Source organism: Anaeromyxobacter sp., from assembly GCA_016718565.1.
Classification (GTDB): Bacteria; Myxococcota; Myxococcia; order Myxococcales; family Anaeromyxobacteraceae; genus JADKCZ01.
In genome coordinates, this window is record JADKCZ010000010.1 from 113,025 (window position 1) to 226,566 (window position 113,542).

Consider the following 113,542-nt stretch of genomic DNA (forward strand, 5'->3'; position numbering starts at 1 on the left):
GTCCTGGGCCTGGGGAAAGCACGTGGGCCGCGCCTACGGAGAAGCTGCGGCCCACGTGACCCCCGGCGGCCCCTCTATCCCTTGAGCACCACGACCGGCTCCAGCCGCAGCCGCGCCACGACGAGGTCGGCCTCGTCCTCGAGGACCTCGGCGATGTCGCGGTACGCGGACGGTGCCTCCTCCACGAGCGAGCGGGCCCTCCGCTCGTCATGGACGACCCGGCGCATCGCCCCTGTGAGCCGCTCGACTGAGATCCGGTCTCGCGCCTCCCTCCGCGTCATCACCCTGCCAGCGCCGTGCGACGCCGACCGGAACGACGTCGCTTCTCCGAGCCCCTCGGCAATGTAGGAGGCGGTGCCCATCGACCCCGGGATGAGCACTGGCGCGCCAGCCGGCGCGGAGATGGCTCCCTTGCGGTGGACCCAGACCCTCCTGCCGAGGTGCTCCTCCTCCTGGACGAAGTTGTGGTGGACGTCGATGCGGCTCTTCGCCTCGGGCGCCACGCCCGTGACCTCCTCGATGACCTGCGCCGCCGCGGCCAGCAGCGCGTCCCGGTTCGCGGCGGCGAAGGCGAGCGCCCACCGGATGTCGGAGAGGCACGCCCTGCCCGGCTCCGAGCTCACCGGGAGCCCCGGCACGCTGCCAATCCCAGCGGCGGCGGCTGCCTTGACGTGGTGTGCGCCCACGGCGGCGCCCAGGCCGCGAGAGCCTGAGTGCACGAGGAGCCACACCGCACCGCCCGGGTCGCGGTCGAGCTCCACGAAGTGGTTACCACCCCCCAGCGTCCCGAGGTGCCGGCCGGCCAGCCGCTCCCGGACGTGCTCCAGGGAGCTCGTCGAGAGGGACGCGGCGAGGAGCGCATCCGGCATGGACGCCCCCTTGCCGCGCTGGACCGCATCTCCAACTGGGATTCGGCTCGCCCAGCCAGCGAGGATGCTCCGCAGGTCCCGCCCCGAGAGGGCGCGGGCCGGCAGGTCGAACCGGACGGCCGCGACCCCGCAGCCGAGGTCGCCGCCCAGCGCCGAGGGCACCACGACGCCGTCGGTCGCGAAGACCGTGCCCACGGCCACACCCTGCGCGACGTGGAGGTCGGGCATGGCCGCCACGTGGCCGACCACGTAGGGCTGGCCAGCGATGCGCTCGAGCTGGGCGACCGCGCCGTCGGGCTCGGTCCGGCCCCAGACCAGGATCGGGATCCCGGTCTGGTCCGGACGGGGTGGAATCACCCGGGTCATGGATCACCCCCGAGCGGCGGACCGGCCGCGCCGGGTTCCTGGACCGCCACGAAGGTGAAGGACAGCCGCGGCAGTCTCTTCAGGTTCAGCAGCGCGGCCAGGCGGGCGCGCAAGAAGCCCGTGGCTCGCACCAGGGCCTCCTTGGACGACCGCTCGACCAGGTGCAGTTCGGTGCGGTCGGTCACCACCACGTAGGCGATGCGGGCGAGGCCGCCGTCGGACGAGAGCTGCACGGAGACAAGGCGGACGCCGTCGATGGCCGGGTCGGCCGCCTCGTCGCGGAGAAGGGTCTGGACCTCGTCGTGAAGGATTCGTTCGAGTCGCTCTTGCCGGTGCCCCATGGCGCCGGACTCTGATTCTCCTGGGTACGAGGGGAGATGCTGGGCGCGCGACGACCGCGCGCCGGATCGGTGCGTTCTCTTGGACATGAAGACGGTTCCCTGTCGCGCCCTCGCCAGCGAGGGCGTGGGTACACACGAACTGCGGACGCAGCGCTCCAGGGGAGCGCGCACCGGGAACCCGTCAGTGATGATGGAGCGGGCGAACGGCTACGCGCACGTCGAGGAGCATCCCGGGACACCGTTGGGCTGAATAGGCACAGGACACCTCCTCCGGCGCAGCAGCCGGTGTTGACGGGCGGATAGGTACTGCCCCTGCGACGGGGAGTCAAGGGGCAGAGACCTCATGGTCGGCTCCGCCCCCTTCCTCCCCGGGGCCTTGCGCGGCCGCCCGGCCGTCCCTACCAAGGGTGGAACCCCCAGGAGGAGCCCGCCATGCAGCACGTGCACGTCTACCTGAACTTCGCCGGCACCACCGACGAGGCCCTCCGGCTCTACGAGTCGGTCTTCGGCACCCGCGTGGTGTTTCGCCAGACCTTCGGCGAGTCGACCTTCATCCCCAACGTCCCGGAGCACGCCAAGGGGAAGGTCATGCACGCCCAGCTGCCCATCACCGAGGCGGTGCACCTCATGGCGAGCGACGCGGTCCCGGGGTTCGGGCCGCCCCTCCAGGTGGGGAACAACTTCCACGTCTCCATCGTGGCCAAGGACAAGGCCGAGGCCGACCGCGCCTTCGCCCTCCTCTCCGAGGGCGGGACGGTGGCCATGCCGCTCGCCAACGCGCCCTGGGGCCCCTACTTCGGGATGTGCGTGGACCGCTTCGGCGTCCACTGGATGGTGAGCCTGACGACCCCGGCCTGAACCCCGGGGCGAGGCGCCGCGGCGCGAGCTCCGGCCCGAGCCACCTCTCCTGAGCCAGCGTCGCCCGGCCGGGGCTGCCATTGGGGTGACGACGCCGGGGGCATACCGGGTGGGCCCTGCGGCACCGTGGCAGCGATGGTCCCTGCGCCAGGGTCCACGCTAGGCGTTGGTGGCGCCGATCGTGACCGCCCCTGGCCGACCGCGCAGGGGAGCCAGCTCGAGGTCGCAGCCGCGCGCCACTCAGGGGGCGGCCATGGTGACGCGGAGCGGACGCGTGGCGCTGGGTGCGGTCCTGCTGCTGGCCTGCGGGGGCCTGGGGTGCGGAGGCGGGAAGGGCCAGAAGACTTACACCATCGGTGGAACGATCACGGGGCTGGCGGGGAGCGGGCTGGTCCTGGCCACGCCCGGCCAGGCGGACCTGGCCGTGAGCGCCGGGGCGACGCGCTTCGCCTTCGCCACGCCAGCGCCGGACGGCACCACCTACGCGGTCTCGGTGCGCCAGCAGCCCACGTCGCCAGCCCAGGCCTGCGCCGTCGCGGACGCGGCCGGCGGCGTGGCGGGCGCCGACGTGACCACGGTGGCGGTGGCGTGCACGACCACCGCCCCGGTCGACGTCCCGGCGGACACCGCCGGCCTCTCGCTCCTGCCTGCGGGCGGCGTCGACGTCCGCTACGGCGCGGACCACGCGACCCTCGCCATCGCGGACCTGGACCGCGACGGCCACCCCGATCTCGCCGTCGCCTACGACACGGCGAACAGGGTCGGGGTGTTCCTCGGGCGCGGCGATGGCACCTTCGAGGCGAGGCCCGAGCCCACGACCGGGTCCGGCCCCTGGAAGGTCGCGGTGGGCGACTTCGACGGCGACGGTCGACCCGACCTCGTGACCGCGAACCGGAGGGCGGGATCGCTCAGCGTCCTCCTCGGGAACGGGGACGGGACCTTCCAGCCGAGGCGCGACGTCCCGGCCGGCGCCGCACCGGGCTGGGTGGAGGTGGGCGACCTCGACGCCGACGGGAAGCAGGACCTGGTGGTGAGCGGGGCTCCCTTCGAGCTCGGCGGCCTGGTGATCCGTGGACGCCAGGGCACGGGCGCCGCGGGCGTCCTCATGGGGAACGGCGACGGGACCTTCGGGCCGCTGGCCGAGGTGTCGAGCGGCGCCGGCCTCAACGTGGCGGCGCTCGGCGACCTCGACGGGGACCACCGACCGGACCTGGTCCTGGCGGACGCCGGCGGCGGGGGCCTGGGCGTGCTCCTCGGCAAGGGCGACGGCACCTTCGCTCCCAGGAGGACCTACCCCTCCGGCCCGGAGCCACGCGGCCTGGCGCTCGGCGACCTCGACGGCGACGGCGCGCTCGACGCCGTCGCGTCGGACTTCGCCGCCAGCACCCTGAGCGTCTTCCTGGGGAAGGGCGACGGCACCTTCCCGGATCGGGTGGACTACCGGACCGGGAGGGCGCCTGCGGCGGTGGCCATCGGTGACGTGGACGGCGACGCCAGGGCCGACGTGGTGGTCACGACCCTGACCGCGCTGGACCTCACCTCGGACCGGACGGACCAGCGGATCAGCGTCTTCTTCGGGCGCGGAGACGGGACCTTCCGCGGCGCGCTCCACTCCGCCGTGGCGGTGGCCCACCCGGCCTTCGCCTCCCTCGCCGACCTCGATGGCGACGGCCGGCCCGAGCTCGCCGTGGCGAACCTGGGGTACCTGGACTGGCTCGCCTACCCCGCGCCCTACTACCCGGTGGGCGTCTATCGCGTGGGCGGCGGCGCTCCGCTCACCGTGGCACCGCCGCGGGCCGGCGGCGTCAGCCTGGGCGGCGGCCCCGTCACCTTCACCGCCAGCGCCGGAGGCGTGGCGCGGGAGGTCACCTGGAGCCTGTCGCCCGACGTCGGGACGCTCTCGGGCACGACCGGGGCCACGGTGCGCTACACGCCGCCCGCCGCAGGGGCGTCACCGCGCGTCGTGCGGCTCGTCGCGGCGGCGGGCGGCGAGCAGGTCGTGGCGGAGATCGGGCTGTCCACCCAGGTCGAGCGGCCGCGCGGCAGCACGACGGCGCCCAGCGCCTTCCTCGAATACCTGCCGCCTGGGTACGAGGACGGCCTGCCGCGCCCGCTCCTGGTGTTCCTCCACGGCAGCGCCGGCAACGGGAACGGGCTGACGAACGTCTCGGCCAACCTGGTGAGCTGGGCGGTCCCGGCCATGATCGCCCACGGCGGCTGGTCCCCCGACCACCCCTTCATCGTGCTGTCGCCGCAGCACTTCAGCCTGGGGTCGGAGTGCGCCCTGGGGCCGGAGGTGGCGGCGTTCGTCGACTGGGCGGTCACGCGCTACCGCGTCGATCCGAAGCGGGTCTTCCTCACGGGCCTCTCCTGCGGATCCAGGGCGGCTTGGGACTACCTGGGCCTCTACCAGGACTCGAAGGTCGCGGCGGCGGCGCTCCTGGTCGGGTCCCCGGGCGCCGCCTGGACGCGAGCCGGCTGCGATCTCGGGAAGGTGGCCATCTGGGCGCTCCACGGCGCCGACGACAGCCCGCAGGCGGAGCAGGCGGTGATGGACCAGCTCCTCGCCTGCCCCGCGCCGCCCCGCCGGGACGCGGCGTTCACCCTCGTTCCGGGGGGCAGCCACTACATCTTCGACGACATCTACCTGGGGCGGCTGGGACTCGACGTCTTCGGCTGGCTGCTGGAGCACCCCAAGCCGTAGCGCGGCAGGTGCACCCGGGCGCGCACCGGGCGTGGCGGCGCGCAGCAGGTGCGCAGGCGAACCACACCACGCAGCGCTGATCCGGGGCCAGTCCGGGCACGACGGGACAGGGCCCCGGCCTCCCCGCTCTGCTAGCCTCGCCTGGTGAGCGCGCCCGGTCGGGCCCCGGCGGTGCGAGCCAGCAGCGCCCGGGACATGTTGGTCATCATCGACGGCTTCCGCCCGGGCACCCGCGACGCGGTCCGGTCGCTCGTGCCGCCGGCCTCGCTGGAGGTCATCGACGGGGCGGCCGGCAGCTCCTGGCTCGAGGTCGGGCACCACCACTTCCTGGTGGACGCGACCGTGGCGGTGCTGGGGATGGACGAGGCCGTGTCGCTCTGGCGCCGCGGCATGGCCCAGGTGCTGCAGCGCCCGCTCCACAAGGTCTTCGTGGAGGGCGCGGTGCGCCTCTTCTTCGACGGGCCGGGCCGGGTCATCCAGCTCATCCCCCGGGGCTGGCCGCTCGCCTACCGCGACTTCAGCACCGTCTCCTTCCAGCGGATCGGCACCCACCAGGCCGAGATCCGGTTCGACGACGTGGCGCCACAGGCCTTCGCCTCGCCCGGCTACCTGCACAGCTGGCACGCCATCTGCCAGGGGATCTTCGACCTGGAGCGCCCGCTCGACGGCGTCACCGAGTTCTCGTTCGACGAGGCCCGCGCCACCGCCGTTATCCGCTTCGCCTGGCGGGTGCCCGCCAGGAAGCCCTAGCGGGGCGAGCGCGGAGCGTGCCCGGTCGGCCGTCGCCGCCGCCGGCCCGCCCGGGCCAGGACGAAGGCCCCGAGCAGCGCCAGCAGCGCCGCCGCCCCGCCCCGCGAGCTCCCGCAGCCGCAGCCGCCGGCCTCCTCGGGCGGGGGATCGGCCGGGGGCGCCACGCCGGTCTCCCGCTCGAAGGCGCCCAGGTCGGCCGGCCCACCGGCGGGCCGCGGCGCGGTGGCCTGGTGCGGCACGTAGGTCACGTCGAGCGGGTGGGCCAGCGCGGCCGCCGGCAGCGCCACCCCGACGTCCAGCGCCGGCGAGCCGGGCGCCAGCCAGAAGTCCTGGCCGGCCAGGTCCACGAAGCCGGGGTCGGCGCCGGTGAGGTTGCCGCCGGCGTCGGTCACGCCCACCGCCACGCCGGAGTGGGTGCGCACCCAGCCGGCGCTGAGCCAGTTGCCGCCCAGCGCCAGCGGGCCGGCCCCCTCCACCACCGCCAGGTGGCCGGCGGACGCGGTCGCCAGGAACACGTTGGCGAAGACCGAGGCCTGCTGCGCCGCCGTGGAGAGCCGGAAGAGCGTGGTGTTGCCGCTGCGGGTCGAGACCACCGTGTTGTTCCAGAACCAGAGGCGCGGCCGGTAGTCGGAGGTGGCGCCGCTGTCGCCGCCGAAGTGGACGATCTGGTTGTTGTCGGCGCCGTCGCGCTCCACCAGCACGTTGCCGGAGACGAAGGTGTCGGCGTAGGCCGGGTCGGCCACGATGGCGGGGTCGTCCTCCCCGTCCACCAGGTCGAGCTGCCGGTTGCCGCCCTCGATCCAGTTGGCGCGGATGACGCTGCCGGCCGAGCGGTCCTTGAGCGCGTTGCCGGAGCACCGGTCGCAGAGGGGGCCGTAGCGGTTCCCCAGGAAGGTCACGCCGTGGCCGGCGGTGTAGGAGTTGTGCTCGAAGGCGCTCCCGACGTTGCCGTTGCCGTGGATGAAGCAGCCCTCCACCAGCAGGTCCTCGACGCCCGCCGCGGAGAAGAGGCCGTTGCCGCTGTCCTCGAGCTCGCAGCCGCGGATGGTGACGTGGCGACCGGCCTCCACGAAGATGGCGGCGGCGTTCTGCGCGTAGCTCGAGGCGCCGTTCCGCCCGGTGAAGGCCAGCGGTGCCCGGGCGCGCCGCAGGTGGAGCTTCTCCACCACCACCCACTCCGGCGTCTCACACGCTGGCGAGTTGGCGCCGCCGATCTTGAGCAGGGCCCGCTCCTCGTTCCAGAAGTTCAGCTGCGGCCGGGTGCTGGCCCCCTCGCCGGTGATGACCGGCAGCGCCCCGCCGGCGTCCGGCACCCCCACCACGCGGATGGGAGCGGCCGAGGTGCCCCGGCCGCACAGCACCCACTTCTCGGCGTAGGGCTCGGCCCGGGCGTGGATGCGCACCACGTCACCGGCGGTCAGGGCCTCCCAGGGCACCGCCCCGATGGAGGCGAGCGGCTGGCCCGGCCCCACCTCGTAGGTGGCGGCCGGCGCGGGGCGGGGCGCCAGCAGCAGGGCGACGGCGAGCGCGGCGGCGAGGCGGGGCATGTGGGTCCCTCCAGGCGGTGAGACCGCCAGCTTAGTCCACCTCCGGCGCCGGACCCGTGGGCAGCCGGCCGCCCCGCCCATATACTCCTGCCGCCCCGGGGCGGTGCCGGGGCTCACGGGGCTCCGAGGGGCGATGCGACCGACCAACCGTTTCCTGTCCTCGATCGCGCTGGCGGCGCTCCTCCTGGTCGGCGGCGCCGCCGCGGCGGCCCCGACCTCCGAGCCCGGCGCCTGGCTGCGGCTGCGCGACCAGCGGATCCTCGAGCTGCGGTCGGCGCGCGGCGAGCTCCCGGCCGGGCAGCGGGCCCGCGACGCCACCAGGGCCCTGGAGGCGGCCGTGGCGGCCTCGCCGGGGGCCGCGGCCACCCTGGAGGTCGGGCCGGACGGGGCGCTCCTGCGGGTCGGCGACACCACCGTGCTCCAGCTCGGGCCGGAGGACGCCGCCGCCGAGGCCATGGGGCTCTCCGAGCTGGCCGGGCGCTCCCTGGCCAGCCTGCGCGCGGCCCTGGAGGCGGAGCGGCGCCGGCAGGCCGCCCACGACGTCATCTACAAGCTGTCGATGCTGGTCTTCAGCGGGCTGGTGGCGCTCCTGCTGGCCCGCTCCATCGGGCGAGCCGCCGTGGCCGCCGCGGGGCGCCTCGAGGCCGCCGAGACCCACGTCCCGGCGCTGGCCGTGGCCGGCGTGGAGCTGGCCAGCGGGCCGGCGGTGCGCGGGGCCGCCGCGGTGGCGCTCCGGCTGGGCCGCTTCGTGGCGCAGGCCGGCGTGGCGGTGGCCTGGGGCCTCTCGGCGCTGTCGCACTTCGAGCTCACCCGGGGCTCGCGCGACCGGATCGCGGCGGCGCTGGCCGAGCCGCTGGTGTCCCTGGGCGGCGGCCTGGCGGGCGCGGTGCCGCTGCTGGTGGTGGGCGCCGTCGGCGTGGTGCTGGTGGCGCTGCTGGTCCGCGGCGCCGAGGTCTTCTTCGACGCGGTGGCGCGCGGCGACGCCACGCTGCGCTGGCTGCCCCGCGACCTGGCCCCCGCCGTGGGCCGGCTGGTGCGGGTGGCCATCGTGCTGCTGGCGCTCCTGCTGGGCGCCTCCGCCGCCGGCGCCGACGGGCTCCTGGGCGGCCTGGCCCGCGCCGCCCTGCTGGCCCTGGGGCTGGCCGCGGCGCCGCTGGCCGCCTCGGCGCTGGCCGGGCTCCCGCTGGTGCTGGGGCGGACGCTGCGGCCCGGTGACCTGGTGGAGCTGGGCGGCCACCGCGGGCGGGTGGTCGGGCTCGGCCTGCTGGCCACGGTGCTGGAGGAGGCCGGCGGCGCGCGCGTGCGCGTGCCCCACCTGCTCTCGCTGGTGCGGCCGGTGCGGGTCGAGGATCGCGCCCCGGAGGGGCGGCCGTGACCACGCTGGCGGCCATCTCCGCGCTGCTGGCGGTGGCCTGGGTGGGCGCGGCCCTGGTGGGCCGCACCGCGGTGGGCGCCGGCGCGGTGGCGCTGCTGGCGGGGGGCGCGCTCGGGCCCGGCGGCCTGGGCGTGGTCGGTCCTGGGCTCCTGGAGGGCGCCGCACCCCTCGCCGAGGTGGCGGTGGGCTGGCTGGCGGTGGCGCTGGGGGTCTCGGCCGGCGTCCGCGACGGGCGGCGCATCGGCCCGGGGCGGCTGGCCGGCGCCACCGCGCTGGCGCTCCTGACCGGCCTGGCCGTGGCCGCGGCGGTCGCGGCGGCCTCCGGCGCGACCTGGCCCCTGCCGCTCGAGGTGATCCTGGTGGCGGGTGGCGCCGGGGTGGCGCTGGCGCCCACGGCGCGCGACGCGCTGGCCGGCCTGGCCACCCGGCTGGGCGCCCGCGGCCCGGTGACCGACCTGGTCTGCGACCTGGCCGAGAGCGACGACCTGCTGCCCGTCGCCGCCACCGTGGTGCTGTTCGCGCTGGTGCCCGGCGCGCCCCTGGCGGTTCGCTTCGGCCTGGCAGCAGCCGCGGCGGCGGGGCTCGTGCTGGGCGCGGTGCTCGGCCTGGCGGCGGCCCTGCTGGTGCGCCTCTCGCCCGGGCGCGACCAGGCCGCGGTGGCGCTCTTCGGGATCTCGCTGCTCGGCATCGGGCTGTCGGCCACGCTGGGGGTCTCCTCCATGGCCACCGGCCTGGTGCTGGGGCTGGTGGCGGCGCTGCTCTCCGGCCAGGCGGCCGCGCTGGCGGGCCTGGCCCGGACGCTGGAGGGGGCGGTGGCGCTGCCGGCGCTGGTGCTGGCCGGCGCGCTGCTCGATCCCGGCGCCCACCCCGGGCTGCTGGTGGTGGCGCTGGCGGCGGGCGGGGCTGCGCTCCTGGCCAAGCTGCTGACCGGGCCCGCCCTCGGCCTGGCCGAGCCCGCCGCCCTCAGGGCCGGCGCGGCGCTGCCGGTGGCGCGCCTCTCGCCCGGCCCCTTCGGCGTCTTCGTCGGCCTGGCCTTCGCCCTGCGCCTGCCGGGCCGGGCCGGGGCCACCGTGCTGGCCGCCGCGGCCTGCGCCTTCCTGGCCGGCGAGCTGCTGGCCGCCCCGGCGCTGCGCCGCGCCCTGCGCCTGGCCGGTGAGCTGCCGGCCCCGGCGCCGCCGCCCGGCGCGCCCGCCGCCGCCGTCGCCGCGGCCGGGGAGGGGACGTGAGCGCGGCCGGGCCCCGTCGCGGCATGGCCTCCCGCCTGGCCGTGGCCTCGGTGGCCCTGGGGCTGCTGGCCCTGGTGGCGGTGGCCACCCGGCTGGCGCCCGAGGCGGGCCCCCGGGCCGGCACCATCGCGGCCATCGGGCTCCTGCTGCTGGTGGCCGGGGCGGCCGCCCTGGTCACCGAGCCGCTCGGCGTGCCGCACCTGACCGCCTTCCTGCTCACCGGGGTGGCGGTGGGGCCGCACGGCCTGGGCGTGGTGGGGCACCAGGCGGTGGAGGACCTGCAGGCGGTCAACGCGCTGGCGCTGGCGCTCATCGCCCTGGCGGGCGGCGCCGAGCTGCGGCTGGCCGGCCTGCGCGCCGGCCTGCGCGGGCTGGGGGTCGCCACCCTGGTGCAGAACGGCCTGGGGCTCGTGGGCATGGCCGCGGTCTTCGCGGCCGCGCGCCCGCTCATCCCCTTCGCCCAGGGGCTGGAGCCGGCGGCGCTGGCGGGGGCGGCGCTGCTGTGGGGGGCGGTGGCGGTGACCCGCAGCCCCTCCGCGCTGCTCGGCGTGGTGGCCCAGACCCGGGCCAGGGGGCCGCTCACCAGCTTCTCGCTCAACTTCGTCATGACCAGCGACGTGGTGGTGGTGGTGGTGCTGGCGGTGGCCACCACCCTGGCCCGGCCGCTGCTCGAGCCGGGCGCCGCCGTCTCGCTGGCCTCCTTCGGCCACCTGGCCGACGAGCTGGTGGGCTCGGTGGCGGTGGGCACCACCCTGGGGCTCGGGCTGGCCCTCTACCTGTGGGCGGTGGGGCGCCACGTCCTCATCGTGCTGGTGGCGCTCGGGCTGGTCTTCACCCACCTGTTCGCCTGGCTCTCCTTCGAGTGGCTGCTGGTCTTCATCGTGGCCGGCTTCGTGGTGCAGAACCTCACCTCGCAGGGGAAGGTGCTGCTGCACGAGGTGGAGCGGACCGGCGAGGTGGTCTACGTGATCTTCTTCGCCACCGCCGGGGCCCACCTCGACCTCGGCCTCCTGGCGCAGCTCTGGCCGGCGGCGCTGCTGCTGGCCGGCGCCCGGGCCGCCCTCGCGGTGGTGGGCGGCCGGCTCTCGTCGCGGCTGGCCGGTGACCCGCCGGTGCTGGCGCGGTGGGGCTTCGCCGGGCTGGTGCCGCAGGCCGGGCTGGCCCTCGGCATCGCCAGCCAGGTGACCGCCCAGTTCCCGCAGCTGGGCACGTCCTTCGGGGCGCTGGTGGTGGCGGTGGTGGCGGTCAACGAGCTGGCCGGGCCGGTGCTGCTCAAGGTGGCCCTCGACCGGGCCGGCGAGACCGCCGCCGAGGCCGGGGCGCCCGGACCGGCCGGGGGCGAGGCGCTGGCCGAGGCCGGGCCGGGAGGCCAGGCGTGACGCCGCGGCGGCCGGGCGGCCCGCAGGCCGTGCTCTCCCCGCGCGGGGACGCCTCGCGCCGCCGCCTGCGGCGGGTCTTCCTGGACGGCTTCGTCGCCATGGACGTGGCCGAGCCGCTGGCCTCCTTCGACGCGGACCGCCCGGCCGCGGAGGTGAGGCGCTTCATGGCCGAGCGCGGCTTCGACCGGGTGGGGGTGCGCCGCGGCGGCCTGGTGCGCGGCTACGTGGAGCGGGCCGGGCTCGGGGCCGGGCGCTGCGGCGACCACCTGCGCCCCTTCGGGCCCGACGACCTGGTGGCCGAGGACGCCTCGCTGCAGGAGGTCATCCAGTCGCTGGCCGTCAACGAGCGCTGCTTCGTGACGGTGCTCGACGAGGTGGCGGCCGTCGTCACGCTGCAGGACCTGGAGAAGCCGCCGGTGCGGATGTTCATGTTCGGCATGCTCACGGTGCTGGAGATGGTGCTGGCCCGCAGCGTGGAGGGCGCCTTCCCCGGCGAGGCCTGGCGGCTCCACGTGGCGCCGGGCCGGCTCCAGAAGGCGGAGGCGCTGCAGGCCGAGCGGCGCCGGCGCGGACAGGAAGTGGCCCTGCTCGACTGCCTGCAGTTCTCCGACAAGGGCCAGCTGGCGCTGCGCATCCCCGAGGTGGGCCAGCAGGTGGCGCCCGAGCTGTCCCGCAAGGCGAAGCTGCGCGCCGTCAAGGAGCTGGAGGAGCTGCGCAACCACCTGGCCCACAGCCAGGAGATCATCCCGGCGGGCTGGGCCCGCATCGTCGCCTTCTCGGCCTCGCTCGACCGGCTCCTCGAGTCGCTCTGAGGCGCGCCCCCCGCGCCGGCGGGCGGCCGGGCTGCCTGCCCGCCGGCCTCCCCCGGGCCCCGGCCCGCTACGCGTAGGTCCGGTACTTCGGCTCCCACATGGCGGCCTCCACCATGGCCGCCACGTCGACCGGCCGCGGCACGCCGGCCAGGCCGTCCTGGAAGGCCACCTCGGCCACCGCCGCGCCGATGGCCGCCGACACCTCGCGGATGCGCGAGAGCTTGGGGTAGATGCGCCCCACCGCCAGGTCCTCGGGCTGGACCAGCGAGGCCAGCGTGCGCGCCGCCGCCGCGAACATCCGGTCGGTGACGTGGCGCGCCCGGGTGGCCACCACGCCCAGCCCGACGCCCGGGAAGATGTAGGCGTTGTTGCCCTGGCCCGGCTGGAAGGTCCGGCCGTCGAGCACGCAGGGAGGGAACGGGCTGCCGGAGGCGAAGATGGCCTGGCCGCGCGACCAGCGGTAGGCCTCCTCGGCGGAGCACTCCGACTTGGAGGTGGGGTTGGAGAGCGCGAAGATCATGGGCCGGGCGTTGAGCCGGCTCATCTCCTCGACGATGGCCTGGTTGAAGGCCTTGGACATGGTGGAGACGCCCACCAGGGCGGTGGGCCGCAGCGCCTTGATGGCGGAGAGCAGGTCGGCCTGCGGCGCGGCGTCGTGGGCGAAGCGCAGCTTGTGCTGCGCCAGGTCGGTGCGCGACTTGACCACCAGCCCCTTGGTGTCCACGAACCAGCAGCGGCGCCGTGCCTCCTCCGGCGTGGCCCCCTCGTCCACCATGGCCGAGGCGATCAGGTCGCCGATGCCGATGCCGGCCTCGCCGGCCCCCAGGAACAGCACGGTCTGCTCGCGCAACGTCTTGCCGGTGAGCCGCAGCGCCGAGTAGAGGCCGGAGAGGGTGACCGCGGCTGTGCCCTGGATGTCGTCGTTGAAGGTGCAGACCTTGTCGCGCCACTGCTCCAGCAGCCGGAAGGCGTTGGCGTTGCCGAAGTCCTCGAACTGCAGCAGGGCCTGGGGCATGACCAGCTTCACCGCCTCGACGAACTCGGCCACGAAGGCGTCGTAGGCCTCGCCGCGCACGCGCGGCTGGCGCAGGCCGAGGTAGAGCGGGTCGCGCCGGTAGCCCTCGTTCTCGGTGCCCACGTCCAGCATGATGGGCAGGGTCTTGGCCGGGTCGATGCCGGCGCAGGCGGTGTAGAGCGAGAGCTTGCCCACCGGGATGCCCATGCCGCCCACGCCCTGGTCGCCCAGCCCGAGGATGCGCTCGCCGTCGGTGACCACGATGACCCGCACGTCCGGCTTGGGCCAGGCGCGCAGGATGTCGGCCAGCTTCCCGCGGTCGTCCCAGGAGAGGTAGAGACCGCGCGGCCGCCGGAAGAGGTGGCCCCACTGCTGGCAGGCCTGCCCCACGGTGGGCGTGTAGATGACCGGCATCATCTCCTCGATGTGCTCGGTCACCAGCCGGTAGAAGAGCGTCTCGTTCCGGTCCTGCAGGCTGACCAGGTGGATGTAGCGCTCCAGGTCGGTCTGCTTCTGCTGGTAGTTGCCCACCACCCGGGCCAGCTGCTCCTCGATGGTGTGGACGTTGGGCGGCAGGAGGCCGCGCAGCCCGAGCGCGTCGCGCTCGGCGAGCGTGAAGGCCGTGCCCTTGTTGAGCAGCGGCTCGTGCAGCAGGGCCTCACCGTGCGGCAACGTGTGGCCAGCCTGACCAGCGACGGACTTCTCACCCATGACGACCCCCTCGGAGCGCCGGCGGACCCGAGGTGGGCGCGGCGGCGTGGCGCGCCGCGCGGAGGCGCGACGGCGAGGGGGATCCTAGGCCTCGCCAGGAAACGCAGCTGCGGCGCGATGACGCACCGCGCAGCGTCGCGCCCAGGCGCGGGGGGCCGCCGTCAGCCCGGCTCCAGCCCCGGCGTGTAGGAGGACAGGATGGCCACGGCGCGGCCGAAGCCGAAGTTGGTGCTGATGCGGACCACCCGGCGCTCCGCGTCGTCGCTGAACCAGATGTAGGTGGGGCTCTTCTCGCTGAACTTGCCGGAGAGCCCGGTGGGCACCCGCACCTTGATGGCCGGGAAGGTGCCCACCCGCGTCTTCACCGACTCGCGCCCCTCCACGGAGGCCACCACGGTGGAGACGGTGCGGCCGGACAGCACCGGGAACGGCAGGCTGGCGCCGGGATCGAGGGGCAGCAGGCGCAGGCGGAACACCAGCGCCACGAAGTCGAGCGTGCCGGGCGGCACCTCGATGCGGTAGCTCCGGTCGTACCGGCCGACCTCGCGCACCTCCGCCACGTTGGCGGTGCGGTCGAAGCGGGCCGTGTCGGTGTGCCGGTAGCTGGGCTCGATCCCCTCGAGCTGCGAGGACTTCGGCAGGCCGGTGGCGGTGTCGAGGAGGCTCACCAGGCTCTGCTTCAGCGACACGATGGCGGCCAGGCCGGCCGACCGCGACACCAGGTAGACCGGCAGGACGGATCCCTCCCGCTGGCCCACCGAGAGGCGGGCCACCCCGGCCTTGAACCCGCCGAGCTCGACGACGAACTCCATGGCCTCGCCCGGCGTGTGGGGGGCGCCGGCGTGGGGACTCACGGGGGCGGTGGGCGGGGCGGTGGTGGCGGTCGGCTGGGCGGGCTCGAGCGCCGGCCCGAGCGTGGGGCCAGGCGCATGCGCCGCTGGGTGCGCCGGTGGGTGCGCGGGCGCGGGCTCGAGCCAGGGGCCGAGGCCGCTGCCGTGCGCCGGTGCGGGCGGCGTCGGGGCGACCGGGCCGACGGTGGGCGCGGTGGGCTCCGACGCCCGGGCGACCGGGGGCGCCAGCAGGAGCAGGGCGGCGAGGAGGTGGGGGCGGGTGGTCACGGGTGGCCTTCGGGGCGTGGCGGCGACACTCTACTCCCACTCCCGACGCCGCGAGTCCCCGGCCGATTCACGCGCCGGGCGGCGCCCCGGGGCAAGGGCGCGGTCGGGGTCGGGGTCGGGGTCGGGGTCGGGGTCGGGGTCGGTCTGCTCACCCTCTCCCCCACGCCGTGGGGGAGAGGGCCGGGGTGAGGGGGCCGCCCGAGGTCGCGCCCGGGGCCGCGGCCGCGCTAGCATCTCCGCCATGTGGTCCCTCGAGCCCCGGAGCGGGACGGAGCGGCTGGCGGCGGCGCTGGCGCTGCTGGCGGCGGTGGCCACCACGGTGCGGCTCGAGGAGGTGGGGGATCGCCTGCGGCGCGAGGAGCACCGCGCCTGGTGGGCCTCCAACGGGCGGGACGTCATCAACGCCGGCGCCCTGCTGGTGATCGCCGCGGCGCTGACCTTGCTCGGCTTCCCGGCGCCGGCGGCGCTGGTGGCCGGCGGCCTGCTCACCCTGGCACTCACCGGGGTGGCGGTGGTGGAGAGCCGCCTGCCCGAGCGGGCCAGGCCCAGGCTGGTGGCGCTGGGGCTGGGGCTGGCGCTGTCGGCGCCCCTGCTGGCCTTCCCGGCGGAGGTGGCGGCCGGGCTGGGGCAGGTGGCGGCGCGCCTCTTCCCGGGCGGGTGAGCCGGACCGCCGGCGGCGGCCGCGCCTCCCTGGTCGCTACCGCGCCACCACCGTGACCGGCACCCGCGCCGCGCCACGCGCCACCACCAGCTCCACCGCGCCCGAGCGCGACAGGGCCACCACCCGCTGCAGGACGTGCCGTCCGCCTGCCGCCTCGCCCGCCGCCGAGACGATGACGTCGCCCGGCTGCAGCGCCGGCGACCAGGGCGGCCTGGCCGCCTCCACCAGGAGGCCGCCCGGCAGCCGCATGAGGCGGGCCAGCTGGGCGTCGGGCGTCACCGGGTCCGTCATGCGGTAGACGGCCAGCCGCTGCAGGTCGGCGTCCAGCGGATCGGCGGTGGCGGCGCGCTCGGCCAGCGACCTCACGCCGGGCGGCGCCCAGGAGAGGGCCGCGGCCGGCAGCCAGCGCAGCCGCAGCGGCAGCGGGTCGAGCGCCGGGGCGGTCAGGTGCGGCTCGAGCAGCGCCCAGGCCCGCGCCGTCAGCTCGCGGTGCAGGCGGGTCAGCTCGGGCGTGGGGTCGAACGGGTCGGAGGTGGCGCCGGCCTGGCGCACCGCCAGGCCCTCCAGCTCCAGCAGCACCCCGCCGCCGGCGCCGTCCAGCACCTCCAGGTGCTCCACGAAGGTGATGGTCTCGCTGGAGCGCACCGTCCCCGCGCCGTCGATGGCCCCGCTGGTCCGCTCCACCCGCCGCTCGGCCCAGCCGCGCACCGCCAGGAAGGAGGTGGCCGGCAGGCTGCGGCGCGCCAGCGAGGAGAGCAGGTCGGTGCCGACGCGCGGGTCGTCGGCCTCGTGCCGCAGCACCAGGAACTCGTCGGGGCCGAAGACCAGCAGGCGCCCCCCGTCGACCAGCGCCTCGGCGGTGGCCAGGCCGAAGAGCAGGCTCCGGTGCGGCGGCTCCTCCCAGCGGAAGGCGAACGGGTAGACCGCCGCGGCCCGGGCCGTGATGGGCCGGTCGAGCGGCTTCACCACCCGCAGCTGGGTGGAGGCGGTGGTGCAGGCGGACGCCAGGGCCAGCAGGAGGAGGAGCGACAGGCGAGTGGAGGGGGGGCAGGAAGGCATGATCGGGATGGTACGCCGCCGTACCGGCCCGGCAAACCCGACCCCGACCCCGACCCCATCAACGAAGCGGGGCCCCCGGCGAACCGGGGGCCCCGCGTGAATCCCTCGAGCGGAGGGGGGACGACTACATCATGCCGTCCATGCCGCCCATGCCCATGCCGCCGCCCATGCCGCCGCCCATGCCGCCGCCGGAGCCCTTCTCGTCCTTGGGCTTCTCGGCGATCATCGCCATGGTGGTCAGCATCAGCGAGGCCACCGAGGCCGCGTTCTGCAGCGCCGAGCGGCTCACCTTGGTCGGGTCGATGACGCCGGCCTTGACCAGGTCCTCGTACTCACCCGTGGCGGCGTTGAAGCCGTAGTTCGGCTCCTTGCCCTGCTTGACCTGGTTCACCACGATGGAGGCCTCGTAGCCGCCGTTGTTGGCGATCTGCCGGAGGGGCTCCTCGAGCGAGCGGCGCACGATGTCCAGGCCGAACTGCTCGCCCTCGGACACCTTCAGGCCGTCCAGGCCCTTCAGGGCGCGCAGGTAGGCCACGCCGCCGCCGGGGACGATGCCCTCCTCCACGGCCGCGCGGGTCGCGTGCAGGGCGTCCTCGACGCGGGCCTTCTTCTCCTTCATCTCGGTCTCGGTGGCCGCGCCCACGTTGATGACGGCGACGCCGCCCACCAGCTTGGCCAGCCGCTCCTGCAGCTTCTCCTTGTCGTAGTCCGAGGTGGTGTCCTCGATCTGCGCGCGGATGGTCTTGACGCGGGCCTCGATGTCGGCCTTCTGGCCGTGGCCGTCCACGATGGTGGTGTTGTCCTTGTCCACCGTGATGCGCTTGGCGCGGCCCAGGTCCTTCAGCGTGACCTGCTCGAGCTTGAGGCCCAGCTCCTCGGCGATGAGCTTGCCGCCGGTGAGGATGGCGATGTCCTCCAGCATGGCCTTGCGGCGGTCGCCGAAGCCCGGCGCCTTGACGGCGCAGACGTGCAGCGTGCCGCGCAGCTTGTTGACCACCAGGGTGGCCAGCGCCTCGCCCTCGGTCTCCTCGGAGAGGATGAGCAGGGGCTTGCCGCTGCGGGCGATCTGCTCCAGCAGCGGGAGCAGGTCCTTCATGTTGGAGATCTTCTTCTCGTTGATGAGGATGAAGCAGTCCTCCAGGACCGCCTCCATCCGCTCCGCGTCGGTGACGAAGTAGGGCGAGAGGTAGCCGCGGTCGAACTGCATGCCCTCGACGATCTCGAGCGTGGTCTCGAGGCCCTTGGCCTCCTCGACCGTGATGACGCCCTCCTTGCCGACCTTCTCCATGGCCTCGGCGATGATGTTGCCGATGGTCACGTCGCCGTTGGCGGAGATGATGCCGACCTGGGCGATCTCCTTGTGGTCCTTGGTCGGCTTGCTGAGCTTCTTGAGCTCGGCGGTGATGATCTCGACGGCCTTGTCGATGCCGCGCTTGATCTCCATCGGGTTGTGCCCGGCGGCGACCAGCTTGGAGCCCTCGCGGTAGATGGCCTGGGCCAGCACGGTGGCGGTGGTGGTGCCGTCGCCGGCCACGTCGGAGGTCTTGGAGGCGACCTCCTTCACCATCTGGGCGCCCATGTTCTCGAACTTGTTCTCGAGCTCGATCTCCTTGGCGACGGTGACGCCGTCCTTGGTGATGGTGGGCGAGCCGAAGCTCTTCTCGATGACGACGTTGCGGCCCTTGGGGCCGAGCGTGGTCTTGACGGCGTTGGCGAGGACGTTGACGCCCTTGAGGATCGCCTCGCGGGCCTGCTGGTCGAACAGGATTTCCTTGGCTGCCATGTCTTTGACTCCTTTGCGGTGAGGAAGGGAGAAGGCGGGGGAACTAACCTTCGATCACGCCGAGGATGTCCTCCTCGCGCATCATCAGGTGCTCCACGCCGTCGATCTTGATCTCGGTGCCGGCGTACTTGGAGAAGAGGACGGTGTCGCCCGGCTTGACGTCGAGCGGGCGGACCTTGCCGTCCTCCTGGACCTTGCCGTTGCCGACGGCGATCACCTTGCCCTCGATCGGCTTCTCCTTGGCCGTGTCGGGGATGATGATGCCGCCCTTGGTCTTCTGCTCCTCCTCGAGACGCTTCACGATGACGCGGTCCTGCAGGGGACGGATGCCCATGTTGCCTCCTGGTGCGAAGTCCCCGCCCGAAGCGGCGAGGAGGGGGTGGAAGGTCGGTGTGTGTGCTGGCACTCGAGCTGCCCGACTGCCAGCGGCGGCGGGATAGTAATCACGGCGCCATGGGTGTCAAGCGGACCTGACGATTTCCTAGCTTGTTGGGATGACTCGGCTTTTCAGACCCTTTTGGCAGTTGACTCGGGCGAGTGCCGAAAGTGGGGTTGGCACTCGCCCGCCCCGGGTGCCAGCGATAAAAAGCCTATGAATCACCGTGGCTTGAATTGCGGAAGCCCCATCCGTAGGCTCCCGGGAGGAGGTGCGCACCCATGCACAGCCCCATCCTGGTATCCCAGTCGCCGCGGGAGTGGTTCAAGGAGGCGGTCGGAGAGGTCCTGTCGGTCCGGCACCACCCGGTGAGCCAGGAGGCCGAGTTCTACCTGGTGGAGCTCCTGGCCAGCCGGGTGGCCGGCGAGCGGCCCCCGGAGCTTGCCGACGCTCCCCTGGACGAGCCACTGGCCCTCCTGCTGCTGCGGGCCATGGCCGCCGAGCGGCGGCAGCGGGCCGCCCACCTGAAGCGGCTCGGCGACACCTCGCTCTTCGTGTCCGGCTTCTTCGGCGACTCGCTGGCGCGCTCGGCGGTGGACGCCGGCTACTACCGCGCCATGGGAGAGCGGGCCTACGGGGCGCTGGCGGAGGGCGAGCGGAGCGCCGCGCTGGCCGGGCTCTACGCCGAGCTGTCGCGTCGCTTCGAGGCCCTGGTGGACTGCCTCGCCGAGGTGGCCGAGCTCTCGGAGCTCGAGTCCAACCGCGGGCTGCTCAGGCTCTACGAGCGCTTCCTGCTGACCCGCTCGCAGCGCGTGGCCGAGAAGCTGCGGGCCCGCGGGGTAGCGCTCTTCGCCGGCCCCGGCCCGGCGCCGGCCACGGGCGGGACCCGCCACTGACGGCCGGGACCGACGGCCACCGGCACCAAAGCGAAGGGGCGCCACGCGGGCGCCCCTCGGGTGCTCGGCGACCTCGGGAGGTCTAGCGGAGCGTGCGGGTCTGGCCGGCCGGCAGGGTGGCCTTCTCCTTGTCGAACTTGCCGGAGAGGGCGTCCCGCACCGGGCGATCGAAGCGGACCTTGCCGGTGGCGATCTCGCGGAGCGACAGGACCGGGGCCTTGTTCTTGGTGTTGGGCTGCAGCGGGCGCGCGCCGGCCATGAGCTGGCGGGTGCGCTTGGTGGCCAGCAGCACCAGGGCGAACCGGTTGTCCACGAGGGGGAGGCAGTCTTCGACGGTGACGCGAGCCATGTGATCCGTCCTTCCGGTGACTTCGAACGGGCTGATCTAGCTGGTGCCGGCCTTCCGGTCAACCCGCCGAGGGCGCGGCCTCCGCCGGCGCGCCGGGACCGCCTGGGCCCTACCCGCCGAAGAGCCTGGCCATGCGCGCCTTCATCTCCTCCTCGGAGACGTCCTCGACGTGGGTGGCGAGGAACCACTGGTTGCCGAAGGGGTCGGTGACCCGGCCGGTCCGGTCGCCCCAGAACTGCACCTGCAGCGGCTCCTTCACCGTGAAGCCGGCCGCGACGGCCCGCGCGAAGACCGCGTCGACGTCCGGCACGTACATCATGAGGTGGGTGCCGTGGGCCGGGTACTCGGCGCTGGCCTCGCCCAGCATGAGGCGCGAGTCACCGAAGAGCAGCTCGGCGTGGACCACGCTGCCGTCCGGCGCGTCCATGCGGACCGCCTGCCTGGCCCCGAAGACCTGCTGGTAGAGCTCGATGGCCTTGGCCGCGCCGCGGAGGGTGCAGCCAGGCGTGAGGGTGGAGTAGCCGGCGGGGACGGGGCTGACGGGCATGGCGGGACCTCCGGGGTGGCGTGAGGCCCATGAGTACTGCTCGTCTGAGCAGTACGCCAGGCTCCGGATGGGGAGGAGCGGTCGGTCCAGCGGCCCCCTCACCCCGGCCCTCTCCCCCAGCGAGCTGGGGGAGAGGGTGAGCAAACACCAGCTCCAGCCCTGCTCGCGCTTCCGCCTGGACCCGGGCAGACCACTGCGCTTCCGCCTGACCCGGGCAGACCTCGTCTGCCCCCTCTCCCCTCCGGGGAGAGGGCCGGGGTGAGGGGCACCTGCGTCCACCCGCGGTCGAGTCCCCCTCTCCCCTCCGGGGAGAGGGCCGGGGTGAGGGGCACCTGCGTCCACCCGGGTTGAGTCCCCCTCCCTCCGGGGAGAGGGCAGGGGTGAGGGGCACCTGCGTCCACCGCGGTCGAGTCCCCCTCTCCCCTCCGGGGAGAGGGCAGGGGTGAGGGGCACCTGCGTCCACCCGCGGTCGAGTCCCCCTCTCCCCTCCGGGGAGAGGGCCGGGGTGAGGGGCACCTGCGTCCACCCGCGGTCGAGTCCCCCTCTCCCCTCCGGGGAGAGGGCAGGGGTGAGGGGCACCTGCGTCCACCCGCGGTCGAGTCCCCCTCTCCCCTCCGGGGAGAGGGCCGGGGTGAGGGGTACCTGCGCAGCCCGCTACGGCGTCGGGCCGCGCTCGACCCGCGCCGGCGCGCGGCTCGGCGAGCCCAGCCGGGGCGAGGCCACCCGCGCCCGGCGCTGCTGGCGCTGGATCCGGCCCAGGGCCTCGGCCACCGCGCCGCACAGGATCTCCACGGCGATCTCGGTGTCGCGGTCGAGCGCCGTTCGATCCGGCCAGCGCAGCTCGAGGCTGCCGCCGCAGCCGCCCGCCACCAGCGCGGAGCGCGCCCGCACGAGGTCGTCGCCCTCCTGGCCGGCCGTGAAGGTGGCCTCCGGCAGGCCGAGCCCCGGGGCCGCCAGCCGCAGCTCGACCCCGCCGGCGCCCAGCAACCCGGCCGCCTGGCGCACCGTGGGCCAGACCTCGCCCCAGTCGGCGGCGCGCCGCAGCCTGGCCCGCACCATCCGGAGCTGGGCACGCACCGCCAGGTTGCGCCGCCGGTCGGCCAGCAGGGACTTGAGCAGCGGCGCGCGCAGCAGCCCGAGCCGCCACGCCGCGGCCGGGCCAGCCACCGCCAGGGTGACCAGCACGGCCGCGTCGAGCGCGCCGCCGCCCAGCGCCAGCAGCAGCGCGGCGGCGGAGAGCAGCAGGGAGGCGCCGTGCAGCACCAGCACCGCGCCGCGGTGGCCGAGCCCGCCGGCCAGCAGCCGGTGGTGCAGGTGCCCCCGGTCGGCCCGGAAGAGCGGGGCGCCGCGCAGCGCCCGGCGCCCGATGGCCAGCGCGGTGTCGGCGATGGGGAGCCCCAGCACCAGCGCCGAGCCCAGCAGCCCCACCGCGGTGGAGGACGGGTGCTGCGTGCGCAGCGAGAGCGCCGCCAGCACGAAGCCCAGGAAGAGGCTGCCGGTGTCGCCCATGAAGATGGAGGCCGGGTGGTAGTTGGAGCGCAGGAACCCCAGCGCGGCGCCGGCCAGGGCCGCCGCCAGCAGCACCACCAGCAGGTTGCCGCCCAGGAACGCCAGCAGGCCGGTGGCGGCGGCGGCCACCAGGGCCACCCCGGCGGCCAGCCCGTCGAGCCCGTCCACCAGGTTGACCGCGTTGGTGACGCCCGCGATCCACAGGACGGTGACCGGCAGCGCCAGCCAGCCGAGGGCCAGGGGCGGGAGGAAGGGCAGCGCCACCTCGTCGATGCGGAAGCCGGCGGCGAAGAGCAGCCCGGCCAGCGCCAGCTCGACCAGCAGCTTGGTGCTGGCGGTGGCGCCGTGCAGGTCGTCGTGCAGGCCGAGGCCGGCGATGGCCAGGCCGCCGAGGAGCAGCGCCGCGGTGCGCGTCCCGTCGGCGGCGAGGAGCGTCCGGACCCCGGGGTCGGCCAGGGCCAGCACGCCCACCGCCAGGTAGAAGGAGGCCACCATGGCCACCCCGCCCAGCCTGGGGATGGGCCGGCCGTGGACCTTGCGGGAGCTCAGGGCCTGGTCGAGGACGCCGGTCCGGAGCGCCAGGCGGCGCGCCAGGGGGGTGAGCGCCAGGGAGGCGAGCAGCGCGAGCAGGAACATGGCGGCGGTGGGCATGTGGGCGACCTCGTCGATCCCGTGACCCCCGGGGGCGGCGCGGACGGACAGGTGACCTGCGCACCAGCATGGGGCGCGGCCGGCCCGCCCCGGAGGGGCCTGGCACGCGGCGCGCGCGGCGGGGGTCAGGCAGGGCAGATGCCGCAGCCACGGGTCCTCATCCTCCACCCAGCGCTCGCCCCGTACCGCGTGGACATGTTCAACGCGCTGGCGCGGCGGTGCGCCCTGCGGGTGGTCTTCCTGTCGGAGGCCGTGGCCAACCAGGCCTTCGACCAGGCGCGGCTGCGCGCCCAGCTGGTCGAGCCGCCTGGCTACCTGCTGCGGGGGCTCACCGTGGCCGGCCGCACCGTCCGGCTGGGGATCGGCGAGGAGCTCAGGCGCCACCGGCCGGACGTGGTGGTGACCAGCGAGTTCGGCCAGGCCACCCTGGGGGTGCTGGCCTCCCGCCGCCTCGCCGGCGGCGACTTCGGCCACGTGGTGGCCACCGAGGACAACCCGTCCTCGGTGCTGGCCGAGACCTGGCTGCACGGGCTGGGACGCCGGCTGCTGCAGCCGCACGTGGACTGCGTGCTCACCTACTCGGAGGAGGCGCGGGCCCTGTACCGAGGCCGGTTCCGGGCCAGCCAGCCGGTGGTGGCCTCGCCGCTGGTGCAGGACGAGCGGGTGCTGGGCGCCCGGCTCGACGAGGCGGCCGGGGTCGCGCGGGCCGAGGCGGCGGCGCGTGGGCTGGCCGGGAGGCGGGTGCTCCTCTACGTCGGCCGCCTGGCGCCGGAGAAGCGGGTGGACCGGCTCATCGACGCGGTCGGCCGGCTCGGGGCGGCCTGGCCGGACCTCCGGCTGGCGCTGGTGGGCGACGGCGAGGAGCGGGCGCGGCTCACGGCCCGGGCCGCCGCGGTGGCCGGGCCGGGCCGGGTGCTCTTCGTGGGTCGGCAGGAGGGGGCGGGGCTGGCGGCCTGGTACCGGCTGGGCAGCGTCTTCGCGCTGGCGTCGGACTACGAGCCCTTCGGGGCGGTGGTGAACGAGGCCCTGGTGGCCGGCCTGCCGGTGGTGTGCAGCGAGCGGGCCGGGGCCCGCGTGCTGGTGTCGCCCGGGCGCACCGGCGAGGTGGTGGACGCGGATCGCCCCGAGGCGCTCGACGCCGCGCTGGCCACCTGGCTGGGGCGGCAGCCGCCGCTCTCGGACGCCCAGCTGGCGGTGCGGCGCCCCTCCCTGATGGAGAGCACCTTCGAGGGGGCGGTGCAGGCCTGGCTCGAGGCGCTGGAGGCGGCCCGCTATCACCGCCACGCCCCGCGCCTCCGGGCCGCCGGGTAACGAGCGGCGCCCGGGTCCGGAGCGCCGCCCTCGGGGAAGCAGCCCCCGCCGCGGAGCGCCGCCCGTCCGCCCATCCGCCTGGCCGTGACGCCTCGTCTGGGTGCCCCTGGCCGTCGCGGCGCGGCTGGGTGTCATTCCCCCGTGAAGGTCCTCCTGGTCCACAACCGCTACGGCTCGGCCGCCCCCTCCGGCGAGAACGCCGTCTTCGACCTGGAGCGCGACCTGCTGCGCCGCACCGGCCACGAGGTCCAGACCTACCAGCGCCACAGCGACGACCTCCGGGCCCGCGGCTGGCTGGGCGCGCTCGTGGGCGCCGCCGCCACCCCCTGGAACCCGTTCACCGCCCGCGCCGTCCGGCGGGTCGTCGAGGCGTTCCAGCCCGACGTGGTGCACGCCCACAACACCTTCCCGCTGATCTCGCCGGCGCTCTTCCCGGCCGTGGGGCGCCGCGCCGCCACGGTCCTCACCCTGCACAACTACCGGCTCTTCTGCCCGGCCGCCATCCCGGTCCGCCACGGGCTGCCCTGCACCGAGTGCCTCGACCAGCGCTCGGTGCTGCCGGCGCTGCGCCACGGCTGCTACCGCGGCAGCCGCGCCGCCACCCTGCCGCTGGCGGCCGGCGTGGCGCTGGCCCGCGCGCTCGGGCTGTGGCGCCGCCACGTCGACGCCTTCATCGCGCTCACCGGGTTCCAGCGCGACCTCATGGTGGCCGCCGGCCTGCCGGCCGAGCGGGTCCACGTGAAGCCCAACTTCTACCCGGGCCGGCCCGAGGTGGTGCCCTGGGCGGCGCGGCGCCCCTGCGCCGTCTACGTGGGCCGGCTCTCCGAGGAGAAGGGCGTGCGCCACCTCCTCGAGGCCTGGGCCGCCTGGGGCACCCACCCCCCCGAGCTGCGGCTGGTGGGCGACGGCCCGCTGCGCGGCGCGCTGCAGGCGCAGGCGCGGGCCCTGGGGCTCGGCGGCGTGACCTTCCTGGGGCAGCTCCCGGCGCGTGAGGCGGAGGCCGAGATCGCCCGGGCCCGCCTGCTGGTGCTCCCGTCGATCTGCTTCGAGGGCTTCCCCATGGTGCTGCGCGAGGCCTTCGCCTTCGGCACCCCGGCCGCGGTCTCCGACCTGGGCCCGCTGCCCGGCCTGGTGGAGCACGGCCGGGCCGGCGTGGTCTTCCGCGCCGGCGACGCCGGCGCGCTGCTGCGCGAGGTGCGGGCCGCCTGGTCGGAGCCGCACGGGCTGGCCGACCGCGGCGCCGCCGCCAGGCAGGCCTTCGACGAGCGCTACGCCGAGCCGGAGAACGCGCGGGCGCTGCAGGCCATCTACCGGAGCGCCATCGATCACCAGGGAGCGAGGACGGGCCATGACGAGCGACTGCCAGTACATGCTGGGCTTCGGGATCTTCGCCGGTGACGCGCGCCGCTGCGTGGCCACCATCGCGGCCTGGATCGCCGCGGGCGACCGGCCCCGCTGGCTGGCCTGCCTGAACCCCCACTCCTACGTGGAGGCGCTGCGCCGGCCGGACTTCGCCCGGGCCCTGGAGTCGGCCGACTGGCTGGTGGCCGACGGCAGCGGCGTGACGCTGGCCTCGCGCATCCTGGGCGCCGGCATCGACCAGCGGGTCACCGGCAGCGACGTCTTCGAGGGGCTGAGCCGCCGGCTCGACGAGCAGGGCGGTGGGCGGGTCTTCTTCCTCGGGTCCACCCCCGAGACCCTGGCGGCGGTGGCCGAGCGCTACCGGCGCGACTACCCGCGGCTGCAGGTGGTGGGCACCTACGCCCCGCCCTTCCGGTCCGCCTTCGCCGAGGCCGACTACGACGCCATGGCGGCGGCCGTCAACGCGGCCCGGCCCGACGTGCTGTGGGTCGGCCTGGGCGCGCCCAAGCAGGAGCTCTCCATCATGCACCTGCGCCACCGGCTGCGGGTGCCCTTCGCGGCGGCCATCGGCGCGGTCTTCGACTTCTACTCCGGGCGCGTCGAGCGGGCCTCGCCGCTGGTGCGGCGGCTCGGGCTGGAGTGGCTGCCCCGCCTGCTGCAGGAGCCGCGGCGGCTCTGGCGTCGCATGTTCGTCTCCGCGCCGATCTTCCTCTGGCACGTGGCCCGGGCCCGCCTCGGCGGGGCCCGGGGCTGACGGTGGCCCCGCCCGTGCCCACCCCCGCCGCGCCCGACCTGCCGCCGCCCGCCGCGGCCACCCGGTCGCTGGGCGCCCGCGCCCTGGGCGGGCTGAAGTGGGGCGGCCTGGCCGCCCTCATGAGCGCGCTGCTGCAGCTCGGCTTCACCGCCGCCCTGGCGCGGCTGCTGGCGCCCGCCGACTTCGGGCTCATCGCCATGTGCCTGGTGGCGCTCAGGCTCTTCACCTACTTCTCGCAGCTGGGCATGGCCGCGGCGCTGGTGCAGCGCGAGCGGCTCGAGCCGGCCGACGTGCGCCTGGCGCTGGGGCTCACCTGGGTGGTCTGCAGCGCCGGGGCGCTCGGGGTGGCGCTCCTGGCGCCGGTGGCGGGCTGGTTCTTCCGCAGCCCGGCCCTGGTGCCGCTGCTGCGGGCGCTGGCGCCCACCCTGCTGGTGGCCGGGCTGGGCGGGGTGTCGCTGGCCATCCTGCGGCGCGAGCTGCGCTTCCGCGAGCAGGCCCTGCTGGAGACCGCCTCCTACGCCCTGGGCTACGGCGTGGTGGGCGTGGTGGCCGCCTGGTCCGGCGCCGGGGTCTGGAGCCTGGTGGCCACCAGCTGGGCGCAGGCGCTGCTGCTCATGGTGGGCGCCTGGGCCCTGACGCGCCACCCGCTGCGCCCCACCCTGCGGGGCGACCGGTCGGCGCTCCTCGGCTACGGCGCGCGCCACTCGCTGGTCGCCTTCGTGGAGTTCCTCGGCTCCAGCCTGGACGGCGCGGTGGTGGGCCGGCTGCTCGGCGAGGCCACGCTCGGCCTCTACGGTCGCGCCCTGCTGCTCACCAGCCAGCCGGTGGAGAAGGCCGCCGGGGTGGTGGCGCGGGTGCTCTTCCCGCTCCTCTCCACCGTGCAGTCCGACCGCCGCCGGGTGGGCGGCGCCTTCCTGCTGGGGGTGGCGCTGGTGGGCGGCCTGGGCGGCGCCCTCAGCCTGGGGGTCTCGGCCGCCGCCGGCGACGTGGTGCGGGCGGTGCTGGGGCCGGGGTGGGACGGGGCCACGCCGATGGTGCAGGTGCTGGCCCTGGCCGTGCCGCTGGCCTACATGTCCCAGATCGCCGGGGTGGTCTGCGACGCCCTGGCCCTGCTGCGCTTCAAGCTGCGGGTCCAGGGGCTCGGGCTGGTGGTCATCGCGGCGCTCATGGTGGTGCTCTCACCGGCCGGCGCCCGCGGCGTGGCCTGGGCGGTGGTGGCCGGCGAGGCCTTGCGGCTTTCGGTCTTCCTGGTCTTCCTCTCGCGTGAGCTCGGCTGCGCGCGCGCCGACGTGGCCCGGGTGCTGGCGGCGGTGGCGGCCTCCGGGCTGCTGGCCTACGGGGCCTGCGCCGCCGCCTCGGCGCTGGCGGCGCGCCTCGGCCTCGGGCCGCTCGCCACCCTGGGCCTCGACGGCCTGGCCGGGCTGCTGGCCCTCTCGCTGGGCGCCGCCATGGGGCTGCGCCTGGTCGAGGGGACAGCGCCGGCGCGGCTGGCCGACGCCTCGCTGCCGGGCTGGCACCGCCTGCGGCTGCGGCTGGTGGGGGTGCGGGCGTGACGCCGGTCCTGGGCCGGCTCGGGGAGGGGCGTGGGGTCGAGGCCGGGCCGGCCCGCCCGCGCCTGGTGGCGCTCCTCACCGTGCACGACCGCAAGGCGCTGACGCTGGCCTGCCTGGCGCGGCTGACCGACCAGGCGCAGGGCTGCGGCGCCGACGTCTCGGTGGTGCTGGTGGACGACGGCAGCACCGACGGCACCGGCGCCGCGGTGCGGGAGGCCTTCCCGGCGGTGCAGGTGGTGGCGGGCTCCGGGCAGCTCTACTGGAACGGCGGGATGCGCCTGGCCTTCCAGGTGGCCCGGGCGCAGGACCCCGACCTCTACCTGCTGCTCAACGACGACACCCACCTGGCGCCGGGCGCGCTGGCCCGGCTGCTGGCCACCCACCGGGCCCTGGCCGCCGCCCGGCCCCGCCCGTGCCTGGTGGTCGGCTCCACGCTCGACCCGGCCACCGGCCGCCAGAGCTACGGCGGCTGGCGCAAGGGGCCCAGGCTGGCCCCGGGCCGGATCTCGCTCCTGGAGCCCGGCGACGCGCCGCGCCCCTGCGACACCATGAACGCCAACTGCGTGCTGGTGCCGCGCGCCGTGGCGGCCCGGGTGGGCAACCTCGACGCCGCCTTCACCCACAGCATGGGCGACCTCGACTACGGCCTGCGGGCCGGGCGGGCCGGCTGCGAGCTGTGGGTGGCGCCCGGCTTCGTCGGCGAGTGCCAGGCCAACACCGGCCACGCCCAGTGGGCCCGGGCCGCCATGGGCGCTCGCGAGCGCTGGCGCCGGGTGGCCGGCCCCAAGGGGCTGCCGCCGGCCGAGTGGCTGGTCTTCACCTCCCGTCACGCCGGCCCGCTCTGGCCGGCCTGGTTCGCCTGGCCGTACCTCAAGACCGGCTGGCAGGCGCTGCGCAGCGCCCTGGCGCGGTAGGCTGCGGCGCTCCCCATGGCCGTCCACCTGGTCTACGCCACCGATCCCGGCAGCGCCCGCGACCTGGGCGCCCGCCTGCGGCGGCGCGCCGTGGGGGAGGCCCAGCGCCGCGGGCTCCCCGTGGGGCTGCTCGGCCGGCGCGACGCGGTGGACGTGGCCGGCTGGCCGGCGCGCGCCCCGGTGAGCATCACCGCCCGGCTCTACCAGGCGCTGCGCGAGCGCGGCCCCACCCACCTCTACGACTGGACCGAGCGGGTGCCGCTGCGGGCCGGCCCTGGCGACGTGCTGGTGGGGCACCCGTTCCCCGGCGACGACCGCCGGGTCTGGAACCGCGCCTGCCTGGAGGCCCGGGCCGGCGTGCGGGTGGCGCTCCTGCCGCTCAGCCACCGCATGGCCGAGGCCAACGCCTTCCTCGATCCCTTCGTGCCGCACCTCGACGCCATCCTCGGCATCATGGGGCCGTACTGGTGGGACACCTGGCGGCAGGGGCCGTTCGCCCACTGGGCCGACAAGCTCACCCCGGTGGACATGGCCATCGACGTGGCGCGCTTCCCGCGGGTCAAGACCGCCTTCAACCCGCCCGGGCGCCGCACCTTCGTCTACCTGGGCGGCGAGGGGGCGCAGAAGGGCACCCACCTGCTCTCCATCCTCTTCGGCCTGGCGAAGCGCCACCGCTGCGTCTGGATCGGCACCGGCCGTCCGGTCCCCAACGTGGAGCACCGCGGCTTCGCCGAGCTCACCCCGGACTACGTGCGGCGCCTGGCCGAGGAGGCGGACGTCTTCGTCACCATGGGGGTCTCCGACGCCAACCCGACCACCATCCTGGAGGCCATGGCCTGGGGCTTCCCGGTCTGCAGCACGCCGGAGTCGGGCTACCACCACATGCCCGAGCTGACGGCGCTCAGCACCACCGACATGCCCCACAACCTGGCGGTGCTCGACCGGCTCCAGGACGCGCCCGAGGCCGAGCTGCGGGCCCAGGCCGACGCGGCCCGCCGCACGGTCGAGCGGGACTTCGGCTGGGACCGCTTCCTCTCCACCGTGCTCGGCGGCATCGAGCGGGCGGCGCTGGCCCGGGGCGTGACGCCCTGGCCCGGCGCGGGCGCGCGCTGAGGACCCCGTGCACGTCGGCCTGAACGCCCTCGACCTCTCCCCCGGCCGCTCCGGCGGCATCGAGACCTACCTGCGCAACCTGCTGGCGGCGCTGCAGGCGCTGCCGGCCGGGGAGGACCGGTTCACCCTGCTGGCCCTGCCGCCGGTGGGCGCCACGCTGCCGCTCCACGGCCCCGCCTTCCGCCGCCGCGAGTTCGCCTGCGGGCGCCCCTCGCCCGGCTGGCTGCTGCGGCGCGGCCTCCTGCGGCTCACCGGGCGCGACCTGCTGGCCCCGGCCATCGACCGGCTGGGGCTCGACGTGGTGCACCACCCCTTCACCACCGTGAACACCCCCGGGCTCAGGGGCGCCTCGGTGCTGACCTTCCACGACATGCAGCACGAGTTCCTGCCCGGCAACTTCACGCCGGCCGAGCTGGCCCGGCGCCGCCTCCGCTACCCGGCCTCGGCGCGCTCGGCCACCCGGGTCATCGCCATCTCGGAGCACGTCAAGGGCACGCTGGTGGAGCGCTACGGCCTCGACCCGGCCCGGGTGGACGTGGTCCACAGCGGCTGCGGGCCGGAGTTCGCGCCCATCGCCGACCCGGCGCGGCTGGCGGCGGCGCGGCGCGACCTCGGCCTGCCGCGCCCGTTCCTCTACTACCCGGCGGCCAGCTGGCCCCACAAGGACCACCTCACCCTGCTGCGGGCGCTGCGCCTGCTGCTGGATCGCCGGGTCTTCGACGGCGACCTGGTGCTGACCGGCGTGGCGCGCGAGGCCAGCGGCCTGGTGGGCGCCGAGATCGCCCGGCTCGGCCTGCAGGACCGGGTGCGGCTGCTGGGTCACCTGCCGGCGGCCCGGCTGCCGGAGCTCTACGCGCTGGCCGAGGCGCTGGCCTTCCCGTCGCGCTTCGAGGGCTTCGGCTTCCCGCTGGTGGAGGCCTTCGCCTGCGGCTGCCCGGTGGTCTCCTCCGACGCCACCTCGCTGCCGGAGGTGGCCGGCGGGGCGGCGCTGCTGTTCGAGGCCGGCTCGGCGGAGGCGCTGGCGGCGCGGCTCACCGAGGTGCTGGGGGGCGGCGCGGTGCGGGCGGCGCTGCGGGCGGCCGGGCTGGCCCGGGCCGCCGACTTCTCGTGGGCCAGGGCGGCGCAGCAGACGGTGGAGAGCTACCGGCGCGCCGCGGCCAGCCTGGCGTCGTCGACCAGCGCCGCGAAGAGCAGCAAGTGGAGCAGCACGAAGGCGTCGAGCACGTAGTAGGCGCGCAGCGGCGTGTTGGTGAGGCAGAGCGAGAGCACCGCCCCGAGGAGCACCAGCGGCAGGGGGCTGCGCCGGGCCGCCCGGAGCGCGCCGGCCAGCGCCACCCCCAGGTAGCCGAGCAGCCCCAGCAGCCCCACCACCCCGGCGCTGGCCAGCGCGTGCAGCAGCTGGTTGTGGGCGTGGTCGAAGGGGCCGTAGGTGGCCCGGAAGCGCTCGCTCTCCCACAGCCCGAGGCCGTAGCCGAAGAGCGGGCTCTCCAGCCAGGTGCGCCAGCTGGTGGCCCAGATGTAGGTCCGGCCGGTCAGCGAGAGGAGCTGATCGCCGCCCTGCAGCGAGGCGACCTGCACGTGGCCGGACCCGGCGGCCAGCAGGCCGACCAGCGCGCCGCCGACGCCGCCGAGCAGGAGCACCCAGGTGGCCCGGGCGCTGGCGCCCCCGCCCAGGCCGAGCGCCGGCAGGAGGCGCCAGGTGCGGCGGGCCAGCAGCAGCGCCACCACCAGCAGGACGAAGAGCCAGGAGGTCTTGGCCTGGGTGAGGAGCAGCGCCAGGCCGGCCGCGCCGAGGTGCAGCAGGCGCCAGCGCGAGCGCGAGGGCGCGCACAGCTCGAGCGCCAGGAAGGCGGAGGAGAGGGCGCCCAGGCTGGTGGCGCCGCCGCCCACGCCGTAGAGCCGGACCGGCAGCCCGGGCAGGACGCCCTCCAGGTAGGGCGCCAGGGCCTGCGCCGGCGCGAGCACCGCCGCGGCCAGGCTGGCGTGGACGAAGGCCCCCAGGACGACCTTGGCCAGCCAGGTGAGCCTCGCCGGCGGGATCGGGCGGGCGAAGTAGGCGCCGGTGAAGACGATGGGGGGCAGCAGGAGCCGCGCGTCGAGCCCCGGCTCCCGGGCGGCCAGCCCCGGCAGGAGGAAGTTGGTGGCGACGAAGCCCAGGTAGGCGAGCCAGAGGGCCAGGCCGGCGCGCGGGAAGCCGTGGAGGACGGTGGCCCGGGCGGCCGCCACGCCGCTGGCCAGGAGCACCAGCGCGGTGGCGGCGCGCGACAGGTCGAAGGCCAGCTGGTCCGGGCTGGCGTTCCAGATGGGCGCGTCCTCGCCCAGCGAGAGGTCGCGGGGGACGAGGGCGCCGGTGAGCAGCGTGCCGGCCGTGATCAGGATGAGCAGGGCAGGCAGGAGGAGGGCCGGGGCTGGCCGCGCCGCGCCCACCGGGCCGGGCAGGTCGTCGGCGGCGAGCTCGAGCGAGGGCATGGCCGGGCGTCCGCGCCGGGCTAGCGCCGCCGCCAAGCGGCGCGCAGGGCCGCCAGCGTGGCCTGCCGGGCCGGGTCGCGCGCCACGGCCGCCAGGGCGTCCTCCGCGAAGGTGGCCAGCAGCGCCGCCAGCAGCCCCAGCGCCGCCGCGCCCAGCACCAGCTGGGTGCGCTTCGGCTTGCTGCGCTTCTCCGGGGGCCGGGCCGGATCCACCACCTGCACCAGCGGGGCCTCCTTGCTCTCGTCCACCCGGGCCAGCTCGTACTGCTTGGCCAGCAGCTCGAACATCACCTCCTGGTACTTCACCTCGCGCACCAGCCGCAGGTTGGACACGCCGGTGGCCAGGCGGCCGCCGGCGCCCGGCGCGCCCGGCGCAGGCTCGGCCGCCGCGCCGCCGCCGGTCTCCTGCCGGCCCAGCTCGGCCCTCATGCTGGCCAGCTCCTGCTCGCCGCGCCTGAGGTCGGGGTGCGCGGCGGTGGCGTAGGCGCGCATGGCGCCCAGCTGGATCTCCTTGGCGCTGATCTGGGCGCGCAGCCGGGCCACCGTCTCCACCGCGCCGCGCCCCTGCGCCTCCACGCTCACCAGGCCGCCGGCGTCGAGCCCCCGGCGCAGCGCCAGCTCGGCGTCGGCCAGCTGGTCCTTGGTCTTCTCGAGCTGGCGCTCGAAGAAGAGGCGGCGCTGGGCGGCCTCGCCCACGGCCAGGGTGCTGGTGAGCCGGTGGAGCTGCTCCACGTAGGCGTTGGCCAGGTCGGCCGCCAGGGCGGGCTCGGGGGCGTCCACCTCGATGACCAGGAGCCCGCTCTTCTCCAGCTCCAGGCGGGTGCGCGCCGCCAGCGCCCGGCGGGCGTCGACCCGGTAGGTCTCGCCGTAGGCCGCCTGCAGGCCGAAGCGCTCCACCAGGCCGTCGGCCACCGCCTCGCTGCGCAGGAAGCCGAGGTACAGGTCGCCCGAGCCCTTCAGGCCGAGGGCGCCGCCGGCCGCGCCGGCCAGGCCGCCCAGCTGGCTGAGCAGGGCCGCCGACCCGCCCTGCGCCTGCTGGGGCGGCAGCACCCGGGTCACGCCGGTGAAGGTCTTCGGCAGCACCAGGCTCAGGCCGGCCGCCAGCAGGGCGGCCACCAGCGGCCAGGCCACCAGGCGGCGCCGGCGCCGGCCCAGCACCACCAGCAGGGCCAGGGGATCCACCGCGTCGGCGGGCAGCGCCCGGTCGGGCGGTGGGGCCGGGCGATCCGGCGAGGGGCGCGCCGGCAGGGGGGCGGGCGCCGCGGTGGGCGGGGAGGCGGGCACGGGCTCGGGCCTGGCGCGGTCGGGGGTCATGGCCGGAGGATGGTGAGGGCCGCGACGCCCAGGCCGAACTGGTAGAAGATCTGCGACCAGTCCTTCAGCTCGCGCACCCAGGAGACGGGCGCGTAGTCCTCCGGCACCACCAGGGCGTCGCTGGGCATCAGCTCGGTGCCGCCGAAGCTCTGGTACCAGCGGGCCTGGCGGCGCGACACCACCGAGCCGTCGGCGCGCAGCACGTAGGTGCTGTCGGCGTCGGCGCTGCGGGTGGGGCCGCCGGCCTGCCCCAGGTAGTCGCGCAGCCGCTTGCCGGGCGAGTGCAGGAAGGTGGCCTGGTGGTAGACGGCCCCGTAGACGCCCACCGTGGAGCCGCGCTGCGGCACGTAGAGCCGGTCGCCGTCCTCCAGCGCCAGCGCCGGCAGGTCGCCCACCGCGCCGGCGCCGGGCGGCACCTCCAGCACCATCCGGCCGCTGGCCTTCAGGGTGCGCAGGCGGGCCAGGGTGGCGCGCTGCGTCTCCAGCTGGGCGCGGGTGGCGGCCGCCTCCTCGGCGGTGGCGGCGCGCGAGAGCCGCTCGGTGGCCGCGAACTCCAGCTCCTGCTCGGCCCGCGCCGCCACCTGCTCGAGGCGGGCCTGCTGCTCGCGGCGCACGCTCTCGCGGGTGAACTCGGCGCCGAACAGGTAGGCGCCGCGGGCCAGGCCGCCGGCCCGCTCCACCAGCTGCCGCACCGTCTCGCCGGGCCGCACCTGGTAGAAGCCGGGCGTGGCCACCTCGCCCTCGACGCGCACGAAGGCGGTGCGCCGCTCGGCCGGCGAGAGCACGTCCCGCTGCGAGAAGACGGTGACCACGTCGCCCGCCTCCAGCGCCAGGTCGTGGGCCGGATCGCGCTCCACCACCGCCTTGCGCAGGTTGAAGGGCAGCAGCACCGGCTCGAGGCGGGCGCGGTCCAGCCGCTCCACCACCGCGTAGTCCCAGTTGACCTCCTCCACCAGGTTCTCGACCTCGGTCTTGAGCGGGGCCGACCCGGCCTCGGTGGCGCGCGCCGACGCCTCCGCCCGCTGGCCCTCGCGCTGGCGCGGGGCGGCGTTGCCGCGGGCCGCCACCCGCTCCCAGTAGCGCTCCGGCACCAGCACCCCGCGGTCGGGGATCAGGCCGGAGACGGTCAGGCCGGGCCGCCACTCGGTGCGGATGGGGAAGGCCACGTTGCCGCGCAGGGTGACGGCGTTGGCGAACTTCTGCGACAGGCCGCGCAGCCGCACCACGTCGCCGTCGCGCAGCGCGGTGGCCAGCGAGGCCGGGCCCCAGGGCAGCTCCACCACCACCCGGCCCCGCTCCTGGTCGAGCCGCTCCAGCTGCACCGAGTGGGCGTCGGCGGTGGTGGTCAGGCCGCCGGCGAAGGCCACCAGGTCGGCCAGCGTGGTGCCGGGCCCGCGCAGCTCGAAGATGGCCGGCGTCTTGACCCGCCCGGCGATGGCCACCTGCGGCCCCACCGGCGGGATGAAGATCACGTCGCCCGCCTGCAGCCGCAGGTCCTTCGACTTGTCGCCCTGCAGCACCAGGTCGTAGAGGTCGAACTCGCCCACCAGCCGGTCGCCGCGCCGCAGCTCGAGGCGCCTGAGCGAGCCGGTGGGGGCCGGCCCGCCGGAGGCGAAGAGCGCGTTCATGAGGGTGCTGAGCGAGCCCACGGTGTAGAGCCCGGGCTTGCGGGCGTGCCCCACCACGAAGACCTGGATGGAGCGGAGCCGCCCCAGCGAGGCCGACAGCTCGAAGCCCTTGAAGTACCGGCCCACCGCGGCGCGCAGCCGCGCCTCCAGCAGGCGGAAGGGCACGCCGGCCACCGCGACCTGGCCGACCCGCGGCAGGTGGATGGTCCCCTCGCGCGACACGGTGGCGCGGACGTCGATCTCCACCTGGCCCCAGCCGCGGACCAGCACCTCGTCGCCGGCGCCGAGCACGTAGTCGGGCGAGGCCGGCAGGTCGTCCACCGGGGCGAAGGTGCTGGGCGGGGCGGCGAAGAGCTCCTGGCCGAAGATGGGCAGCAGCCCGCCCACCGAGGTGCCGGCGTAGGCCTGGAAGTCGGTGGTGGGGGCCGGGGCCTGGGCCGGCGGCGGGGCCGGGCGGGGCGGCTCGGGCGCGCGGGGCGGCTCGGCGGCGCGCAGCACCTCCACGCCGCGGGCGCCGGGCGGCGGCGCGGCCGCGGGGAGGCCGGCGGCCTCCTGGGCCAGGGCGGGAGGCGCGAGGAGCAGCGCCGCCAGGAGGGCGGACGAGGCCAGGGCGTACGGACGGCGGGGCGTGCACATGTGGGCGGTCTTCCCGGGAGGCGTCGGCTCGGGACTTCGTCGCGAGGTGAGCCTTGCTCCCGCCTGTAGGACCCCAGCGGGCCCCGCCGTGAGCCACCCCAGCTTGGGTACGGCCGGCCGGGGCGGGGGAGGGGCCCCGAGCGGGTGGTGTGGCCGGGAGGACCGGGCACCCTGCCCGGCGCCCCCTCGGGACGCCCCCGGCGCCCCCGCCGGCTTGACGCCCGGCCGACCGACCGGCACGGTCCCGCGCCGTGGGAGGTGGCGCCATGGCGGTGGTGGTCCAGAAGTTCGGCGGCTCGTCGGTGTCCGACGTGGAGAAGCTCCGGCGCGTGGCGCAGAAGGTGGCGGCGCGGCGCCGCGGCGGCGACGCCGTGTGCGTGGTGGTCTCGGCCATGGGCGACACCACCGACGACCTGCTGCGCCTGGCCAAGCAGGTCTCGCCGGATCCGCCGCGGCGCGAGCTCGACATGCTGCTCACCGCCGGGGAGCGCATCTCCATGGCCCTGCTCTCCATGGCGCTGCAGGAGCAGGGCGTGGAGGCCATCAGCTTCACCGGCAGCCAGGCCGGCATCCTCACCAGCGAGGCCCACGCCACCGCCCGCATCCTGGAGGTGCGCCCGGTGCGGGTCCGCGAGGAGCTCACCCGGGGCAAGGTGGTCATCGTGGCCGGCTTCCAGGGCGTCTCCCCCCGCAAGGAGATCACCACCCTGGGACGGGGCGGCTCCGACACCACCGCGGTGGCGCTGGCGGCGGCCCTGGGGGCGGCCTGCGAGATCTACAGCGACGTGGCCGGCGTCTTCACCGCCGACCCGCGGGTGGTGCCGGCGGCGCGCCGCCAGGCCGAGCTCTCCTACGAGGAGATGCAGGCCCTGGCCCGGGCCGGGGCCAAGGTGCTGAACGCCCAGGCCGTCGAGTTCGCCCGCGCCACCGGCATCACCATCCACGCCCGCTCCACCTTCGGCGGCGAGGAGGAGACGCTGGTGCGCCAGGGCAGCGGGGCGGCGCGCATCGCCGGCGTGGCGGTGGAGCGCGAGCTGGCGCTGGTGTCGGTGTCGCCCGGCGACGCGGCCCGGGCGGAGGAGCTGCTGCGGGCGGCGCACGCCGAGCCGGTCGAGGTGGAGGGGGCGCCGGGCCGCGTCACCCTGGCCACGCCGCTCGAGAACGTGCACGGCGCCGGGCCGCTGGTGGAGGCCCTGCGGGGGGCGCTGCCGGACGCGGTGGTGGAGGCCGAGGGGATCGGCGCGGTCACCGTGGTGGGCACCGGCGTCTCCGCCACGGGCGCGGTGCGGGAGGCGCTGGCCGCGGCGCTGGCCTCGCTCGGCGGCGCGCCGCGCGCCTTCGAGGCCGGGCCGCTCGAGGTGACCGTCTACACCGAGGCGCGGCTGCTGCCCGACCTGGCCCGCGAGGTCCACCGTCGGCTGCTGGGGTGAGGCGGCCAGGGTCGCGGTGAGGGTCGCGGTGAGGGTCGGGGTGAGGGTCGGGGTGAGGGTCGCGGTGAGGGTCGGGGTGAGGGTCGCGGTGAGGGTCGCGGTGAGGGTCGCGGTGAGGGTCGGGGTCGCGGCCTGGTCTGCTCACCCTCTCCCCCACTCCGTGGGGGAGAGGGCCGGGGTGAGGGGGCCGCCTGGGTCGCGGTCCGGGTCGCGGTCGGCGTTCACCTCCAGTGACGGGCTCTCCCCCGCAGCGGGGTGGGCTCGAGCGCGCAGGGTCGGGGCGTGCGGGTGGTTTCCACCACGGGGGTGTGGGCGTACGTCCCCATGGCGCAGGACGCACCTCCTGCAGACCCCCGATATCGCTGGGGTCGGCCCGGCCGCCGCCGCGGTACGCGGCTTGCTGAGGTGGCGAGGTGGAGCCACACGGCGGACGTCGCCGCACCACGGGGGAGAGATGACCACCACCAGGACCACCATCGCGGGACTCGACGGCGTCCCGCACCCGGTGGCGGGGCTCGACCTGCGCGCCCGCGCCCGCACCAGCCCCAGGGACGCCGCGCTGGCGCTGCTGGCCGCCGCCATCCTGCTGCTGGTGGCCTTCTAGGCGGGCCCGCCGGGCGGTCAGCGGCCCCAGAACCCGCCGGCGCCGTCCTTGCGCTTGTCCATGCCGGGGTCGAGCCGCACGAAGGTGCACATCTCGTTCAGGCGCGAGTAGATCCGGTCGCCCACCCGCTGCGCCAGCGTCAAGGCCTCGGCCTCGCGCTGGAAGTCCTTGGAGCGGGTCTGCACCAGCCGGCCGGGCTCCTCCGACGGCGCGCGCGGATCGAGGAAGTAGTTGGTGGCGAAGAGCGTGGCCAGCCCGCCGTTGAAGCGCCGGCTGATCAGCTCGTCGAGCATCGACCGCTCCCAGTCGGTGCCGCGCTCCTTGCCCAGCTCGTCGATGGCCAGCACCGGCACCGAGATGAGCGGCTTCAGGATCTCCATCTGGTTCCGGCCCGAGTCGAAGCCGGCCTTGATGTCGGAGAGCAGCAGCATGAACTCCACGTAGCGGCAGGCCACCCCCTTCTCGAGGGCCAGCCAGCGCAGCGTGGCCGAGAGCAGGTGGGTCTTGCCGCCGCCGGGCCGCCCGTAGAACAGGAACCCCTTGGACGGCGCGTCGGAGCGGAACTTGCGGGCGAAGTCCTCCGCCACCGCCTTGGCCGCGGCGTGGTCCGGGCTCCAGATCTTGAACCCCTCGAAGCTGGCCCGGGCCACCGCCGCCGGGATGCCCACCTTGTTGAAGAGGCCGATGCGGGCGTCGAGGTGGCGGCAGGCGCAGGGCTGGGCCACCGCCCCGCTGGGCCCCGGCACCAGCAGGTACCCCTGGCCGCCGCAGCGCGGGCAGGTGGCCTGGCAGACGCAGCGGCGCGCCTGGGCGGGCTTGCCCAGCACCTGCTCCACCACGTAGCCGGCGCCGCTGCACAAGGCGCAGGACGCGCTCTCCACTGGACCGGGCATGAGGGCTGCTTCTACACCGATCCGCGCAGGCAGGTCAGCCCCGCCTCGCGGGCCGCCTCCAGCAGCCGGCTGCGCAGCGCCTCCCGGTAGGCGCGGGGGCTCTCGCCGCGCCGGCGCGGGCCGCACAGCAGCCTGAGCCGCGGGCCCAGGCCGCCGCGCTCGGGGCGGGCCAGCCCGCCCAGCCAGGCCGCCAGGATGCGGGCGTCGGCCTGGGCCACCGCCGCCTCCACCCGCTCGAGCGGGGTGCCGCCGTAGTCGCCGGAGAGGGCCCGCCACGCCTCGCGGTAGCCGTCGCGTCGGTGGCCCTCGGCGGCGCGCCCGGCGTCGGCCAGCAGGGCGCGGGCCGCCGCCAGCCGGGACTCGGCCGCGCCCGCCTCGCCGGGTGGCGCCGGCGCCTCGCCCACCCGCTGGCGCTGGTAGGCGTTCCACTCGTCCTCCACCGCGAAGCGCAGGGCCCGGAGCGAGCGGGGCAGGGTGGCGCCGGGGGCGCGCTGCTCCACCAGCGTCTCCAGCCCCGTGCGCAGGCCGCGGCACACCACCGCCACCGGCAGGCCGCGCCGCTCCCACTCGGCCACCAGCTCCTGGTCGAGCGGCGAGATCATGAGGCCGGCGCCGCGGAGGCCGAGGAAGTACTCGGCCACCACGGCCTGGTAGGTGAGGGCACCGGCCGGCAGGTCCGACATGCGCCAGAGCCTAGCGCCCGGCTCCGACGCCGGGCCAGCCTAGCTGCAGGGCCCGGTGGGGGTGACGCTGCCGTGCGGGCAGTGGATGGTGGCGTTGGCCGCGCTCGCGGCGGCGAAGCCCAGGTGGTTGATGCGGCACTGCACCGTGTTGCCGGAGGTGGCGGTGGGGGTCCCGGTGGTGGCCAGGCCGGCGCAGGCGGTCAGGCAGGTGGCCTTGTCGGCGTGCAGCGCGAGCCCGCCGGTGCAGGCGGCCAGCGCCGCGTCGCAGTAGGTCTCGCACCAGCCGCCGCAGACGTTGCCGCCGCTGGCGCCGGCGTGCTTGCAGTGCACCGCCGGGTTGGCGGCGGCCAGGCCGACGTGGGTGGTGCGACAGGCCAGCGAGTTGCCGCTGGTGGCGGCGGCGGTGCCCTCGCTCCAGAGCTCCGGGCTGGTGCGGGCCCGGTTGCAGAAGGTGGTGCAGGCCGCCAGGTCGGCGTACTGCGCGTCGGCCGCCGTGCAGGTGGTGGCCATGGCGGCGCAGTATGTGTCGCAGCCGTTCGAGGCGGGCGGCGGGTCGCTGGAGTCGGAGCCGCAGGCGGCCAGGGCCAGGGCGGCGGTGAGGGCGAGGACGGGCAGGGCGAGCGTCAGGTGTCGGGAAGACATGTGGACCTCCACGGGGCGAGGTGCCCCCGTCAGTCCACCCGCCACCCAGGCCGGCCGCCCGCCCCCGGCGGGACGGACCCCAAGGTGGGCCTCAGGCCCCGGCTGCGCTGCGCCGATCCAGCAGCCCGAGGACCTCCCGGGCGCTGTCGAAGCGCGCCCCCGGGTCCTTCTCCAGGCACTTCTCGGCCAGCGCGGCCAGGTCGGGGTCCACGCCCGGGTTCACCTCGACCAGCGGCACCGGGCGGGCGTGCAGGATCTCGTGCCACAGCGCAGACGGGTCCTGCGAGACGAAGGGCGGCGCGGCGGCCAGCAGCTCGTAGAGGATGACCCCCAGGCTGTAGAGGTCGGCGCGCCCGTCCACCGGCTCGCCCTGCGCCTGCTCCGGCGACATGTACCGGTAGGTGCCCACCACCCGCCCGGTGCCGGTGAGCGGCTCGACGGCGTCCTCGGCGTACTTCACCAGGCCGAAGTCCATGATGCGGGCCTGCCGACGGTCGTCCACCATGATGTTGGAGGGCTTCAGGTCGCGGTGCACCAGCCCGTGGGCGTGCACGTAGGCCAGCGCCTGCAGCACCTGGCGCAGGGCGCAGCCGAGGCGCTCCAGGCGGCGCGGGCGGTTCAGGCCGGCCTGCTGGGCGGCGGTGAGCGGGGTGCGCACCACGGCCGGGGCCTCGGGGTGGGGCGCCGTCGGGACCGGGGGGTGGAACCCGGCCGGCGCGGTCTCCGGCTCGTCGAGCATGGTGGCCAGCGAGCGGATGGCCTCGGGCCCCACGTCGGGCGGTGGGCCCGACCCCGAGACCGAGAAGACCGAGGGATCGACGCAGGGCGGTGCCTGGGTGGCGTCCTCGTCGAGCGCGGGCGAGAGGAAGGCGCGCAGGTCGAGCCCCTCCACCAGCTCCATGGCCAAGTAGGAGTACCCCTCGAAGACCCCGGCCTCGAAGACGCGCACCACGTTGGGGTGGTCGAGCCGCGCCAGCACCTCGAACTCGCGGGCCAGGCGGCGGGCAGCCCGCGGATCCACCACCGGTGCGGGTCCCAGGACCTTGAGCGCGACCAGCCGGCCCGTCGCCCGATGGCGGGCCCGGTAGACCACCCCGATGCCGCCGCGGCCGATGACCGAGAGGATCTCCCACGGGCCGACGGAGCGAGGGACCACCGATCGAGCATGGAACGCCCATGGTCCCGGGTCAAACGCAGGCCCCAGGGCACCAGCGCGCACGCCCCCTCGGGGGTGGCCGGTCGGTGGGGCCGTGGTATAGGACGCCGGTGCCCGCCGCCACCCCTCCCAGCGAGCTCGAGGCGCGGGTCCGCGCGCGCCCCCTGCCGCGCCACGTGGCCGTCATCATGGATGGGAACGGCCGCTGGGCCGAGGCGCGGGGGCTGCCGCGGGTGGCTGGGCACCGCGAGGGGGCCGAGGCGGTCCGGGCCGTGGTCCGCACCGCCCGCCGCATCGGGCTCCGGGCGCTCACCCTCTACGCCTTCTCCATGCAGAACTGGGCCCGCCCGGCCGACGAGGTGGCGGCCCTGATGGCGCTGCTGGGGGAGTTCCTGCGCTCCGAGCGCGGCGACATCCGCGAGAACGCCATCCGCCTCAACGCCATCGGCGACCTGGCCCGCCTGCCGCCCGAGGTGAGGGGCCAGCTCGACCTGGTGATGGGCGAGAGCCGCGGCAACGGCGGCATGGTGCTGACCCTGGCGCTGTCCTACGGCGGCCGCGAGGAGCTGGTGCAGGCGGCCCGCGCCGCGGCGGCCGAGGGGCCGGTCACCGAGGCCGCGCTGGAGGCCCACCTGTGGACCAGCGGCCTGCCCGAGCTGGACCTGCTGGTGCGCACCAGCGGGGAGCGGCGCATCTCCAACTTCCTGCTGTGGCAGGCGGCCTACGCCGAGCTCTGCTTCACCGACGTGCTCTTCCCGGACTTCCGCGACGAGGCCTTCCTGGCCACCATCGCCGACTACCAGGGGCGCGAGCGGCGCTTCGGCCTGACCGGCGCCCAGCTGGCGGCGCAGGACGGGCCGGACCGGTGAGCTCCTTCCTGGCCGACCCGGAGAAGCGCCGGAACCTGTTCGAGCGGGCCGTGTCGGCCATCGTGCTGCTGCCGCTGGCCATCTGGCTCACGGTGGTGGGCGGGTACCCCTTCGCGGTGCTGATCGGGCTGGCGGCCGCGCTCTGCACCTACGAGCTGCTGCTCATGTCGGGCCCGCTGCTGGGGCCGGAGTGGTACGGCGTGCTGGTGGCGGGCGCCTTCCCCCTGCTGGCGGGGGTGAGCGGCTCGGGCGACCTCCTGCCCGGCTGGGCGGGGCTGGCCCTGGCCGGGGCCACCGTGGTGCTGCTCTCGCTGCTCCTGCTGCGCCACGAGGTGCAGGCCGACGTGCCGGCCCGCGCCGGGCGGGTGGCGGTGGCCTGGCTCTACTGCGGCGTGCTGCCGGCCTCGGTGGTGGGCCTGCGGCTCCGCTTCGGCTTCGACTTCGTCATCCTGGCCTTCGTGGTGACCTGGGCCAACGACACCTTCGCCTACTTCGCCGGCCTCTCCTTCGGGCGCCACAAGCTCTCCGAGAAGGTGAGCCCCAAGAAGACCTGGGAGGGGTTCTTCGGCGGGGCGGTGGGCAGCCTGCTGGGGGCCGCCGCCATGCAGCACTGGCGGCTGCCGGAGGAGCTGTCGCTGGGCGCGGCCCTGGCGCTGGGCGCCGGCGGCGCGGTGGTCGGCCCGCTCGGCGACCTGGTGGAGTCGCTCTGGAAGCGGGCCTACGGCGTGAAGGACTCGTCGCGGCTCATCCCCGGCCACGGCGGCCTGCTCGACCGCATCGACGCCCTGCTGTTCGTGGCCCCGTGGATCTACGTCTTCGCCGCCTACCTCAGGTGAGGCCCCCCGGGCGGGGCCCGGCGCGGCCGTGCTAGGGTCCCCCCCCGCCATGCGACGCGTCGCCATCCTCGGCTCGACCGGCTCCATCGGCGTGCAGGCGCTCGACGTCCTGGGGCGCTTCCCCGGCCGCTTCGAGGTGGTGGCGCTGGCCGCCGGCCGCAACGTGGAGCGGCTGGCCGCCCAGGTCCGCGCCTTCCGCCCTCGGCTGGTGGCGGTGGCCGACCGCGCCGCGGCCGCGGCGCTCCGCCCGCTGGTCCCGGCCGCCACCGAGGTGCTGGAGGGGGACGACGGCGTGGTGGCCGCCGCGGCCCACCCGGAGGTGGACTTCGTGCTGGCCGCCATCTCGGGGGGCGCCGGGCTGCGCTCCACCGCGGCCGCGGTCGAGGCCGGCAAGGTCATCGGCCTGGCCAACAAGGAGTCGCTGGTGCTGGCCGGCGAGCTGATGGTGCGGCTGGCCGGCCAGCGCGGCGCCACCATCCTGCCGGTGGACAGCGAGCACTCGGCCATCCACCAGTCGCTCGTGGGCCACAACCGCAGCGAGGTGCGCCGGCTGCTGCTCACCGCCTCGGGCGGCCCGCTGCGCGGGGTGCCGGCCGAGGAGCTGCCGCACGTCACGCCGGCCAGGGCCCTCAAGCACCCCAACTGGTCGATGGGCGACAAGATCACCATCGACTCGGCCACCCTCATGAACAAGGGGCTGGAGGTGATCGAGGCCCACTGGCTCTTCGGGGTGGAGCCGCGCCGCATCGACATCGTGGTCCACCCGGAGTCGATCATCCACTCGATGGTCGAGTACATCGACGGGTCGATGGTGGCGCAGCTGGGCGTCTCCGACATGCGCGGGCCCATCAGCTACGCGCTCGGCCACCCGGAGCGGCTGCCGCTCGACCTGCCGCCGCTCGACCTGGCCCGGCTGGGCCGCCTCACCTTCGAGGCGCCGGATCCGGCCCGCTTCCCGGCCTACACCCTGGCCTACCGGGCGCTCGAGCTGGGCGGCACGGCGCCGGCCGTGCTCTCCGGGGCCGACGAGGCCGCGGTCGAGGCCTTCCTGCAGGGGCGCTGCCGCTTCACCGACATCGCGGAGCTGTGCGGCGAGGCGCTGGAGCGCCACGCCGTGGAGCCGCTGCGCAGCGTGGAGCAGGCGCTGGCGGCCAGCGACTGGGGGAAGCGGGAGGCGGCCCGGCGGGTTACATGACCTCTGGCGCGGGCCCCGCCCGGCCATCCCTGGTGAACCCATGAGCCTCCTCTTCAACGTGGGCGCGGTCGTCCTCCTGCTGGGCGGGCTGATCTTCGTCCACGAGCTGGGCCACTTCCTGGTCGCCAAGGCGCTCTCGGTGAAGGTGGTCCGCTTCTCCATCGGCTTCGGCCCGCGCCTGTTCGGCTTCACCCGCGGCGAGACCGAGTACCAGATCTCGCTGCTGCCGCTGGGCGGCTACGTCAAGATGACCGGCGAGGACCCCACCCAGGACGTGGCGCCCGAGGACCGCGGCCGCGGCTTCCTGGAGCAGGCCCCCTGGAAGCGGCTGGCCATCTCCTTCGCCGGCCCGGCCATGAACCTGCTCTTTCCGGGGCTGCTCTTCGTGGCCCTCGGCCTGGCCCAGAACGGCGAGCTGGTGGCCGGGCCGGTGGTGGGCACGGTGGCGCCGGGCTCGCCGGCCGAGGTGGCCGGGCTGCAGCCGGGCGATCGCATCCGCTCGGTGACCGTGCCGGGGCGGCCGGCGCTGGCGCTGCGCTGGTTCTCCGACCTGCGCGACGTGGTGGCGCCGCACCCGGAGGCGCCGCTCACCTTCGTGGTGGAGCGCGGCGGGACCAGCCTGCCCCTCACCATCGTGCCGGCGGCCGAGGACGACTCCAACCTGGTGGAGCGGCGCACCCGCGGCGTCATCGGCGTCACCCCGGCCTACGCCACCGCCCTGGCGGCGCCGGCCCCGGGCCTGGAGAGCCCGCTGCGCCCGCTCGACCTGGTCACCAGCGTGGCCGGGCGCGAGGTGCGCCACGCCGGCGACCTGGCGGCGGCGCTGGCCGCGGCCAGCTGCCAGCCGGTGGCCATGGCGGTGCGGCGCGGCAGCGGCGCCGACCGGCCGGCGCTGGCGCTGCAGGCCGTGCCCACCTGCCTCCCGGGCGGCGGGCCGGCGGTGCTGCCGGCCGACCCCACCGTGGCCGCCTACCTGGCCCGGGTGGACGCCGGCTCCCCGGCCGCGGCGGCCGGCCTGGTGCGCGGCGACCGGCTCACCGCCGTGAACGGCCACCCGGTCCGCTCCTTCCGCGACGTCAACGCCCTGGGGCGCGAGTTCAAGCCCGGCGTGCCGGCCCTGCTCTCGCTCGGCGACGGCCGCGTCGTGACCCTCACCCCCGAGGGCGAGGCCTTCCGCGACAAGCAGACGCGCGAGGAGGGGACCCGCCCGGTGCTCGGCTTCCACCTGGAGGACCGGGTGGGGCTGGAGGTGGCCGGCCTGCTGGTGGAGGAGGTGACGCTGCACCGCGGCGTCGGCGAGATCGCCGGCCTGGCCACCCAGCAGCTCTGGGAGGTGGTGCGCCTCACCGTGCTCGGCCTGGGCAAGCTCTTCACCGGCGACATCAGCCTGAAGACGGTGGGCGGCCCCATCATGATCTTCTCCATCGCGGCGGAGGCGGCCGAGGCCGGGCTGGGGACCTACCTGTTCCAGATGGCGCTCATCAGCGTCAACCTGGGGCTCATGAACCTCCTGCCCATCCCGGTGCTCGACGGCGGCCACATCGTCACCGCGGCGCTGGAGGGCATCACCCGGCGCCGCCTCTCGCTGCGCACCCGCGAGCTGGCCAACTGGGTCGGCCTGGCGCTGCTGCTCACCCTGATGGTCTTCGCCTTCGGCAACGACCTGATGTGGCTGCGCGGGTAGGATGGCCCCACCGTGCTGGTCGCCGCCCTCGACACCGCCACCCTGACGCTCTCCTGCGCCCTGCTCGAGGTGCGCCCGGAGGGGGCCGCGGCGGCGGTGGAGGTGCTGGCGGAGCGGAGCGAGCACGCCCTGCACCGGCCCGGCGTCACCAGCGGGCACGGGGCGCGCCTGCCGGCGGCGCTCACCGACCTGCTGGTGGCCTGCGGGCGCCGGCTGCCCGACGTGGAGGGCTACGCGGTGGGCCTCGGCCCGGGCTCCTTCACCGGCCTGCGCATCGGCCTGGCCACGCTGAAGGGGCTGGCCTACGCCAGCCGCCGCCCCCTGGTGGGCGTGTCCAGCCTGGCGGCCATGGCGCTGGCCGCGGCGCCGGCGGCGGAGGCGGGGGCGCTCCTGGTGCCGCTGCTCGACGCCAGGAAGGGCGAGGTGTACGCCGGGTTCTACCGGCGCACCGGGCCGGACGAGCTGGCGCAGGTCCACGCCGACGCGGCGCTGGGGCCGGAGGCCCTGCTGGAGCTGCTGCGGGGGCTCCAGGGCGGCCTGGCGCCGCAGGGGTTCGGCGAGGGGTACGCCGCCCACGCCGCCGCCTTCCAGGGCCGGCTCACCGGGCTGGCCACCGGCGTGGTCGGCCCCGACGGCGCCGCGGTGGGCCGCCTGGCCGCCGCCGCGCTCCGCACCGCCACCTTCGACCAGGCGCGCCTCTCGGCGCTGGAGCCGCACTACGTGCGGGCCAGCGAGGCCGAGGTGCGGTTCCCGCAGGGGCTGGTGCCGCCGACGCCCTAGGCCGGGCCGGGGCACCCGCCACCCGGTGGGCGCGCGCCCACCCCACCCGGAGGGCGGCCGGCGCTGCTATGCTCCCGCCGCCGCCGCGCCGCCCCCTCCACCCTGGGCATGGACGCGGGCGGCGGAGGGGCGCCGCGCATGTTCACCTGGGATCCGATGCTGGAGACCGGCATCAGCGAGATCGACGAGCAGCACCGGCTGCTGTTCCGCAAGGCCGACGCGGTGGTCGATGCGCTGGAGGCCGGGCAGGGGGCGCACGACGTCAAGCGGACCATCCAGTTCCTGGCCGACTACGCCGCGCTCCACTTCGAGACCGAGGAGCGCTACATGCGCGCCGCCGGCTACCCGGACGCCGACGCCCACGCCGAGATCCACGCCCGCATCACCCGGCGCATCATGGAGGTGGCCGCCGACTACCACGCGCAGGGGGCCAGCCCGTCGCTGCAGAAGGACCTCGACGCCATGATCCGCGGCTGGCTGACCATGCACACCGCCGGCCACCGAACCTGAGCGCCCCCGCCCGGGCTCGTATACAAGAGCCCCTCCATGGAACCAGCCGTCTTCCGCCCCCGCCAGCGCGGCCAGCTCAAGCTCATCCTGCTCGGCGCGGCCGGCGGCTTCGTGCTCGGCCTGGCGGCCGGCATCCCCCCCTGGCTGGCCGCCCTGTTCGGCGGCGTGGCCGCCGCCATCGCCACCGCGGCGCACCAGGTCCGCGGGGTGCGGCTGGTGGCCGGGCCGGAGCGGCTGGAGGTGCTGGGCCGCGCCGCCCCGCTCTCGGCGGCCTGGGGTGAGCTGCGGCTCGGCTTCGGGCTCACCACCCGGCCGGGCGGCGACTACCAGCGCTTCGCCATCCTGGCCGACCCGGCCGGCCGCTCGGTGGCCTTCGGCGTCTTCGCCGGCCAGGGGCCCTGCGAGCCGGTGCGGGGCGCCGACGGGCAGCCGGTGGAGGTGGTCGACCTGGAGGGCGCGCCGGTGCTGCTGGCCATCCTGGTGCAGCGGGTGCCGGCCTGGCACGTGCTGCCGGACTGGCTGCGGGAGGTGGCCCAGCCGCCGCCGCTGGAGGCGACCGGGGACCCGACCTCGACCCCGACCTCGACCCCGACCTCGACCCCGACCTCGCAGAGCCACCACCAGGCCTCCCGCACCTCCCGCCTCGGCCTGCTGGCGCTGGCGGTCAAGCTGGGCGGCAAGCTGCTCGGCGCGGCGGGCAAGATCGGCGCCGGCGCCTTCAAGGCCGCCAAGGGCACCAACCTGGCCATGGCCGCCGCCTCCACCGCGGCCTACTCCATCCTCTTCAGCTGGCAGTTCGGGCTGCTCCTGATGCTGCAGCTCTTCGTGCACGAGTACGGGCACGTCCACGCCATGAAGCGCACCGGCATGCGGGTGCGCGGCATGTACTTCATCCCGTTCATGGGGGCGCTGGCGGTGACCGAGGACGCCTTCACCTCGCGCCGCCAGCAGGCCTACGTGGCCCTGAACGGGCCGCTCTGGGGCAGCCTGCTCACCCTCCTGCCGCTCGGCGCCTACCTCCTCACCCAGAACCCCTTCTGGGCGGCCACCGCCTCGGTGTGGGCCATCATCAACCTCTTCAACCTCATCCCCATCACGCCGCTCGACGGCGGGCGGGCGCTCAACGCGCTGGCCTCCTCGTTCTCGTCCTCGCTGGGCCTGGCGCTCGGCGTGCTCGGCCTGCTCGGCGCGGTGGCGCTCGGCACCACGCTCGGCTTCTCGCTCATCTGGCTGGTGGCGATCATGGGCGCCCTGGAGCTGGTGTCGGAGGCGCGGGCCAGCGCGGGCGGCCGGGCGCTGCGCCTGCTGCCCGAGGCGGGGCGCTTCGGGCCGGCCCACTACCAGTACCTCACCGCCGTGCTCGGCCCCCCGCCCGCCCGCGGCGCCGAGCTGCTCATGGCCCGCGACCTGGCCCGCATGGAGCAGGCCGGGCGGGTCGAGCCCATGGGCAAGCGGCAGGTCCTGGGCTACGGGCTGCTCTACGCGGCGCTGGCCGGCGCGCTGCTGGCCGTGGTCTGGTTCACCAGCCACCTGCCGGGCGCGGCCCAGGCGGCGCAGCTCCTCAGCTGAGCCCGGCGCCGCCCCCCTGGGCCCGCGCCAGGCGGCGGCACGGCGCCCGCGCCTCCGCCCCGTTACACCCACGGTCATGCACGTCTTCCTCACCGGCGCCACCGGGCTCATCGGCCGCTCGCTGTCCTCGCTGCTGCTGGCGCGCGGCCACGCGGTCACCGTCCTGACCCGACGCGCCCCCGCGGCCGGCGCGCTGCCGGCCGGCGTCGTCGCCGTGGAGGGCGATCCGGCCCGCCCCGGCCGCTGGCAGGAGGTGCTGGCCGGCTGCGACGCCTGCGTCCACCTGGCGGGCGAGCCGGTGGCCGGCGGCCGCTGGACCCCCGAGCGCAAGGCCCGCATCGAGTCCTCGCGGGTGGACTCGACGCGCCTGGTGGCCGAGGTGATCGCCGCGGGCGGCCCGGAGGTGCTGGTCTCCGGCAGCGCCGTCGGCTTCTACGGCTCGCGCGGCGACGAGCGGCTCGACGAGGCGGCCGCGCCCGGCGCCGGCTTCCTGCCGGAGGTGTGCCGGCGCTGGGAGGCCGCCACCGCCGCGGCGGAGGGGCGGGCCCGGGTGGTGCACGTGCGCACCGGCCTGGTGCTGGCGCGCCAGGGCGGGGCCCTGCCGCAGCTGGCCCTGCCGTTCCGGCTCTTCGCCGGCGGCCCCATGGGCGACGGCGCCTTCTGGCAGCCCTGGATCCACCTGCACGACGAGGTGGAGCTCCTGCGCCTGGCCCTGGAGGACGGGCGGGTGCGCGGGCCGCTCAACGCCAGCGCGCCCACCCCGGTGCGCAACCGCGATCTGGCGCGGGCCCTCGGCGAGGCGCTGCACCGCCCCAGCTTCCTGCCCACCCCCGAGGTGGCGGTGCGGCTGCTGCTGGGGGAGCTGGCCGACGTGGTCTTCGCCAGCCAGCGTATGGTGCCGGAGAAGGCGCTCTCGCTGGGGTTCACCTTCCGCTTCCCGGAGGTCGGGCCGGCCCTGCGCGACCTGCTCCGCTGAGGTAAGGTCGCCGGCCATGTCCAGCCGCCCCTTCTCCATCGCCCTGCTCGGCGCCACCGGCGCCATCGGCCGCGCCGTCCTCGAGGTCCTCGAGGACCGCGACACCCTGGTCTCCGAGGTGCGCCTGCTCGCCACCCCGGCCTCGGCCGGCCAGGAGATCGACTTCCGCGGCGACACCCTGACGGTGCGGGCGGTGGACCAGGGCGCCTTCCGCGGCTGCGACGTGGCCCTGCTGTGCGCCGGGGCCGAGGCCAGCCGCACCTGGGCGCCGGTGGCCCGGGCCGAGGGCGCGCTGGTGGTGGACGACTCGGCGGCCTTCCGCGACCGGGCCGACGTGCCCTGCGTGGTGCCCGAGGTGAACGGCGAGGCGCTGGCCGGCGCGGCCGGGCTGGTGTGCAACCCCGACCCCATCCCCATCCTGCTCTCGCTGATCCTGAAGCCCCTGCACGCCGCCGCCGGGCTGACCCAGGTGATCTGCGCCACCTACCAGTCGGTCTCCGGCGCCGGCCTGCGCGGCGTGGAGCAGCTGGAGCGCGAGGCGGCCGACCTGATGAACGGGCGCGAGCCGCAGCCGCCGGTGCGCATCCCGCACCGCATCGCCTTCAACCTGGTGCCGCAGCTGGGCGGGGTGGGGCCGGACGGCGTGGCGGAGGAGGAGGCCAGCATCGCCCGCGAGACCCGCCGCCTGCTCGGCCTGCCCGACCTGCCCGTCTCGGCCACCGCGGTGCGGGTGCCGGTCTTCTACGGCCACGCCGTGGCGGTGCACCTCGGCCTGGCCCGGCCCCTCTCCTTGGACGCGGCCCGGCTGGCGCTGCGGGCCGCCCCGTCGGTGAAGGTGCTCGACCAGCCGGCCGAGGGCGTCTACCCCATGCCCATGCTGGCGGTGAACGACGACGCGGCGCTGGTGGGGCGGCTGCGCGCCGACGCGGCGCTGCCCAACGGGCTGGCGCTCTTCGCCGCCATCGACAACCTCCGCAAGGGTGGCGCCACCAACCTGGTGCAGGTGGCCGAGGCGCTCATGGCGCGCCGCGCGGACGTCTGACAGTTTGGCAGCGGGCCCCCCGCAGACCGCCCCCGCTTTGCCAGATTGGCAGGCCGGCGGGTCGCCCGGCGCCGCGGTCTCCAAAAAGCCCCGTGACACCGGTGGGTTCTGGACTTGCGCCGGTGGCGTTCACCTTGCACACTCGAGCCCCATGCTCCGCCGATCCCTCCTCGTCGCCGCCCTCCTCGCGCCCCTGGCCGCGAGCGCGCAGACCGTCACCTTCTCGGACGCCGGCCCCTTCGGCGTGAACGACTGCCAGTCGGTGAACCCGGCCATCTCGCTGACCTGGACGGTCACCAGCACGGTGGCCATCGAGGCCAACTCGACCTACCGGATCGTGGCGCTCCGCTCGGGCGAGGCCTGCTCCATCGCCGCCCCGGTGCCGGCCCAGATCATCAAGAGCGGCCTGGTGGCCCACGTCGGCACCCTCGGGCAGACCGCCGCCGCCACCTACCCGGGCTACGACGGCACCTCCGCCGACACGCTGCACCTGGCCGACCTGGTCGCGGGCGCCAACCTGACCTGCACCGGCTCCACCAACCAGACCTTCACGGTCTGCGTGCAGCTCCTCAAGGCCGACAACACCTACGCGGTGAGCGCCTCGGGCACGCTCACCCTGGAGCGCGAGGCGCCGGCCCGGCCGGTCTCGGTGACGGCCTCGGCGGGCGACAGCGCCCTCAACGTCGGCTGGGCCGCCGGCACGGGCAGCAACACCAGCGCCGCGACCTACCGGGCCGAGGGCTACCCGTGCTCCAGCGCGACCGACACCGTCTGCAACTCGCCGCTGGCCTCGAGCAACACCACCGCCAACAAGAGCGTGCGCCTCGAGGGGCTGACGGTCGGCACCCGCTACCGGGTGGTGGTCTACGCGGTCTCGGCCGGCGGGGTGGACTCGCTGGCCTCGGATCCGGCCTACGGCGTGCCCATCACCGTCAACGACTACTGGGAGCAGTACAAGATCGACGGTGGCCGGGAGGAGGGCGGCTGCGGCGGCGGTCCGGCCGGCGCCCTCTCCCTCCTCGCCGTGGCCGGGCTGGCCCGCCTGCTCCGGAGGCGCTCGTGAGCGCCCGCCCGGCCCTGGCCGCGCTGGCGGCCGCCGCGCTGGCGCTCCTGCCCGGCGCCGCCGCCGCCGCGCCCTCGCCCTACACCGGCTCCTTCGAGCTGCGCACCGGGACCTACCGCCCGGCCCTCGACTCCGAGTTCGACGGGGCCGAGATCCCCTTCGAGAAGAGCTTCGGGGTCAAGCGGCCCTACGCCTTCCGGCTCCACTTCGCCAAGGCGCTGCCCTGGCGGCTGGGCGACACCAGCACCATCGAGGTGGGCGCCGGCTTCGGCTACTGGCAGGTGAAGGGCAACGCGCTCGACCCCAGCGGCGACCCCACCTCGGAGTCCACCGGGCTGCGGGTGCTGCCGCTGCAGCTGACCCTCACCTGGCGGCTCGACCTGCTGATGGACCGCTTCCACGTGCCGCTGGTGCCCTACGCCCGCGTCTCCCTGGACCGCTACCAGTGGTGGGTGACCGGGCCGGGCGGCAAGGCCGCCATGGACGGCGCCACCAACGGCTGGGCCTGGGGCGGCGGGGTTGGGTTCGTGCTCGACTTCCTCGACCCCGGCATGGCCCGCGAGATGGACACCGACTACGGCGTCAACCACACCATGGTGACGCTGGACGTCTCCCAGGCGGAGGTCAGCGACTTCGGCTCCGGCACGAGCTGGGACCTGTCGGACACCAAGACCACGCTGACCTTCGGGCTCCTGTTCGCCTTCTGAGCGGCCGGGTCGCCCCCCCCGTTCGCCCCGAGCGTCGCCTCGCCGTGGCGAGGCGAGGTCGAGGGGCGCCCGTCAGCCGACCGCGGCGCGCCTAGAGCTTGCGGTGCTTCAGCGCCGGCAGCTCCTGGCGCACCCGCTCCAGGCGGGCCCGGTTGAAGGGGGCCACGCACACCCCCTCGCCGTCGGCGCAGCGGGCCAGCACCACGCCCCACGGGTCCACCACCATGGCGTTGCCGAAGGTCTGGCGGTTGGCGCTGTGGCGCCCCACCTGGGCGGGCGCCAGCACGTAGGCCAGGTTCTCGATGGCCCGGGCCCGCACCAGCACCTCCCAGTGGTCCTTGCCGGTGAAGAGCGTGAAGGCCGCCGGGATGGAGATGACCTGGGCGCCGAAGCCGGCCAGCTTCCGGTACAGCTCCGGGAAGCGCAGGTCGTAGCAGATGGTGAGGCCGATGCGCCCCAGGGTGGTGGGCGCCACGATGGCCATGTCGCCCGGCACCACCACCTCCGACTCGGCGTAGCGCGCGCCGTCCGGGATGTTGACGTCGAAGAGGTGGATCTTCCGGTAGGCCGCCACCAGCGAGCCGTCGTCGGAGATGAGGGCGCTGGTGTTGGCGGTCTTCTTCGGGTCGGAGACCTTCTCGGCGATGGAGCCGGCGATGATGAAGACCTGCCGCCGCCGCGCCACCTCCCTCAGCGAGGAGAGGGTGGGGCCGTCCAGCGTCTCGGCCCCGGCCAGCCGCTGCTCCTCCGGCCCCATGAAGGCGAAGTTCTCGGGCAGGCCGACCAGCTTGGCGCCGAGGTCGGCGGCCTCGTTCACCAGGCGGACGGCGGCGTCGAGGTTGCGCGCCCGGTCCGCCGTGGAGGTCATCTGCGCGGCGGCGATGAGGTAGCTGGAGGGGGCCATGTCCCCGCCAATTTATCACGACCCGGGGTGCGCCTCGCCAGCGCCCGTGCGCCCCCGGGGCGGCCGCGGGGGTTTCGCCCCGGCGCGCTCGGCGCTAGGTTCGGGCCCGCATGAACCGCTACTACAGCACCCACGAGGCGGCCCGGCTGCTCGGCGTGTCGCTCCCCACCATCGTCAACTGGATCAAGGCGCGGCGGCTCCGCTGCCACCGCACCCCGGGCGGCCACCGCCGCATCGCGCGGGAGGACCTGGCGGCCTTCATGCTGCGCCACGGCATGCCGCTGGCGGCGGAGCTCTCCGACGCCGCCCCGCCGCGCCGCAAGGTGCTGGTGGTGGGGGAGCTGGGGCCGGCCCGGGAGGGGGTGGCGCTGCAGCTGGCGCAGGGCGGCTGGTCGGCCGAGGTGACCTCGCCCGGCTTCGCGGCCGGCGCCACGCTGGCCCGCTACCAGCCGCACGTGGTGGTGCTGCTGGCGCCGCGCGCCGACGGCGGCGAGACCCTGGCGGCGCTGCGGGCCGACCGCGAGGCCGGCGCCACGCCGGTGGTGGCGGTGGGCCACGCCGACTGGAGGGCCAGCCTGCTCACGGCCGGCGCCAGCGCCGCCCTGGCCAGGCCGCTGGCGGCCGGGGCCCTGGCCGCCGCGGTCGACGCCGCCGTGGGCGGGGTGGACGAGGACGCGCCCCCGCCGGAGCACGCCGCCGGGGCCATGGACGACCCCAGGCCGGCCCCGCGGCGCAAGGCCACCCCTCGGAAGAAGGCGCGGTGACCCGGAGCGGCGTCGCGTTGAAGGGCGACCGCCCCGCCGCTACCATCCCTGGGGTGAGGATGCCGCAGGCACCGACGAGATCCCTGGCCGCCGCGCTGGCGCTGGCGCTGTGCGCGGCCTCGGCCGGAGCCGCGACCGCGACCCCGACCGCGACCCCGACCGCGACCCCGACCCCGACCCCGACCCCGACCCCGACCCCGACCCCGACCCCGACCCCGACCCCGACCGCGACCCCGACCCCGACCCCGACCCCGACCCCGACCCCGCCCTCGACCTCGACCCCGACCCCGACCCAGCCCGCCTCCCGCGCCCGCCCCGACCCCGACGCCATGCGCGAGGTCCGCGGCACCCCACCTTCCGGCCACCTCACCTCCCCGCGCGCCGTGGCCCACTACCTGGCCGCCCGCCGGCTGGCGGTGGCGGGGGACCTCCCGGCGGCCGCCGAGGCGCTGCGGCTGGCGGTGGCCTACGACGATGCCAGCGCCGAGCTGCGCGCCGCCCACGCCGAGGCCCTGGCGCTCACCGGCCGGATGGAGGCCGCCGAGGGCGAGGCGCGCCGCGCCCTCTCGCTGGACGGCGAGGGGCGGCCGGCCACGGCGGCGCACCTCTTGCTGGCCCGCATCCACGCGGCCCGGCGGGAGCACGACCAGGCGGCGCAGGCGCTGGCGGCGGCCCAGGCGGTGGAGGGGGCGCGGGTGCGCGCCGGCGAGGCCGGCGACGCCGAGCCCTGGCGGATGGCCTCCGAGCTGCGCCTGGAGGCGGGGGACCTCGACGGCGCGCTCAGGGTCCTCGACGAGGGCGTGGCCCAGGTGGGCACCGACGGCATGGGCTATCGCGAGCTGGGGCGGGCGCTCCTGGAGCGGCGCGACCTGGCGCGCGCCGAGGCGGCGCTCGAGAAGGCCCTGGCGCGGAGCCGGGCCGACGCCGAGACCTGGAAGCTGCTGGCCGAGGTGCACGAGGGGCTGGGCCGCCCCGAGGAGGCCCGCCGCGACCTCCTGGCCCTGCTGCGCCTCGACCCCGACGACGAGGACGCCCTGCTCGGCATGGGCCGGCTGGCCCTGCGCCAGGACGAGGTGGTGGTGGCGGGCGAGTGGTTCGGCCGCCACCTGGCGCTGGCCGGCGAGGCCTGGGAGGCGCACCTGCGGGTGGCCTTCGAGTGGCTGGACGCCGCCCACCCGGCCCAGGCGCTGGCGGCGGCGCGCCAGGGGCTCGTGCTGCCGGCGGCGGGGGCCCGGCTGCGGCTGGTGGAGGGGCTGGCGCTCCAGGAGCTGCGGCGCTGGGACGAGTCGGCCGCGGCGCTGGGGCAGGTGCCGGTGGGCGCCGGCGACACCTGGTTCACGGCCCGGGCGGCGCAGTCCTACGCGCTCTCCCGCGCCGGGCGCCACGCCGAGGCCGCGGCCGCGCTCGACCCGGCGCTGGCGGCCCGCCCGGGCGAGCCGCGCCTGGTGGCGGCCCGGGCGCTGGTGCTGGGCCGCGCGGGGCGGGCCGGGGAGGCGGTCGAGCAGCTCCGGCTGGTGGTCGCCGAGCGGGAGGCCACCGGCGACCTGGCGGCGCTCGCCGAGCTCTACCCGGCGCTGGCCGAGGGGCTGGCGCGGGCCGGGCGGGCCGGCGAGGCGGTGGCGGCGCTGGAGGTGGCGGTGGCGGCCCACCCGGGCGAGCAGGCGCTGCGCTACGCTCTGGGGGCGGCCTACGAGCGGGCCGGCCGGCCCGACGACGCCGTGGCCCAGCTGCAGGTCCTGCTGGCGGTGGCGCCGGACCACGTGGAGGCGCTCAACTTCGTTGGCTTCACCTGGGCCGAGCAGGGGGTGCGGCTGGAGGAGGCCGAGGCGCTGGTGCGCCGGGCGCTCCGGGCCTCGCCGCGCAGCGGGCACATCGTGGACTCCCTGGGCTACATCCGCTCCCGGCGCGGCGACCACCAGGAGGCGGTGAGGCTGCTGGAGCAGGCCGAGCAGCTGCTCGGCCCGGATCCCTCGGTGCTGGATCACCTGGGCGACGCCTACCGCGGCGCCGGCCGCGCCATCGACGCCCAGGCCGCCTGGCGGAGGGCCCAGCGCAACCTGGGCGACGAGCCGCCGGCCGAGCAGGTGGCGCTGCGCGCCACGCTGGAGCGGAAGCTGCGCGAGCTGGAGGCCGCCCAGGAGCGCAGGCCGGTGGCGCGGTAGGTGGAGGGGCTCACAGCCTGACCTCCCGCACCCCGCCCAGCACCACCTCGCGCTCGGTGGGCGCCACCCCCGCCGAGCCGCGCCCGTCGCTCACCAGCCAGGGCGAGGCCTCCACCTCCCCGTTCAGCCCGGCCGCGTAGGGCAGCCGCAGGGTGGCGGTGCCGTCCGGCGCGGCGAAGGCGTGGGTGGTCCAGGCCACCTGCCGGCCCGCGCCGGTGCGCAGCCGCGTGGAGGCCGCCACCCGGGCCCCCGGCGCCGCCCCCGCCACCCGCAGCGTCAGCCCCGGCACCACCTGGAAGAGCTTGAACATCGGCACGCCCACCTGCTGCCAGAAGGAGAGGGAGGGGCCTTCGCCCAGCAGCCGGAAGCCGCCCAGGGCGGCCGGCCCGTCGGGCAGGAGCCGCCCGTCGCCGTCACCCCACATGCCGTCCCAGAGCCAGAGCCGCGTGGCCACCAGCATGCGGAAGGCCGGCAGCACCCGGGCGGTGTTGATGAGCGCCTGGTCCGGGCTGGTGCGCACCACCGGCAGGGCGTCCGGGGGGGCGAAGGCCAGCAGCGAGACCACCTCGTCGAGCGGCTCGTGGATCACCACGAACCCCACCCGCCGCTCGGCCAGCAGCGCCTCGGCCTGCTGGCCGTCGGTGGACCGGTGGAAGGCCGCGTCCACCTCCAGCGCCCCGGCGCCGCCCTCGACGCCGAACGGGCTCGACACCACCGGCCGCCCGGACCAGTAGCGGACGTCGTGGCCGTAGCTCCAGGGCGCCAGCACCGCCTCGCGGCCGGCCGGGGAGGGCGTGCGCCCGGCCAGCCGGGACAGCGGCGCCAGGTCGGTGGTGCGCCCCGGCGAGTGGGCCGCGTAGCTGGCCTGGAGGATGGAGGGCAGGGCGGGCGCCAGCAGGAGCGCCGCCGTGGCCACCCCCGCGGCCGGGCCCGGCCAGCCCGGCGCCGGCCAGCGCGCCGCCAGCGCCGCCGCCACCTCGCGCGCCACCAGCGCGGCGGAGAGCGCCTCGGCCACCGAGAGGTAGATGGCGAAGCGGTTGCGCGCCCAGCCGATGACCAGCGTGAAGAGCGCCGTCACGCCGAACAGCAGGATGGGCCCGCGCGCCTCCGGCGCGGCCCGCCGCCAGCGCCGCCAGGCCAGCGGCAGCGCCGCCACCACCGCCAGCGGCGTGAGCCCGTGGTTGGCCAGGATGGCGCGCAGGTCGTCCGCCGGGGCGCCCAGCCCCGAGGGGAGGAGCGGCCGGAACTCCATGATGGTGCGGTACCAGCCGCGCGCCGCCAGCATGGTGAGGCCGCGGTCGATGCCGTCGCGGCTCCAGGGGAGCACCACCAGCAGCGCCGCCGGCAGGAGCAGGGCGGCGGCGGCGGTGGCCACCCGCTCGGGCCAGCCGGCCTGCGGGCGCAGGCGCCGCGCCGCCGCCAGCGCCGCGCAGGCCAGCGCCGTCCCGGCCACCAGGGTGGGCTGCAGCCCGGTCAGCCCGGAGAGCCCGGCGGTGAAGAGGTTGGTGGTGGGGGCGAGCAGCGCCACCGAGCCGGCCAGCAGCACCGCCCCCGCGCCCAGCGCCCCGGCGAGCCTGGCCGCGGTGCGCCCGGGGGCCTGGTCGCCCGGCGCGCCCAGGGCGTGCCCCGCCGCCGCGAACCCGGCCAGCAGCGCCAGGTAGAGCACGCTGCCGTTCCAGTTCCAGAAGGCCAGGACCACCGCCGCCGCCAGCAGCGCCCCGGCGCGCCCGCCGCCGCCCGCGGCCAGGCGCGCCGCCCCCAGCACCACCAGGCCGAAGAGCAGCGGCTCCAGGGCGTGCTGGTCCGGCCGCCCCAGCGACGACAGCATGGCGTGCGAGGGGAGGAGGGCCAGCGCCAGCGCCGCGTCGAGCCAGGGCCGTCCGCCCAGGAGCGCCCGGCCCAGGAAGGCCACCAAGAGCACCATGAGCGCGCCGAGCAGCGCCGGCACCACCAGGGCCACCACCTCCAGGGTGGCCCGGTCCGGCACCCAGCCGCCGTTGGCGGCCGCGCCGGCGCCGGCCAGCAGCACCGCGAAGAGGGGCGGCCAGGGCACGTCGGCGCCGAGCGGGAAGTTCAGCCCAGGGTCGCGCCAGGTGGCCGAGAGCCCCTGGTCGAGGAAGCGCTCCGCCTGCAGCACCTGGTAGAGCGGGTCGCCGTCGCCCAGGAAGCGCGGCTCGGGGCCGCCGAGGACCCAGGGCCAGGTGGCCAGCCGCGCCGCCAGGCCCAGCGCCACCACCGCCGCCAGCAGGGCCGCGCGGGTGGCGCGGCGGTCGAGGAGGTGGCGGAGGGCGGCCATGCCGGAGGCGGAGGAGATCACATTTCCGGCGCGCCTCCAAGGTTGACTCGACGACCACCCCCGCCTAGCGTCCGCGCACCATGCCGGTCCCGGCGTTCCCCTCCGCGTCCGAGGCGTCGCACGAGGAGGGCTTCCTCAACTCGGGCGACCACCTCCGCCTCTACTGGCAGCGCTACCGCCCCCCGGCGCCGCGCGCCACGGTGGCGGTGCTGCACGGCGGGGGCGACCACTCCGGCCGCTACCCGGCGCTCACCAGCGCCCTGTGCCGCGCCGGCTTCGAGGTGGCGCTGCTCGACTTCCGCGGCCACGGGCAGTCGGACGGGCGGCGCTGGCACGTGGACGCCTTCTCCGACTACCTGGCCGACATCGACGCCTTCCTGGCCCGCCTGTGCCGCGACGGCTACGCCGGCAAGCTCTTCGTGGCGGCCCACAGCATGGGGGCGCTCATCGCGGCCCGCTGGGGGGTGGACCACTGGCGCGAGCCGGCCGGGTTCGTCCTCTCCTCGCCCTACCTGCGCCTGGCCCTGCGCCCGCCGCTCATGAAGGTGATGGCGGCGCGGCTCATGGGGAAGGTGGTGCCCTGGCTGCCGGTGGCCACCGGGCTCGACCTGGCGGCGCTCACCGCCGACCCCGAGCTGCAGGCCTGGACCGCCCACGACCCCCTCTACGGCCGCACCACCACCCCGCGCTGGTTCGACGAGGCCACCCGGGCCCAGGCCGACGTGGCCGCCCGGGCCGAGGAGTTCCGGGCGCCGCTGCTGGTGCTGGTGGGGGGGGCGGACACCATCGCCGATCCGGCCGCGGCCCGGCGCTTCGTGGAGGCGGCGCGCTCCCGCGACCGCACCCTGGTGACCTACCCCGGCTTCCGCCACGAGCTCTTCAACGAGGTGGAGCGCGACCGCCCCATCGCCGAGGCGGTGGCCTGGCTGCTGGCCCGCAGCGGCGCCGCGCCTGCCACACCGGCGGCGGGTGTGCGCTCGCCCGCGGGTGAAAGCCGTTGACCTGCCCCGGAGCGGGCCCGTATCCTGCCCGGCGTTCCCCGACCAGGCGTTCTCGTGGCGCGCGACGCGCCGCTCTCGCTCGGGGTGCGGTTCCTTCGAGGGAGGCTTCAGGGCCATGGCAGGCATCGAGAAGGCGAGCGCGCCGCGCAGCGGCGCGCACACCGTCATCGGGAGCTCGATCGTCATCGACGGCGAGATCTCCGGCGACGAGGACCTGGTCATCCAGGGCACCGTCAAGGGCAAGATCGCGCTGAAGGAGAGCCTCTTCGTGGAGGCCTCGGGCGTCATCGAGGCCGACATCGAGACGGCCAACGTCGAGGTGAGCGGCAGCGTCACCGGCAACATCGCCGCCACCGAGAAGGTCGAGCTCAAGGCCGCCTGCTCGGTGACCGGGGACATCCGGGCGCCGCGCATCCTCATCGCCGACGGCGCGGTGTTCAAGGGCAGCGTCGACATGGACGTCAAGGAAGCGAAGGGGAGGTAACCATGGCGACCAGCGACGGCACCACCATCATCGGCGAGTCGATCCTCATCAGCGGCTCCCTGGCGGGCGACGAGGACCTGACGGTCCGCGGCCGCGTCGAGGGCACCCTGACCCTCACCCGCACCCTGGTGGTCGAGCCGACCGGCCAGGTCAAGGCGGAGGTGCAGGTCAAGAACTGCATCATCGCCGGCGTGGTGGTGGGCAACGTGACCGCCACCGAGTCGGTGGAGATCACCAAGGAGGGGCGCATGGTGGGCGACATCGCCGCCCCCCGCGTCATCATCGTGGACGGCGCCTCCTTCCGCGGCCGCATCGACATGGGTGAGGTGGACACCGGCGCCGAGCGCCCGCGCGCCGCCGCCGCCGCCACCAGCGGCGCCAGCCGCCCGGCGCTGCCGACCCGCCAGTTCGGCCGCCCGTCGGCCCCGCGCCCGGCCGCCGCGCCGGCGCCCCGCGCCGCCGAGCCCCGCGTGGTGGAGGAGAAGGTGGCCCCGGCCGCCGCGCCGCGCCCCCTGGTCCCGCCCGCTCCCGTCGCCATGGGCGCCGTGAAGCGCAAGGTCCTCGTCAAGACGAAGAAGTAGCCGGGGCCCGCCGTGGAGCTCGTGCCACGCACCACGGCGCCGCTCCACGCCACCGGCGCCGTCGAGTTCATCCCGCTCGAGGCCATCGCCGCCGACGCCACCTTCCGGCTCCGGGAGGTCGGCGACGTGGCGCTGCTGGCCGGCTCCATCGCCCGACTGGGCCAGCTCGGCCCGGTGGAGCTGCGCCCGCTGGCGGGCGCCGCCGAGGACGACCCGGCGCAGTTCCAGGTGGTGGCCGGCTTCCGCCGCCTGGCGGCGGTGCGGCTGCTGGGCCGCACGCGGGTGCTGGCCCGGGTGCACGACCGCCTCGACGACGAGGACGCCTGGGCGCTGGCGCTGGTGCAGGCGCTGCTGGGCGAGCCCCTGGGAGAGCCGGAGCTCTCGGCCCTGGCGCGCCGCCTGGCCGAGGGGCACCTGGCCCCGTGGGCCGAGGGGCTGCTGGAGGAGGCGCGGGTGCGCGCCCCGGTGGCGCCGGAGCAGCGCGAGGCCTTCCTGGCCTTCCTGGAGGGGGCTCCGGCCGCCCTGTCCGGCGCCGGCGCTCCAGGCGACGACGGCGGCGCCACCGAGGACGCCGCCTCCGACGAGGCGGCCGATCGCGACCTCGAGCCCGCCGCCGACCCCTGGGACCCCGGCCTGGACGCCGACGCCGCCGCCGCGCCGGCCGGGCCGGCGGCGCCCGCGGCCACCCCCGCCGACGCCGCCCCGCAGGAGGTCACCCCCGAGGAGCTGGCCGCCGACCTGGCCGGCCGGCTCTGGCAGCTCAACCAGGACCTCTCGCTGGCGGTGGACGCCTGGGACGAGCTTCCGGAGGACGCCCGCCGCATGATCGTGGAGCAGGCCCGCTACCTGGCGGAGCTCTACCCCTACCTCACCGGAGGACGTCGATGAGCCTCGAGACCGATCGGGCCCGCCTGCTGGAGCTGCTGCGCACCCTCTCCTTCGAGCGGCGCAAGGTCACCCTGGCCTCCGGCAAGGAGAGCGACTTCTACGTGGACTGCAAGCGGACCGCGCTCACGGCCGAGGGGCACGTGCTGGTGGGGCGCTGCCTCTTCGCCGAGGTGCGGGCCATCCAGCCGCTGGTGCGGGCCGTGGGCGGGCTGACGCTGGGGGCCGACCCCATCGCCTCGGCCATCGCGCTCACCAGCTTCCTGGAGGGGGCGCCGGTGGACGCCTTCATCGTGCGCAAGGAGCCCAAGGGGCACGGCACCGGCCAGTGGATCGAGGGGCGCAAGACCATCCCCGACGGCAGCCGGGTGGTGGTGCTGGAGGACGTGGTCACCACCGGCGGCTCGGCGCTCAAGGCCATCGAGCGCTGCCGGGCCGAGCGGCTCGAGGTGGTGGCCTGCCTGGCGCTGGTGGACCGCCTGGAGGGCGGCCGCGAGGCCATCGAGGCCAGCGGCGTGCCGCTGCGGTCCGCCTTCACCCGCCAGGACTTCCTGCCGTGACCGCCCCCGGGCTGACCCGCCGGGCCGCCGTGGCCCTGGCCTGCGCCCTGGCGCTGGCCGGCTGCGGCGCGGTGCAGGGCGTCCGCTCCCGGCTGCCGCCGCGCCAGCCGCGCCCCGGGCCCGAGGCCAGCGCCTACAAGGGGCTGCGCGACGCCGCCTCCCGCAGCGCCCGGCTCTACGACGGGCTGGTCCACCGGGCCTCGCTGAGCGGCACCTGGCTCTCCCCGCCGGTGCGCCAGGCCGGCACCCGCCAGCTGGGCGAGTGGCTCTCCTGGACGCCGGCGGAGCTGGAGGCCGCGCTGGCGGCCGGCGACGCCGACGCCGCCCGCGGCGAGGAGTTCGTGCTGGCCCTCTACACCGCCGACCCCGCGCACAACGACCTGGACGCCAGGCCCTCCACCTGGCGCGCCGAGCTCGACGACGGCACCGACCAGGCGGCGGCCACCGAGGTGGCCTTCGAGGAGTCGAACCCCGCCACCATGCAGCTCTTCAACTACGTGGGGAAGTTCGACAAGGTCTGGCGGGTGCGGGTGCCGTGGACCGGCGCGCCGCTGGAGGGGCGCCCCTTCGTGCTGCGGCTCTCCAGCGCCCTGGGGTCCATGGTGCTCGACTTCGGGCCGGGCGGCCGCAAGGCCGAGCGGCCGCACCAGTCGCCCTGAGCGACCGCGCCCGCTTCGCCTTGGCCCCGAGCGCCCTGAGCGTCGCCTCGCCCTGGGGTGGCGGAGTTCGGGGGGCGGCCCCGCCTCAGCGACCGTCGAGGCGCGGCTCCACGTCGCCCAGCGCCACCACCGTGTCGTGCAGCTCCCGGTCGTCCTTCTCCGGGTAGTCGAGCACGTAGTGCAGGCCGCGCGACTCCTTGCGGCGCAGGGCGCACTCCACGATGAGCATGGCCACGTCGGCCAGGTTGCGCAGCTCCACCAGGTCGGGCGTCACCCGGTACTGCCAGTAGTAGTCGCGGATCTCGCCGCGCAGCACCGCCAGGCGGGTGCGGGCCCTGGTCAGCCGCTTCTGCGAGCGGACGATGCCCACGTAGTTCCACATGAGGCGGCGCACCTCGTCCCAGTTGTGCGTCACCACCACGCCCTCGTCGGGCGCCAGCGCGTCGCCGGGGTTCCAGTCAGGGATGAGCGGCGGCGGGCCGCCGGCCTCGGTGAGCTCGTCGACGGCCCGGATGGCGGCGCGCCGGCCGAAGACCAGCCCCTCCAGCAGCGAGTTGGAGGCCAGCCGGTTGGCGCCGTGCAGGCCGGTGCAGGAGACCTCGCCGATGGCGTAGAGGTGCGGCACCGAGGTGCGCCCCACCAGGTCGGTCACCACGCCGCCGCACTGGTAGTGGGCCGCCGGCACCACCGGGATGGGCTGCACCGCCATGTCCACGCCGAACTCCTTGCAGGTGGCGTAGATGTGCGGGAAGTGCTCGATGAGGAAGCTCTTGGGCAGGTGCGTCATGTCCAGGAAGGCGGAGTCGTCCCCCCGGCGCTTGATCTCGGCGTCGATGGAGCGGGCCACGATGTCGCGCGGCGCCAGCTCCTTGCGCGCGTCGTAGCGGGCCATGAAGGCCTCGCCGGCCGCGTTGCGCAGGATGCCGCCCTCGCCCCGCAGCGCCTCGCTGACCAGGAAGCTCTTGGCCATGGGGTGGAACAGGCAGGTGGGGTGGAACTGGAAGAACTCCATGTTGGCGATCGAGGCGCCGGCCCGCCAGGCCATGGCCACGCCGTCGCCGGTCGCCACGTCGGGGTTGGAGGTGTAGAGGTAGACCTTGCCGGCGCCGCCGGTGGCCAGGATGGTGATGCCGGCCGAGACCGCCGAGATGGTGCCGCTGGCGCGCTCCAGCACGTAGGCGCCCAGGGTGCGGTTGGGGCCGCCCAGGCCGAGCTTGCCGCTGGTGACCAGGTCCACCGCCACCGCGTCCTCGACCACCCGGATGCCGTGCGCCGCGCAGGCCGCCAGCAGGGCCCGCTCCACCTCGCGGCCGGTGGTGTCCTTGGCGTGGGCCACGCGGCGGCGGGAGTGGCCGCCCTCGCGGGTGAGGTGCAGCTGGTCCGGCCCCTCGCGGTCGAACTCCACGCCCAGGCCGCGCAGCCAGCGGATGCGCTCCGGCCCCTCGCGCACCGTGACCTCCACCGCCTCCTTCTTGCAGAGGCCGGCGCCGGCCACCAGCGTGTCCTCCACGTGCAGCTCGAAGCGGTCGTCGGCCCCCAGCACGCTGGCGATGCCGCCCTGGGCGTACTGGGTGGAGCCCTCGAAGCGCTGGCGCTTGGTGAGCACCAGCACCGAGCCGTGCGGCGCGGCCTCCAGGGCGAAGGTGAGGCCGGCGACACCGCCGCCGAGGACCAGGAAGTCCACGTGCTCGCGAGGGGAGAGGGCGCTCATGGTGGCCAGATGTAGCACGAGGTGGGGGCCGGAAGTTGTGGGGGCCTGCCCCCCCCTGATAGCTTCCGGGGCGGCATGACGTCGCTCCGCCACACCCCCTGCCTGGCCCTGCTCGCGCTGCTCGCCGCCTCCCCGGCGCGCGGCGACGACACCTGCTCGTACGTGGACGGCGACGGGGTCAACGTCTTCACCAACGTGCCGACCGATCCGCGCTGCAAGCGGGTGCGCACCAGCGACGTGGCCGGGGTGTACCGCTCCAGCCGGGCCACCAAGGTGGGGGCGGCCACCCGCACCACCCGCGAGCTCTACAAGCCGCACATCCGCGACGCGGCCGAGAAGTACCAGCTGCCCGAGGCCCTCATCATGGCGGTGATGGCGGTGGAGTCGAACTTCAACCCCCGGGCCCTCTCCGACAAGGGGGCCATGGGGCTGATGCAGCTCATGCCCGGCACGGCCAGGGACCTCTTCGTCACCGACGCCTACGACCCGGCGCAGAACATCGAGGGCGGGGCCCGCTACCTGCGCCTGCTCGCCAACCAGTACGCCGGCGACCTGGTGAAGACCCTGGCGGCCTACAACGCCGGGCCGGAGGCGGTGCGCCGCGCCGGCGAGGGCGTGCCCAACATCCCCGAGACCCGGGAGTACGTCCGCAAGGTGGTGGCGCTCTACGAGACCCTCAAGGCGGGGCGGTAGCCGGGTGGGCGGGGTGGGGGCACCCAGGGGCCGGGCCGCCGCGCCGGCCGGCGAGGGCGAGGGCGGCGACTCGGCCTTCGTGCGCCACCTGACGCGCGGCGCCCAGGCGCTGGGCCGCGGCGCGGTGGAGGAGGCCCGGGCCGCGCTGGAGGAGGCGCTGTCCCTCCGGCCGCGCGACGCCAAGGCGCTGGGGCTCATCGGCCAGGCGCTCTACCGGCAGGGGCTCTTCGAGCAGGCGGCGGTGGCCTGGCAGCGGCTGGTGGAGGACAACCCGGTGGAGCCCGGGGCCCGCATCAACCTGGGGCTGGCCAACCTGAAGGCCCGGCGCCTGCCCGAGGCGGTGCGCCAGCTCGAGATCGCGCTCGACCTCGCCCCCGACCACAAGAAGGCGCTCGGCTACCTGGGGCTGGCCCTGCTGGAGAGCGGCGACCCCGCCCGGGCCCGCACCTGCTTCGCCCGCGCCGGCAGCGAGCCGCTGGTGGCCCGCTGCGACGAGCTGCTCTCGCAGGCCAGGGCGTCCGAGCAGGCCGCCGCCACGGCCGAGGCCGAGGGCCCGCCGCCCGCGCACCCCGGCGCCGAGGCGCTCGGGCCGCTCCTCACCGCCGGCGTGCCCGACGAGCTGCCGCTCGGCGCGGTGGCGGTCGAGGAGGGGGAGCAGGTGGAGGTGGGGTCGACGGAGGCCTGGACCGAGGCGGGGGGCGAGGCCGAGGCCCCGACCTCGACCCCGACCCCGACCTCGACCTCGACCCCGACCTCGACCTCGACCCCGACCCCGACCCCGACCCCGACCCCGACCTCGGCCTCGGCCCCGACCTCGGCCCCGACCTCGGCCCCGACTGGGCCCGAGCTCGCTCCCCCCTCCGACTCCTCCCTCGACTCCGCCATCGAGGCCCCCGCCACCCTGACCTCGGCGCCGCGCCTGGCCGCCTGGGCAGCCGAGCGGACGCTCCAGCCGCCCGCCGACGAGCCCTTCGTGGCCGACGGGGCGGCGCTGGCGGTGGCCGTGCGGGGCGAGCTCCTCTGCCGGCTCGAGGGGCTGCTGGCCTGGCGCGGGCAGGTGGCCTTCACCGGCGAGGTGAAGCGGTTCCGCGGCCGGGCCACCGACAAGCCCTTCGGCGAGGGGCCCGACCGGATGCACCGGCTGGCCGGCGAGGGGCTGGTGCTGCTCTCCACCGCCGGGCGCCGCTTCACCGTGCTGGACCTCGGCGGCGACGCCGGCTTCTTCCGCGAGCCGGTGGTCTTCGGCTTCGAGGAGGTGGTGGCCTTCGAGAACGGGCGGCTGGCCTCCCCGGCCGGCGACGTGGACCTGGTGCACCTGCGCGGGCAGGGGCGGGTGGTGCTGCGCACCCTCGGCGAGGCGCTGGCGGTGGCCGTCACGCCGGGCGCGCCGGTGCGGGTGCCGCCGGCGGCGCTGATCGGCTGGGTCGGCGGGCTCACCCCGCGGCTGGCGCCCCCGCTGGAGGGCGGCGCGGTGGGCGGCGCGGTGGAGCTCTCCGGCCAGGGGCTGGTGCTCCTCGACCGCGGGGCGGAGGAGGCGTCGTGAGCGGCCGCTCGCTCAGGCAGGAGGCCTTCAACCTCCCCAACGCCATCACCCTGGTGCGGGTCGCCATGATCCCGGTGTTCCTCTGGTTCACCTACTACGAGTCGCGCATCGACAGCTTCATCGCCGCGCTCACCTACGCCGCCACCGGCGCCACCGACTTCCTCGACGGCTGGGTGGCGCGGCGCACCGGCAAGATCACCGTCATCGGCAAGTTCCTCGACCCCACCGCCGACAAGCTCATCGTCATGGCCGCGCTGGTGATGCTGGTGCACCTCGGGCGGGTGGCCGCCTGGGTGGTCATCGTGCTGATGGCGCGCGAGTTCATCGTCACCGGCCTGCGCACCATCGCCATGAGCGAGGGGATCGTCATCGCGGCCGGCAAGGAAGGGAAGCAGAAGGCCGCCTACCAGGTGGCCGGCATCACCTTCCTCCTGCTGCACTACACCTACCCGGTGGACGCCGGCCTCTTCACCTTCGAGTTCGACGCCAACCGCGTCGGCACCATCCTGCTGTTCGTGTCGCTCTTCTTCTCCATCTGGTCGATGATCGACTACTTCCGCGGGTTCCTCCGGGCCGTCTACCAGGGGCCCGAGGCCTGATCCGGCGCCGCGGGCGGGAACGCCGGAAGACGCTTGACACGCCTCGCAGGGGGCCTCTATAAACCCGGCCCTGCGACCGTCTTTGCGGGAATAGCTCAGCGGTAGAGCATCGCCTTGCCAAGGCGAGGGTCGACGGTTCAAATCCGTTTTCCCGCTCCATCTTGCCCCCGACAACTCATCGAGTTGTCGGGGGTTTTTCTTTTCCGCCTCGTCCGTGGCCAGTCATGTGCCCCACATGTGCCCCTACGGCGCCGCGACGGGCGTGATCGCTGGGGGTTCTGCCACCGCAGACCTGCCAGGCGGCCGGTCGAGAAGCTGCACTGCGTCCCGCTTCACGTCCGGCGACAGGTGAGCGTAGCGCATCGTCATCTCCATGGTGGCGTGACCGAGGAGCTCCTGCACCGCCTTGAGGGCCACGCCCCGCATCACCAGGTGTGACGCAAAGGTGTGCCGGAGGTCATGCGTGGTGAGCCGCTTGGCGAGGCCAGCCCGCGCGCAGGTCCGTGGCACCAACTCCTTGACCCGGTTGTGGTTGAGCCGCTTCCCGGTGGTCTCGCAGAAGACGTACGGCCCCCGGAGGTGCCGGTGCGCCTGCAGCGTGGCCACGGCGTCCTGGGAGAGTGGCACCTCGCGGTAGCGGCCGCCCTTGGGCGTTCCTTCCTGGTCGTGCCAGAGCGTCCGGCGGACCACGACTCGGCCGGCGACCAGGTCCAGGTCCTCCCACTTGAGTGCCAGCAGCTCGCCGACCCGGAGGCCGGTCTTGAGCGCCGTGATGAGCCAGGCCTTCCACTCGGGCGCGGACGCCCGGAGGAAGCGCTCGGTCTCCTCGAAGGTGAGGAACCGGAAGTCGGAGGGGGTGACGCGGAGCTGCTTCACCTTGGGCGCGTAGGGCAGCTCGCCCCACTCGACGGCCAGGTTGAGGAGCTTCCGGAGGATGCAGAGGTGGTTGTTGATGGTCTTCGCCCCCTGGCCCTCCTTCAGCTTCCGCGCCTTGTAGGCCTCCACGTCGGCCGGACCGATCTGGCCGAGCCGGCGCTTGCCGAAGGCCGGGACGAGATGCAACCGCAGGACCCAGCGCTTCTCGTAAACCGTGGCCGGCTTGTTGTTCACCACCGCGTGGTCGAGGAACCGCGCCTGGAAGGCCTCCAGGGTGGGGACCTCCTTCACCTCCTTGTCATGAGTTCCGGCCGTGATCGCCTCGCGCACCGCGCGCTCATGCTGCAGCGCTCCACGGCGCGTGTTGACCGGCGAGAAGTCGCGGACCCGCCGGGGTGGTTTCCCCGGCAGGGCGAGCTTCACGTCGATGGTCCAGCGCTCCAGCACTCTGCCTTCCTTCGTCTTCCACTTCCGCAGCCTGACGCTCATCGGTCATCTCCGAGCGCAGGACTGCTGTTGCCCTTCAACCAGTCTAGTAGGGCGTCGCGGCCGATGCGGATGGTTCGGCCCATCCGGACCACACCCGGGACGCGACCGTCGCGCACCGCGTCGTAGAGCGTCTTCCGGTTTACACGCAGCAGCCGGGCCGCCTCGTCGACGGTGAGGGCCGGGGGGAGGGTGGTGGCCAGGGCGCGGACGCTGCTCCTGGCGCCTTCCTGGGCGGCCTGAAGGTTGTCCCGAGCGACCGCTGTCGCGTCCTGCTCCAAGAGCCACCCTGCCGCGGCCGCCCTCGCCTCCTGCCGCGCCTATGCCTACTTCGTCTCGTCCGTGATCTGGAATGACGAATGACAGTCAGACATCTAGTGCCCGGAGGCGAGCCGTCGCAAGGCCGGGCCCAAGTGGATCTGGACAGGTGTCCTGACCTTGACAGCGATTTGGACACCCAATCCCAGCAGGAAGGCGCACGTCCGTCCAACGGGTAGCTTCACCAGGTGGCCGCCGCGGCGGCTTGCCGAAGTTGAACTTGCCTTGACAGATCTGGGGCCACTGGGAGAATCGGCCATGGGCGTCGCCAGCCAAGACGCAATCATCATCAGGCACCTTCGGGCTGCCGTGACGTTCAATCGGTTCCTCCTGTCCCAAGGGACGATCTTCTGGGATTGCGTCAAGGAGTTGGCGCTTCAGAGCGGCACCCCCATCGCGTTCGAAGACTCCAGCTCCATCCCCCCGGGATTGCAGAGTGTCGCGCAGGAACTCGGACCGCTCATGCGGCTTCGCCTGAGTTCACCTCGCGCCTCAGGCATGACGCCGCAGGCAAGAGAACTCCTGAAGAGACACGAGCCTCTCGTTCGCACCTTCCTCGAGATTGCTGAGCGAAACGTCTCGACTCTCGATGAGTACGGCGATGAGAACTGGAAGGCTCTCGACACCGAACTGCGGCGCTTGATTGAAAAGCTCGCTCAGCGCGAGGGCATCCCAAGCGACTCAGTCGCCGTAGTGCTCGACACGAGCCTGGACGAGGAACTACGGCAACTGCTCATCGACAGAGCCGTCATCCGCGACAACTCCCTCGCGGGCCTTGTCCTATGGCAAGCGCGGAAGTTGCTCGTCAATGACTTCCTGCGGTTTCACGAGGAGGTTCGCGATCGAGCAGAGCCAGCTTCATACTTGGAGGAGATGACCGGGGTGGAGTTTGAGACCTTCATCGCGCGAACTCTCAGCGAGCACGGCTTCTCGAACGTAAGGGGAACTCCTGCCAGCGGGGATCAGGGCGCGGATGTCCTTGCCGAGAAGGATGGTCGCCGGCTTGTCGTTCAAGCCAAACGCTACCGAGGTTCCGTCGGGAACCGAGCAGTCCAAGAGGTGATCGCTGCGCTCGCCTACTACGGGGCCGATGAGGCCTGGGTGGTAACCAACTCGGAGTTCACCGCGTCGGCTCGCGCTCTCGCACAGCGAGCATGCGTCGTCCTCGTCGGCGGAGCAAGGTTGTCTTCACTGGGCGCATTCCTGACCACCTGGCCCGTGCCAGCGAGGCGAAGGTTAGGGGCCTGATGTTGCACGCGAAGACGCAACTGCCCGATCTATAGGGCGCTGGTCGCTACTCGCCACTGGGTCGAACGTGTCGGTTGCCATGCTAGAATCCTCAGTTGAGTTGCTACGGTCAGGGGTTCAGGGGACGCCGCATGCCGAGCGAACCACCCGAAGCGACGCTTCCGCCGCCGCTGCCGCCGGCGGACGTCGCCAAGGAACAGCAACTGCGCCAGCGGAAGCTCCTCGAGGGGGCCTTCTCGACTTGGCGCGGCCGTTTGCTGGATCTCACCGGTCGAAACCGGGCTCTGAACTACAAGCCGACCAAGGTCTCGACGCTCACCATCGTCGATGAGAAGCCCGCCGAGGTGTACCGGCTACTCATTGGCGAGGAACGGCCCCTGACCTTCTCGGCCGTGCTCCCGTCGAGGCAGGAGCCCGTCGAGCCTGCCCCCGAAGTGTCCCCGGGCGAGCAGATCGGGCTCCCCTTGGGAACCGCACCGGCCGAGGCCCCTGCGCCAGAGCCTGGTGAACCTGACGTCGCCGCCCAGGCGTTCACACCGTATGCGCGCGAGGACATGGCCGAGCGTCACCTGGACACAGTGCTCCAATGCCAAGCGACCCCCGAGAGTCTCGACCTGAGCCTCCGCCGGATCGCAGACCTGCAACGGACGGCCATCGAGGAGCAGGGCGTCAACACGGTGTTCCTGGGTCTCGGCTTCCTCCACTACCGGGAATCGCCGACGGCTGACAAGGAGGTGCGTGCACCGCTCGTCCTGGTTCCTGTCACGCTCGAGCGGGCGACAGCCAAGTCAGGATTCCGCCTCCTTCTCGCCGAAGATGAGCCGATGGTGAACCCATCGCTCGTCGAATACTTGCGCCGGATCCACCAGATCGGTTCGTTCCCGACCATCCCCGAGCCTGCGGACGACGCCACTTCGGTGGACCTGGGTCCCTTCTTCTCGGCCGTCGCCGAACGGGTGAAGGATCTGAAGGGCTGGAAGGTGACCGAGGGGATCGTCCTCGCTCCATTCACCTTCCAGAAACTGGTCATCTTCAAGGACATCGAACTGAACCAGGAAGCGTTTGCCCAGCACCACCTGGTGAGAAGGGTGGTGCTGAAGGAGGGAGAACCTTCCACTGGCCTCCCTCCCGAGATCCGGGACCTGGACCTCGACGCCAACTATCCACCTGAGATCACGAACCAGGTCGTCGATGCGGACTCGTCACAGCTCAGGGCGATCGCCGCGGTGGCTGCCGGGCACGACCTGGTCATCCACGGGCCCCCAGGGACGGGAAAGAGCCAGACCATCACGAACCTCATTGCGGATGCCATCGGCGTCGGCAAGAGGGTGCTGTTTGTCAGCGAGAAGATGGCCGCGCTGGAGGTCGTTCATCGTCGCCTCGTCGAAGCCAAGCTCGGCGAGTTCTGCCTCGAGCTCCACTCCACGAAGGCGCGCAAGGGCGATGTCATCGAGTCGCTTCGTACAGCGCTCGATCGAAGCGGCGACGCCACGAAGGGCACCGTCAAGAGCGTGGCCGAGCTGACAAGGGCGCGAGGCCACCTCAACGCCTACGCTCGCGATGTTCACGCAAGGCAGACCACGCTCAGCTGCACTCCCTTTGAAGCCGTAGGGGAGTTCGAAAGGGTCCGGAAGGCGCCGAAGTTCACCTACCCAGCTGACCCGACCGCTCTCTCCCCAGAGCAGCTGGCCGACTTGAACGAGAAGACTCGGCAGGTCGAGGTTCAAGGGAGGGCCGTGTCGCCCATAAGGGAATGCGGCTGGCGTGACTCGCGCATCACCGCCTTCTCAGAACCGATCGCTGAGCGAATCGGAAAGGTCCTGGCCGACGCCCGAGAGTTGGCCACCGAGTTCGCCGCTCAGGCGCGCGTGGTGCATCAACGCTACGGCGTCCGCGAGCCAAAGACGGTCGACGATGTTGCCGAGGTCGTTGAGATGGCGTTGCACCTCTGCATGGCACCTGGGATTCCCTCGGCTCTCCTGCGCGACGTTCGCTGGAGCACGCCTCCGCCCGAGGTGACCGCACTCATCGAAGAGGGGCGGCAGGTGTCGGACCTGAGTTCGCGCCTCAAGGAGAGGTATCGACGGGAACTCCTGGCGTCCGTGCCGGCTGATGACCTCGCCTATGTCGAGCAGAAGCTCGGGTCAGCCCTTGCCTTCCTGGCCATCCTGGCGCCCCGCTACCGCGGCGTTCGGCGTCGCTTGAAGGCCATGCGACGTGGCGCCGAAGCGCTGCCTCTCCTGGAGCAGATCTCCGAGTTGAAGGCCGTGCCGGCCTGGACGCGAAGGAGCGAGGCGCTCGCGGCCCATCCACAGGCCGTGGGCTGGTTCGGAGACGCCTGGCGCGGAGCCAGCTCGGACTGGAATGACCTCGAGCGGCGGCTTGCCTGGCTGAGCAAGTTCCACGCCCTCGCCGCCCGCCACGGGCAACTTGGCGAGGTGGGGTACCTGCTCGCTGAGCAGGGGGGACAGCCCGAGGGTGCACCAGAAGCGCTGGCCAAGACCGCGGTCAAGCTCGCCGAGGCATTGGCACGGCTCCACCAACTGCTGGTCTGGCCCAGCGACTACCTGGCCAAGGCGACGATCAGCCAGATTGAGGCTCGCCTCTCCGAGGTTTCCCGTGACCTCGGCAAGGGCTCGGCCTGGTCGGCCTACGTGCGCGCTGTGAGCGGCCTGGCCAACACCCCCGCCGTGGCCATCGCTGAGGCGGCCTACCACGGGGAGATCCAGGCTGAGCAAGCGGGGGCAGCATTCCGCCGTGCCCTCTACGGGGCCTGGCTCGACAAGGTCCTGCCGTCCATCCCAGCGCTCGCGGACTTCTCCGTGGAGACCCATGAGGAACGTCGGCGACAATTCCAGAAGCTCGACAGCCAGCTCCTGACCGAGAAGCGGGGCGAGCTGGTCTCGCGCCTTCGCGAGACTGGCCAGCGTCGGTACGCGGCCAGTTCCTCGGCTCACAGGTCCTTCCTGTCCAAGGAGCTGGCGAAGCAGAAGCGCCACAGGCCGCTCCGGGTCATTCTTCGTGAGGCCCGGGATGCGGTGATGGCCCTCAAGCCCTGCTACCTCATGAGCCCGCTGAGCGTCTCCCAGTTCCTCTCGCCCAAGGTGGACTTCGACCTCGTGGTCTTCGACGAGGCAAGCCAGCTTCCGACCGAGGACGCTGTCGCCGCCATCTCTCGCGGCAAAAGCCTGATCGTAGTGGGCGACCCGAAGCAACTCCCGCCCACGAACTTCTTTTCCATCCAAGGCGGCGCCAGCGCCGTCTTGGTCGATGACGACGGCGAGCCGGTGCTCGAGGAGACCGAGAGCGTGCTCGAGGAGTTCCAGGGCGTCGGCCTCCACCAGGCCCACCTCGAGTGGCACTACCGAAGCGCGCACGAGTCGCTCATCCAGTTCTCGAACGAGAAGTTCTACGGGAACCGTCTGGTCGTGTTCCCGAGCGCCGCCACCGACTCGCCGGACCGCGGCGTCCACTTCGAATTCGTAGAGGGCGGCCAATACGTCGGCGCGGGCCAGAATCCGGTGGAGGCGAGGCGAATCGCCATGGCGGTCGTCGAGCATTTCCGGAAGTCGCCTGACCTCACGCTCGGCGTGGGTACGTTCAGCCAGCGACAGCAGATGGCCGTGTGGGATGAGCTCGAGCGAATTCGTCGGGCGGATCCTTCGCTGGAGGAGTTCTTCGATCGCGCCAGGTCCGAGCCGTTCTTCGTGAAGAACCTGGAGAACATCCAGGGCGACGAACGAGACGTCATCTTCCTGAGCATCACCTACGGGAAGCAGCCGGACGGGAAGCTCCGCTACAACTTCGGGCCGCTCAACCGTGAGAACGGCTGGCGGCGTCTCAACGTCCTGGTGAGCCGGGCGCGAAAGCAGATGCGGGTCTTCAGCTCGTTGCGGGCTTCGGACATCAATCCTTCCTCGGTCGTGACCCAGGGCCCAGCCCTGCTCGCCGACTTCCTGCGCTTCGCCGAGACCGGCAAGATGATGGCCACCACAACCGGCACGGCGGCGGATGCCGAGAGCCCGTTCGAGCACGAGGTTGGGGAAGCCCTGGAGGACATGGGCTTCCTGGTGGATCGCCAGGTCGGGGTCGGGGCGTACCGCATCGACATCGGCGTGCGTCACCGCGACCGGCCCGGTGTTTACCTCGTGGGCCTCGAGTGCGATGGGGCCTCCTACCATGCCGCTCCCTGCGCCAGGGACCGGGATCGGCTTCGTCAGTACGTCCTTGAGCAGCGCGGCTGGACCATCCTGCGGGTCTGGTCCACCGACTGGTTCCGAGATCGCGCCCGGACCGTGGAGCGCTTGAAGCGGACGCTCGATGACCTTGCAGAGCAGCTCAAGGAAGACGCGGCGAAGCCGGCGATCTCGATGGCTTCTAGTAAGGTCGTGGAGGAGCTGGAGGTCCCTGAGGTGCCAATGGCGGCGGAGCCCGTGGCGGCGCTGGAGGTTGAAGAACTCGAACGGGCTCGTCTCCAGGTTCCGCCCTATCGAGTGGCAACGGCGTCCCGCCTGTATCGGACCTCGATTCTTGAGGCCAGCTCAGCGCAAGTCGCCCAGGAGGCTGCACAGATCGTTGCGGCCGAGGGCCCTATCCAGCACGAGGAGCTACTGAGTCGACTGATCGGGTTCTGGAACCATGAGCGCCGCGGCGCTCGGCTGGTGTCGGCAGCCGAGGCTGCCATCGAGGGGGCCGTGCGGTCTGGAGCAGTGAAGCGAAAGGATGGGTTCCTGTACTCCACCAGGAACCCGATCGGCCTGAGGTGCAGGTCGGGGATGGACCAAGGGCCGGAACAGGTGGCCATCGAGGAACTTGCCGAAGCCGCCCGGCAGGTCGTCGAGCTGGTGGGCGTGATGCGCGAGGACGATGTCGCGACCGAGGTCCGTCAGGCCCTTGGGCTGCGCCGGACGCAAGACGGCATGCCGCGCATCAAGCAGGCCATCCAAGACCTCATCGAACAGGGCGTGCTGGTTTACGGGGTGGCTGGACTACGAATCCGCAAGCCGAGTTGATGGCCACGAGAGACTGGCCCGAACGCGCGACCTTCCGACATGCCATCCGACTCGCTCCACCGCGCAACGATGCAACGACCCAAACGGACTGCTCCCTCTCTGCGCCGCTCCTCGCCGAACTTCGCCAACCCGTCCCACGTGCCCCGCTCCTTCGAAATCCGCCTCCACCGCGCTCGTTTCTTCTCTCTCATCATCACCTTTTAGAAATTGAATCAGACTCAACCCAATTGGGTTTGTCATCATGCGGTTCTTCCTTGACCTCCGATCTCCTCCCGCTCTCCGCCATCTCTCCCATGGTGACAACTGCCCGACCCCTTTCCCCAAGTCTCAGGGGGAGAGGGGTCGGGCAGTTGTCACCCCTCACCTCGCGCCGATGGCGGAGGGCGGGCCGTGCGAAGGAGCCTCTCGATTCGAGCGGTTGGGAGCCGAGCCCCGTGCTCAACCCTGTCATCCGGGTCGTTCCCAATCCTGTCCTCGCCGCAGGACACCCCAGAGGACACCCCACACCACGAAAACAACGTGCTGGTCCGCGCGGACCAGCACGCCGATTTCATCGTTCTGGTCCACGTGGACCAGAAGGCTCAAAACCCCCGTTCTGGTCCACGTGGACCACGAGGCCCATTTCCCAGATTTCGGGGGTTGGTCCGCGCGGACCAGGGGAGTAAAGGCCGGGACAGGTGTGCAAGGTCCACGTGGACCAGGAAGAGAGTTGCTGCTGGTCTGCAGAGCCCTACACTGCGTCTTACGGCCTGACGCTGGCTCTCGACAGGCCCAAAGGTGACCACCTTTTGTGACCAAGTTGCGCCGTGGCCGGGCGCCGTGGCACCTTCTACGTCGCTCCTAGAGGCGTTTGAGTGCCGGGTTGCCAAGTCATCGGCAGTTACCTCGAAGAAGCCTCGCCAGCCAAATGGCTGACCGGACCTACTGCAACGCTCCAGAACATCTGGTCGAATTGATGGCAGACTCGCCTGTTCCCCTTCTAGCCCTGATCGACTGGGACACCAGTCGCCGATTCGCATGGATCAGCGAGCGCACGCGGCAGTCGCGTCTAGCAACCGGTCGAGCACGCGCCGAAGAGAGACTCGAAGCCATCTTCGAAGCACTTGCCGCAACGGCGCACGCGAATTTCCCAATGGTGCGCCGATTCAACTGCGAAGTGCGCGTTTACCACGGGTGGCACCGCGGCACGACGCCCACTGATGACTTTCGTGCGCTCGCTGTCGCAGTAGATCGCACCCGTCGACTATTTGGTGGGCTCCACGTGTCCCGGGTGACTCTCGCCTGTCAGATGCTCTTTGGCAGCGAATCCTATGATTCCGAAAGTTCGAAATTGTTCGGAACCGTTCGACGTCGAGAGGACCAAGACGCCGACGAGCAAAAGATGGTGGACACAGCCCTTTCGGCTGACCTTCTCCACTGGGCTAGGCGCAACTTGGCCCCGAGCGCTCAAGCCCTAATCTTCGTCATGGCCGAAGACGATGATTTCTACCCACCAGTGGCGCTGGCCAATCATTGGGGCGTCAAAGCGCGACTTGTTCGCCGCCGCGAAGCTCTTAGGCATATGCCGTGGATGGACAGACTCCTGCTGAAGCTCCAGTCAGAAGGCGAGGGATGACATGACGAACGACGAGATCACGACGTTACTGGCTCCGTTCGCGGATCCCGCTACCCCCTTTGAGTTGCGCGACCTAGGTGACACATTTGGCTTCAAGATGCTTCGGTCAGGAATCCAGTTTGCTGGATTCATCGACAAGGCATCAGGCCAAGTTGTTGCCGATGGTTTGCCAAGTGCCACCATCAAGCAGTTCCTGGCCTCGAAGCGAATGGCGGGCCTTGAGGCGCTTGCGCAGACACAGGCCCGTGTCTTCGACACCACGCACCTAGTCGCAAGGCCAGTGCAGTTGGACGGAGTCCGTCATGAGGATGGACTCGAGGCGATCTCCTCCCTTGCCCCAAAGGCCAATGGCGCTACAAGGGTAGTGATCCTTTCTGGTCCCGCTGGTATGGGCAAGACAAGCTTGGTTCAGGCACTCGTGAATGCACGTGCCCAGGCCTTCCTCAGGCGCAGCGGTGATCGGCTTGCTTTGCTCGTGTCAAGTCGAGGCCGTCGCCTGTCCTTGTTGAATGACGTGATTGCTGCAACTCTGGGCGACCTTCGAGCGCCCATAATCAATCACGAGATACCGCCCTTGGTTCGCTCTGGCTTGGTCGAGCTTGTGATTGATGGGTTCGATGAGCTTGTGAATTCGGATGGCTACCGAGACGCATGGGAAAGTGTCGGTCACCTACTGGGGCAGATTGGAAGGGGAGGGCTTGTTGTTCTCTCTGCCCGTGACGCCTTCTTCTCAGAGCAGGACTTCGTGGAGCGGGCGCGTAGGGAGACGATTCCGGGCGCGTCCAACATCGACTTTTCCTTTCTTGAGCTGCTACCTCTTGACGAGGCTGCGATCCGCGCCCTTGTTACTTTGCGTGGGGTGAGCGAGCCACTCAGGGAGGAGGTCAGTGCCCTGTGTATGGCATTGCCTGAGGGGCTCCGCGGACGCCCCTTCTTTGCCGAGCGGATCGCGGCGAAGGTGGCGGCCGCGGGCGCCATAGAGTTCCGGTCTCCGTTGACCGTCGCAATTGAGGAGTTTGTGGAACGCGAGTTGCCTCTTGTGTTTGGCTCGACGTGGTCGAGTGCAGAGGGTGAGGCGCTCCATGCATTCTTTGAGGAAGTCGCGATCGAGATGCGACGCCAAGAGTCCGACTCACTTGATGTCGACTCAATCAGTTTCTTCCTCGACTTGATTCTTGAAGGCGCTGGCGTGTCGCCGGACCGTCGCAAGGCCCTGGTGCATCGCGCAGAAGCCGTTGCGTTCATGGAGGTAGGCCGGGGCGCTCGACGGAGGGGATTCCCTCACGAGGTCGTTCGCGACCACTTCGTGTCCCGACGAGTCCTTTCCTTGCTCGCGTCCCCGGGACAAGGTGCGATCCGAGAAGCGTTAGGCTTCGGAACCTTCTCTCTCGATCTTGCTGACTCAGTGTGTCTGCTACTTGACCACCGCGGAACTGAAGTATCCGCAGAGTCGATCGGGCGAGTTCTCTCCATTGCTCGGGAAGCTGGGCCTGGAGACGCACTTGGCCAGAATGCCTGCGCGCTCGCCTTTGCTCTCGCCCGCCGCATCCGGGAGGAAGAGGCTGTCGTTTTCGAAGACTTGTCTGCTGGCAACGTAAGTTTCGCAGATACTCGACTCGGGCATCTGGTGTTCAGGCGCTGCGGCTTGGCCTCGCTGGACCTCTGCGATTGCGATGCTCGACTGGCTACTCTTGAGAATTGCGATCTCGGTCGCCTAAGGATCTCTGCCGATACAAAGGTCCCAAACTCGCTTATTGACGGCGCCACCGTTCGACTCCTTGAGAACCAGTCTGCGCCGCGCGCGGCACGGGAGAGTCGCGATCCAAGGAGTATTCGGGAGGTCTTGGCAGCCCACGTTGCCACTGCGGATGATGGTCGCCTTAGTGCGGGCCAGGACTTGCTGCTACGGCTGGCTATTCGATGGCGCCGGACTGGCTATCTTGAGGACGATGGGCAGAAGACACCAGTCTTTGCGGACCCTCTTTGGCCGGCCATTCGCGACATCTTGGAGCGTAACGGACGTCTTGAGTGGAAATTCATTTCTTCTAGAGATACGGGATCTGGACGAGCTCGTGTCGGTATCATGCGCGACGCGAATGCTATCATTCAGCGGTTCCACCGGGACCCAGCTCAGCAGATTGAGATAAGCCGGCTATGGAGTGAGGCATCGGAAGTCCGATGAATCACGACAGTGGGCATCCAGATCGCTTGGTCTCATACGGATCGAATTTGTCAGCCGCGCATGCGGCAGTCGCCCCTCGGCGCAGAGCCGGTGCACCATCGCCCGGCAGACCTCCAGTTGCTCGGCAACTTGCTTCACCGTGAGCAGCCGCTCGGGCTCCAGGCCGGCGCCGGTCGCGGTTCTCGCGGCCACACGTGCCGCGGGAATGGAACGTGCCATGGGTGCACCTGTGTCCCGATTCCGAGCTCAGAGGTCACCATCTCCAGCGGAAGGGCATGAGGGAATGCCTGTGCCCCACATGTGCCCCGACCCTGCACCAGGGGCCGGAACGGGCCGGGACGAGGCGGAAGGAGACGGAACGGGAAACGAGCAGGCTGACGGCGGGTTGAAGGGCAACAGCGCGTCCTGCTTGAGGTTGTCTACCCACCGTCACTACACTTCAAATCCGTTTTCCCGCTCCAGTTTGCCCCGGACAACCACCTGGTTGTCCGGGGTTCTTTCTTTCCGGGTGCCGCTCAGCAACGCCGCCCAGGTCGCCGCCGCCGCTCAAGGTGAATACTGCGAGGCACTTGGATCCCCTGATCGGTCCTGGGGTCGGGGGAGCGGCCGTGACGGTCTGAAACGCCCGCCACGGCTCCACGGTGACCAACGCCCAGCGGAGCGAGTTGGCACCCGGGCTGCTGGGTTGGTTTGCGCTGGGGCATGGTTGACCCGCCGTGTAGGCTCTCACCATGGGCATGACCGCACTCCCAGTTGCTGTCCCCGATCTCGGGTCCGGTCGGCGTCGCTTGCTGGCGGCTGGGGCGGTCATGGCGTTCCTGCCCTCCATCGCCCTCGCGGACGGCGGCGGCCCGATCTTCATCCTCGCCGGCCCGGTGCTCTTCTTGGTCGCTCAGGCCTGGATTCTCGCGATCGAGGTGCTGGTCCTGAAGCGACTGATCACGCCGCTGCGGTGGGGTGAGGCGGCGATCGATGTGCTGGTTGCCAACCTCCGGTCCTACCTGCTGGTGGGCATCCTCTTGCCGATTGCCACTACGGTGGGCGGCCTCGCCTTGGCGGGGGCAGTCGAGGGCCTACTTCGCTGGGCGGGATCTCCCGCCGCCGGACCGGCCTCCGAACTCATCATGGGGTTCACGGGCATGGTCGTCGACTCCAGGTGGATCGCGCTCGCCCTCCCGTATGGCGTGGTCACCTGGTTCGTGGTCACCTTCTTCCTGTCGGTCCGAGTGGAGTCGAAGTCCCTCCAGCGCCGTTGGCAGGATCGGGGATTCGACAGCCCGGTCTCGCCGGCCAGGGCGTCCTGGATCGTCAACGGAGCCAGCTACGCTGGGCTCTCCATCGGGATCATCTGGATGGTGCTGGAGATGAGGTGAGCCGTGACCAGGTCGGCATGGCCCGCTGGCGTACCTGCATCCTCCTGTCGGTCGTGGTGGGCAGCGCAGCCTGCGCCGCTCCAGGGAATGGCGGCGGCCACGATCAGCCCAGCGATGAACTCGCGGTTGCCAACATCACCCAGGCCGTCGAACGTGACGGGCCGGGCGACCGCCGACCGGACTTCTGCCAGGACTTCCGCCTGACGGTGGAGCAGATCGACGTCTTCCTCACCAACGCGAGCGAAGTCGACGCAATCCAGATCCACGAAGGGATGTGGCTGCCTTGTCTGGTCGTGGCCGACGTGGACCAAGGCGGCCTAACGTTCAAGGCGACGATCGCTGCCAGCTTCGTAGCCTGGCTCTCGTACCCGGGCGTCGCCGGCGTTGCCGGGGTTGCGACAAGGCTTGCCCTTCGGCGCTCAAGAATGACTGGTCCAGGTAGCGGAGTCGTTTCCAGCCAAGGCGCGCACGGAGGCCAGCGAGGTGGAGGGGCGAGTGGAGGTTCTACTTGTTCATCTGAACGGGTGGGTGGATCCTCCTTGGGGTGACAGGCGTCATCCCTTCCGTGTGGTGGTCGGGGAGATGTCGCGCAGGAAGCCTTCGCTTTAGGAGCCATGAGCCGAAGAGCCCGGTTTGCGATACTCCTGGCCTTGGCGCTGCTGAGCGCCATCGCTCTGTGGCAATTCCTCTTGGTTGACGACTGCCTAGACCTTGGCGGCGTTTGGAACCCTGAGCGCAGGAGGTGTGAGGGCGCCACGGGCAGTTCGGCCATCACCCCGCCCGCGAGGGTGCCTCCGGTTGGGGCGAGCGGAAGCTACCGTCCCTAGCCTGCCTGGCCGGGGGGCACTCCACGGCCGTCGAAGGCGCGTAGCTGCCCAGCGAGCACCAACGCGGCGCGTGCCACCTGGCGACCGGCTACGAGGTGGACCGGATGGAGCGCGACAGGCGGTTGGCCACCACGGGCGACGCCAGGATCAGGGTGGTCTGCCAGGCGCGGAGCGCCGGCGTTCCCCGGAGGCCGTCGTGGACTGCCGCGATGAGCTCTCCGAGGGAGGAGGTGGTACGGCGGACGGCGCGGCGGAAGCGGGCTCGCTGGGTGGGCATGCTGGTAGGACCACGCGGTCCCGGGCATTACGGCCAGCAGCGAAGGTAGTGCTCCGCCGGCCTGGAGGTCCTGGGCCTGGCCCGGGGCTTCCCAGAGATCCGGCACGAGGGACCCGATTGGGCCGGCGCGCCATGTTGCTCCGCCGAGAATGTCTGTGCCCTGCGACCCAACCAGGAGGAGCCGACCATGTTCCGACGCAGCTTCGTGGCCCTCGCCGCAGGCCTCACCCTGATGACCGCCTCACCGGCGTCGGCCGGGGAGCGCCCGGCCGACCAGGGGATCACCGACGTGCCGAGCAAGCACGGGGTGGGGCCGAGCCTGGACCGGCTCGAGTCCATCCTGAAGGCCAAGGGGATCTCGGTGTTCGCCCGCGTCGAGCACAGCGCCGAGGCGGCCAAGGTCGGCCTCACCATGCGCCCGACCGCACTGCTCATCTTCGGCAACCCGAAGGCCGGCACGCCCCTCATGATCGCCTCGCCTTCGGTGGCGCTCGACCTGCCGCTCAAGGTCCTCGCCTGGGAAGACGAGAAGGGCCAGGTGTGGCTGAGCTACAACGGCCCCGCCTGGCTGCAGCGGCGCCATGGACTGAGCGAAGACCTCATGAAGAACGTCGCGGGGGTCGCCGGTCTGGTGCAGCAGGCCGCCGGGCCTTGAGTCACCACGGACGCCACGCACAGGACTGCCGCGTACCGACCCGTTCAGCTGGTCCTCACCGCCCCCGCACCGCTCATCCGGTAGACTCGCCGGCGCCCGCTCGGAAGGCGGGCGCCCCATGGCCGAGCCGAGCGCCCGCTTCTGGCAGGTCTTCTTCGACCTCTACCTCGCCCTGCCGCGCCAGGGACCGGGGAACCGGGCCTCGGCGGAGCGGGCCTTGGCGCTGTGCGGGGACCTGCCCCCGGCGCCGGCGGTGGCCGATCTCGGCTGCGGGGTGGGCGGGCAGACGCTCCTGCTCGCCGAGCTCACCGGCGGCACCGTCGCCGCGGTGGACAGCCTCCCCGCCGCCGTCGAGCGGCTCCGCGCCGCGGCCGCCGCCCGGGGGCTCGACGGGCGCGTCGCCGCGGTGGTTGGTGACCTGGCGCGCCCCCCGCTCCCGCCGCAGGCCTTCGACTTGGTCTGGTCGGAGGGGGCGCTCTACAACGCCGGCCTCGACGTCGCGCTGCCCGCCTGCCGGGGCCTCCTGCGCCCCGGGGGTGTCGTCGCCTTCACCGACGCCGTCTGGCGGGTCGAGGCGCCGCCGCCGCAGGTGAAGGCGAGCTTCGACTTCGACTACCCGGCCATGGGCCGGGTGCCGGACGTGCTGGCCGCCATCGAGCGGAGCGGCCTGACGCTGGTGGGCCACTTCACCCTGCCGGACGAGGCCTGGTGGGAGGACTTCTACGCGCCGATGGAGCGCCGCCTCCAGGAGCTGCGGGGCCGGTACGCCGGCGACGCGGAGGCCCAGGCGATCCTCGACCGGCTGGCGCTGGAGCCGGAGCTCCACCGGAGGTGGGGACACACCTACGCGTACGAGTTCTTCGTGGCGCGGCGGGGGTGAGACGTTCACCCGCTCAGCGCGCCTCGCTGCCCAGAGGGCGCTGGGGCGGACCGTGGCCATGGGCTGGGAGCCACGGGTTCGTGGTGACCGGCCAGCGCGAACGGTGACGGTGGGGTCGACGGCGCGTCGAGTGAGACCGGCCTACCCTGAGGCGGCCATGCGCATGGTCAGGTAGGCCAGCGCGAAGAGGACGCCGCCCAGGAAGGCGATCCCCGGCGCACGCAGCTCGACCCGCTGGAGGCGAGTCGTCGCCTTCAGCGCGAGCCCGCCGGCGAGCGGGAACGCGATCCAGGTGAGCGCCACCAGAGCGGGGCCGTGGGAGAGGCGGGCCGGCGCGACGGACAGGCTGCCGAGCCCGGCCGCGCCGCCAACCACCACGGCCGCCGCCCAGCTCAGTCCGGCCAGCTTCCTGTTGGAGTCGTTCTTGGACGGGTAGGCGGACGTGAAGGCGGCCCAGAACACGCCGCAGATGACATCCATGACGACCAGGGAGAGCCCCTCCAGAAGCACCTCGAAGAAGGATCCCATACGCAAAGTCTAGCGCGGCAGGTCCCGATCAGGAATCGCGGCCCAGCGACCTGCGGGCAGCGCCTCTCCCTGGCGTTTGCGCTGGGGGATGTGCACCCGATTGAGTAGGCTCACACCATGAGATCGACCGCACTCGCAGTCGCCCTCGCCCTGGGCGCGGTGCCTGGCATGGCCCACGGCGGCGAGGCACCGGGTCAGGTCAGCCTGACCTTTGCCTGGCCGAAGGGACTCCGGGCCATCCTGGAGGTGCGGCAGGTCGCTGACGGGACGGGCCAGCCCCACGTCGAGATGACTACGCGGTGCCGGCTGGGCCTCCAGCCCCATCCGAAGGGGATGCTGCTCTCCTGCCGAGAGGCCAGCATCTCGCCGGAGTTCGACGGGGAGTGGGCCGCCGCCTCCGATCTCTTGAAGATCGCTGCCGAGTTCGACTGGGTGCTGACCGCGAAGGGGGAGTTCGCGGGCGTCGTCAACACGGACCGCTTGATGGCGGCCTCCTGGAAGCTGCCCGGCTTCGCCAAGATCCCGCCTGAGAAGCGCCAGCGCGTCGAGGAGCTGTCCTTGGCGGCGAACGAGGCCGACGCCCGGGAGACGTGGGCCATGCTGGTGAGCGCCTGGCCCGGACCGCCCATGCCGGTAGGCAAGGACATCGCGGTGCCGGGGGAACTGGAGGTGCCACTCGTGCCCGGCGTGCCGGTGAAGGGTCGGCAGAACCTCCGCGTGGAGCGCTGGCTGCCGTGCCCGGGCCGGGTCCAGGCCCGCTGCATCGAGCTTCACGCCGACTCCGAGGTGGACCCGGCCGGCTACGCCGAAGCCCTGGATCGCTTCTTCAAGGACAACGCGACGCGCCCGCTGGGCGAGGTGATTCGCAAGGCTGACTTCAGCCGCGAGGTCGTGCTGGTGACCGACCCCTCGACGCTGGTGCCCTACCGGCTTGCCGTCAAGACCCGCTCGACCGTCGCCTATGGCGACGGCAAGGAAGCCCGGCAGGACATCGAGAAGGTCTGGATGTTCACCTACCCGGCGGCGCTGGACGGTGGCCCAGCCGAACCGACGATCCATGGGCCAAGGTAGTCCAGTGGCACCTGACGGAGCCCTCGCTTGTCCGGACTGCCGGACCGAGCTTGAGATCGTGACCTCCGGCGCGGTCCTGGCGCACCGCTGCGGGCGGTGCAGGGGCGTGTGGCTGGCCCCAGAGGCTTTCCAGCAGATCTGCCAACTGGAGGAGCGCCCTCCCGGCGAGGAGGCCGCCATCGTGCAGGCGCGAGGCCCAGTCGTCGATCGGCGTCCATCGGCCCAGGAGGAGCGGGTGCGGTACCGGGTCTGCCCGACCTGCCGCGACGTGATGAGCCGTACGAACTTCGCCAAGGTCTCTGGTGTCGTGATCGATGTGTGCCGGCCGCATGGAGCCTGGTTCGACAAGGGTGAGCTTGCGGCCATCCGGCGTTTCCTGCGTGCGGGCGGCCTGCTGCGCTACGGACGGCACCGTCGCCTCGGAAGTGAAGTTGCTGCGCCACGAAGGGGAGCCCGGCCAGCGCCCACCGCTGAGCTCGACGACACCTATGACATCCTCATGGGAGGAGGAGGCTGGGACGTACCAAGCAGGATCCCGCGACTCCTGGTCGCTGCGTTCTTCGGCGCGTTCGGTGCCTGGTCTCTCTGGCGGGCCTTCCACCCGAACGCGAACAGCTTCCGCGGCCTTGGACTGGGTCAGGTGGTGCTCGCGACCTTCTCCTTCTACTTTGCGTGGCGGGCCGTCGAGCAGTGGGTATCCCAGCGCCGACGCTGAGGCGTGCAGGCGCCCCGGTCCTTCCTGTTCAGGCGTACCGATGCCTCCGGCCTGGGCGTCACCTCCGCTTCCGGCTGCAAGGCGTCAGAGACGCGGTCGCCGCTCAGCCGCTGGCCGCCAGCGGCCGGGCCTCGAACTCCAGCCCGAGCTGGTGGGCGCGCTCGAGGTAGCCCCGCCGCGTCGCCTCGTCGGCCATGACCACCGAGTGGAAGTACTCGTGCTGGACCTCCTGGATGCCCGGGAAGCGCAGCGAGAACTCGTCGATCAGGAGCCGCATGGCGTCGCCCAGCCCCTTCCGGTAGGCCGCCTCGTCGAAGCAGGTGGTGCTGATGACGAGCGCCTTGCGGTGGCGGAGGAGCGGCCGGCGGCCGCCGATGTCGCCGCGCCAACCGGCCGAGGTCAGCGAGAAGGCGAAGCCGAGCGTGAAGACCCGCTCGATCCAGCCCTTCAGGATGGCGGGGAAGCCGACGAACCAGACGGGCGCGATGAAGGCCAGCGCGTCGGCCCGCGCCACCTTCTCCTGCTGCTCGCGCACGTCGCGGGGGACCCGGCGCCGGAGCAGCTCCACCACCTCCAGGGCGCTCCGGTCACGGAACAGCGCCCAGGTGACGAGCCGCCGAAGCGGCCCGGCGTCCGGGGGCCGCACCCGCTCCCGCACCACCTTCTCCACCATGTCCGGCGCGTTGGCGTCCGGCAGCCAGCTCGGCTGGTCCCGCAGCCGCGACACGGGGTCGAAGCCGATGGCGTACAGGTCGACCACCTCGCTCTGGTGGCCGGCCTCGACCAGCCCCCGGGTGAAGGCCTCCAGCACCGCGTGGTTGAACGACTTGGGATCCGGGTGGGCGTAGACGGTCAGCACTCTCATGGCTCCCTCCGAGGCTGGTGGGGTGGGTGGCGCCGCAGCGGCCGCAGCATCGCCCCGGCCCGCTCGGTCACCCGCTCGGCGATCCGGGCGCAGCGCGCCGCCTGGCCGCCCTCGACGAAGCGCTCCACGTCGGCCTCCCGGGAGAGGTCGAGGCCGGTGAGCTCGCGGCACCGGGTGCTGCCGAGCTCGCGCTCGAACCAGCGGGCGAGCCGGTGGCCCCGGTGGACGCTCGGGTTGAAGGCGTTCAGGTCGTCGCGCAGGGCGTCGCCGCCGAGCGCCATGACGGCGAGCATCCGCGCCACGCGAGCGCGGCTGTCCTCGATCTCCCCGGCGGCCAGCCCGAGCCCCATGACGCCGGCGGTCAGCGCGCTGCAGGTCAGGCCCAGGCCGGCGGTGCCGCCCACGAAGCCGGCGGTGGCGTCGAGCAGCGCGGGCGTCACCGGGAACCAGCCCGCCATGGCGCGGAGCACCGCGTGCGCGCAGTGGAAGCGCACCTCGGCGAGGTGGGCGAGGAGGCGCCGCTGCGCCGCCCGGGCGCCGGGCGCGAGCTCGGCCGCGGCATCCGCGGCCAGCGCGTCGGCCAGCAGCGCCGGGGCGCGCCGGACGACGCCGACGCAGGGCAGGGGGAGGCGCCGATCACCCAGGATGTCGCGGCAGGCGAGCGACCCGTGGCAGGCCTCGAACCGGCGGCAGAGGGCCTGGCCCTGCTCGACGAACACCGGGAGCGCCTCCGCCTGGTGGCCGCCGGCTCGCAGCCCCAGCACGAGGAGCGCGCCGGTGACGCCGCCGCACTCGCCCCTGGTGTTGCCGATCCCACCGGGGAGCCCGGCGGCGAGCCGCACCAGCCAGGCGTCGTCGCCGTTGCCCAGGTCGGCCAGCGACCTCGCCACCGACGGCGCGCAGTGGCCCATCCGGAGCAGGTTCGACACGGCCCGGCGGCTGGCCCCTCTCCGGGGCGGCGCCGCGGCGCGCGACGTCTCGTCCTGTGGGAGCGGTCCCATGGCTCGCCTCCCTTCGCGGCGCACGGGGACGGTCGGGGCGGTCGACGGGCCGCCGGGCCCAGGCCCCATGGTGGCACGCTGCGGCCGGGCCGGCGCTTCCGATCCGGGTGGCCTCCAACGGGTCGGCCACTGCGGCGCACCGGGCGCTGCCGGACGGGAGCCGCCAAGGGCGCCCGTCGCTCAAGGCCCCGCTCGCCCTCGGCGGCCGGTGCTCGTCGTCGGCCCGGCGGCGGCAAGGAGCCCAACGGCCGTGGGGCCGCACCGGTGGCGCGCCGCTGGGACCTCCGCCGCGACGCCTCGTGCGCTCGACCTCGCCGGAACTCTGGATGGGGCTCCAGGCCGACCACGACCTGTGGCATGCGTTGCGGAAGCGGGCCGATCAGCGGACGAAGTTGCAGCGAGCCAAGGGGCACGGGAAGCATCAGGCCCCAGCCACCAGCTCCACCCGGTTGCCGTCGGGGTCGAGGACCACGCTCTCGTAGTAGCCGTCGCCGGTGCGGCGCGGGCGGCCCTCCACCACGAAGCCGGCCGCGCCCAGCTCCTCGGTGAGCCGGTCCACGTCTGCCGGGCTCCCCACCGTGAAGGCCAGGTGCGCCAGGCCGACGCGCGGCGCCGGGCCCGCCGCCGGAGCGAGGTCGGGCAGGCGCATGAGCTCGAGCCGGGCGCCGGACGGGAAGGAGAGGAAGCAGGACTCGAACGGGCGCGAGACCGAGCGGTAGGGCGGGCCGGCCCGCGCCCCGAGGAAGCGGGCGTAGAAGGCGGTCAGCGCCTCCAGCCGGGACGTCCAGATCGCGACGTGCTCGATGACCACCAGGCCTCCAGCAGGGCGACCTCCCGCTTCAGGCCGCCCCGTCCAGCAGCCACCGCACCACGTCGGCCGCGGCGTAGTGGTTCCGGCCGGCCAGGAACACCGCCAGGTTGGCCGCCTCGTCGCCGCTGGTCAGCAGCGGCGGCTCCACCTGGCCCCCCTCGCGGAGCTGCCCGAGCCCCACGGTGGCGAGCAGGGAGTTGCACAGGCACTCGCGGCCCGGCAGCTCCTCCGGCGCGCCGCCCTTGGCGACGAACTGGTCCTCGGGCTCGCTGGCGCAGCGGTACCCGATGCCCTTCTCGCCGCGCCCGTAGGCGTCGCGCAGGTAGCCGAGGTCGCAGATGCGCTTGCGGTCCACGCCGACGGCCGGATCGCCCTCCCAGGCCACCCGCTTGAACGGGAAGCCGGTGGGGGAGGCGCGGGCGTCGGTGCGGACGCGCACCGCCCCGCGCAGGGCGGCCTCCAGGATCGAGCGGCGCAAGGGCTCGGTGATGCCCGACTCGTCGCAGTAGGCGAAGAGCGTGCCGACCTGGATGCCCGCCGCCCCGGCCGCCAGCGCCACCCGCAGCCGGTCCGGCCGCCCCTCGCTGCCGGCCACCCAGAAGGGCAGGCCGAGCTTGCGGATCAGCTCCAGGTCCACCACGTCGCGCGGGCCGTAGAGCGGCTCGCCGGTCTCGGTGGAGACGCCGCGGTCGCGCGGCGGGGCGTTGTGCCCGCCGGCGGTGGGCCCCTCGATGACGAAGCCGTCGATGCGGCCGGTGGCCTTCTTGATCAGCATGGTCGCCAGCAGGTTGCTGGCGATGATGGGCAGGAAGCGGGGGCGGGTCACCGGGACCGGCGCGGCGCCCTCCCACAGCGCGGCCGGGTCGAGGCGCAGGTACTCCGCCTGGCCCGGCGCGGCGTCCATGAGGTCGAGCCGGAGCTGGGCCGGCTCGTGCCTCGCCAGCGCGTCGAGCGCGCCCGGGATCTCGCGCGGGATGCCGGCGCCCATGATCACGTAGTCCACCCCGGCCAGCACCGCGCCGTAGAGGAAGGCCAGGTTCCCCATCTGGATCTTGGTGAGCAGGTTGATGCCGACCAGGCCGGCGTGGCCCTCCCTGGCGAGCCACACCTCGACGAAGGCCGACAGGACCGAGAACTGGTCGCGGGCGCGGGAGACCTCCTGCTGGTACATGGGCAGCAGCGCGTAGGGCTTGCCCGGCTCGCGGCCTCCCGGGCGGAAGTGGCGCGCCAGCGCCTCCGCGGCGACCTTCGGGATGGGGAAGCGCTCCATGGCGCGCCGCATGTGGCCGCCCGGGTCGCCGTCCTGGAGCCGGCGCGCCAGCACGGCGTCGATGGCCACGCCCGACACGACCCCGAGCTGGCCGGCGCGGGCCACGGCGTTGGCCAGGCGCCAGTTGGAGACACCGATCCCCATGCCCCCCTGGATGATGCGGGGCAGCCCGCCAACCGGCGGCGGCTCGACGGGAGCGGGTTCGATGGCGGCAGTCAGTTGAAGCCTCCGTGGCTGCTCAGCGCCGCGTCGGTGCGGCCGGGTCCTGGCTCGCCCGAGGTCGACGGCGCGAACGTTCGCCGCCGCCGGCGCGAGCCAGGGCTCACCCTAACCGGAACCCCCCGGCGCTCGCCACCACAACACCTCCGGGAAGGGGCCGCGCGACCTGGCGGCCGACGCCGCGGCGAGGGGGCCGGCGCCGCCCACCGCCGGCCTCCGGCTCAGTACCCCGGCGGTGGCCGGACGGGCGGCGGGCTCGTGGCTGGCGCCACCAGGCACGCGGCCGCGTTGGCCCGGCGCCGCGCCTCCACCGCCTCCCGCCTGGCCTGCTCGGCGCGTCGCGCCGCGCCCGGGTTGCCCGACCGGACCGAGACCGACTCGGCCTGATCGGCCTTGTGCTCGGCGTCGCCGGCGGCGCGCTCCGCCTCGGCCAGGGCCGCGGGGGCGGCCGGGGTGCAGTCGGCGCGGGCCTCCAGGGTGAGCAGCAGCGCGGCGAGCGCCAGTCCGGTTCGCATCTCCTGTGCCTAGCGGCGGCGTCCCCAGGGCGCCCGCGTCCTGGCCCGCCCCCGGCGGTATCGCTTGCCGCGGCGCGTCGAAGGCTCCGATCGGGGCGCCTGCACCGCCCTTGGAAGAACGCCCCGCCGCGTGTCACCATTGGTGTCCCTCCAGCCGGACCGGTCTCCTTGAACATCCTCGTCCTCAACTGCGGCAGCTCCTCCGCGAAGTTCGCGGTCATCGACTCGGCCACTGGCCTCGAGTCCATCTCCGGCCTGGCCCAGCGGCTCGGCTCGCCCGGCGCCACCCTCGAGTGGAAGGTGGACGGCGCCAAGCACCAGCGCGCCCTGCCGGACGCCGACCACGACGTGGCGCTGCGCGCCGTGGTGGAGCTCCTCAAGTTCGTGGGGCTGGCGGGCGACCTGGCCGGCGTGGGCCACCGCGTGGTCCACGGCGGCGCCCGCTTCTCCGGCTCCATCCCGGTGACCGAGGAGGTGGTCGACCGCATCAAGGAGTGCATCCCGCTCGGGCCGCTGCACAACCCGCCCAACCTGCGCGGCATCCACATCGCGCAGGAGCTCTTCCCCGCCTTGCCGCAGGTGGCGGTCTTCGACACCGCCTTCCACCAGACCATGCCGCCGCAGACCTACCTCTACGCGGTGCCCTACGAGTGGTACGAGAAGTACCAGGTGCGCCGCTACGGCTTCCACGGCACCAGCCACCGCTACGTGTCGGAGCAGGCGGTGAAGCGCCTGGGCCTCGACCCCTACCACCACGCCATCATCACGGCCCACCTGGGCAACGGCTGCTCGCTGGCGGCGGTGCGCAACGGGCAGTCGGTGGACACCACCATGGGCCTGACGCCGCTCGACGGCGTGGTCATGGGCACCCGCTCCGGCTCCATCGATCCCTCCATCATCTCCCACATGAAGGCGGCGCTCTCCTGCACCGCCGACGAGGTCATGGACTCCCTCAACCGGCGCTCCGGCCTGCTCGGCATCTCCGGGCTCTCCAACGACATGCGGACGCTGCAGGAGGCGGCCGCCACCGGCCACGAGCGGGCCGCGCTGGCGGTCGAGAAGTTCTGCCACTCGGTGGCCAAGGGCGCGGCCGGCATGCTGGTGTCGCTGGGGCGCCTCGACGCGCTGATCTTCACCGGCGGCATCGGCGAGAACGCCGTGGCCATCCGCGCCAAGATCGTGGAGCTGCTCGGGTTCACCGGCCTCAAGCTCGATCCCGAGGCCAACGCCACCCACGGCCGCGCCAGCCACGGCCGCATCACCACCAGCCTGTCACCCCAGGCGGTGGTCATCCCGACCAACGAGGAGCTCATGATCGCCATGGACACCGCCGCCATCATCGAGCGCAGCCGCGACTGAGCCGTCCCCGCGTAGCCCCCAGGGAGCCCCCCCCATGGCCCACACCCTCTTCGTCGCCCCCACCGGCCGCCAGACCGGCCTCTCCACCGCCTGCCTCGGCCTGGTCCGGGCCCTCGATCGCCAGGGCATCCGGGTGGCCTTCGCCAAGCCCATCACGGCGCGCGGCTACGACCACTCGCTCCCCCTGGTGCGGCTGGGCGCCCGCCTCGACCCGCCGGCGCCGATCTCCCGGGCCACCGTGGAGGAGCTGCTGGCCACCGGCGACGACCAGACGCTGATGGAGCACGTGGTGGCCCTGTGCAACAAGGCGGCCGCCGGGGCCGAGGTGCTGGTGGTGGAGGGCATGTGGCCCGAGCCGGGCATCGTCTACTCCACGCGGGTCAACGCCCTGATGCTCAAGGCGCTGGACGCCGAGCTGGTGCTGGTGGCGGCGCCGCGCGGCGAGAGCCCGGCCGAGCTGGCCAGCGGCATGGCCATCGCCGCCCGCGGCTTCGGCGGTGGCATGGACGGGCGCCCGGTGGGCTGCATCGTCAACCGGGTGGGCCCGCGCCAGCCCGGGGTGCCGGTGGCCGAGTCCCGCTCGCTCTGGGTGGACGCCGGCGCCGAGGAGCAGGACGTGCCCGCCGCCGAGGTGGAGGCCTACCAGGCCGCCCTGCGGGCCGAGAAGCTCCTGCCGCTGGCGGTCATCCCGGCCCACGGCGCGCTGGCGGCGCCGCGGGTGAAGGACCTGGTGGCGGCGCTCGGCGCCACCGTGCTGCGCGCCGGCGACCTGGAGCACCGGCGCATCCGCAGCGTGGCCCTGTGCGCCATGAACGTGCCCGGCTCCATCAAGGTCTTCAAGCCGGGCGGGTTCCTCATCACCCCGGGCGACCGGAGCGACGTGGTGGTGGCGGCCGCGCTGGCGGTCCTGAACGGCATGCCGCTGGCCGGCCTGCTGCTCACCGGCGGCGTGGTCCCGGAGCCCCACGTCTTCGACCTGTGCGAGCAGGCCCTGCGCACCGGCCTGCCCATCCTGGCGGTGCCGGACGGCAGCTACGCCGCCGCCTCCAAGGTGGCCAGCATGAACCTGCAGATCCCGGTGGACGACGGCGAGCGGCTGGACCGGGTCATGACCGCGGTGGCCGACCGCATCGACCCGGCCTGGATCAACGCGCTGGCGAAGACCGGCCGCGAGCCGCGCCTCTCCCCGCCGGCCTTCCGCCACCGCATCGTCGAGGCGGCCCGCTCCGCCCAGAAGCGCATCGTGCTGCCGGAGGGCACCGAGCCCCGCACCGTCGCCGCCGCGGCCATCGTGCAGGACCGCGGCATCGCCCGCTGCGTGCTGCTGGGCGCGCCGGACGAGGTGCGGGCGGTGGCGCAGCGGCAGGGCATCACGCTGCCGGACTCGGTGGAGATCATCGACCCGGCCAAGGTGGCCCCGCGCTACGTGGACCCGCTGGTGGCGGCCCGCAAGGCCAAGGGCATGACGCCGGAGATCGCCGCCGGCGAGCTGGGCGACGCCATCATGGTGGGCACCATGATGATGGCGCTGGGCGAGGCCGACGGCCTGGTGTCCGGGGCCCTGCACACCACGGCGCACACCATCCGGCCGGCCCTGCAGCTCATCAAGACCGCGCCGGGCTGCACGCTGGTGTCGTCGGTCTTCTTCATGTGCCTGCCCGACCAGGTGCTGGTGTTCGGCGACTGCGCCGTCAACCCCAACCCCACCGCGGAGCAGCTGGCCGACATCGCCATCCAGAGCGCCGACTCGGCGGCGGCCTTCGGCATCCCGCCGCGGGTGGCCATGCTCTCGTACTCCACCGGCACCAGCGGCGCCGGCGAGGACGTGGCGAAGGTGAAGCGGGCCACCGACCTGGCGCGCGCGGCGCGCCCCGACCTGGCCATCGACGGGCCGCTGCAGTACGACGCGGCGGTGATGCCGGAGGTGGGCCGGGCCAAGGCGCCCACGTCGCCGGTGGCCGGCCGCGCCACGGTGCTCATCTTCCCGGACCTCAACACCGGCAACGTGGCCTACAAGGCGGTGCAGCGCAGCGCCAACGTGGTCTCCATCGGCCCCATGCTGCAGGGCCTGGCCAAACCGGTGAACGACCTGTCGCGCGGCTGCCTGGTGGAGGACATCGTCTTCACCATCACGCTCACCGCCATCCAGGCCGAGCAGGCGCGGCGGGCGGGGCGGTAGGGGCCGGGCCGGCCGACCGCGGCCGCGACATCCACCAGCACCTCGAGCAGTTTGGCCGCTCACCCCGAGCGTAGCGCCGAAGGCGCGGAGTCGAGGGGGACCCCGACCGCCGTCGGGCGCGCCGCGCCGGCCGCGTTACATCCAGCGCCCATGGCCCGCCTCCTCCACGCCCGCCTCGAGCCCTGTCCGGCCGAGCGCTTCACCCGCAGCGCGCTGGCCCTCCTCGACCGGGAGGGCGTCGACCCGGTGCTGCTCACCGCCCCGCTCACCGGCCAGGCGGTCCTGCTGGGGCGGCACCAGCGGGCGGCCTCGGCGATCCGGCTGGAGGCGGCGCGCGCCGCCGGGCTGCCGCTGGTGCGGCGGGTCGGCGGCGGCCGCGCCCTGCTGGTGGGGGAGGGCGCCCTGGGGGTCTTCCTGGCGGTGCCGCCCGGCGCGGCGCTGGTGCCTGGGCCCTTCGGCGCCGACAAGGTGCTGAACCGCTACGTGCGAGGCCTGCTGGCCGGGCTGCGCGCCGGCGGGGCGCGCTCGGCCGCCTGGTTCGGCCGGGACTTCGTCTCCTCGGGCACGCGCCGCGTGGCGGTGGTCTCGCAGGAGACCACCGCCGGCGGCGCCACCGCGCTGGAGGCGCTGGTGGCGGTGCGCCGCGACCTGGCGCTGCCGCCCGGGCTGCGGGGCTACCCGGAGCACGCCGATCCCCGGGTCGAGGGGCCGCCGCCGGCCACCCTGGCGGCGCTCAGGGCCGAGGCCCCGGCGCGCCCGGCCGCCGCCCCCCAGGCTGGCGTCCCCGCCGCCGAGGGGCAGCCCGGCGCCGCGGCGACTCCGCCCTCGCCGCTCGCCGACGCCGTGGCCATGGCCGACGTGCTGGCCCGGGCCTACGCCGCGGCCACCGGCCGCGACCTCGAGCCGTTCGACGCCCCGCTCCCCGAGGCGCCGCCGCTCCCCGCCCTGGAGGACGAGGCCGGCCTGTCCCGCTCGGGCGTGGCCGAGATCGCGGCCGGGTTCGTCGAGGTGCTGCTGCGCCACGACGGGGCGCGGGTGCAGGAGGTGCGCCTGCGCGGCGACCTCATGGCCCCCGCCGCCACGCTGGCCGCGCTGGAGCGCGCCCTGGTGGGCTGCCCCCTCGAGCGCACGGCCCTCGGCCGCAGGGTGGACGCGGCCTTCGCCGGGCCCGGCGCCTTCGTGCACGGCCTCACCGACCTCGGCCTCCTGCCCGAGGCCATCCTGGCGGCCGCCGCGCCTTGACCTGCCCGCCGGCCGCGGGAAGGACTGCTGGTGCGGGTGGTCCCCGCCTCAGGCTCCGCCGACCGGCCGCCCGACGCGGCGCGTCCCGCCCGCGGCACCGCGCCGCGCCCGGGCTGTCACGATCCATGCAGGCTCCTCCGGTCAGTGGACGCCGCCCTCGCCATCCACGTCTTCCAGCGCGCCCTGACCATGGGCGACCGCGAGGCTGTGGTGCGGCTGGTGGCCGAGCTCGTGCCCCATGAGACCAGGGAGAACATCATCGACCTCGCCCTGGTGCCGGCGCTGGAGCGCGTCGGCCACCTGTGGGAGGAGGGGCGCATCTCGCTGGTGGAGCTCTACGGCGCGGGCCGGGCGGCCGAGGTGGCCACCGAGCTGCTGGAGCCCCTGCCGCGCACCCGCCAGGCCGGGGACGCGCGGGTGGCCATCGCCGTGCTGGAGGACCAGCACGTCCTCGGAAAGCGGCTGGTGGCGGCCCACCTCAGGGCGGGCGGAGTGGCGCTGCTCGATCTGGGGGTGGGGCTGTCGGCGCCCGTGCTCGTCGCGCAGGCGCTGGAGGCGCGGGTGGACGTGCTGCTCGTCTCCACCCTGATGCTGCGCGGCGCCCTCAAGGTGCACGACGTGGTGCGCCGGCTGCGCGACGCCGGCTCGGCCATGCGGGTGGTGGTGGGCGGGGCCCCCTTCCGGCTCGACCCGGAGCTCTACCTGGAGGTGGGCGCCGACGCGTGCGGCCGCAGCGCCGGCGACGCGCTGGCGCTGGTGCACCGCCTCGGCGGGAGGTGCGCATGACCACCCTCACCTCCTGCGAGCGGGTCGGCACCGCGCTGTCGCAGCGCGAGGGCGATCGCGTCCCCTTCTTCCTGCCCGCCACGATGCACGGCGCGGCCCAGCTCGGCCTGACGCTGCCCGAGTACTTCGCCCGCCCGGAGCGGGTGGCCGAGGGCCAGCTGGCCATGCTGGCGCTGCTGGGGCACGACTTCGTCACCAGCTTCCACCACGCGGCCGGCGAGGTGGTGGCCTTCGGCGGCACCGTGGAGGTGCACGAGGACGGCCCGCCCACGCCCGGCGCGCCGCCGCTGCGCGAGCAGGACCTGGCCGGGCTGGCGCCCCCGGTGCCCGAGGAGGTGGCGCCTTTGCGCGCCTCGCTCGAGACCCTGCGCCTCCTCCGGGCGCGGGTGGGCGGGCGGGTCGACGTCCTGGGCGCGGTCATCGGCCCGTTCTCCCTGCCCGCCATGCAGCTCGGCCTGGGTCCCTGGCTGGACCTGCTGGTGGAGCAGCCGGCGCTGGCGGAGCGGCTGGTGGCCGTCAACGCCGAGTTCGCCGCCCGCTGGGGCGCGGCCCAGCTGCGCGCCGGGGCCACCGCCATCGTGGTGGCCGAGCCGCTGGCCTCCACCCAGATGACGCCCGCCGGCCTCTACCGGCGCCTCGGGCTACCCGGCCTGCGCGCCCTCGCGGCGCGGGTCGCGCCGCTGGTCCTGTCGCTGGCCTCGGCCCCGGCCATCCGGGCGGCGCCGGACCTGCTCTCGGCGGGCCCGGCCGGCATCGTGGCCGGCAGCGGCGAGTCGCTGGCCGCCCTCAAGGCGACCTGCCGGGGCCAGGCGACCGTCCTGGGCGGGCTGGACGGCATCTCCATGCGCCACTGGACGCCCGCGGAGTGCGACCGTCGGGTGCGCCTGGCGGTGGGCGCCGCGGCTCGCGGCGGGGGCTTCGTGCTCACCGAGCACCACGGGGAGATCCCGGTGCAGGTGCCGCTCGCCGTGCTGCAGGAGGTGGCCGAGGCGGTGCGCCACCACGGCCGCTACCCCGTCGCCCCGGAGCTCACCGATCCGGCGTGAGCGGCTCGCCCTCCAGCCGGGCCGCCAGCTCCGGGCTGCTGCGCAGCAGGGCCAGGAGCCGCCGGTTCTCGCGCTCCAGCGCCAACTGGTCGCAGGCCAGCTTCACCGTCACCTGCAGCTCCACCCGGTCGCAGGGCTTCTGCAGGAACCTGTAGATCTGGCCGCGGTTGATGGCGTCGATGGCCACCGACGGATCGGCGTGCCCGGTCAGCATGATCCGGGCGGTGTCGGGGAAGCGCTCCCGCACCGCGGCCAGGAAGTCGAGCCCGTTCATGCCGGGCATCAGGTAGTCGGAGACCACCACGTCCACCGGCTCCCGGTCCATGAGCTCCAGCGCGGCCCGCGGGCCGGCGGCGAAGCGCAGCGCGTAGCCCTGGCTGCGCAGGGCGTGGCCCAGGCCGAACAGGGTGTTCTCCTCGTCGTCGACCAGCAGGACGGTGGCGCGGGGCATGGAAGACCTCCTGGCCGGTGAGGTGCACCCGTTGTGCCCACGCCACGGCCCCGAAGGGCTGGGAAAGGCCGACGCCGCGTCGGGGGCGCGGCGGCCCCAGGGTCGGGGGAACCACCTCACCCAAAGGCGCCGCGGCTTGATCCAGCGCAGGCGGCGAGGCCCGAGCGTCCGTGTGCGCGGCGTCGCGGAGCGGGGGCGGGCCGCCGCGCGGAGGCGCGAGGTATGCACCACCGAGGTCGTGGAACGGATCCCGCCAAGCGCCCCGCCGCCCCGCGCACCTCCGGTGGAGGACGCGCCGGGAGACTCGCCGCGGGCCGGCAGGCCCCACCTGGTCTTCGCCGACGACTCGGCCACCCAGCGGGTGCTGGTGTCGGCGGTGCTCTCCGACGCCTACCAGGTGAGCGCGGCGGCCGACGGGGTGGAGGCCCTCAAGCTCATCCACGCCCACCCGCCCGACGCCATCCTCTCCGACCTCGACATGCCCGGCCTCGACGGCGCCTCCCTGCTGCGGCTCGTCAAGGGCGATCCGGCCCTGCGCCACATCCCCTTCATCCTCATCACCGGGGAGGAGCGCAAGGCGCTGCGCACGCTGGAGGCCGGGGCCGACGACTTCCTGCAGAAGCCCTACGGGCCGGAGGAGCTGCGGGCCAGGGTGGCGGCGGCGGTGCGGACCTACCGGATGTACCGGGAGCTGAGGGCGCAGCACGCCGAGGTGGTCCGCATCCACTCCGAGTCGAAGCGGCTGCAGCTGGAGCTGACCCAGTCGCAGAAGCTGGAGGCGGTGGGCCGCCTGGCGGCCGGCATCGCCCACGAGATCAACACCCCCATCCAGTTCATCGGGGACAACACCTGCTTCATGGGCGACGCCTTCGAGGCGCTGCACCAGATGCTCGACCTGCAGGCGGCCGCCTTGGCCGGCGCGCCCGAGGAGGTGCGGCAGGGGCTGGCCCGCGCCGCCGAGCGGCTCGACCTGGCCTACTTCCTGGAGAACGTGACGTCCACGGTGGCCCAGACCCTGGAGGGCGTGCAGCGGGTGGCCTCCATCGTGCGCGCCATGAAGGAGTTCGCCCACCCGGACCAGAAGGAGATGGTGGCCACCGACCTGAACCGGGCCCTGGCCGCCACCATCGAGGTGGCGCGCAACGAGTACAAGTACGTGGCCGACGTGGGCACCAGCCTGGCCGACCTGCCGCTGGTGTGCTGCCACGCCGGCGACCTCAACCAGGTGTTCCTCAACATCATCGTCAACGCCGCCCACGCCATCGCCGACAAGGTCAAGGGCACCGAGGGGCGGGGGTACATCCAGGTGGCGACCTCGGTGGACGGCGACGCCGTGGTGGTGGCCATCTCGGACACCGGCGGCGGCATCCCGGAGGACATCCGGCAGAAGATCTTCGAGCCCTTCTTCACCACCAAGGAGGTGGGGCGCGGCACCGGGCAGGGGCTGGCCATCGCCCGAAACATCGTCGAGCAGCACAAGGGGACGCTGCGCTTCGAGAGCCTGGAGGGGGTGGGCGCCACCTTCTTCGTGCGGCTGCCAGTCGGCGCTGGCGCCTCTCCCGTGGCGGAGGTGGCGGCGTGACGGCCCTGGCCCCGCGGGCCGCGCCGGGCACTGCGCCTCCGGCGAACCCGGTCGCCCCGGTCGCCCCGGCCGCGCCCGCGCCGCGGCAGCTCCTCTTCGTGGACGACGAGCCGGCGGTGCTGAGCGGCCTGCGCCACGCCCTGCGCGAGCACCGCCACCGCTGGTCGATGCGCTTCGCCCAGGGCGGCGCGGAGGCCCTGGCGTTCCTGGCGGAACAGCCGGCCGACGTGGTGGTCACCGACATGCGGATGCCGGGCATGGACGGCCTGGCGCTGCTGGCCCAGGTCAAGGCGGGCTGGCCGGACGCCGCCCGGGTGGTGCTCTCCGGCTACGCCGACCTGGCGGCGGTGGCCCAGGCCAGCGCGGTGGCCCACCAGTACCTGCTGAAGCCGTGCGACGCGGCCACCCTGGTGGCGGTGGTGGAGCGCGCCATCGAGCTGCAGGACGTGCTGTGCAGCGAGGCGCTGCGCCGCACCGTGGGGGCCATGGGCTCGCTGCCGGCGGTGCCCAGGGTCTACCAGCGGCTCACGCTGGCGCTGGGCGACCCGGACGTGGAGGTCAAGCAGCTGGCCGGCATCGTCCAGCAGGACCTGGGCATGGCCACCCGGGTGCTGCAGTTCGTCAACTCCGCCTACTACGGGCTGGCCCACCAGGTCGCCAGCATCGAGGGGGCCATCGTCTACATCGGCACCAACACGCTGCGCCACCTGGCCCTGACCCTCGAGGTGCAGGCGTCCTTCGCGGGCGCGGTCCGCTCGGCCGAGCTGGCCCGCTTCGAGCGCCACGCCGCGCTGACGGCGCGGCTGGCCCGACGCATGGTGGGCGATCCGGTGCGGGGCGAGGTGGCCTTCGCCGCCGGGCTGCTGCACGACGCCGGCAAGCTGGTGCTGCTCGACCGGCTGCCCGGGGCCTACGCCGAGGCCGGCCGGCGGGCCGCCGCGGAGCGCCGCCCGCAGATCGAGCTGGAGCGCGAGGTGGTCGGGGCCGACCACGCGGCGGTGGGCGCCTACCTCCTGGGCCTGTGGGGGCTGCCGCACGCCATCCTGGAGGCGGTGGCCTTCCACCACGACGAGTCCCGCCTGGCCCGCGGCGGGCTCGACACGGTGGAGGCGGTGGGGGCGGCCAACCTGCTGGCCCACGCCGCGTCCAAGGACCACCCCGCCGCCGAGGAGGCCCCGCAGGCGCTGGCGCGGCTCATGGCCGGCAGCCAGGCCGCCTGGGCCGAGCTGGCCGACCGGGAGCTGGCCAGGCTGGACCAGGAAGAGCGGGGCCGCCCGTGACCGCGCTCTCCAGGCCCAGGGTGCTGTGCGTGGACGACGAGCCCATGGTGCTCGAGGGGCTGAAGCGCCACCTGGGGCGCCGCTTCGACGTGAGCCTGGCGTCGGGCGGCGGGGCCGGGCTGGTCACCATCGACCAGGAGGCGCCGTTCGCGGTGGTGGTCTCCGACATGCGCATGCCGGGCATGGACGGGGCCGCCTTCCTGGCGCGGGTGCGGGCCACCTCGCCGGACACCGTGCGGGTGCTGCTGACCGGCCACGCCGACTTCAGCTCGGCGCTGGCGGCGGTCAACGAGGGGCAGATCTTCCGCTTCCTGGTGAAGCCCTGCCCGCCCGAGACCATGCTGGCCACGCTGGACGCCGCGGCCGAGCAGCACCGCCTGCTCCACGCCGAGCGGGAGCTGCTGGAGCAGACCCTCACCGGCGCGGTCAAGGCGCTCTCCGAGGTGCTGGCGCTGGCCCACCCGCTGGCCTTCGGGCGGGCCACCCGCCTGCACCGCACCGTGGCGGCGCTGTGCACGCGCCTGCACGTGGCCGATCGCTGGCACATCGAGGTGGCGGCGCAGCTCTCCCAGCTGGGCTGCCTGCAGCTGCCGGCGGCGCTGGTGGAGAAGCTGCACCAGGGCCTGCCGCTCACCCCGGTCGAGCAGGTGCAGGCCGATCGGGTGCCGGCCCTGGCCGACCAGCTGCTGGCCAACGTCCCCAGGCTGGGGCCGGTGCGCGAGATCCTGGCCGCCCAGGGGCGTCGCTACGACGGCGCCGACGACCCGTACGCCAAGGAGAAGGGGGCCGGGCTGCCGCTGGGGGCGCGCCTGCTCCGGCTGGCGGTGGACCTCGACACCCTGGAGACCTCCGGGCTCGGGGCGGTGCAGGCGGCCGCCGCGCTGCAAGGGCGGCCGGGCCTCTACGATCCTCAGCTGCTGGCGGTGCTGGTCGAGGAGGTGGCCAGCCGGGAGGGCGCGGAGGTGCTGGAGCTGGCCCTCTGGCAGCTCAAGGCCGGGATGGTGCTGGCGGCCGACGTCACCAGCCTGGCCGGCGTGCTGCTGGTGGCCCGCGGCTTCACCGTCTCGCAGGGGCTGCTGATGCGGCTGCAGGGGCTGACGGTGGGCGTGCGCGAGCCGCTCCGCGTCGTGGTGGGCAGCCGGCCATAGGCCATCGGCCCGGTCCCGCCCCCGGTCCCGGGCGACCCGGCCCGGACGCGGGGTGCTGGGCTCATGCGTCGGTGTTGACGGAGCGTGGCTATGAACTCACGCGGGAAAAGGCTCCACTGGAGATCAAGGCGAGGAGCCGGTGCGCCGGGGGGTGCTCGATGAGGAGCGTGGTCCAGCTCGCGGCCATCGTCCTGCTGGCGCTCGGCTGCACCGAGCGGCGCGCCGCCCGGCCGCTCGAGCCGCTCACCATCGCGGTGGGCACGCTGCCCAACTTCCGCCTGGTCTACGTGGCCCAGGCCAAGGGCTACTTCGAGCGCGAGGGGCTGGCGGTCAGCCTGCAGCCCCACCCGTTCGGGAAGCTGGCCCTGGCCGCGCTGCTGGCCGGCCAGGCCGACCTGGCCGCCTGCGCCGAGACCCCGGTGGTGTTCGCCGAGCTCCGCGGGGATCGGCTCTCGGTGCTGGCGGCCCACTCCACCGCCACCAGGAACAACGCCGTGCTGGCCAGGGTGCAGGCCGGCATCACCCGCCCGGCCGACCTGGCCGGGAAGCGCATCGGCGTCACCCTGGCCACCAGCGGCGACTTCTTCCTCGACACCTTCCTCCTGCGGTACGGGGTGGACCGCGCCGGGGTGCGGCTGGTGGACCTCAAGCCGGACGAGATGGCCGGGGCGCTGGAGCGGGGCGAGGTGGACGCCGTGGCCACCTGGAGCCCGACGGTGCAGGACCTGACGCGCCGCTTCGCCGGGCAGCTGACGACCCATTACGTGGAGGACCTGCACGCCGAGGCGGCGCTGCTGGTGGGGCGGCGGGGCTTCGCCGAGCGCCGCCCCGAGGCGGCCAGGAAGGTGCTGCGCGCCCTGCTGGTGGCCGAGACGCTCTTCCGCGAGCAGCCGGCGGAGGCGCGCCGGTTGGCCGCGGCCCAGTTCGCCGAGGACCCCGCCGTCCTCGACGTCATGCTCGGCCAGTTCGACTACCGGGTGCGGCTCGACCAGAGCCTGGTGGTGCTGATGGAGGAGGAGGCCCGCTGGGCTCGGCGCATCGGCCAGGCGGGCCCCCAGGCCACCCCCAGCTTCCTCGAGGCCATCGATCCCGCGCCGCTCCTCTCGCTCAAGCCCGAAGCCGTCGGGCTCATCCGGTAGGCGCGCGTGCGGCTGGGCACCCGCTTCCGCGTCTCCGCCGCGGCCTCCCTCGGGTCGATCCTGGCCATCGGCCTGGTCCTGGGCTGGTTCCTGGTGGAGACCCGGCGGGCCCACCGGGGCGACCAGCTGGCCGGCCAGCTGCAGCAGGCCTCCTTCGAGCGGGGGCTGCTGCACGACGAGTACCTGTTGCTCGGGGAGCCCCGGGCCAGGGGGCAGTGGGAGGCCAAGACCGCCGCCCTGCGGGCCCTGCTGGAGCGGGCGGCCCTGGAGCTGGAGGGCGGCGACGACCGCCGGGTGGTGGGCGAGATGGTGGCGCTGGTGGACCAGGGGGCGGCGCTCTTCGCCGAGCTCCTCCGCGACGAGGGCGCCCCGGAGGCGCCGCAGCGGGCCACCGCCGCGGCCTTCCGGCAGCGCGCCACCAGCCGGCAGCTGCTCATCTCGCACGATCTCAACGGCCGGGCCCGGCAGCTGGCCACCGCGGCGGCGGCGCGGCTGGCCGCCACCCAGCGTGGCGCCGTGCTGGCCCTGGTGCTCCTGCTGGTGGCCGTGGTGGCCGTGACCCTCTCCAACACCTGGATGGCGGCGGTCACCCTGGAGCGCCGCCTGGTCACACTGCGCGACGGCGCCGAGCGGGTGGCCTCCGGCGCCCTGGATCACCGGCTCGCCCTGCGGGGGGACGACGAGCTGGCCGACCTGGGCCACGCCTTCGACCGCATGACCGAGCGGCTGCAGCAGACCTACGCGTCGCTGGAGGGGGAGGTGGCCGACCGGCGCCGCGCCCAGCACGAGGTGGGCCGGCTCAACGAGGCGCTGAAGCGGCACCTGGCGGCCCTGGAGGTCTCCAACCGCGAGCTGGAGGCCTTCAGCTACGCCGTCTCGCACGACCTGCGGGCCCCGCTCCGCTCCATCTCCGGCTTCAGCCAGGCGGTGCTGGAGGACTGGGGCCCCAGGCTCGACGCCCAGGGGCGGCAGTACCTGGAGATGGCCAACGACGCCGCGCGCGAGATGGGGCAGCTCATCGACGACCTGCTGGGGCTCTCGCGGGTGGCGCGCATCGACATGGCGCCGCAGCCGGTGGACCTGGCGGCCCTGGCCGCCGGCGTGGTGGCGGAGCTGCGGCGCGGCGAGCCGGGTCGCTCGGTCGAGGTGGAGATCGCCCCGGACCTGGTGGCGCAGGGAGACCCGACGCTGCTGCGCCTGGCCCTGGAGAACCTGCTGCGCAACGCCTGGAAGTTCACCTCCCACCACGCCGCGGCGCGCATCACCGTGGGCCGCCGGGAGGCCCGGGGCCGCCAGGCCTTCTTCGTCGCTGACGACGGGGCGGGCTTCGACATGGCCTACGTCGACAAGCTCTTCCAGCCGTTCCAGCGGCTGCACCGGTCGAGCGAGTTCCCGGGCACCGGCATCGGGCTGGCCACGGTGAGCCGGGTGGTCCGGCGCCACGGCGGCGAGGCCTGGGCCGAGGGGGCCGTCGAGCAGGGCGCCACCATCTACTTCACGCTGCAGGGCCACGGAGGCCACCATGCCGAACAAGGTCATCCTGCTGGTCGAGGACAACCCGAAGGACGTCCTGCTGACGCAGCGCGCCTTCCAGCAGAGCAAGATCGCCAACGACCTGCAGGTGGTGCGTGACGGCGCCGAGGCCCTGGAGTACCTGCACGGCCCGGGCGCCGGCACGCCGGCCCGGCCCGCGCCCGCGCTGGTGCTGCTGGACCTGAAGCTGCCCAAGGTGGACGGCCTGGAGGTGCTGCGCCGCATCCGGCAGGACGAGCGCACCAGGCTGCTGCCGGTGGTGATCCTCACCAGCTCCAACGAGGAGCGGGACGTGCTGCTGGGCTACCACGGCGGCGCCAACAGCTACATCCGCAAGCCGGTCGACTTCCGCCAGTTCACCGAGGCGGTGGCCAGCCTGGGGCTCTACTGGCTGGTGCTGAACGAGCCGCCCCCCAGGGCGCGGTAGGCCATCCGGATGCCAGCGCGACACGCCGAGGCCGGGGAGGGTGCCATGCGGGTGCTCAACGTCGAGGATCGCGCCCAGGACTCGGCGCTCATCGAGCGCGAGCTGCGCAAGCGCTTCGGGGCGGTGGCCCTGACCCGCGTCGAGACCCCCGAGGCCTTCGCCGCGGCGCTCCAGGACGGCGCCTGGGACCTGGTCATCGCCGACCACCGGCTGCCGCGCTTCAGCTCGCTGGCCGCCCTGGCGGCGCTGCAGGCCTCGGGCAGGGACCTGCCGCTCATCGTGGTCTCGGGCACCATGGGGGTGGACTTCGCGGTGGAGGCCATGCGGGCCGGCGCGCGCGACTACCTGGTCAAGTCGGACCTGGTGCGCCTCGGGGCGGTGGTGGAGCGCGAGGTCCGGGACGCGGCGGCCCGCCGGCTGCTGGCGGCGCGCCACGTCCTCACCGGCGAGGTGCTGGAGGTCCTGAACGGGTCCGGGGAGCTGGCGCCCCAGCTCCGCGGCGTGCTCGAGAGGCTGCGCCGCCACGCCGGGGCCGACGCCGCCGGGATCCGGCTGCGCGCCGCGCAGGACTTCCCCTACGCCATGCAGGTGGGCTTCGACGAGGCGTTCCTGGCGGCGGAGCGCACGCTCTGCCAGCCCGGCGGGCCCGCCGCCGATCCGCGCGGCGGCTGCCCCGCCGACCTGGCCTGCCTCTGCGGGGCCGTGCTCCTGCAGCGCCCTGAGGCCGCCGGCCTGCTGACGCCGCGTGGCGCCTACGTGACCGGCGCGCTCGGCGCCGACCTGGGGCGCGGCGGCCAGGCCAGCGCCCTGCCGCACCTGCGGGGCCGCTGCGCCCTGGACGGCTACCAGTCGCTGGCGCTCCTGCCGCTGCGCAGCGGGCCGGAGGTGGTGGGCCTGCTCCAGCTCAACGCCCGGGCGCCGGACCGCTTCGACCCCGCCCTGGTCCAGTTCCTCGAGGAGGTGGCCCCGAGCCTGGGGCTGGCGGTCGAGCGGCGCCGCGCCGAGGAGGCCCTGCACGCCAGCCAGGAGCGCTACCGGGTGCTGGTCGAGACCTCGCCCAACGGGGTGGCGCTGGCCGGGCCGGACCAGGCCATCCTCATGGCCAACGGGCGGCTGGCCGGCCTGCTGGGCCTGGCGGGGGCCGAGGCGCTGGAGGGCCGGCGGCTGACCGACTTCGTGGCCGAGGAGGACCGGGCGCGGGCCGCGGTCGAGCTGGCCCAGGTGGTGTCGGCCACCGGGCGGGGCGAGAGCGTGCTGCGCTTCCGCCACGGGGAGGCGGCCTTCGAGGGGGAGGTGTCGTCGGCGGCCACCGCCGGACCCGACGGGGAGCGGGCCAGCCTGGTGGTGGTGATCCGCGACGTCACCGAGCGGCGACGGCTGCAGGCGCGGCTGGCGCAGTCCGACCGGATGGCCAGCGTGGGGATGCTGGCCGCCGGGGTGGCCCACGAGATCAACAACCCGCTCACCTACGTGCTCTTCAACCTGGAGAGCCTGGCCGCCGACCTGCCCGCCGTGGAGGCGGCGCTGCCCCCGTCGGCGGAGCCGCCGGAGCTGGTCCAGCGCGCCCGCGAGGCGCTCGAGGGGGGGCGCCGCATCCGCGAGATCGTTCGCGACCTGCGGGTCTTCTCCCGGGCCGGGGACGACCGGCTCGCGCCGGTGCAGGTGAACCGGGTCATCGAGGGCGCCGTCAACATGACCCACCACGAGGTGAAGTACCGGGCCCGGCTGGTCCTGGACCTCGGCGCGCTGCCACCGGTCCGGGCCAACGAGGGCCGGCTGGCCCAGGTGTTCCTCAACCTGCTGGTCAACGCCGCCCAGGCCATCCCCGAGGGGGACGTGGAGCGGAACCGCATCACCATCCGGACCTGGAGCGAGGGCGCCGCCGTGCTGGCGGAGGTGCGCGACACCGGCGCCGGCATCCCGCCGGAGCACCTGGCCCGCATCTTCGACCCCTTCTTCACCACCAAGCCGGCCGGCATCGGCACCGGCCTGGGGCTGGCCATCAGCCGGGGCATCGTGGAGGAGGCGGGCGGGCGCATCACCGTGGAGAGCCGCCCGGGGGAGGGGGCCCGCTTCCTGGTGCAGCTGCCGGCCATCGCCGAGGAGGTCGCGCCGGCCCGGGCGCCGCCGCCCGGCGCCGCGCTGCCGCCGCCGGCCGGACGCCGCGGGCGGGTGCTGGTGGTGGACGACGAGGCCATCGTCCGGTCGGCGGTGGTGCGGCTCCTGCGGGCCGAGCACGACACCGCCGAGGCCGCCAGCGGCCGCGAGGCCGAGGCGCTGCTGTTCGCCGACGACGGCTACGACGTCATCCTCTCGGACCTGATCATGCCGGAGGTGTCGGGGATGGACCTCTACCAGGGGCTGGCCGCCTCCCGCCCGGACCTGGCCGCCCGCATGGTGTTCATGAGCGGCGGCGCCTTCACCGCGCAGGCCAGCCTCTTCCTGGAGCAGGTCGCGAACATCCGCATCGACAAGCCGTTCGACGCCAGCAACCTGCGGAAGCTGGTGCGGGTGCTGGTGGCGGCGCGCGGCGGGTGAGGCCGTCCCGCTCACGCCGGCCCGTCCGGGTGCGCTAGGCTGGGCTCATGATCGGTGCGCGCCCTGGGCGGGTCATCTCGGTGGGTGGCGGCAAGGGTGGGGTTGGCAAGAGCGTGGTGGCCGCCAACCTGGCGGTGGCCATGGCCCAGCAGGGCGCCCGGGTGGTGCTGGTGGACGCCGACCTGGGCTCCCCCAACCAGCACACCCTCTTCGGCCTGACCCGGCCCGGCCCCGGCGTGGAGGCCTTCCTGGCCGGGCGGCTGGAGGACCTGGGCGCGGCCGCGGTGGACGTGGGGGTCCCGAACCTGCGCCTGGTGCCGGGGAACGGCGGCGTGGTGGGCACCGCCAACCTGCCCTCGGCCCGCAAGCTCAAGCTGCTGCGCCACGTGCTGGCCCTGCCGGCCGACGTGGTGGTGGTGGACGTGGGCGCCGGCGTGTCGTTCAACGTGCTCGACCTCTTCGACGCCGCCGACCTGCGCCTGGTGGTGATGACCCCGCAGCTCACCTCGGCGCAGAACGCCTACGCCTTCATGAAGAGCGCCGTCTTCCGCGAGCTGCGGCGCCTGGCGGCGGCCACCGGGCAGCAGGCGCTGGTGGACGAGGCCGACGAGGGGGCCGAGCCCACCGGCAGCGCCGCCCAGCTGCTGGCGCGGCTGGCCAGCTCGTCCCCGGCGCTGGCCGCCACGCTGCAGGCGGGGCTCTCGGCCTTCGGGGCCCGGCTGCTCGGCAACCAGCTCTTCGAGCCGCGCGAGGTGAACGTCATCTACGCCATCTCCCGGATGGCGCGCGACTACCTGGGGCTGGAGGTGCCGGTGCTGGGCTCGCTGCGCGCCAGCCGGCGCATGCACGACTCGGTGGACGGCGGGCGGCCCTACCTGCTGCACGCCGGGGTGGACGGCGACGAGTGCGCCGCCTCGCTGCGCGCCATCGCCGCCGCGCTGCTCGAGGCGCCGCTGCCGCGCCACCAGCCTTCGCCGCGCCCCGGCGCCGAGGGGGCGCCCGCCGCGCCGCCGGCCCACCGGCTGGCCGAGGCCGGCGCGCCGCTGCCGGTGGCGGTCTCGGCCTACGAGCGGGCCTGCCACCGCCACCCGGTCAACGTGACCGTCACGCTGGTCTACCCGGGCGGCGTCCTGACCGCCCAGGTGCGCGACGTGAGCGAGGGCGGCGCGCTGCTGGAGCTGGACCGGCCGCCGCCGGCCGGCACCCGCCTCGCCATGGTCTTCACCAGCCTGGACGATCAGCCCAGCCTGGCCTGCGTGGTGCGCCACGCCTCGGCGGCCTCGCGGCGCGCCGGGGTGGAGTTCGTGGCCGATCCCGAGGCCGCCCGCCGCGCCGCCGCCGGCCTGCGCCGGGAGGGGGCCCTGGCCGAGGTCATGGACGGGGCCACACCCGCAGCGTGAGCAGCACCCGCTCGCCGCCGCCGCCCGGCGCGGCGGGCCAGCGCTCCAGCCGGACCAGCTCGAAGGTGCCGCGCCCGGCCACGTGGAAGAGCGCGCTGCGCTCGCCGCTCGGCTGGCGGGGGCCCGACACCTGCAGGGTCAGGACGTCGCCGGCCGAGGAGAGGAGCACCGCCTGGAAGGACGGGCGCAAGAGGCCCGAGACCACCCCGATGGTCCAGTCGGCCAGGTCGATGGCCTTGTCGGCCTCCCAGACGTCGATGGTCTCCAGCCTCGGCATCGCTCCCTCCGCTCGCTCAGGGTGTGGCGCCCGGGGTCGCCGGGCCTTCGGGGCCCAGCCGGCCCAGCCGGCGCAGCTGCGGCGCGCGCCAGGCCACCAGGCCCACCGTCAGCAGGGTCATCACGCCGCCGAAGACCACCGAGGGCACCACCCCGAGCAGGCGCGCGGCCACGCCGCTCTCGAAGGCCCCCAGCTCGTTGGACGAGCCGATGAAGAAGCTGTTCACCGCCGCCACGCGCCCCATCTTGTCCTGCGGCGTCCAGAGCTGCACCAGCGTGCCGCGCAGCACCACCGAGACGCCGTCCAGCGCCCCGCCCACGGCCAGCAGGGCCAGCGAGAGCGCGTAGGAGCGGGAGAAGGCGAAGGCGATCCAGGTGAGGCCGAAGAGCGCCACGCAGCCCAGCAGGGCCCGCCCGGCGCGGGCGAAGTGGCCGAAGCGGGCCAGCCCCAGCGACATGGCCACCGATCCGACGGCCGGCGCGGCGCGCAGCAGGCCGAAGCCGACCTCGCCCACGCCCAGCACGTCCCTGGCGAAGATGGGCAGGAGCGCCGCCGCGCCGCCGAAGAGGACGGCGAAGAGGTCCAGGCTGAGCGCGCCCACCAGGATGGGCTGCGAGAAGACGAACCGCACCCCGTCGGAGAGCCCGTCGAGCAGGCCACCGACCGGGGAGGCCGGGCGAGGGCGCGGCCGGACCGCCGCCATGGTGAGGAGCCCGGCCGCCGAGAGGGTCACCACCACCGCGTAGGCCAGCCGCGGCCCGCCCACCGCGATGAGCAGGCCGCCCACCGCCGGGCCCACCACCATGGCGGTGTGGAAGATGGAGGAGCGCCAGGTGGTGGCGTTCTGGTAGTGCTCCCGCGGCAGGAGCTCGGTGCCCAGCGCGGCCGAGGCCGGGCGGAAGAAGGCCCGGCCCAGGCCCGCCAGCGCCTGCGCGCCGTAGAGGGGGAGGGCGCCGGAGGGGGCGCCCAGGCTGAGCACCAGCAGCAGGAGCCCGCTGGCCGCCACCGCCGCCAGGCTGGCCAGCGAGATGGCGCGGCGGTCGTGCCGGTCGGCCGCCCACCCGCCCACCAGGGTGAGGGCCAGGAAGGGGACGGCCTCGGCCAGGCCCACCAGGCCCAGCGCCAGCGGGTCGCCGGTGAGCTCGTAGACCTGCCAGCCGAGCACCGCGCTCTGGATCTGGGTGGCCACGAAGACCGCGGCCATGCCGGCCAGGTAGGCGCGGTACTCGGGGAAGCGCAGGGAGGCGTACGGGTCGTGGGCCACGAGGTCCGGGCATGCTGCGGGCGAGCGGGGGCGGGGTCAAGGGTGGGCTTCCCCTGCCCCCCCTGCTATGACCCGCCCCGTGAACGCCGACGCGCCCGCCAAGACCTTCGCCGACCTGCTGGCCCACCCCGCCTTGCAGCGCGCCCTGGCCGCCAAGGGCTACGCCGAGCCCACCCCGGTGCAGGCGGCCGTGCTGGACCCCGCGCTGGCCGGCAAGGACCTGCTGGTCTCCTCGCGCACCGGGTCCGGCAAGACCGTGGCCTTCGGCCTGTGCCTGGCCGAGTCGCTGCTCGGCGAGGCGCCCACCTTCGGCAAGGCCGGCCCGCCGCTCGGCCTGGTCATCGCCCCCACCCGCGAGCTGGCGGTGCAGGTCCAGCGCGAGCTGGGGTGGCTGCTCGGCCCGGCCGGCGGCGTGGTGCTGGCCTGCGTGGGCGGGCTCGACCCGCGGCGCGAGGCCCGGGCCCTGGCCATCGGCGTGCACGTGGTGGTGGGCACGCCGGGCCGCCTGGTGGACCACATCGAGCGCGGCGCCCTCGACCTCTCGGGGCTGGGCGCCCTGGTGCTCGACGAGGCCGACGAGATGCTCGACATGGGCTTCCGCGAGGAGCTGGAGGCCATCCTCTCGGCCTCGCCGCCGGAGCGGCGCACCATCCTCTTCTCGGCCACCCTGCCGAAGCCCATCACCGACCTGGCGCGCCAGTACACCCGCGAGCCGGTGCGGGTGGCCGCCACGCCGGCCCGCGAGGCCCACGCCGACATCGCCTACCGGGCCCACGTGGTGGCGCAGCGCGAGCGCGACCACGCCCTGGTCAACGTGCTGCGGGCCCTCGACCCGGCCAGCGCGCTGGTGTTCCGGGCGCGCCGCGAGGCCGTCACCCACACCGCCGCGGCGCTCTCCGAGCGCGGCTTCGAGACCGTGGCCATCTCCGGCGAGCTGACCCAGGAGCAGCGGCTGCGGGCCCTCAAGTCGCTGCGCGACGGCCGGGCCCGCGTGCTGGTGGCCACCGACGTGGCGGCCCGCGGCCTGGACCTGCCCGGCATCGAGCTGGTGCTGCACGCCGACCTGCCGGGCGACGCCCAGGCCCTGCAGCACCGCAGCGGCCGCACCGGCCGCGCCGGCAAGAAGGGGCAGGCGGTGCTGCTGTGCGCGCCGGCCGAGCGCTACAAGCTGGAGCGGATGCTGCGGGAGGCGGGGGTGACGGCCGAGTGGGCCCCGGTCCCCAGCGCCGAGGAGATCCGCAAGAAGGACGACGCCCGCCTGCAGGCCGAGGTGGCGGTGGCGCTCGACGAGGTCCCCGAGGACGAGCTCCTGGCCGCCCGCGCGCTGCTGGAGGGGCGCGACCCGGTGGCGCTGGCCCTGGCGCTGGTGCGCCGCCACCGCACCGCCCTGCCGGCCGCCGAGGAGCTCCCAGAGACGGCCCGGGTCGCCCGCGAGGCTCCCCGCGGCCCGCGCGCCCCGCGCCCTGGCCCGCCCTCCGACGCCATGTGGTTCCGGCTCACCATCGGCCGCGAGAAGAAGGCCGACCCGAAGTGGATCCTGCCGCTCCTGTGCCGGCGCGGTGGGGTGACCCGCGACGAGATCGGCAAGATCATCATCCTGGCCACCGAGACCCGCTTCCAGGTGGCCACCCACGCCGCGGCCCGCTTCGCCGACGCGGCCCGCGTGCCGGATCCGCGCGCGCCGGGGCTGCGCATCGACCCGGCGCGCCCGCCCGACGACCTGCGGCCCGGCGCCGCCGCCCACCCCGCGGCGCGCCCGCACGCCGCGCGGCCCCGCCCGGCCGTGGCGCCGGCCGAGGCCGCGGCCCCTGCGCCCGCTGCGCCGGCGCCCGCGGCCCCCCGACGCGAGGGCCCGCGCCCCGGCGCCCGCCCTCGCCCGGCCGGCTCCCCGGCCAGCGGCCCGCGCCCGGTCCACGGCACGGGCCACGCCGTGCGGCGCGGGACCAAGCCGCGCAGCTGAGCCGACGCGGTCGCGGGGCCCGTCCGCAGGCCGGGTCACCGCCCGAGCGGCCTCAGCGACCGGGGGGTTCGTCCGGCGGCGGCGCGCCCCTGGCCTGGTCGAGCGCGGCGCGCAGCGCGCGCGCCAGGGCGTCGAAGGTGAGCGGCTTGACCACGAAGGCGTCGGCCCCGGCGGTGGCGTCCTCCAGCCCCTCGGCGTAGCCGCTCATGAGCAGCACCGGCCGGCCCGGCCAGCGGGCCCGGAAGGCGCGGCCCAGCTCCGCCCCCCGCATCCCGGGCATCACCACGTCGGAGAGCAGCGCGTCCACCCGGCCGCCCGTCTGCTCCACCAGCTCCAGCGCCTGCGCCCCGCCCTCCGCCTCCAGCACCTGGTAGCCCAGCCGCACCAGGATGGAGCGGACCACCCGCCGGATGGAGGGCTCGTCGTCCACCACCAGCACGGTCTCGCCGCGCCCGAGCGGCGCCGGCGCGGGGGCCGCTGGCGAGGGCGCCGCGGCGGCGGACGCCGCCTCGGCGGCCGGCAGGTAGAGGTCGAAGCGCGTCCCGGCGCCCGGGGCGGTGAACAGCCGCGCGTGGCCGCCGTGCTGCCGCACCACGCCGTAGACCGTGGCCAACCCCAGCCCGGTGCCCTGGCCCCGCGCCTTGGTGGTGAAGAAGGGCTCGAAGGCGCGGGCGGCCACCTCGGGGGCCATGCCCGTGCCGGTGTCGCTCACCGAGAGCCGCACCCATCGGCCCGGCGGCGGGCCGTCCGGCCGCTCCTCCAGCACCGGGGCCGCCGCCACCGAGATGGTGAGCGTCCCGCCGCGGGGCATGGCGTCGCGGGCGTTGATGGCCAGGTTCATCAGCACCTGCTCGATCTGCGACCGGTCGCCCAGGATCGGCGGGGCGCCCACGTCCAGGTCCAGGCGGACCACCACGTCCTCGCCGATGAGGCGGGCCAGCATGGGGGCGAAGGTGCGGCACACCTCCTCCAGCGGCAGGGGGTGGACCTCCAGCTGCTGCTTGCGCGAGAAGGCCAGCAGCTGCCGCGTCAGGGCGGCGGCGTGGCGCCCCGCCTCCAGGATGGTGCGCAGGTCGGCCGCCTGCGGGCCGCCGGGAGGGAGGTCGGCCGCCAGCAGCTCGCCCACGCCCAGGATGGTGGTGAGCAGGTTGTTGAAGTCGTGGGCCACCCCACCGGCCAGCCGCCCGATGGACTCGAGCTTCACCGACTGGCGCCGCTCGTCCTCCAGGTGGCGCCGCTCGGTGACGTCGACCAGGACGCCGGTGACCCGGGCGGCGCGCCCGGCCAGGCCCGCCACCGCGCTGGCGTGCAGCTCCAGCCAGCGCTCCGGCGCGGCGGCCACGCGGTGCTCCAGCCGGGTGCGCCGGCCGCCCGAGGGCGCGGCCGCCAGCAGCGCCGCCACGGCCCCGCGATCCTCCTGGTGCACCGCGGCCACCCAGGCCTCCAGCGTGGCCGGGGCCGCCCCCAGCAGCGTGGCGGCGCCCTCCGACCAGGTGAGGCGCCCGGTCTCCAGGTCCCAGTCCACGCTGGCCATGGCCGAGGCCGACAGCGCCAGCCGCAGGCGCGCCTCGCTCTGGCGCAGCGCCTCCTCGGTGCGGCGCCGCTCCGCCACCTCGTCCTCCAGCTCCTGGTTGGCGGCCGTGAGCTGGCCGGTGCGGGAGGCCACCTTCTCGTCGAGGGCGGCGTTGAGCGCCAGCAGCTCCTCCAGCAGCGCCACGTTCTCGAGCCGCGCCGCCACCGTCTCCACCACC

Annotated in this window: 99 protein-coding genes and 1 tRNA gene (1 of these 100 running past the window's edge); 64 read left to right on the forward strand and 36 right to left on the reverse strand. The window is 74.5% G+C overall.

Features of this window, described 5'->3' with window-relative positions:
- Positions 1–74: 74 nt before the first annotated feature.
- Together IPO09_17210 and IPO09_17215 are read right to left on the reverse strand one after the other, a co-directional pair.
- Entirely contained in the window at positions 75–1,235 is a 1,161-nt protein-coding gene (locus IPO09_17210; GenBank protein ID MBK9519047.1) for an RtcB family protein, read from the reverse strand.
- Entirely contained in the window at positions 1,232–1,576 is a 345-nt protein-coding gene (locus IPO09_17215; GenBank protein ID MBK9519048.1) for a ribosome-binding factor A, read from the reverse strand. The genes IPO09_17210 and IPO09_17215 overlap by 4 nt, the downstream gene beginning before the upstream one ends.
- A 432-nt stretch (positions 1,577–2,008) precedes the next feature.
- Here IPO09_17215 and IPO09_17220 point away from each other — a divergent pair, with 432 nt between their 5' ends.
- The 3 genes from IPO09_17220 (at position 2,009) to IPO09_17230 (ending at position 5,888) form a co-directional block, all read left to right on the forward strand.
- Positions 2,009–2,434, forward strand: a complete 426-nt coding sequence (locus IPO09_17220; GenBank protein MBK9519049.1) for a VOC family protein — start codon at positions 2,009–2,011, stop codon at positions 2,432–2,434.
- 274 nt (positions 2,435–2,708) lie between these two features.
- Positions 2,709–5,138: a VCBS repeat-containing protein gene (locus IPO09_17225; GenBank protein MBK9519050.1), complete on the forward strand. Its 2,430-nt coding sequence runs from the start codon at positions 2,709–2,711 to the stop codon at positions 5,136–5,138.
- A 195-nt stretch (positions 5,139–5,333) separates the two neighbouring features.
- Positions 5,334–5,888, forward strand: a complete 555-nt coding sequence (locus IPO09_17230; protein MBK9519051.1) for a hypothetical protein — start codon at positions 5,334–5,336, stop codon at positions 5,886–5,888.
- Here IPO09_17230 and IPO09_17235 read toward each other — a convergent pair.
- Complete coding sequence (locus IPO09_17235) at positions 5,885–7,435, reverse strand: right-handed parallel beta-helix repeat-containing protein (protein ID MBK9519052.1); 1,551 nt, start codon at positions 7,433–7,435, stop codon at positions 5,885–5,887. The genes IPO09_17230 and IPO09_17235 overlap by 4 nt on opposite strands.
- Positions 7,436–7,568: 133 nt before the next feature.
- Between IPO09_17235 and IPO09_17240 the strand changes: the two genes are divergently transcribed.
- Genes IPO09_17240 through IPO09_17255 form a run of 4 tightly spaced genes read left to right on the forward strand, consistent with a single transcriptional unit; the run spans position 7,569 to position 12,227 of the window.
- On the forward strand, positions 7,569–8,810 hold the full coding sequence (locus IPO09_17240) for a mechanosensitive ion channel (protein MBK9519053.1): 1,242 nt from the start codon (positions 7,569–7,571) through the stop codon (positions 8,808–8,810).
- The gene (locus IPO09_17245; GenBank protein ID MBK9519054.1) at positions 8,807–10,036 is read left to right on the forward strand and encodes a potassium transporter Kef; all 1,230 of its coding nucleotides are present in this window, start codon (positions 8,807–8,809) and stop codon (positions 10,034–10,036) included. Before IPO09_17240 ends, IPO09_17245 begins: the two co-directional genes overlap by 4 nt.
- A gap of 23 nt (positions 10,037–10,059) precedes the next feature.
- Complete coding sequence (locus IPO09_17250) at positions 10,060–11,415, forward strand: cation:proton antiporter (protein MBK9519055.1); 1,356 nt, start codon at positions 10,060–10,062, stop codon at positions 11,413–11,415.
- Complete coding sequence (locus IPO09_17255) at positions 11,412–12,227, forward strand: hypothetical protein (GenBank protein MBK9519056.1); 816 nt, start codon at positions 11,412–11,414, stop codon at positions 12,225–12,227. Before IPO09_17250 ends, IPO09_17255 begins: the two co-directional genes overlap by 4 nt.
- A 67-nt stretch (positions 12,228–12,294) precedes the next feature.
- On the opposite strand, the gene IPO09_17260 is transcribed toward IPO09_17255, so the two are convergent.
- Positions 12,295–13,953 carry an NAD-dependent malic enzyme gene (locus IPO09_17260; GenBank protein ID MBK9519057.1) on the reverse strand — a complete coding sequence of 553 codons (1,659 nt, stop codon included), beginning with the start codon at positions 13,951–13,953 and terminating at the stop codon, positions 12,295–12,297.
- A gap of 161 nt (positions 13,954–14,114) precedes the next feature.
- Entirely contained in the window at positions 14,115–15,071 is a 957-nt protein-coding gene (locus tag IPO09_17265; GenBank protein ID MBK9519058.1) for a DUF3108 domain-containing protein, read from the reverse strand.
- 241 nt (positions 15,072–15,312) lie between these two features.
- On the opposite strand from IPO09_17265, the gene IPO09_17270 reads away from it, so the two are divergent.
- Complete coding sequence (locus tag IPO09_17270) at positions 15,313–15,732, forward strand: hypothetical protein (protein ID MBK9519059.1); 420 nt, start codon at positions 15,313–15,315, stop codon at positions 15,730–15,732.
- Between the two features lie 36 nt (positions 15,733–15,768).
- Here the strand turns inward: IPO09_17270 and IPO09_17275 are convergent, their stop codons facing one another.
- The 3 genes from IPO09_17275 to groES form a co-directional block, all read right to left on the reverse strand.
- Positions 15,769–16,791, reverse strand: a complete 1,023-nt coding sequence (locus IPO09_17275) for a hypothetical protein (GenBank protein ID MBK9519060.1) — start codon at positions 16,789–16,791, stop codon at positions 15,769–15,771.
- A gap of 124 nt (positions 16,792–16,915) precedes the next feature.
- Positions 16,916–18,574 (reverse strand): chaperonin GroEL, encoded by a 1,659-nt coding sequence (gene groL / locus IPO09_17280; GenBank protein MBK9519061.1) that lies wholly within the window; start codon positions 18,572–18,574, stop codon positions 16,916–16,918.
- Between the two features lie 43 nt (positions 18,575–18,617).
- Positions 18,618–18,908, reverse strand: a complete 291-nt coding sequence (gene groES / locus IPO09_17285) for a co-chaperone GroES (GenBank protein MBK9519062.1) — start codon at positions 18,906–18,908, stop codon at positions 18,618–18,620.
- Positions 18,909–19,231: 323 nt separating this feature from the next.
- On the opposite strand from groES, the gene IPO09_17290 reads away from it, so the two are divergent.
- A complete protein-coding gene (locus IPO09_17290) occupies positions 19,232–19,846 on the forward strand; it encodes a hypothetical protein (GenBank protein ID MBK9519063.1) in 615 nt (204 codons plus the stop codon).
- Positions 19,847–19,928: 82 nt separating this feature from the next.
- Here the strand turns inward: IPO09_17290 and IPO09_17295 are convergent, their stop codons facing one another.
- The 3 genes from IPO09_17295 to IPO09_17305 all read right to left on the reverse strand — a co-directional run bounded on the left by IPO09_17295 (position 19,929) and on the right by IPO09_17305 (position 22,902).
- Positions 19,929–20,195, reverse strand: a complete 267-nt coding sequence (locus IPO09_17295) for a DNA-directed RNA polymerase subunit omega (GenBank protein MBK9519064.1) — start codon at positions 20,193–20,195, stop codon at positions 19,929–19,931.
- Between the two features lie 109 nt (positions 20,196–20,304).
- Positions 20,305–20,742: a VOC family protein gene (locus IPO09_17300; protein MBK9519065.1), complete on the reverse strand. Its 438-nt coding sequence runs from the start codon at positions 20,740–20,742 to the stop codon at positions 20,305–20,307.
- Between the two features lie 654 nt (positions 20,743–21,396).
- The gene (locus IPO09_17305; protein MBK9519066.1) at positions 21,397–22,902 is read right to left on the reverse strand and encodes an undecaprenyl/decaprenyl-phosphate alpha-N-acetylglucosaminyl 1-phosphate transferase; all 1,506 of its coding nucleotides are present in this window, start codon (positions 22,900–22,902) and stop codon (positions 21,397–21,399) included.
- Positions 22,903–23,040: 138 nt separating this feature from the next.
- Here IPO09_17305 and IPO09_17310 point away from each other — a divergent pair, with 138 nt between their 5' ends.
- From IPO09_17310 to IPO09_17340, 7 genes are all read left to right on the forward strand, one after another.
- Complete coding sequence (locus tag IPO09_17310; GenBank protein MBK9519067.1) at positions 23,041–24,213, forward strand: glycosyltransferase; 1,173 nt, start codon at positions 23,041–23,043, stop codon at positions 24,211–24,213.
- Between the two features lie 141 nt (positions 24,214–24,354).
- A complete protein-coding gene (locus IPO09_17315; protein ID MBK9519068.1) occupies positions 24,355–25,611 on the forward strand; it encodes a glycosyltransferase family 4 protein in 1,257 nt (418 codons plus the stop codon).
- Complete coding sequence (locus IPO09_17320; GenBank protein MBK9519069.1) at positions 25,583–26,329, forward strand: WecB/TagA/CpsF family glycosyltransferase; 747 nt, start codon at positions 25,583–25,585, stop codon at positions 26,327–26,329. Before IPO09_17315 ends, IPO09_17320 begins: the two co-directional genes overlap by 29 nt.
- A gap of 14 nt (positions 26,330–26,343) precedes the next feature.
- Positions 26,344–27,882, forward strand: coding sequence for an oligosaccharide flippase family protein (locus IPO09_17325; protein MBK9519070.1), 1,539 nt, complete (start codon positions 26,344–26,346; stop codon positions 27,880–27,882).
- 62 nt (positions 27,883–27,944) lie between these two features.
- The gene (locus IPO09_17330) at positions 27,945–28,796 is read left to right on the forward strand and encodes a glycosyltransferase family 2 protein (protein ID MBK9519071.1); all 852 of its coding nucleotides are present in this window, start codon (positions 27,945–27,947) and stop codon (positions 28,794–28,796) included.
- A gap of 15 nt (positions 28,797–28,811) precedes the next feature.
- A complete protein-coding gene (locus tag IPO09_17335; GenBank protein ID MBK9519072.1) occupies positions 28,812–29,909 on the forward strand; it encodes a glycosyltransferase in 1,098 nt (365 codons plus the stop codon).
- Positions 29,910–29,916: 7 nt separating this feature from the next.
- Complete coding sequence (locus IPO09_17340) at positions 29,917–31,137, forward strand: glycosyltransferase family 4 protein (GenBank protein MBK9519073.1); 1,221 nt, start codon at positions 29,917–29,919, stop codon at positions 31,135–31,137.
- Here IPO09_17340 and IPO09_17345 read toward each other — a convergent pair.
- Genes IPO09_17345 through IPO09_17355 form a run of 3 tightly spaced genes read right to left on the reverse strand, consistent with a single transcriptional unit; the run spans position 31,050 to position 35,955 of the window.
- Positions 31,050–32,378: an O-antigen ligase family protein gene (locus IPO09_17345; GenBank protein ID MBK9519074.1), complete on the reverse strand. Its 1,329-nt coding sequence runs from the start codon at positions 32,376–32,378 to the stop codon at positions 31,050–31,052. The genes IPO09_17340 and IPO09_17345 overlap by 88 nt on opposite strands.
- A 20-nt stretch (positions 32,379–32,398) precedes the next feature.
- On the reverse strand, positions 32,399–33,691 hold the full coding sequence (locus tag IPO09_17350) for a lipopolysaccharide biosynthesis protein (GenBank protein ID MBK9519075.1): 1,293 nt from the start codon (positions 33,689–33,691) through the stop codon (positions 32,399–32,401).
- Complete coding sequence (locus IPO09_17355) at positions 33,688–35,955, reverse strand: SLBB domain-containing protein (GenBank protein ID MBK9519076.1); 2,268 nt, start codon at positions 35,953–35,955, stop codon at positions 33,688–33,690. Before IPO09_17355 ends, IPO09_17350 begins: the two co-directional genes overlap by 4 nt.
- Positions 35,956–36,221: 266 nt before the next feature.
- On the opposite strand from IPO09_17355, the gene IPO09_17360 reads away from it, so the two are divergent.
- Together IPO09_17360 and IPO09_17365 are read left to right on the forward strand one after the other, a co-directional pair.
- Positions 36,222–37,385 (forward strand): aspartate kinase, encoded by a 1,164-nt coding sequence (locus IPO09_17360; protein ID MBK9519077.1) that lies wholly within the window; start codon positions 36,222–36,224, stop codon positions 37,383–37,385.
- A 454-nt stretch (positions 37,386–37,839) separates the two neighbouring features.
- A complete protein-coding gene (locus IPO09_17365; protein MBK9519078.1) occupies positions 37,840–37,989 on the forward strand; it encodes a hypothetical protein in 150 nt (49 codons plus the stop codon).
- Between the two features lie 17 nt (positions 37,990–38,006).
- Here IPO09_17365 and IPO09_17370 read toward each other — a convergent pair whose 3' ends face one another.
- The 4 genes from IPO09_17370 to IPO09_17385 all read right to left on the reverse strand — a co-directional run bounded on the left by IPO09_17370 (position 38,007) and on the right by IPO09_17385 (position 41,363).
- Entirely contained in the window at positions 38,007–38,882 is an 876-nt protein-coding gene (locus IPO09_17370) for an ATP-binding protein (GenBank protein MBK9519079.1), read from the reverse strand.
- An 11-nt stretch (positions 38,883–38,893) separates the two neighbouring features.
- Positions 38,894–39,565, reverse strand: coding sequence for a hypothetical protein (locus IPO09_17375; GenBank protein MBK9519080.1), 672 nt, complete (start codon positions 39,563–39,565; stop codon positions 38,894–38,896).
- A gap of 39 nt (positions 39,566–39,604) precedes the next feature.
- Positions 39,605–40,207 (reverse strand): hypothetical protein, encoded by a 603-nt coding sequence (locus IPO09_17380; protein ID MBK9519081.1) that lies wholly within the window; start codon positions 40,205–40,207, stop codon positions 39,605–39,607.
- A 91-nt stretch (positions 40,208–40,298) separates the two neighbouring features.
- Positions 40,299–41,363 (reverse strand): serine/threonine protein kinase, encoded by a 1,065-nt coding sequence (locus IPO09_17385; protein ID MBK9519082.1) that lies wholly within the window; start codon positions 41,361–41,363, stop codon positions 40,299–40,301.
- Between the two features lie 20 nt (positions 41,364–41,383).
- Here IPO09_17385 and uppS point away from each other — a divergent pair, with 20 nt between their 5' ends.
- The 11 genes from uppS to IPO09_17440 all read left to right on the forward strand — a co-directional run bounded on the left by uppS (position 41,384) and on the right by IPO09_17440 (position 52,594).
- Complete coding sequence (gene uppS, locus IPO09_17390; GenBank protein MBK9519083.1) at positions 41,384–42,232, forward strand: di-trans,poly-cis-decaprenylcistransferase; 849 nt, start codon at positions 41,384–41,386, stop codon at positions 42,230–42,232.
- An 8-nt stretch (positions 42,233–42,240) separates the two neighbouring features.
- Positions 42,241–43,068 carry a phosphatidate cytidylyltransferase gene (locus IPO09_17395; GenBank protein ID MBK9519084.1) on the forward strand — a complete coding sequence of 276 codons (828 nt, stop codon included), beginning with the start codon at positions 42,241–42,243 and terminating at the stop codon, positions 43,066–43,068.
- 49 nt (positions 43,069–43,117) lie between these two features.
- Positions 43,118–44,263: a 1-deoxy-D-xylulose-5-phosphate reductoisomerase gene (locus tag IPO09_17400; GenBank protein ID MBK9519085.1), complete on the forward strand. Its 1,146-nt coding sequence runs from the start codon at positions 43,118–43,120 to the stop codon at positions 44,261–44,263.
- 40 nt (positions 44,264–44,303) lie between these two features.
- The gene (locus IPO09_17405; GenBank protein ID MBK9519086.1) at positions 44,304–45,947 is read left to right on the forward strand and encodes a site-2 protease family protein; all 1,644 of its coding nucleotides are present in this window, start codon (positions 44,304–44,306) and stop codon (positions 45,945–45,947) included.
- Positions 45,948–45,959: 12 nt separating this feature from the next.
- Positions 45,960–46,727, forward strand: coding sequence for a tRNA (adenosine(37)-N6)-threonylcarbamoyltransferase complex dimerization subunit type 1 TsaB (tsaB, locus tag IPO09_17410; GenBank protein MBK9519087.1), 768 nt, complete (start codon positions 45,960–45,962; stop codon positions 46,725–46,727).
- Between the two features lie 138 nt (positions 46,728–46,865).
- Positions 46,866–47,237, forward strand: a complete 372-nt coding sequence (locus IPO09_17415; protein ID MBK9519088.1) for a hemerythrin family protein — start codon at positions 46,866–46,868, stop codon at positions 47,235–47,237.
- A gap of 36 nt (positions 47,238–47,273) precedes the next feature.
- Positions 47,274–48,806 carry a site-2 protease family protein gene (locus tag IPO09_17420; protein ID MBK9519089.1) on the forward strand — a complete coding sequence of 511 codons (1,533 nt, stop codon included), beginning with the start codon at positions 47,274–47,276 and terminating at the stop codon, positions 48,804–48,806.
- Positions 48,807–48,882: 76 nt separating this feature from the next.
- Positions 48,883–49,782 carry a TIGR01777 family protein gene (locus IPO09_17425; protein ID MBK9519090.1) on the forward strand — a complete coding sequence of 300 codons (900 nt, stop codon included), beginning with the start codon at positions 48,883–48,885 and terminating at the stop codon, positions 49,780–49,782.
- A 16-nt stretch (positions 49,783–49,798) separates the two neighbouring features.
- Complete coding sequence (locus IPO09_17430; GenBank protein ID MBK9519091.1) at positions 49,799–50,824, forward strand: aspartate-semialdehyde dehydrogenase; 1,026 nt, start codon at positions 49,799–49,801, stop codon at positions 50,822–50,824.
- Positions 50,825–50,975: 151 nt separating this feature from the next.
- Positions 50,976–51,887 (forward strand): fibronectin type III domain-containing protein, encoded by a 912-nt coding sequence (locus IPO09_17435; protein MBK9519092.1) that lies wholly within the window; start codon positions 50,976–50,978, stop codon positions 51,885–51,887.
- Positions 51,884–52,594 carry a hypothetical protein gene (locus IPO09_17440; GenBank protein ID MBK9519093.1) on the forward strand — a complete coding sequence of 237 codons (711 nt, stop codon included), beginning with the start codon at positions 51,884–51,886 and terminating at the stop codon, positions 52,592–52,594. Before IPO09_17435 ends, IPO09_17440 begins: the two co-directional genes overlap by 4 nt.
- Before the next feature lie 91 nt (positions 52,595–52,685).
- Here IPO09_17440 and IPO09_17445 read toward each other — a convergent pair whose 3' ends face one another.
- Complete coding sequence (locus IPO09_17445; GenBank protein ID MBK9519094.1) at positions 52,686–53,498, reverse strand: carbon-nitrogen hydrolase family protein; 813 nt, start codon at positions 53,496–53,498, stop codon at positions 52,686–52,688.
- Between the two features lie 110 nt (positions 53,499–53,608).
- Between IPO09_17445 and IPO09_17450 the strand changes: the two genes are divergently transcribed.
- Positions 53,609–54,262 (forward strand): excisionase family DNA-binding protein, encoded by a 654-nt coding sequence (locus IPO09_17450; GenBank protein ID MBK9519095.1) that lies wholly within the window; start codon positions 53,609–53,611, stop codon positions 54,260–54,262.
- Positions 54,263–54,321: 59 nt separating this feature from the next.
- Positions 54,322–56,424 carry a tetratricopeptide repeat protein gene (locus IPO09_17455; protein MBK9519096.1) on the forward strand — a complete coding sequence of 701 codons (2,103 nt, stop codon included), beginning with the start codon at positions 54,322–54,324 and terminating at the stop codon, positions 56,422–56,424.
- A gap of 10 nt (positions 56,425–56,434) precedes the next feature.
- On the opposite strand, the gene IPO09_17460 is transcribed toward IPO09_17455, so the two are convergent.
- Positions 56,435–58,741, reverse strand: coding sequence for a hypothetical protein (locus tag IPO09_17460; protein MBK9519097.1), 2,307 nt, complete (start codon positions 58,739–58,741; stop codon positions 56,435–56,437).
- Positions 58,742–58,800: 59 nt separating this feature from the next.
- Here IPO09_17460 and IPO09_17465 point away from each other — a divergent pair, with 59 nt between their 5' ends.
- The 6 genes from IPO09_17465 (at position 58,801) to IPO09_17490 (ending at position 62,890) form a co-directional block, all read left to right on the forward strand.
- Entirely contained in the window at positions 58,801–59,721 is a 921-nt protein-coding gene (locus IPO09_17465; protein ID MBK9519098.1) for an alpha/beta hydrolase, read from the forward strand.
- Positions 59,722–59,836: 115 nt separating this feature from the next.
- Positions 59,837–60,205: a polymer-forming cytoskeletal protein gene (locus tag IPO09_17470; protein MBK9519099.1), complete on the forward strand. Its 369-nt coding sequence runs from the start codon at positions 59,837–59,839 to the stop codon at positions 60,203–60,205.
- 2 nt (positions 60,206–60,207) lie between these two features.
- A complete protein-coding gene (locus IPO09_17475; GenBank protein MBK9519100.1) occupies positions 60,208–60,786 on the forward strand; it encodes a polymer-forming cytoskeletal protein in 579 nt (192 codons plus the stop codon).
- A gap of 12 nt (positions 60,787–60,798) precedes the next feature.
- A complete protein-coding gene (locus IPO09_17480) occupies positions 60,799–61,674 on the forward strand; it encodes a ParB N-terminal domain-containing protein (GenBank protein ID MBK9519101.1) in 876 nt (291 codons plus the stop codon).
- Entirely contained in the window at positions 61,671–62,231 is a 561-nt protein-coding gene (gene pyrE / locus IPO09_17485) for an orotate phosphoribosyltransferase (GenBank protein ID MBK9519102.1), read from the forward strand. Before IPO09_17480 ends, pyrE begins: the two co-directional genes overlap by 4 nt.
- Before the next feature lie 11 nt (positions 62,232–62,242).
- Positions 62,243–62,890 carry a hypothetical protein gene (locus tag IPO09_17490; protein ID MBK9519103.1) on the forward strand — a complete coding sequence of 216 codons (648 nt, stop codon included), beginning with the start codon at positions 62,243–62,245 and terminating at the stop codon, positions 62,888–62,890.
- Positions 62,891–62,975: 85 nt separating this feature from the next.
- On the opposite strand, the gene nadB is transcribed toward IPO09_17490, so the two are convergent.
- Complete coding sequence (gene nadB, locus IPO09_17495; GenBank protein ID MBK9519104.1) at positions 62,976–64,601, reverse strand: L-aspartate oxidase; 1,626 nt, start codon at positions 64,599–64,601, stop codon at positions 62,976–62,978.
- Positions 64,602–64,676: 75 nt separating this feature from the next.
- Here nadB and IPO09_17500 point away from each other — a divergent pair, with 75 nt between their 5' ends.
- The 4 genes from IPO09_17500 (at position 64,677) to IPO09_17515 (ending at position 67,595) form a co-directional block, all read left to right on the forward strand.
- Entirely contained in the window at positions 64,677–65,294 is a 618-nt protein-coding gene (locus IPO09_17500; GenBank protein MBK9519105.1) for a lytic transglycosylase domain-containing protein, read from the forward strand.
- Positions 65,295–65,307: 13 nt separating this feature from the next.
- A complete protein-coding gene (locus IPO09_17505; GenBank protein MBK9519106.1) occupies positions 65,308–66,837 on the forward strand; it encodes a tetratricopeptide repeat protein in 1,530 nt (509 codons plus the stop codon).
- Positions 66,834–67,436, forward strand: coding sequence for a CDP-diacylglycerol--glycerol-3-phosphate 3-phosphatidyltransferase (pgsA, locus tag IPO09_17510; protein MBK9519107.1), 603 nt, complete (start codon positions 66,834–66,836; stop codon positions 67,434–67,436). Before IPO09_17505 ends, pgsA begins: the two co-directional genes overlap by 4 nt.
- An 84-nt stretch (positions 67,437–67,520) precedes the next feature.
- Positions 67,521–67,595 (forward strand) — tRNA-Gly (locus tag IPO09_17515).
- A gap of 84 nt (positions 67,596–67,679) precedes the next feature.
- Here the strand turns inward: IPO09_17515 and IPO09_17520 are convergent.
- Together IPO09_17520 and IPO09_17525 are read right to left on the reverse strand one after the other, a co-directional pair.
- Complete coding sequence (locus IPO09_17520) at positions 67,680–68,801, reverse strand: tyrosine-type recombinase/integrase (protein MBK9519108.1); 1,122 nt, start codon at positions 68,799–68,801, stop codon at positions 67,680–67,682.
- Positions 68,798–69,001 carry a helix-turn-helix domain-containing protein gene (locus tag IPO09_17525; GenBank protein ID MBK9519109.1) on the reverse strand — a complete coding sequence of 68 codons (204 nt, stop codon included), beginning with the start codon at positions 68,999–69,001 and terminating at the stop codon, positions 68,798–68,800. The genes IPO09_17520 and IPO09_17525 overlap by 4 nt, the downstream gene beginning before the upstream one ends.
- 373 nt (positions 69,002–69,374) lie before the next feature.
- Here IPO09_17525 and IPO09_17530 point away from each other — a divergent pair, with 373 nt between their 5' ends.
- The 4 genes from IPO09_17530 (at position 69,375) to IPO09_17545 (ending at position 79,173) form a co-directional block, all read left to right on the forward strand.
- Positions 69,375–70,364 carry a restriction endonuclease gene (locus IPO09_17530; GenBank protein ID MBK9519110.1) on the forward strand — a complete coding sequence of 330 codons (990 nt, stop codon included), beginning with the start codon at positions 69,375–69,377 and terminating at the stop codon, positions 70,362–70,364.
- A 131-nt stretch (positions 70,365–70,495) separates the two neighbouring features.
- Entirely contained in the window at positions 70,496–75,376 is a 4,881-nt protein-coding gene (locus tag IPO09_17535; protein ID MBK9519111.1) for a DUF3320 domain-containing protein, read from the forward strand.
- A 907-nt stretch (positions 75,377–76,283) separates the two neighbouring features.
- A complete protein-coding gene (locus IPO09_17540; protein ID MBK9519112.1) occupies positions 76,284–76,991 on the forward strand; it encodes a hypothetical protein in 708 nt (235 codons plus the stop codon).
- A gap of 1 nt (position 76,992) precedes the next feature.
- Positions 76,993–79,173, forward strand: coding sequence for an NACHT domain-containing protein (locus IPO09_17545; GenBank protein MBK9519113.1), 2,181 nt, complete (start codon positions 76,993–76,995; stop codon positions 79,171–79,173).
- Here the strand turns inward: IPO09_17545 and IPO09_17550 are convergent.
- Positions 79,144–79,392, reverse strand: coding sequence for a helix-turn-helix domain-containing protein (locus tag IPO09_17550; GenBank protein MBK9519114.1), 249 nt, complete (start codon positions 79,390–79,392; stop codon positions 79,144–79,146). The genes IPO09_17545 and IPO09_17550 overlap by 30 nt on opposite strands.
- A 590-nt stretch (positions 79,393–79,982) precedes the next feature.
- Here IPO09_17550 and IPO09_17555 point away from each other — a divergent pair.
- Positions 79,983–80,546 (forward strand): hypothetical protein, encoded by a 564-nt coding sequence (locus tag IPO09_17555; protein MBK9519115.1) that lies wholly within the window; start codon positions 79,983–79,985, stop codon positions 80,544–80,546.
- Here the strand turns inward: IPO09_17555 and IPO09_17560 are convergent.
- Both IPO09_17560 and IPO09_17565 read right to left on the reverse strand, forming a co-directional pair.
- On the reverse strand, positions 80,495–80,857 hold the full coding sequence (locus tag IPO09_17560; GenBank protein MBK9519116.1) for a hypothetical protein: 363 nt from the start codon (positions 80,855–80,857) through the stop codon (positions 80,495–80,497). The two genes, IPO09_17555 and IPO09_17560, sit on opposite strands and share 52 nt — an antisense overlap.
- A 604-nt stretch (positions 80,858–81,461) precedes the next feature.
- Positions 81,462–81,650: a hypothetical protein gene (locus IPO09_17565; GenBank protein ID MBK9519117.1), complete on the reverse strand. Its 189-nt coding sequence runs from the start codon at positions 81,648–81,650 to the stop codon at positions 81,462–81,464.
- A gap of 232 nt (positions 81,651–81,882) precedes the next feature.
- Here IPO09_17565 and IPO09_17570 point away from each other — a divergent pair, with 232 nt between their 5' ends.
- The gene (locus IPO09_17570; GenBank protein MBK9519118.1) at positions 81,883–82,305 is read left to right on the forward strand and encodes a DUF302 domain-containing protein; all 423 of its coding nucleotides are present in this window, start codon (positions 81,883–81,885) and stop codon (positions 82,303–82,305) included.
- 118 nt (positions 82,306–82,423) lie between these two features.
- The gene (locus IPO09_17575; GenBank protein ID MBK9519119.1) at positions 82,424–83,185 is read left to right on the forward strand and encodes a class I SAM-dependent methyltransferase; all 762 of its coding nucleotides are present in this window, start codon (positions 82,424–82,426) and stop codon (positions 83,183–83,185) included.
- A gap of 141 nt (positions 83,186–83,326) precedes the next feature.
- Here the strand turns inward: IPO09_17575 and IPO09_17580 are convergent, their stop codons facing one another.
- On the reverse strand, positions 83,327–83,713 hold the full coding sequence (locus IPO09_17580; GenBank protein ID MBK9519120.1) for a hypothetical protein: 387 nt from the start codon (positions 83,711–83,713) through the stop codon (positions 83,327–83,329).
- Positions 83,714–83,830: 117 nt separating this feature from the next.
- Between IPO09_17580 and IPO09_17585 the strand changes: the two genes are divergently transcribed.
- Together IPO09_17585 and IPO09_17590 are read left to right on the forward strand one after the other, a co-directional pair.
- Positions 83,831–84,784, forward strand: coding sequence for a hypothetical protein (locus IPO09_17585; protein ID MBK9519121.1), 954 nt, complete (start codon positions 83,831–83,833; stop codon positions 84,782–84,784).
- Between the two features lie 58 nt (positions 84,785–84,842).
- Positions 84,843–85,499, forward strand: coding sequence for a zf-TFIIB domain-containing protein (locus IPO09_17590; protein MBK9519122.1), 657 nt, complete (start codon positions 84,843–84,845; stop codon positions 85,497–85,499).
- Positions 85,500–85,602: 103 nt separating this feature from the next.
- Here IPO09_17590 and IPO09_17595 read toward each other — a convergent pair whose 3' ends face one another.
- The 5 genes from IPO09_17595 to IPO09_17615 all read right to left on the reverse strand — a co-directional run bounded on the left by IPO09_17595 (position 85,603) and on the right by IPO09_17615 (position 90,180).
- A complete protein-coding gene (locus IPO09_17595; GenBank protein MBK9519123.1) occupies positions 85,603–86,364 on the reverse strand; it encodes an NAD(P)H-dependent oxidoreductase in 762 nt (253 codons plus the stop codon).
- Positions 86,361–87,293, reverse strand: a complete 933-nt coding sequence (locus IPO09_17600; GenBank protein MBK9519124.1) for a C_GCAxxG_C_C family protein — start codon at positions 87,291–87,293, stop codon at positions 86,361–86,363. Before IPO09_17600 ends, IPO09_17595 begins: the two co-directional genes overlap by 4 nt.
- A 493-nt stretch (positions 87,294–87,786) precedes the next feature.
- Positions 87,787–88,176: a VOC family protein gene (locus IPO09_17605; protein MBK9519125.1), complete on the reverse strand. Its 390-nt coding sequence runs from the start codon at positions 88,174–88,176 to the stop codon at positions 87,787–87,789.
- A 28-nt stretch (positions 88,177–88,204) separates the two neighbouring features.
- Positions 88,205–89,590, reverse strand: a complete 1,386-nt coding sequence (locus IPO09_17610; GenBank protein ID MBK9519126.1) for a nitronate monooxygenase — start codon at positions 89,588–89,590, stop codon at positions 88,205–88,207.
- A gap of 296 nt (positions 89,591–89,886) precedes the next feature.
- Positions 89,887–90,180, reverse strand: a complete 294-nt coding sequence (locus tag IPO09_17615) for a hypothetical protein (GenBank protein ID MBK9519127.1) — start codon at positions 90,178–90,180, stop codon at positions 89,887–89,889.
- A 168-nt stretch (positions 90,181–90,348) separates the two neighbouring features.
- On the opposite strand from IPO09_17615, the gene IPO09_17620 reads away from it, so the two are divergent.
- The 5 genes from IPO09_17620 (at position 90,349) to IPO09_17640 (ending at position 96,792) form a co-directional block, all read left to right on the forward strand.
- The gene (locus tag IPO09_17620) at positions 90,349–91,539 is read left to right on the forward strand and encodes an acetate kinase (protein MBK9519128.1); all 1,191 of its coding nucleotides are present in this window, start codon (positions 90,349–90,351) and stop codon (positions 91,537–91,539) included.
- Positions 91,540–91,573: 34 nt separating this feature from the next.
- Positions 91,574–93,718, forward strand: coding sequence for a phosphate acetyltransferase (pta, locus tag IPO09_17625; protein ID MBK9519129.1), 2,145 nt, complete (start codon positions 91,574–91,576; stop codon positions 93,716–93,718).
- A 150-nt stretch (positions 93,719–93,868) separates the two neighbouring features.
- Complete coding sequence (locus IPO09_17630) at positions 93,869–94,960, forward strand: hypothetical protein (protein MBK9519130.1); 1,092 nt, start codon at positions 93,869–93,871, stop codon at positions 94,958–94,960.
- Between the two features lie 144 nt (positions 94,961–95,104).
- Positions 95,105–95,746, forward strand: a complete 642-nt coding sequence (locus IPO09_17635; GenBank protein ID MBK9519131.1) for a cobalamin-dependent protein — start codon at positions 95,105–95,107, stop codon at positions 95,744–95,746.
- Positions 95,743–96,792, forward strand: a complete 1,050-nt coding sequence (locus tag IPO09_17640) for a uroporphyrinogen decarboxylase family protein (GenBank protein MBK9519132.1) — start codon at positions 95,743–95,745, stop codon at positions 96,790–96,792. Before IPO09_17635 ends, IPO09_17640 begins: the two co-directional genes overlap by 4 nt.
- On the opposite strand, the gene IPO09_17645 is transcribed toward IPO09_17640, so the two are convergent.
- Positions 96,776–97,243 carry a response regulator gene (locus tag IPO09_17645; GenBank protein ID MBK9519133.1) on the reverse strand — a complete coding sequence of 156 codons (468 nt, stop codon included), beginning with the start codon at positions 97,241–97,243 and terminating at the stop codon, positions 96,776–96,778. The genes IPO09_17640 and IPO09_17645 overlap by 17 nt on opposite strands.
- Positions 97,244–97,526: 283 nt before the next feature.
- On the opposite strand from IPO09_17645, the gene IPO09_17650 reads away from it, so the two are divergent.
- From IPO09_17650 to IPO09_17685, 8 genes are all read left to right on the forward strand, one after another.
- Positions 97,527–98,825, forward strand: coding sequence for a response regulator (locus tag IPO09_17650; protein MBK9519134.1), 1,299 nt, complete (start codon positions 97,527–97,529; stop codon positions 98,823–98,825).
- Complete coding sequence (locus tag IPO09_17655) at positions 98,822–100,105, forward strand: HDOD domain-containing protein (protein MBK9519135.1); 1,284 nt, start codon at positions 98,822–98,824, stop codon at positions 100,103–100,105. The genes IPO09_17650 and IPO09_17655 overlap by 4 nt, the downstream gene beginning before the upstream one ends.
- Positions 100,102–101,253 (forward strand): response regulator, encoded by a 1,152-nt coding sequence (locus tag IPO09_17660; protein ID MBK9519136.1) that lies wholly within the window; start codon positions 100,102–100,104, stop codon positions 101,251–101,253. The genes IPO09_17655 and IPO09_17660 overlap by 4 nt, the downstream gene beginning before the upstream one ends.
- 167 nt (positions 101,254–101,420) lie before the next feature.
- Positions 101,421–102,392 (forward strand): NrtA/SsuA/CpmA family ABC transporter substrate-binding protein, encoded by a 972-nt coding sequence (locus IPO09_17665; protein MBK9519137.1) that lies wholly within the window; start codon positions 101,421–101,423, stop codon positions 102,390–102,392.
- Between the two features lie 6 nt (positions 102,393–102,398).
- On the forward strand, positions 102,399–104,024 hold the full coding sequence (locus tag IPO09_17670; protein MBK9519138.1) for a HAMP domain-containing protein: 1,626 nt from the start codon (positions 102,399–102,401) through the stop codon (positions 104,022–104,024).
- Positions 103,915–104,352 (forward strand): response regulator, encoded by a 438-nt coding sequence (locus tag IPO09_17675; protein ID MBK9519139.1) that lies wholly within the window; start codon positions 103,915–103,917, stop codon positions 104,350–104,352. Before IPO09_17670 ends, IPO09_17675 begins: the two co-directional genes overlap by 110 nt.
- A gap of 9 nt (positions 104,353–104,361) precedes the next feature.
- On the forward strand, positions 104,362–106,890 hold the full coding sequence (locus tag IPO09_17680; GenBank protein MBK9519140.1) for a response regulator: 2,529 nt from the start codon (positions 104,362–104,364) through the stop codon (positions 106,888–106,890).
- Positions 106,891–106,937: 47 nt separating this feature from the next.
- Complete coding sequence (locus tag IPO09_17685) at positions 106,938–108,290, forward strand: P-loop NTPase (GenBank protein ID MBK9519141.1); 1,353 nt, start codon at positions 106,938–106,940, stop codon at positions 108,288–108,290.
- On the opposite strand, the gene IPO09_17690 is transcribed toward IPO09_17685, so the two are convergent.
- Positions 108,262–108,567 (reverse strand): hypothetical protein, encoded by a 306-nt coding sequence (locus IPO09_17690; protein MBK9519142.1) that lies wholly within the window; start codon positions 108,565–108,567, stop codon positions 108,262–108,264. The genes IPO09_17685 and IPO09_17690 overlap by 29 nt on opposite strands.
- A 16-nt stretch (positions 108,568–108,583) precedes the next feature.
- Positions 108,584–109,771, reverse strand: coding sequence for an MFS transporter (locus IPO09_17695; protein MBK9519143.1), 1,188 nt, complete (start codon positions 109,769–109,771; stop codon positions 108,584–108,586).
- Positions 109,772–109,898: 127 nt separating this feature from the next.
- Between IPO09_17695 and IPO09_17700 the strand changes: the two genes are divergently transcribed.
- Positions 109,899–111,791: a DEAD/DEAH box helicase gene (locus IPO09_17700; GenBank protein MBK9519144.1), complete on the forward strand. Its 1,893-nt coding sequence runs from the start codon at positions 109,899–109,901 to the stop codon at positions 111,789–111,791.
- Positions 111,792–111,843: 52 nt separating this feature from the next.
- Here IPO09_17700 and IPO09_17705 read toward each other — a convergent pair whose 3' ends face one another.
- A protein-coding gene (locus IPO09_17705; protein MBK9519145.1) for a response regulator crosses the window boundary here: on the reverse strand, positions 111,844–113,542 show its 3' portion. Its footprint extends 527 nt past the window's final position; only the last 1,699 of its 2,226 coding nucleotides appear in the window; the start codon falls outside the window, past its right edge; its stop codon occupies positions 111,844–111,846.

Bases quoted from the DNA above. Each gene is read 5' to 3' on its own strand.
- IPO09_17530 (MBK9519110.1), top strand. From the start codon at position 69,375: ATGGGCGTCGCCAGCCAAGACGCAATCATCATCAGGCACCTTCGGGCT.
- IPO09_17295 (MBK9519064.1), bottom strand. From the start codon at position 20,195: ATGGCTCGCGTCACCGTCGAAGACTGCCTCCCCCTCGTGGACAACCGG.
- IPO09_17270 (MBK9519059.1), top strand. From the start codon at position 15,313: ATGTGGTCCCTCGAGCCCCGGAGCGGGACGGAGCGGCTGGCGGCGGCG.
- IPO09_17380 (MBK9519081.1), bottom strand. From the start codon at position 40,207: ATGTCTTCCCGACACCTGACGCTCGCCCTGCCCGTCCTCGCCCTCACC.
- IPO09_17640 (MBK9519132.1), top strand. From the start codon at position 95,743: ATGACCACCCTCACCTCCTGCGAGCGGGTCGGCACCGCGCTGTCGCAG.
- uppS (MBK9519083.1), top strand. From the start codon at position 41,384: ATGGTCCCGGGTCAAACGCAGGCCCCAGGGCACCAGCGCGCACGCCCC.
- IPO09_17350 (MBK9519075.1), bottom strand. From the start codon at position 33,691: ATGACCCCCGACCGCGCCAGGCCCGAGCCCGTGCCCGCCTCCCCGCCC.
- IPO09_17595 (MBK9519123.1), bottom strand. From the start codon at position 86,364: ATGAGAGTGCTGACCGTCTACGCCCACCCGGATCCCAAGTCGTTCAAC.
- IPO09_17230 (MBK9519051.1), top strand. From the start codon at position 5,334: ATGTTGGTCATCATCGACGGCTTCCGCCCGGGCACCCGCGACGCGGTC.
- IPO09_17630 (MBK9519130.1), top strand. From the start codon at position 93,869: ATGGCCCGCCTCCTCCACGCCCGCCTCGAGCCCTGTCCGGCCGAGCGC.
- IPO09_17310 (MBK9519067.1), top strand. From the start codon at position 23,041: ATGCCGCAGCCACGGGTCCTCATCCTCCACCCAGCGCTCGCCCCGTAC.
- IPO09_17580 (MBK9519120.1), bottom strand. From the start codon at position 83,713: ATGGGATCCTTCTTCGAGGTGCTTCTGGAGGGGCTCTCCCTGGTCGTC.
- IPO09_17520 (MBK9519108.1), bottom strand. From the start codon at position 68,801: ATGAGCGTCAGGCTGCGGAAGTGGAAGACGAAGGAAGGCAGAGTGCTG.
- IPO09_17585 (MBK9519121.1), top strand. From the start codon at position 83,831: ATGAGATCGACCGCACTCGCAGTCGCCCTCGCCCTGGGCGCGGTGCCT.
- IPO09_17260 (MBK9519057.1), bottom strand. From the start codon at position 13,953: ATGGGTGAGAAGTCCGTCGCTGGTCAGGCTGGCCACACGTTGCCGCAC.
- IPO09_17675 (MBK9519139.1), top strand. From the start codon at position 103,915: ATGCCGAACAAGGTCATCCTGCTGGTCGAGGACAACCCGAAGGACGTC.
- IPO09_17550 (MBK9519114.1), bottom strand. From the start codon at position 79,392: ATGGCACGTTCCATTCCCGCGGCACGTGTGGCCGCGAGAACCGCGACC.
- IPO09_17535 (MBK9519111.1), top strand. From the start codon at position 70,496: ATGCCGAGCGAACCACCCGAAGCGACGCTTCCGCCGCCGCTGCCGCCG.
- IPO09_17690 (MBK9519142.1), bottom strand. From the start codon at position 108,567: ATGCCGAGGCTGGAGACCATCGACGTCTGGGAGGCCGACAAGGCCATC.
- IPO09_17540 (MBK9519112.1), top strand. From the start codon at position 76,284: ATGGCTGACCGGACCTACTGCAACGCTCCAGAACATCTGGTCGAATTG.
- IPO09_17615 (MBK9519127.1), bottom strand. From the start codon at position 90,180: ATGCGAACCGGACTGGCGCTCGCCGCGCTGCTGCTCACCCTGGAGGCC.
- IPO09_17345 (MBK9519074.1), bottom strand. From the start codon at position 32,378: ATGCCCTCGCTCGAGCTCGCCGCCGACGACCTGCCCGGCCCGGTGGGC.
- nadB (MBK9519104.1), bottom strand. From the start codon at position 64,601: ATGAGCGCCCTCTCCCCTCGCGAGCACGTGGACTTCCTGGTCCTCGGC.
- IPO09_17450 (MBK9519095.1), top strand. From the start codon at position 53,609: ATGAACCGCTACTACAGCACCCACGAGGCGGCCCGGCTGCTCGGCGTG.
- IPO09_17570 (MBK9519118.1), top strand. From the start codon at position 81,883: ATGACCGCCTCACCGGCGTCGGCCGGGGAGCGCCCGGCCGACCAGGGG.
- IPO09_17250 (MBK9519055.1), top strand. From the start codon at position 10,060: ATGGCCTCCCGCCTGGCCGTGGCCTCGGTGGCCCTGGGGCTGCTGGCC.
- pta (MBK9519129.1), top strand. From the start codon at position 91,574: ATGGCCCACACCCTCTTCGTCGCCCCCACCGGCCGCCAGACCGGCCTC.
- IPO09_17370 (MBK9519079.1), bottom strand. From the start codon at position 38,882: ATGCCCGGTCCAGTGGAGAGCGCGTCCTGCGCCTTGTGCAGCGGCGCC.
- IPO09_17210 (MBK9519047.1), bottom strand. From the start codon at position 1,235: ATGACCCGGGTGATTCCACCCCGTCCGGACCAGACCGGGATCCCGATC.
- IPO09_17700 (MBK9519144.1), top strand. From the start codon at position 109,899: ATGACCCGCCCCGTGAACGCCGACGCGCCCGCCAAGACCTTCGCCGAC.
- IPO09_17465 (MBK9519098.1), top strand. From the start codon at position 58,801: ATGCCGGTCCCGGCGTTCCCCTCCGCGTCCGAGGCGTCGCACGAGGAG.
- IPO09_17355 (MBK9519076.1), bottom strand. From the start codon at position 35,955: ATGTGCACGCCCCGCCGTCCGTACGCCCTGGCCTCGTCCGCCCTCCTG.
- IPO09_17320 (MBK9519069.1), top strand. From the start codon at position 25,583: ATGCTGGGCTTCGGGATCTTCGCCGGTGACGCGCGCCGCTGCGTGGCC.
- IPO09_17575 (MBK9519119.1), top strand. From the start codon at position 82,424: ATGGCCGAGCCGAGCGCCCGCTTCTGGCAGGTCTTCTTCGACCTCTAC.
- IPO09_17470 (MBK9519099.1), top strand. From the start codon at position 59,837: ATGGCAGGCATCGAGAAGGCGAGCGCGCCGCGCAGCGGCGCGCACACC.
- IPO09_17405 (MBK9519086.1), top strand. From the start codon at position 44,304: ATGAGCCTCCTCTTCAACGTGGGCGCGGTCGTCCTCCTGCTGGGCGGG.
- IPO09_17445 (MBK9519094.1), bottom strand. From the start codon at position 53,498: ATGGCCCCCTCCAGCTACCTCATCGCCGCCGCGCAGATGACCTCCACG.
- IPO09_17275 (MBK9519060.1), bottom strand. From the start codon at position 16,791: ATGCCTTCCTGCCCCCCCTCCACTCGCCTGTCGCTCCTCCTCCTGCTG.
- IPO09_17290 (MBK9519063.1), top strand. From the start codon at position 19,232: ATGCACAGCCCCATCCTGGTATCCCAGTCGCCGCGGGAGTGGTTCAAG.
- IPO09_17695 (MBK9519143.1), bottom strand. From the start codon at position 109,771: ATGGCCGCGGTCTTCGTGGCCACCCAGATCCAGAGCGCGGTGCTCGGC.
- IPO09_17215 (MBK9519048.1), bottom strand. From the start codon at position 1,576: ATGGGGCACCGGCAAGAGCGACTCGAACGAATCCTTCACGACGAGGTC.
- IPO09_17455 (MBK9519096.1), top strand. From the start codon at position 54,322: ATGCCGCAGGCACCGACGAGATCCCTGGCCGCCGCGCTGGCGCTGGCG.
- IPO09_17680 (MBK9519140.1), top strand. From the start codon at position 104,362: ATGCCAGCGCGACACGCCGAGGCCGGGGAGGGTGCCATGCGGGTGCTC.
- IPO09_17235 (MBK9519052.1), bottom strand. From the start codon at position 7,435: ATGCCCCGCCTCGCCGCCGCGCTCGCCGTCGCCCTGCTGCTGGCGCCC.
- IPO09_17420 (MBK9519089.1), top strand. From the start codon at position 47,274: ATGGAACCAGCCGTCTTCCGCCCCCGCCAGCGCGGCCAGCTCAAGCTC.
- IPO09_17365 (MBK9519078.1), top strand. From the start codon at position 37,840: ATGACCACCACCAGGACCACCATCGCGGGACTCGACGGCGTCCCGCAC.
- IPO09_17220 (MBK9519049.1), top strand. From the start codon at position 2,009: ATGCAGCACGTGCACGTCTACCTGAACTTCGCCGGCACCACCGACGAG.
- IPO09_17555 (MBK9519115.1), top strand. From the start codon at position 79,983: ATGGCGTTCCTGCCCTCCATCGCCCTCGCGGACGGCGGCGGCCCGATC.
- IPO09_17300 (MBK9519065.1), bottom strand. From the start codon at position 20,742: ATGCCCGTCAGCCCCGTCCCCGCCGGCTACTCCACCCTCACGCCTGGC.
- IPO09_17545 (MBK9519113.1), top strand. From the start codon at position 76,993: ATGACGAACGACGAGATCACGACGTTACTGGCTCCGTTCGCGGATCCC.
- IPO09_17565 (MBK9519117.1), bottom strand. From the start codon at position 81,650: ATGCCCACCCAGCGAGCCCGCTTCCGCCGCGCCGTCCGCCGTACCACC.
- pyrE (MBK9519102.1), top strand. From the start codon at position 61,671: ATGAGCCTCGAGACCGATCGGGCCCGCCTGCTGGAGCTGCTGCGCACC.
- IPO09_17415 (MBK9519088.1), top strand. From the start codon at position 46,866: ATGTTCACCTGGGATCCGATGCTGGAGACCGGCATCAGCGAGATCGAC.
- IPO09_17425 (MBK9519090.1), top strand. From the start codon at position 48,883: ATGCACGTCTTCCTCACCGGCGCCACCGGGCTCATCGGCCGCTCGCTG.
- IPO09_17375 (MBK9519080.1), bottom strand. From the start codon at position 39,565: ATGTCGGACCTGCCGGCCGGTGCCCTCACCTACCAGGCCGTGGTGGCC.
- IPO09_17430 (MBK9519091.1), top strand. From the start codon at position 49,799: ATGTCCAGCCGCCCCTTCTCCATCGCCCTGCTCGGCGCCACCGGCGCC.
- IPO09_17645 (MBK9519133.1), bottom strand. From the start codon at position 97,243: ATGCCCCGCGCCACCGTCCTGCTGGTCGACGACGAGGAGAACACCCTG.
- groL (MBK9519061.1), bottom strand. From the start codon at position 18,574: ATGGCAGCCAAGGAAATCCTGTTCGACCAGCAGGCCCGCGAGGCGATC.
- IPO09_17685 (MBK9519141.1), top strand. From the start codon at position 106,938: ATGATCGGTGCGCGCCCTGGGCGGGTCATCTCGGTGGGTGGCGGCAAG.
- IPO09_17610 (MBK9519126.1), bottom strand. From the start codon at position 89,590: ATGGGGATCGGTGTCTCCAACTGGCGCCTGGCCAACGCCGTGGCCCGC.
- IPO09_17475 (MBK9519100.1), top strand. From the start codon at position 60,208: ATGGCGACCAGCGACGGCACCACCATCATCGGCGAGTCGATCCTCATC.
- IPO09_17500 (MBK9519105.1), top strand. From the start codon at position 64,677: ATGACGTCGCTCCGCCACACCCCCTGCCTGGCCCTGCTCGCGCTGCTC.
- IPO09_17360 (MBK9519077.1), top strand. From the start codon at position 36,222: ATGGCGGTGGTGGTCCAGAAGTTCGGCGGCTCGTCGGTGTCCGACGTG.
- IPO09_17400 (MBK9519085.1), top strand. From the start codon at position 43,118: ATGCGACGCGTCGCCATCCTCGGCTCGACCGGCTCCATCGGCGTGCAG.
- IPO09_17240 (MBK9519053.1), top strand. From the start codon at position 7,569: ATGCGACCGACCAACCGTTTCCTGTCCTCGATCGCGCTGGCGGCGCTC.
- IPO09_17335 (MBK9519072.1), top strand. From the start codon at position 28,812: ATGGCCGTCCACCTGGTCTACGCCACCGATCCCGGCAGCGCCCGCGAC.
- IPO09_17435 (MBK9519092.1), top strand. From the start codon at position 50,976: ATGCTCCGCCGATCCCTCCTCGTCGCCGCCCTCCTCGCGCCCCTGGCC.
- IPO09_17305 (MBK9519066.1), bottom strand. From the start codon at position 22,902: ATGCCCACCGCCGCCATGTTCCTGCTCGCGCTGCTCGCCTCCCTGGCG.
- groES (MBK9519062.1), bottom strand. From the start codon at position 18,908: ATGGGCATCCGTCCCCTGCAGGACCGCGTCATCGTGAAGCGTCTCGAG.